Below are 107,764 nucleotides of genomic sequence, written 5' to 3'. Positions count from 1 at the left end.
GCGCTATGATGTAATTTCGGTAGTATGAGCGTGGTTAGTGTCCAAAATTAGGGGGTTAAACCGAATCTGGCCTTACAGTTGCTCGCTTCATCAACCTGAGCCGCTGTAACTCCGTTTTTGGGCGTTACAGCTAGTGATTGACGTCTCCAGGCATTGGTTCAGGTGCTGTAAGGGTAAAATCTGGCCTTACAGTTGCTCGCTTCATCAACCTGAGCCGCTGTAACTCCGTTTTTGGGCGTTACAGCTAGTGATTGACGTCTCCAGGCATTGGTTCAGGTGCTGTAAGGGTAAAATCTGGCCTTACAGTTGCTCGCTTCATCAACCTGAGCCGCTGTAACTCCGTTTTTGGGCGTTACAGCTAGTGATTGACGTCTCCAGGCATTGGTTCGAGTGCTGTAACGGTAATATTCGGCCTTTCAGTTGCTCGCTTCAACAGCCTGACCGGCTGTAACTCCGTTTTTGGGCATTACAGCTATAAATTGACGTCATCAGGCATTGGTTCGGGTGCTGTAAAGGTAAAATTCGGCCTTACAGTTGCTCGCTTCAACAACCTGACCGGCTGTAACTCCGTTTTTGGGCGTTACGGCATTGGCCCGCCGTTGCCGGGCAGTGTGGGTTATATGTTGTAAATCCCAACCATTTCGCCTACGTAATGCCCCCATTGCAAACTGATGCCGAGGCAGTACAGTCACACCTTGTTCATACAACTGAATATTAACAAGATTGATTACTTATGATGCCAACGGAACTTCTCGCTATTCCTATACAAGGCTTACACAAAAGAAGCTTCACCTTCAACCATCATACTCTCGAGCATATGTAACCAAGAAACTAAGTATCTCAGCTTACCCACATGCGAGCCACCCGCAGGCTTCTAACTTATCCATGCAGAGCTGCGTGGGCGGCGGCCCATCACATGACATTAACAAGCAGCCCACACCGCCTAATAGGACTCTGACATAATCCGCTCCCTGTCCTCCCCCCTTTTTTCTCCGCGTGATCCCCTAAATTGAAGAGGCGCATGCAGCTAATCATCCATATCAAAAAAGCCTTCTACATCCCTAATAAAGGATATAGAAGGCTATATCGATGATTCCAGAAACTTCACGAGCCCGGACATCCATCCGCCTCTTTACTTAACGCAAGGATAACGACAAGATTAGGCCGGACTGCTCTCATTCCCTCGGGCTATTCCAGAAACTCGCTAGTCCCGTTCAACAGACTAATGATATCCCCCGAGCATTGCCTATGGCACGAACCATGATGTCAAGAAGGGTTAGACGTTAAGCGCCTGCTTCAACGCATCCGGCGAATGGTCCCACCATTCCGCATTATGTTCAACGAGCAGCTTGCGCAGCGCTGTCTTTTCTTCAACGCTAAGCTCATCCAGAACATAGCGGCGTTTGATCGCATAATCGAGATTGTTCACGTGCTGGGCGAGAATCTTCCAGCCCTTCCTCTCCTCCGTATCAATCAGCATCGGACACGCCGTCGCTCCGGCATAGTAGGAGCCCCCTTCATTACGGTCAACAGCTACCCATACGACCCAACAAAGCCGGCCGTTCGGTACATCCTCCTTGTTGGTGCTAAACCGGATGCGGCGCTCCACCTTGCTCTTTGCATGCATGGCGCCTACGTCAATGTAAGCTTCGCCATTATCGATAATCACACAAGCCACCTGGCTGAGATCAATCGTTCCCGCTCCGAAGCCCTTGTGTTCTTTATGACTTACAACGTTCAACGAGAGCTGCTTCTTCTCCTTCTTCGGCTCTCCCGCCGCATTCTCCGGCGTCTGCCCTTGTCCTTGTTCGTGCTCGCTCATATTCCTGTTCCCACCTTCCGCTATATTAAACCGCCTGCCTCGTACAGGTGCGGCCTCGTCGCTTCAAAGCTGCGGCTCAGCCTCTCGAGGAAGCCAAAATCCGCGTCCTGTGCAGCTTTTTTGCCTGTCCGCACTTTAATTCCATTTTAGCTAATAATCCGCGAAAAGCAAACATATACATGCTGTAGATGCTTGTCAACGGGAGGGAATCGTTCAATGACGCCACGTCACATCAAACGTTTGTTGCTCTTTGTGCTCGTAGCCGTCCTGCTCGGCGTGACGGCCCGGGAAGGATTCGGGGATGCCTGGGTTTCGCAATACACCTATGCTTTCGCACCGACGAAAGCCAATACTGCCCAGCGAGCGAAGCCCGCCCCCCAGTCCACAGCCGAGCCGGACTCCGTCATGCAGCCCAAGCCCGTGGAGCTCAGTAAGCGAGTCGTCGAATACCATATCGACGTTCAACTTAATGAGGAAACCAAGACGCTGCACGGCGAGCAGACCGTAACTTGGACAAACCCGGGTCAAAATCCGGTGTCCGAGCTCTATTTTCACCTCTATCCGAATGCCTTTCAATCGAAGGACTCGACGTTCATGCGCGAATCCGGCGGCCAGCTGAGAAACGATAAAGCAACGCTGGCGAGCACCGGCTCCATGCGCATTCATACGTTCGAGACAACGGAAGGTGAGAGTCTCCTGCCCCGGCTTCATTACGTCCAGCCCGACGACGGCAATATGAACGACCAGACGCTGGCCAAGCTCCGCTTACCCGAACCCGTTCCAACGGGGGCGAGCGTGACGCTGCGAATGAAGTTTGAAGTGAAGCTGCCCGAAGTCTTTGCCCGTATGGGCTATGCCGGCGACTTCGTGATGGCGGGACAATGGTTCCCGAAGCTTGCCGTTTATGAGACGGCCGGCACGCGAGGACGGTCAACAGAAGGCTGGAATGTACACCAGTATCATGGCAATTCAGAGTTTTATAGCGATTTTGGCATCTACAGCGTCAAAATAAACGTTCCCGCCTCCTACAAGGTTGCGGCAACCGGCTTCCAGACCAAACCGACTACCGTCACCAACGACCGCAAAACGTATCAGTTCTACGCGGACGACGTGCATGACTTCGGCTGGTCGGCTTCTCCTAATTTCCTCTATGCCGAGGAGCCCTTCTCCACGGATGGGGTACCCGGAGTACGTATCAAGCTCTATCTCGATCCGCTTCATGCCGACCTGAAGGACCGCTATCTGCATGCCGCCAAGTCAGCGCTTGCCAAATATGCGGAATGGTACGGGTCATACCCGTATTCGACGCTCTCCATTGTCGTACCGCCCAAAGGCGGCAATGGTGCAGGCGGAATGGAATATCCCACGCTCGTCACGGCATTCTCAGCGGAGAACGAAAACCCAGGCTACGAACTGGAGCGCACGGTCGTGCATGAGATCGGCCATCAATATTGGTACGGCATGGTCGCGACCAATGAATTCGAGGAGGCATGGCTCGACGAGGGGTTCACTTCCTATGCAGAGGACAAAGTGATGGCCAGCGAGTATGGTGTGGAGCCCAACCTGCCGGCAGAGGCCAGCTATATGACCGCCCCCGCGCCGCTCAAGCAATTATCGTGGTCTTACGACAACCATAATCATTATGCGGAAAATGTGTACATGCGTGCCAAGCTGGTGCTCGTCGGAATCGAGAAGCAGGTCGGCGCACCGACCATGCGGAAGATTCTGCGAACCTATTTTCAAAAGTATAAGTTCAAGCATCCCTCTACGGCGGACTTCCAGCGAGTCGTCGAGCAAGTAACGCGAACCAAGTGGAATGAATACTTCAGTCAATTCGTGTACGGCAAAGAAATGGCCGATTACGCGGTAGAATCCATCCACGTTCAGCCGGTGGAAGCAAGTGGAACGAAGCAGTACGAATCCATCGTGCTGATTAAGAAACGCGGCGGAACCAACGGACCGGTGCCGATCGTCTTCCAATTTGCGGATGGGACGACATTGCCGAAGATGTGGGACGGCCATGAAACCCATATTCAGTTCAAAATGGTGCATGCCTCTCCACTCGTCTGGGCGGCTATCGATCCGCAAAATACCAATGTGTTGGACAACAAGCACATTAACAACTTTATGAAGGCAGACCTCCCGGAGAAAACCCGCACACGTTGGAGCATTGCGGTCTCTAAGTTAATTGAAGGCTTGTTTACGTCACTGGCATGGTAAATCGCCTAATTCGCCTAGAAGAACTTAGGGTTAACGCGGGATCGCCTGGTCCCGCCCCGCTCCTTGGTCTTTACGAGACATACAGCAGGCAATTGGCCGCCATTGGCCTCGAAATGAGCAGGAATGAAAGGAGGCGCTCGCATGAGAAGCCATATGAAGCAAGGCTGGCATCGAACGATGAAGCATTTTTATATCATTATTATGCTGTTTGTCTATGAGCTGCTGTGGGGCTTTTTCTTATATCGAACAATCGAATCCATCCTCATCCCGCTGCTCAGACGCTACCCCGATACGCTTGGCGTGGACAACGCCGTGCAGATGTTCTTGACGGAGGCACAGTTCCAGCTGATTAAAACCGACATCGTGCGTCCTTATTTATGGCTGTTCGGCGGCTTGTTGGCAGGACGAATCCTCTTGACCCCCTTCATTAACGCCGGTCTGCTGTATTCGCTCCACCATACAACCGATGAAGGCGGCACTAAATTTCTGCACGGGATCCGCTCGGCTTGGAAACCAATTGCGCTGCTCTACTTTATTGAAACACTCTTCACGTTAGCACCCGCCATCTGGCTGCTTCCCAGGGCGCTGGATATCCTTCTCTCCAGCAATTCCATGACCGAGCTTCTGCAGCATACCGCGCCTTGGGCGGGAGGCTGGATCGCATGGGCGCTGCTGCTCCACCTGCTCTTTCTTGCCATGCAATTCGGTGCCGTATCCGGCAGCGGCTCAATGCGCGCATTGTGGAGCGCGTTTCGGCATCTCTTCCCCTTCGTGGGAATATCTATTGTGATGTGGGCTATCGCTATGCTGGCCGGCCTAACGATCGCCTCCGCCTCCATGCTATGGGCAGGCTTGCTGGCCCTTATCTTAAATCAAAGCTATCATCTCATACGCACGATCATCAAAGTATGGACAGTCGCATCGCAGTATGATGTGTGGCAGTCTAAGCAGGTCTAATTCTTCTAAACAAAATAAACAAACGGCTGAGCGGAAGGGTGATGCTCAGCCTTTTTGCGTCATCGTTTGTCGATATTCGTGGCACAGCTCCATCGCATTCTCGCGAATGACCTCCATTAACATCCAAACCCCGTAGAAAAAATGGCTAATTTTAAACGAAACGTCAATTAACCCGAAGCAGCTCCTATCGTGATGGAGGCACTTTCGGGTTTTTTGCATGAAATTTAGCCCTTGTACGAGCAAGTTGCGGAAAAGTTGCACTCTTAGAATTCTAATGTGTGAACAAATTGTGAACTTAGAAGGGAAAGGAAGAAAATCATCGAATAAATAGCGAGAATGAAATTTTTGCCGAATTCCCGCAAGGGAAACGGGGGAACCACTCTGGGTGAATTGATCCCGGCAGCCGTCTTCGCGGATGCCCGAGGTGATCATAGGGAGACCTTCAACCGAACCCCACAGCTAACCTCGTAGGCATTGGAAGGGGTTTCTATCTTTGAAAAAGGTTTCCGCTCTGCTGATTGGTCTCGCACTTCTGTTGACGTTCCAAGCTGGAAGCGTTTTCGCAGACTCCAAAATGGATGAAGTCATCAGCGACGTAATCGGCACGCCGTACAACTACGGCGGTACAACTACCAAGGGATTCGATTGCTCCGGATTCACGATGTACGTGTTCAAGAAACTCGGCGTCTCGATTCCGCACGCATCCTCCTCCCAATCCAAGCTCGGCAAAAAAGTCGCGAAGAGCGACCTGATCGCCGGCGATCTCGTATTCTTCAATACGAGCGGTAAAGGTATCTCGCATGTCGGCATCTATGTTGGAGACGGCAAGTTCGCACACGCATCCTCCAGCAAAGGCGTAACGATTAGCGGCCTCAGTGATACTTATTATGAGAAGCGGTATGTTACTGCCCGCCGCGTAATGAGCACTGCAACGTACGAGAAATTTGCCGATGAACCGTCTGACGAGGCTGTCGACGGTGTTGAAGTTGATTAATGAATCGAGAGATGTGAATCGGCATCCGTCACGATGTCGAGATACACAATAAAGCCGCAGTGATTTGTCGTTCATGACGAGCCCTGCGGCTTTGTTGTATTGGGAGTGCTAGGCCTGTACTTCTATATACACCGTAAAGACTTGCGTTCAAACAACCTTCGTGCCTTTGATGCCATTAAGAGGCGCCGCGATTCACCAGCCTCGCCCCAATGCGGTTGTTGCCTTGAAAATCGCCGCGTATAAAAGACTGCTCCATGGCGGCGAAGAAGCCGCTGTGTGCAGGGACGGCAGCTAATCGAAGATCATCGGCCGCGCACCCTGTATCTCACCCACCAGAACGTGCGACCCATCTTGACATCTAGCTGTGTAGCGACCGGAGCGAATATCTCATGCAGCTCGATAGCCGATTCGCAGCCCTCGCTGCGCCGGTCGGCGATTACGGCAGTCGCACCTTCGCCCAGCCGTTTGTGCCAAGCGGCCAGAAAGACAGGGCGCTCTTCGCTCGGCAGCTCTCCGATACAGAAGCAGGCGAGTCCTGCTTCATACGTACCGTCTACTTGACTCAGCTCGGTCACGCGCACAGCCTTCGTCGCAGGCGTCAAAAGCCGCGGAGTCCGCGCCCCTGCCACGCGGAGAACACTGCGTCCGGCAAGCGTCTGACTCACCGCGTCCTCCACCTGCACCCACTCTTTCCAACGTTCTTCCAGACTATTCCGCCATTTCCCCATCTCGTAACCTCCCGCTGCGCTGCAGCCATGATGTTATCCCTATACATATGAGCGCTGACTCGCAAACTGACCTAAAAGAAACAGCCCGCGCCGACCTTTGGACGAGAATCCCGTTTCTCCCCCTTACCCTTATGGAAGGTTGTATGCATGAAACTTATAAATTTGAACCCGATCAAAAAGAGGTATAATGAAACCATAATATCCCTGGCATATTTACCAATTATATGGACAGCCCTTGTTCTGCAGGAGGGATCGCTTCTTAACCTTTCACGAAAATCAAAGGCCGTCTATATGCGCTCATACACCCTGTTCACAAATCACAATTCTGCAAAGGAGCCGATGTCTCTTGTCCCAGCACTCACCTGCTCTCTCCGTGTTCCATCCCATTCTCGCCGGCTGGTTCGCCCAAACGTTCGGGGAGCCGACAGACGTCCAGCTGCAGGCATGGGCTTCCATCCTCTCTGATCAGCATACGCTCATTGCGGCACCGACCGGTTCCGGCAAGACGCTCGCGGCATTGCTGCCCTGTCTGGACAAGCTGGCCAAAGCCAAAGCCTCTTCCCGTTCCGGCTGGAAGCCGGGGGTGCGTATTCTCTATGTGACACCGCTAAAAGCACTGAACAACGATATCCAGCATCATCTGACAGGCTTTATGGAGGCGATTGAACGGTATGCTGCCACCGAGACGGCTTCGGACGGTCCCGTCTGGATGGGCATACGCACTGCTGTTCGAACGGGGGATACCCCTGCGAGCGAACGAGCAAAAATGCTGCGTCGACCGCCGGATGTACTGGTCACAACGCCTGAATCGCTCTATCTCATGCTGACCTCAGAGAAGGGCCGCGCGATGCTGCAAACCGTGTGGACGGTCATCGTCGATGAAATCCATGGAATCGCCGGCGACAAGCGCGGCGCTCATCTTTCCCTTACCTTGGAACGGCTATCTGCATGGTGTTCACAGCCGATTCAGCGCATAGGCGTCTCCGCGACGCAGAAGCCGCTCGAGCGGGTGGCCCGCTTCTTGGGCGGCTGGGATCCTTCTTCAACCCAGATGGGCAGCACATCGCATCCGCTTGGCTATCATCCACGACCAGTCACAATCGTTGAGAGCACCATGGTGAAGACGATGCAGGTGCGGGTCACCATGCCCGACTTCAGTCAGCCCGCCAAGTCCCGTGAAGGGGTGTGGGTCCCGATCGTCGAACGGCTGCTGCAGCTGATGACAGGAGCACGGTCGGTGCTGCTGTTCGTTAACAGCCGCAGGCTGTGCGAACGGCTGGTGCTCCGGCTGAATGAGCAAACCGGCTTCGAATTCGCGCGTGCCCATCATGGCAGCTTGGCGCGCGAGCGCAGATTAGAGGTAGAAGGCATGCTGAAAAACGGAGAGCTCCGCTGCCTCGTTGCCACCTCTTCGCTGGAGCTCGGCATCGATGTTGGCCATGTCGACCTCGTGCTGCAGGTCGATCCGCCTATGGATGCCGCGTCCGGGATCCAGCGCATCGGCCGGGCGGGGCATGCCGTAGGCGATGTCAGCCGCGGGTTTATTGTTCTGCGCAGCCGCGGACAGCTTCCCGAGGCAGCCGTCCTCTGCCGCAACATCGCAAGGCGGGATATCGAGGAAATCCGGCTGCCGGATCAGCCGATCGATGTGCTATCCCAGCAGATCACCGCCATTGTGGCTGCGGAGAATATAACCGTCCGCGCATTGCTGGAGCTGATCGCCGGGAGTGAATGCTATCGCAATTACACGCGCGCTCAGTTGGACGCAATCCTTAAGGTGCTTGCCGGCTTCTATCCGTTCGCGCGGCCGCTCATCGACTGGAATCGCGATCGGGACATGCTCAGCAAGCGGGCTAACACGTCCGTAGCGGCGATAACCGGCGTGGGTACAATCCCGCAATCCTCGGCGTATCCCGTCCATCATGCGGACAGCCGTGTTCATCTGGGCGAGCTCGATGAAGATTATATCCATGAAAGCCGTGCCGGCGACGTCTTCCAATTGGGAACGACTTCCTGGATGATCAGCCGCATCGAGCAGGACCGTGTCTATGTGAAGGAAGCGCCGAACCGCTTCAGTGAAATTCCTTTCTGGAATAATGAGCCCGGCGGCAGACGTGTCGAGCTGGGAATTCAGCTTGGACATTTTCTCGGGCAGCTGACGGAGCGGCTGGCGCTGGATCAACGGTTCCTGCCGGGCTCAGCCGAAGCATCCGCCGCTGAGACGGAGGCCGAGCGGGAGCGAAAGGATGCTGTGATCCGCTGGCTCGATACAGATTACGGACTCGACTCGGCCTCGGCTTCCGAGCTGATTGAGCTCATCTACGCGCAGCATAAAGCGCTGGGATTACCTACCGACAAGCGCATCTTGATCGAGCATTACCGCGATCTGACCAATCAACAACGGATCATTATCCATAATCCGTTCGGCCGGCGCCTGAACCGGACGTGGCTGCTCGCGATCGAGCGCCAGTTCGAGAAGCTGCTTCCCTATCGAATGTATGGCAATGCCAAGGACAACGGCATCGAGCTGGTGCTGCCTGAATGGGATGCCTCCTGGCTGCGGACATTGTGGCATATTACACCCGCAAGCGTTGAGCCGCTTCTGGCGGAAGCCATATCGGGCTCGCCTATGCTCGGTATTTCCTTTCGCCGAATTGCTGAGACATCGCTCCTGCTCTCGCGCAGCTTCACGCGCACGCCAATGTGGCAAAAGCGGCTTCGCAGTGAAGAGCTGCTGAAGCATGCGCTGCCGTATGCGGAGCATTTTCCATATTTACAAGAGGCCATGCGGGAAAGTCTGCACGTCTATATGGATACGAATGGATTGAAGCAGCTGTTGGAGAACATCGCGGAGGGCCATATTGAGATCGTTGTCAAAGAAACGAACAGCCCCTCCCCGTTTGCGATCCAGTTTCTCGCGGATTACGTCAATACGCAGATTTATGAGGGAGATGGCTTTAACGATGCAACCCGGCTGCAGCTGCTCAGCGTAAGCAAGTCGCTCGCTGGCGAGCTGTTCGGCGCGGAAGCCGTGCAGAACTCCGTCGATCCTGGCATTATCAGATCCGAGGAGGAGAGGCTGGATAGCCCTGCACTCATTCCGGCTACCGCCGAGGAGCTCTTCGCCCTTCTTAAGAAGCGCGGTGACCTAACGACGAAGGAGCTCAGCAAGCTGGCCGGGGGTACAGAAATCAGCTATTGGCTGGAACAGCTGGAGGGTCAGGCCCGCATTACCTCCTATTCATTCGACAATAGCGCGGACGGCGTTCGCTGGATTTGTACAGAAGAGCTGGAGATGTACGAAGACTTCCCCGATACGGAAAGCGCCATTGCCTTCGTAGCAGGACGCTATGCCGAGCACCGACTCTCCTTCACCGACGACGATCTGCGTCAACGATACGCCTTGTCAGCGGAACAAGCCCGGCTTGTCATCGACAGCCTGCTTGCCCTTGACCGAATCGAACAGGCTCCCTTTGCCGCTACCGAGCACGAGCGGATCTGGACCAGCCGCAGCGTGGCCAAGCGGCTTATTCGTCTCACCCTGGAAGAAGCCCGCAAGCAGGCCGATCCGGTCGATCCCGTCCGCTGGTGCTCCCAGATGGCCCTGCTCCAGCATGTTCTGCCCGGCACGCAGCTAAGCGGGATCGATGGCTTGCGAACCGTGATTGGCCGTTTGCAAGGATTCTTCCTCCCGGCTTCTCACTGGGAATCGATTATTTTCCCGGCACGCGTGACCGCCTATCGGAAGGATGAGCTGGATCTGCTGTGCGCCTCGGGTGAAATCGTCTGGATCGGCAAGAAAGAAGATGGCGAGAAAGAGGGCAAAATTGCCTTCTTCCTCGCCGAATCCAAGCCGCTGTATGCACCTTATGTGAATCAGCGCGCCGGTCTCGTCCCAGCGACCAAGCACCCAGAGCTGCTCGCCCTGCTGCGAGACGGCGGTGCAAGCTTCCTGACAAGGCTTAGCCGGGATACCGGAAAGATACCTTCCGAGCTGCTGGCGGATTTAATCGATTTAGTCTGGGAAGGACATGTCTCCAATGATCAATTCGCCCCGCTGCGGCTGCAGCTTCAAACAAAGGGCAAACGGCTCGCCAAGACCGGCTCCGGCCAGGGGCGCTGGTACTGGACGGGCTCGTTGACGGAAACAACGGATATGAGCCTTCCACCCTCCTCTGCAAGCGACGGCGAGGAGGCCGTGCAGCCGGTTATTTCTGCAGCAGGGACGGACTTCTCCGAATCAGCGCTTCATTGGACGCAGCATCTGCTGGACAGCTGCGGCATCGTATCCAAGGAGCTTGTCGCGCAGACCTCCCCGTTCAGCTGGGATGAGCTGCTGCCCGTGCTTCGGCAGTTGGAGCACTGGGGCGTTGTCACTCGCGGACTGCTCGTTCAAGGCGTGCCCGCGTTGCAATTCGCACGTCGCGAGCTCATCGCCTCGGTCCATCAGCCGCTCATGGGGCTGGACCACGAGGATGATCTCACGGTTCTATCTGCCGTCGATCCGGCCAACCCATTCGGACTTACCGCAGACTGGCCGGTTGTCCAAGGAGCAGGCTTCGCCCGCAAAGGCGGCAATTATCTGGTAATGTCTCACGGGCGCTGGCGATACTGGCTCGAGAATAACGGCCGCAAGGTCGTGGAAATCCCTGCCGGGGGCACCCCCTCTCAGGATGCGAGCCTGCAGTCTGGAACTGACACCCCCACCGGCACAGAAACCGATCCGGGCGCGCTTGCAGAGCCTGCCATCTTGAAGCAAATGTTCCGGATCATTATGCGCCGTCAGGCATTAAGCAAAATCAAAATCGATCGCTGGAATGGCGAGGATATTACGGAGTCTGCCGCTGCCGCCCCGCTTCGGGCGCTGGGCGCGGAACGCGATAACCGCTCGCTCGTGCTCTGGCCCAGCCAGCTGCAGTAACCGGCTGCGTTGACCTATCATGAATATCGATGACGATCCGAATCAGATCGATAACAAAAATGACGTGCCGGAGAACTGCTCTCCGCACGTCATTGTATGTTTATCGTCAATCACCAATTGCACCTTACCGTTACTTCTCTGCGTTACCAACCAGCAGTTAATGACATCAGATACCTCGCATCGGCCGCATTAATCCCCGGTGTACCGATAATATTCGACGGCCGGTCAGCACTCCACAGAAAACGGATGACATCGCTCAAGGAAACATCGCCTTCTTCACTCGGATGCAGAAGGTTGCGTAAATCTTCTTTCCCGCGCTCCGTCAAAATTCGATATTGATCGATTTGTTCGACTGGTACTTCACAGGAATAGGAATGAAAGGTACCTTCCGCAATCGCAACTTCTATACCAGTTACCTCATCCCATACGGAACCAGATGGTTCATCGACCGGAGGATCCAGTTCGGAACCCTCTGGCGGTAACTCCTCATCGAGCAGCACGGAGATCACCAGTGTACTCGATTCTAAATAGGCGCTTTCAACCCTTATGCTCGAATTCGACAAATCCGTAATTTGAATATTCTCTGGATTTATTTCTTGATATTCATATTCGCCTTCAACCATCATGTTGCTGAACTCGATATAGATTTGATTGCCGTCGATGGAGCCGGAAATCGGCTTAGGACTAGCTTGACTCGTCTCGCCTTCGCAAGGGTCACCAGTCGCCCCTGCTATACTCATAGGTATAAGGCCTGCTAGCACGGTCAATGTAAGCAACAACAACCTCTTTTTTCGCATATAACCCATCCTTTTTGTACTTATCTATCGAAAATTCTACCATAGTTTAATACGCCGCTGCTATCGTATTTTTATATTTTCTACCATTTTTTGTCGAAAAAGGCCGATAGAAAGGGAACATCCTTCTCAGGTGTTCCCTTTCCTATATAACCGCCTGACGTTTAACTTGTTTGTGACCGCTCTCTCTTCGTCGCCGCAATCCATCCTTCGATCGCTTGGGCATCCATGGGCTTGCCATAGTAAAACCCTTGCATCACTCGACAGCCGCGCGACTGCAGAAATCCGATTTGTTCCTCTGTCTCAACGCCCTCGGCTACGACCTCCAGGTTCAAGTGGTTAGCGATGGCGATGATGGTGCTGATTATCGCCCGCTTGGAAGGCAGGGTGCTTTGGCGGATGAACATTTGGTCGATCTTGAGCGCATCGATTGGCATCTCGTCCAGGCTGCCCAGTGACGAATAGCCCGTGCCGAAATCATCCATCGATACCCGAACGCCCAGCGCCTTGAGATGCTGCAATTGATTAATCGTATCCTGCATGTCATACATGGCAATCGATTCGGTAATCTCCAGCTCCAAATCCTGCGGCGCTAACTGGGAGAACTCTAGCGCGTCGGCAACCATCTCTCTTAGCATGCCGCTCTCGAATACCCGAATCGACATATTGACGGAGACGCATACATGGACCAAACCCCGCTGCTGCCAGGTGCGGTTCTGCAAGCAGACCTCACGCAGCATCCAACGGGTCATCGATACAATCAGCCCCGTCTCTTCCGCAATGGGAATGAACTCTACGGGGGAAATCAGACCAAGACGGGGATGCTGCCACCGAAGCAGCGCCTCCATGCCCCCGACGCAATCATGCTGGGAATCCCACTTCGGCTGATAATAGATAATGAGCTCATTGTTCGCCAGCGCCTTACGCAGATCCCGTTCGAGCTCCATCTTTCTGACATACGCCCGGTCGATCTCCTCATCGAACAGCTGGTACTGATTCTTGCCCAGACTCTTCGCGCGATACATCGCCATATCGGCCGCCTTCAGCAGTGCTGTCCGGGTCACCCCATGCTCGGGCGCCAAGCTGATGCCAATGCTGGCCGTCATATAGATTTCATTCCCCAATACGGAATACGGCTGCTTAATAACGGCAATGAGCCGCTCTGCCAGCTCCGCCGCTTCCTTCCTTTTGCCTCTTGCCGAAGCTACGAGAAACTCATCTCCGCCGAGCCGGAATACCGTATCATCACCTGACGTGGTTTGCTTGATTCGGGAAGCTACTTCTTTAATAAACAGATCGCCCGCATCATGCCCCAGCGTATCGTTAATCGTCTTAAACCGATCAAGATCGATAAATAAGAGAAACCCGCTATCCTTCGCCGGATACGATGTTTCAAAATAACGCACCAGCTGATGCCGGTTCAATAGGCCTGTCAGCGCATCATTATACGCCATTCTCTCAAGCACAGTTCGGTCAAAGAAGACGACCCCCCATGAAATGCCCAGCATGACGAAGGTAGCTATGGCCACCCCGATCAGCAGGATGGATTGGGAATTGTCCATAATTTCATTCCCTGATGGGGACGCGGAGGCTTCCAGACTAAATTCGGTCGCCAGCATTCCGGTGTAATGCATCCCGCATATAGCAGCTCCCATCAATACCGCACAAAGCAGCTTTAGCTTACTAAACCCGAACGTATTGCGGAGTTTCAGAAATAAGAAAAGTGCCGCGTAGGAAGCAGCCAGCGCCACAATAACGGATAATGCACAGTAGAGTATATTATAATGAAGAACAATTGGCTTGCGGATTGCGGCCATACCTATGTAATGCATCGCAACGATTCCGCTGCCCATATATAAACCTGCCGGCACGATCTGCCGGACGCCTGCATCCGGCGTGGACGTTACCCGGAATGCAACGAACGAGGCACTTATGCTAGCAACCATGGAAACTAATGTGATGGGGATATGATATTGAACGGCCATGCCCAAGTGAAAGGCAAGCATACCTACAAAATGCATCGACCATACGCCAATCCCCATGACAAAGGAGCCAACGAACAACCAAATGGTGCGGCTCCTCCCCTTAACGTGAGAAATCTTGCCTGCCAAGTTGAGCGCAGAGTAAGAAGCGGCCACCGCAATGAGAACGGAAAGCAGTACAATCATGCCGTCATAATGTCCCTGCAGGTGATTCATAAGCAAACCTTCTTTACGAAATATAGTAGTCGCTGGCAGTACAACTCATTATAAGTCAATTGCCAATTGAAAAGAAGTCCTATATCGATTATTTCCGACATAAAATAGGTAATTAGTCCCTTTAACGCAAATCATTCTCGACGGATTATGAATGGCTTTCATCCCGCGCAGTTATTACTAAATCTCCAGGCAGCAGAAGGCATCGATACACATGAGCAGGCAATAATACCCACGTCATGCCATCCATCCCCATCGTAGGCTCCCCTGCTCCAAAAGCCTAAGATTTTCGGCAAACTTCCCGCCACCTGCAAATAAAAAAGAGACCCGTATCGCAACTATGCGAATGGGTCGGTTGCACCACTTACTCCTCATGTCCCTGGTGCCCAAGTAACGGAACATGCATCATCGTATCCCAGTCTATCTCTTCCTCAAGCATTATAGCTTGGAAAAAACAATAATGTTGTCGAATTATGTCATAACAAAAATAATTTCATCAAGAATTTATTATTACCCCTGAGACTCGTTAGATCTGCCCCAACCAGCTGGCTGCTAAGATAATGACCATGAATACCATGTCCTCTTAGCCATCTGACGTATTTTCACATATCAAATCGGAGATAAGCATGGTATTGTAGTACAGAACATTGGACTCGAAGGGAGATTCTCGCATCATGACCCGGCTTGTTTTTTTGGGATGCTTCGCTTATTTAGTCGTTGGGCTGGGGCAGCTTGTAATCGGCGCCGTAATGGAACCGATGATTCACGCTTACGGCGTGCAATATAGCGATGGCGGACAGCTCGTCATGCATCAATTTCTGGGCGGCATGACCGGCATGCTGTTAACCCCGTGGCTCATTCGCAAATTCGGCAAAAAAGCAGTACTCTTAACGGTTATTGGGATCACAATCGCAGCCGAGGCCGTCTATGTGATGCTGCCTCCATGGACGATCATGCTGGCCATTGCTCCGCTTGCCGGATTTGGCCTTGGCACCACGGAATCGGTCGTCGGCTCCTTCATTATTGGATCCACCGGCAAGAATGCCAACGTTGCAATGAGTCGCGTTGAAGTATTCTTCGGGATAGGCGCGCTGCTTATGCCGTTCGCCGGCGCATTGTTGATCGCAGCCGGGTACTGGAGAATGACATTCGGCATTGTCGGACTTCTTGCCGTCGGCGCGCTTCTTCTATGGGTATTTTACTGGCCGACACTGCTTGATCAACCATCTGAGGATTCCGGCAGCCATGACGATGCCGCCCCTGCTGTGACCGCGGGAGGCAGCCGCCGTTATCTGCCGGTGTTGATGGCGGGTATCGCCTTCTTCGCCCTATACGTCGGCCTGGAAATGAGCTTCATCCATTACTTACCCTCGATCCTCGTTGGAAGCAATGGACTCTCGGAATCATCGGCTACGCTGGCACTCAGCTTATTCTGGGGCGCTATGGTGCTCGGCAGACTCGTGGCCGGCCAAATGGCCGACCGTTTCGGCGGGGCCGCGTATCTGCTGCTCGTCTGCGCAGTAACCGCAGTTCTGTTCAGCGTGATGGGGCTCCTTACCGGCGCAGCTGCAACCTTCATTCTAACCTTCGGAACAGGTTTGTTCATGTCCGGTATGTTTGCCATCGCACTCGTCTTTACGAATCGCGCGATTCCTGGTCAGACCGAGCGGACAACTAGCCTGTTGATGGCCGCAGGCGGGATCGGGGGCGCGCTCGTACCTAAAGCGACCGGCTGGTTTATGGACGATTTCGGTCCGGAAGCCACGCGATGGTTATTCACGGGCTGCGCGCTGCTTCTCTTCCTGGTCATGATCGCAGCTGCAGCTGCTGCGCGGAGCAAGAAACCGGCAGCAAGGCCCGCTGCCGCATAATCCATGATGAGACTTCCTCAAGCACACGAAGAAGAGCCGTCCTTGGTATACCGGACGGCTCTTCTTCATTGTTCACGCGGCTTCTTTTCCATGTATGCTATGAATTAGGGAGAGACTGTCAAGCTGCCATCGTCCTCGACGATTACGAGGTTGCGGCCACCGTTACCGCCGTGGTTGTCCCACGGCCAGATGTCGCGGAAATACCAGCGGCCTTCTGCGCTCAAGCCGTCGATGACTTCTTGCGAGACGTTGCTGTGCCTGTGCCAGCGCATGCCGATGTTGCAGAACGCGAACAAGATCGAGATGCGCGGATGGTCCGGATTTTGCCACACCGGTCCGACATGGCATGTATTCTCACTGAAGAATACGATTGAGCCGGCTGGCGCTTCATAGCCTTCGAACGGAGCACCATATTGATCCTTCTTCGCACTGAGCGATTTCGGCACCTTCATGTTGGACTTATGGCTCCCCGAAAGAAACATCGTGCCACCATCATTCAAGCCGACATCATTAAGCTCGACAACCATTCGGGTTAACCCCGCATAAGCTTGGCCTTCCGTGTAGTGATAATGGAAATGCGGACTGCGCATCGGCCCGCCTTGGTGAGGACCCAGATGGTCTCCCTGCCCCTTCTCGCGTTTCACGGTGAAGACATGATCCAGCCTGAAATCCGAACCGATCAACTCCTTGAGCGTTCCCTTCACGACAGGACTTTTCAAGATGGCTTCAGCCGCTCCGCCCGGTACGGACGAACCCTGCACGATTCCCGCCTTCTGCTCGACAGCGGTGCGATTCTCCTTCCGCTCCATGTCACCTAATACTTGCTCACGAATCGCTTCAATCTGCTCGGCGGATAATACGTTCGGAATGACGATGTAACCTTTCAGGTCAAACAAAAACTTTTGTTCCTCGCTAAGTTGATATTGTGAGAAATCGACTTCATATGGGACCGGCATCGAATCTCCTCCTCTATTGAGAAAAAATGTAAACGTTCTCAGTTTAGCGCGTTATCGCCCAAATAGCAATGGTTGTCTTCCGATCCAATTAGCAGGGAGCAAACATACATTTTACCGCTGGCGGGCCCAGTCCTACTTGAAGCTCATTGCCACCCTCCAGAAAAGAGAAATACATTTTGTTCGATCGGGTTGTATCTTTCCCTTCTTGGGCAGCGCTGAATAATTTCTTCGTGTAACCGTTCATAGATACTTTTGTGCATTATAATAGAAGGAGCGCTCACTTTCATAGGAGAGGGGATGTTCCATGAGAGCCTCCACTTCAGACTCACACGCTTTGGAACCGACTAGCATTCCGACTGTTCCACGGCCTCTTGTCCGGACCAATATCATCTTTACCCTGGTCTTTCTGACGATGAGCTGGATGACAGGGATCATTTGGTTTGCCGCCGTTCCACTGGTGGCTTCCGGGCTTGGAGCCGCAATCGGCTGGAATCCCGTTATCGCTGCTGCGAAGACCTTCTTGCGCAAGCCTGCTTCTGCTTACGTGCCGGAAGATAAAGCCCAATTGAGGTTTAACCAACTGCTGAAGGCCGCGATGCTGGCAGCAGCCCTTGTAAGCGCCTTTGCCGGATGGGAGCTGGGCTTCTACCTGTTCACCATTCTTCCGGCTGCTGCCAGCTTGGGGGCACTGCTCGGATTTTGCGTAGGCTGCATCATCCGCTACCGTTGGCTTCAATACCGGCATACACGGAACCGCGCCTAACGACATAAGGCTCCATCCGTCCCTTTCAGGACAGATAGAGCCTTATGGAATATTCAAGAAGCTCCTTCACTCAGAGCATCATGATTTATTTCGTAATCAATACCGGTATAGTGGAATGCTGGATGACATTATGGCTGACGCTGCCCATCATGAACTCACGAATCCCGCCGAGACCGCGGCTTCCGATCACGATGAGGCTGCAATCATTCTGTTCCGCATAATTCAGGATCGACTGTGCAGGGCTGCCTTCTAGAAGCTCAACATGCGCAAAAGGAAGATGAGCCACCTTACGTCCGGCTTCAGCAAGTAAGGCCTCCGACTTGTCGTAGAGCTCCTTCTGTACCGGAGCTGATGCCGTTACCATCGCATCGGCAACCGCCACATAAGGCAGACTGTACACATGGATAACCGACAGCTTCCCTGCCTGCTCCGTCTCGACCAGCTTGACTGCATACTCCAGCGCCTTCCATGCTTGAACAGATCCGTCGAAAGCAACGACTACATGAGCAAATAACATGACGAACACTCCCCGTCTATAACATTATGATTCTATATCTAGTACACCTCTATATTACCCGATTAATCATTAGACGAAACGAGCGATTTTCGTATTTTATGTGAAGGAGTGATAAGTAATGTCACAGGAATGGATTCTGCACTCGGTCATTTTCAACTTAAAGCATGGCAAGGGCTCTGAGGAGGAGCGCCGGTTTCTCGAGGATGGACAAGCTATTCTAGCCTCCATCCCGGTGGTGAATAACTTTCGCGTCTACCGGCAGGTCAGCCCCAAGAATGACTATGATCACGGCTTCGCCATGGAATTCGCGAGCCAATCGGACTATGAGGCCTATAACGACCACCCGCTGCATATAAAGTTTGTGCAAGAGCGTTGGACAGCCGAGGTCGACCGATTCTTGGAAATCGATTACAAGAACTAATCCGTCAGACAATAGCGCTAGCAGAACTGACTAGTATAAACAAAAAAGCGAATGCCTCCGGAGCAATCCGGTCGTCATTCGCTTTCCTATCACATTTTCCTATAGGAATGCCTCACTCGCTTATTCGATACTCTATCCCTCAAGTCGTTGAGGAACGACAAACGAGGTCGAGGACTCAATCTCTTGAATCGCTTTTCTTATTTGCCCGATTCTCTGCCACTCATCGCTTTGCTTCGCCTGCACCCGCTCCAGACTGCCCTTCAGCTTCTGCTGCTCGTAATTAGAGAAGTAGTGCTTCAGCAGCTTGGCGGTATCCAGCAGCATAGCCAGCGCGGCAGTCCGTTCATTGACCGCGCCCTGCTCCAGCAAGCCCTCCCGCAGCAGCCGAACGATGCGGTCCTTCTCTTCCCTCGATGCGACATACTTCGTCACAGGCAGCATACGCAGCAATTTGTACGTCTCCGTGTGAATCGCGCCTTCTTCCAATGCCGTTTCCACCAGCATCTCGAATACAATTCTCCGTTTGGAAGCACGATTGTAATAATGACCAATCCAGCCTTTCAGCATCTTGGGTCTGCGGGCGGCCCCAATTTCCTCCACCAGCAGATCTTTCCCCTTACTGCCCGTCGAAGATCCATCCACAGCCGCCTCCAAGTACCCCTTCTCACCCCAATGGATATACCCTTCCAGAACCAATTCGATAATTGCTGCGCCAACCGTGTATAGCTCCAGGTAGTTGCGAGATAAAGCATGCCTATAGCGTGGAGGCGAATCCGATGCAACGATGGCAAATTCCTGTGCAAGCCCGTAATCGTTCTGCATGGTACTCACTCCTGCAATCTGTCTTATGTACTACTTAAACGCCTTCCGCGCCGGCAACACCCTATTTACATAAAAATTCCTCTCACCAAATGAAAAAGGCCGGGTCCCATGCACATTACTGCGCCAGGACCCAGCCACACGTTCTTAGAAATAAACGATATAGACCACAACGGCCAGTAAAATACGATAGATGGCAAACGGCACAAGCTTAATCCGATTGATCAGCTTCAGGAAGAAACGGATCGATACCAGTGCAAATACGAAGGCGCTAAGGAAACCCACAATAAAGAACGGCAGTGAATCCAACGTGAAGTATTCCCAGTTCTTCAGCAGGGAAATGCCGCTCGCGCCAGCCATGATTGGAACCGCCATAATGAAAGTGAAATCCGCCGCCGCGCGATGGCTCATGCCGAGCAGGACACCGCCGGAGATGGTCGACCCTGACCGGGAGAATCCGGGCCATAAGGAGAAGCATTGAATGAGACCCACCGAGAACGCTTGCTTGTACGTGATCTGGTCCACAGTCTCGACCTTCAGCTTCTTCGGACGGAACAGGTCGGCCAGAATCATAAAGACAGCGCCGATCACAAGCCCGATCAATACGGTCGAGGTAGAGAAGAGATGTTCGTCGATGTAATCCTCGAACAGCAGTCCGAATACGCCGGCCGGAATCAATCCGACGATCACTTGACTCAGCTTCAGGCGACCCTTCGCCGGCGCTCCTGGCGCTTCATGGGCGCCGTCACCCTTCTGCCCGCGCCGCAGACGTCCAAGCCCGAGCAGGTCGATGAACCGATTGCGGAATAGAATGACAACGGCCAGAATGGAGCCAAGCTGAATGACGACTTTGAACGTATTCGCTACATATTTCGTCAGAAACTGCTCGGATTGCAGCCACATGTCATCGACAATGACCATGTGTCCCGTAGATGACACGGGTGCGAATTCGGTAAGCCCTTCTACAAGACCTAGAATAAATGCTTTGACTAAATCCATAAAATCCATAATGTTCGGTTTCTCCTTCTCCTCTATCTGATTCCATGTCCATGCTTAAAGATCTTCTTCAGGTTCCGTAAATAACGGTTGCGAATGAAGTAGAAATAGAACACCTGCGCAACCAAAAAGCTGATCAACACCATTCCCATATCCGCCGCGATCGATATGTAGAGGAATCGCTGCAGAGCCGTAAATGCGAATACGCTGTGCACCATCGCAACGCCGATGGGGACAAAGAACAGCAGCAGCAGCTGCCTGGTCACAATCCGTTTCAATTCCTTGTCGGTTAGCCCCACCTTCGCCAGCGTCATGTACTGGCGCCTGTCATAATCCAGATCGGCATAAAGCCGAAAGTAGAGAAAGCTCCCCGCCGCGATGAAGAATACGGTGCCGACGAGCAGCCCGACGAACAGCATCGAGTTGTACAGCCCCTTCTGCCGGGATATCAGCGTACCGCTTACCGTGATGGCATAGGATTGATCCGCTTCATATTTGGTCCGGCCGCCCTCGCCGGCAAGATTCTTCGCCATTCCGATCGTTTGGTTGAAGTCGTTGACGTAGTAACCGGTATATTGATCGGTTCTAACCGGAGAATCCAACTGATCGAACAGCTGATCGCTGACGACGACCCCGCTAAAGCCCTCGTCAATCTCGCGCAGTAAGTGATTCGGAATCGGGACATACTTGGTAATGCCGATCTCCCGGACCTGAAGCTGAGCTTCCTCCGACCTATAAGTCACATGCTCCCGAACACCCAGCATCGGCTTGTCCTTTAACGAGCCCAGCATAATAAGTGCTTCATCATCAGTCAATGGGCGTTCAGTGAAGGTGTGACCCGCTCGGACAACCGCCTCCTTATAGGAAGAGAACGGGATGAGCGCCAGCTGCTCCATCTTAACGGTCTTCGCGACAGGCTTGCTGTCGCTTCCGATGACGGAGGCCACATGAAGATATTTGACGGGAAAGCTCAGCTTCTGAAAAACCAAACCATGGTCCTTCAGCTCTTCTTCAATTCCTTCGAGATGACGCTTCGCATCCCCGCTCCCACCCTTGGCCATATAGCCGACTGCAGCTGGGTAATCGTCGCTATACTGCTTTAGCAGCGTGTTGATGGACGTCAATACACCGACGGAGCAGAAGGATACCGTTGAGATGATCGTGACCATGAAAAACATCCGCGCATGATCCTTCAGCCGGTACGCCAAGCTCGAGATGGTGACGAGATTCGTATTCCTCCAGAAGAACAACCGGCTCCTCTGCATCCCCTTTACTATATAGACGCTTAATTGCCTATAAAAGAAATAGGTGCCGATAACCGTCATCGCGATGACGGGAAACATGCGCGGTGTGACCGTGGCCGCTGAGGCGGTTGCCGCAAGCGCATAGCTCCCGAGCAGAAGAACGGCGGCCAGCAGTGACACGAACAGGCTGACACGGGGCTCAGTCTTCGGCTTCTGCCCTGCTTGAAACAGCTCAATCAGCCGATTGGTCCGGATGAGCGCAGACGTACAGATCGAGATGATGAAGAACAACAGCGCGAACGATCCGATTGTCAGCAAAGGGGCTTCCCACGATATGTGAAAGGATAGCGGCGGAATGCCAAGAAAGCTGGAGCCGATCATCAGGAACAGCTTGCCTGTCAGCATCCCCGCGACCATTCCGGTTACGATTGCCCCGACCCCGATCAGCATATTTTCAAGGAACACCATCACATTGAGCTGACGTTTCGTCATTCCGTGCAGGAGCAGAATACCAAACTCCCGCTGTCGCGACCTAAGAAACGAGCTGACGGAGTACAGCACGAAAAAGAACGAAAACACGTACATAATGAATTCCGCCGCCCCCATCGCCTGTAAGACGATGTCATAGAACAGCCCGCTTTGCACATCCGGATTAAAAATAAATAACGCGCACACGAAAAAAATCATAACCGAGAAGGCGCTGCTCAAAAAATAAGCGACATATATGCGTTTATTGCGAGTGACATTCCTATAAACGAACTGACGAAAAGTCAAGGTCGCTTCCCCCTAACAGGGACAGCATATCAATGATTTTCTGGAAGAACACCTGCCGGCTGTTGCCCCTGTAAATTTCGTTATAGAATTTGCCGTCCTTGATGAAGATCACGCGATGGCAGAAGCTTGCCGCCACTGCATCATGGGTGACCATGAGCGCCGTCGTCCCCATCTGCTCATTAATAGCCGCGAGCGTTTCCATCACGTCGTTCGACGCCTTGGAATCCAGGTTTCCAGTCGGTTCGTCCGCTAGAATAAGAGCGGGCTCATGAATGATCGCCCGGGCAATTGCCGTCCGCTGCATTTGGCCGCCGGAAATTTCATACGTTCGCTTCTGCCGGATCTCCCCGATGCCGAGCTTGACCGTCACCTGCTCCAGCCTGCGTTCCATCTCTTGGACGGATACGCCATCCAGCGTTAACGGCAGGACAATATTCTCCTCTACGGTCAGCGTATCCAGCAGGTTGAAATGCTGAAACACGAATCCCAGCTCATGCCGGCGGAACAACGCCATCTCTTGCTTGCTCAGCGTGTGCGGATTGCTCCCGTTCACATGAATTTCACCGGATGTGGGTTCATCGATCGTTGCAATCACATTCAGCAGCGTCGTCTTCCCGCTTCCGGAAGGACCCATGATGCCTACAAATTCTCCCCGTTCGATAGAGAATCGGATATTATCCAACGCCTTGTAAGACAGCTTGCCTTCGTATATTTTGGATAAATCGATGACATCTAAGATAGACAGGAATAACAACTCCTTAGACTTCATGCAAGTTTCATTATAGATAGGCCGCCTTCACCTTGCCATGGGTCAACCTTACTGCATCTTACACATTTGTAATGTTAGAAGCCTTCACTGTCGCAGGGCTCCTTGTCAGAACAGGATCCGCACGACCGTGCCTTCCCCTACCGCGGATTCCAGCTCCACACGATGTCCGAGCTTCTGGCATATCTGTTTCACGAGATAGAGTCCGACGCCTGTCGATTCTTGAAAGCTTCGTCCATTCTCGCCGGTAAAATAAGCGTCGAACACACGCGGCAAATCGCTCGCCGGAATACCGACACCCTCGTCGCGGATTTCCAAGACCGTATCCGGCCCGCGGGTGTAGCCGTGAAAATGAATATTGCGGTTCTCCTGAACCGTGTAACGAACAGCATTCGTGATGAGCTGCGTCAGGACGAAGGACAGCCACTTCTCATCGGAATGTACAGGCGCAAGGTCATCCATGCGAATGATCGGGAAAACCCGCTTCCGGATGAAAAGCCGCTTCTGATGAGATGTAACCGTGCGGACGACGGTCTCCAAATCAAGGGCCTCCACATAGAAGTCATGCTCGAACGTATCCAGACGGGCTGTGTACAGCACCGTCTCCAGCCCTTTCTTCAGTCGATCCACTTCATCGCCAATCGCGTTGAAACGGGGCTCGTCCTCGTCTTGGACCATGAGATGGATGACAGACAGCGGCGTCTTCATCTGGTGAACCCATTGGTTGATAAATTGGATCTGCGATTCAATCTTATGCTTGTATTGATTCAGCTCCGTCTTATAGTACCGGAACTGGTTCTTGAGCAGCTGCTGCAGGCTCTCCGCAAGCGGCGTGTGCTGAGGATCTCCCGTGAACTCCTCCATCGAAGCGAGCGGCTCCTCCAGCCGATGGTAGAAAGCCCGGTTCGTCAAATAGCGATACGCCAAGTATCCGACAAGCAGACAGCCGCTCAGCAGCCCGGCATATAAGCTGATGGCCGTATTGCGGAAGCCGTCCAGCCTGTAAATGTACGTAATGACCAGCAGCTGTAGGAGATAAACGACGATTAGAGGAGTCTGATCACGCAGAAATAGCTTCATAATGCCCTCCCCCAGCTCGGGTTAAGCCGATAGCCCTGCCCTCGGATCGTCTGGAGCGCATCGTCGATGCCCAGCTGTGTCAGTTTTTTGCGGACGCGATTCACATAGACGTTGAGCGTATTATCGTCGACAAATGCTTGATCATCCCAAATTTTCTCCAACAGCCGATCCCGACTGACAAGCTTTCCCGCTTTCTTCAGCAGCTCGTCGACGATTTTCGCTTCGGTGTGGCTCAGCTCGACGGTATCGTCATTCAACGATAGAGCAAGCCGTTCGACATCAAGCGTCAGACCCTCAACACTGATCGTGCGCTCGTTCAGAGAACCGGCGTATGTGCCATACGCTCGGCGAAGCTGGCTTTTTATTTTGGCCATCGCAATTTCATAATCGAACGGCTTCGTAATGTAGTCATCCGCCCCGTTCTCTAGCGCCATCACCTGATCCATCTTACCGTCCCGTGCGGATATGAACAGAATCGGACATGTCGATAGATTGCGGATTTGGCGGCACCAGTAATAACCGTCGAATTTCGGCAAGTTCACGTCCAGCAGGACGAGATGCGGCGAGAATTGCTCGAATTGCTCACGCACCCTGTCGAAATCTACGACGGCCTCCGTCTCATAACCGAATTTATGCAGATGCTCGACCAGCAAGCTGACGAGCGCCTTGTCGTCTTCGATCAACAATATTTTAAACATGCTCATTCTCCTTCAGGAGATTCCCGTTCCCGTTCACGATGTCATGACACTGCAATAGATAGGAACGGCTACTTGAAAGTATAAACGATAGAAGGAAGCCTCTCAACGTATCCGAGGTTCGGAGGAAGCGTAATCCATTCCTAGCCATTCACGATTTCATTTATGTACACCCTTATTTTCATAACAATAGTATTTTTTTATGAAATCTTAAGTTGTATTTTCCATAATATCCAAGTAATATGACCTTTATCTGTTTATTCGACAAATTGTGGAGGTTATTATTCGATGAAACTCAAAAAATCAGTACTCGCATCCGGACTCGTCCTCACGATTTCTCTTGCTTTTACCTGCGGTGTATTCGCGGACAGTTACCTGAAGAAGATTACCGCGTATCAGAATGCCAAAATCAGCATCAAGGTCGATGGACAAAAGGTCGTGTTGAAGGATGGCAGCGACACGCTGACACCGATCGTCTACGAGGGCCACACCTATGTGCCTGCGAAGCCTGTAGCTGAAGCAATGGGCGGAGCGATCCAATGGGACGGAGCGACGTCGACGGTGTCGATTGCTACCGGCAGCGGCAGCACCGATCCGAACGCCGGAATTCCGAACAAGGATAACAGCTCTAACGACACTACCGCACCTAGCGTACCTGCTGCAGGCGTGAAGAATACCTTCCCATCCGGTACTTCCGCTGGTGATGTGTTCAAGACCATGAAGCCTGTTGCCAAGACGGCGTTGACCTACTATCTGAATGCGATCAAAACAGGTGAAACCGCTAAGCTCAAAACGTTCACCGATCAATATTATGCCGGTATGCCGCTCATAACCGATGCGAACAAGAAGTTCGAATACGTCAGCGCAAGCATCGACGGCTACCGTGAAGCCAACAAGCAGGATCTTATTAACGGCGTCATCGCGGCAGCGCAAAAAAAGGTGGACAGCGGCAGCTTCAATCCGGATTACTCCTCCGGTTCCGCCGAAGGCAAGGGCGTCTACGTCAGCTACACCCTTACCTCCGATTCCGGTTCCAAATACTACTTCTACTTCAACGTTAAATTCTCGTTCTATGACGATGGCGATGGCTACAAATTAACGGATATTTACTTCTATTAATCTGCGGCAGATATACGAAGAGGCTGCCCCGGTCCTATTGACCGGGACAGCCTCTTCTCGTTTCGTTGCGGTATCGCAGCGGATCCCGTCAACTCTCTCTGCTCTGCTTGTATGAGAACGATTATGACTTTAGTAATTCTACTACACCGCTTGCCGCCGTTCCGCCTGCTTCGGCATGACGGGTAAGCGGAATTCCATGCGGGCCTGACGCATGCTTAAGCTCGGGGTTCATCGTCAGGAATGCGCGTACGATGTCTATTTCCCCCAGCATAGCTGCCGCAAATAGATCCATCCGGGCGCCTTGTTGAAGCAAGAACTCCGCAATATCTCTTCTTCCTACGTGCGCTGCGGCACCCAGGGCTGTTTCCCAATCTCCTCCGCCCCAATCCCAAGCCGCGTTGATTAGACCCGGCTCTTGCTGGAGAAGCTCCTTGACACGTTCCAAATCTCCGTGGGCATTGCCGACAAAATCCTTCACCTGATCGGATGGAATGCATGGTCTGGCTTCCATATACGTGGCTCCTTTATCGGTTAGATTCTATTCAAGCAAGGCAGCTGCTTCCGGATGATCCTGCTGCATCGCTACAGCATAAGGAGTATCGCCATTATCGCTCACGTCCGATTTATTCGCGCCATGCTGCAGCAGTACAGGTATGATTGCTTCTCGGCCAAAATGTCCCGCGACATGCAGCGGCGTATATCCAGGGCGCCACTTCCCTTCACATCGGACGTTTGCATCTGCTCCGCTTTCAAGCAGCGTCTTGACGACATGCTCATAATTCCCGGCAATCGCCGCATGAATAGCCATATGATTTAAATTTCCATCCTTACTTCGGGCATCTACATTGGCCCCATATTCCAGCAAGAGCCGCACCGTGTCTTCATTGCCAAAGTGGGCGGCCAGCCCTAATGGAGTGAACCCATCCACGCTGTAGTTCATATGGAGCTCCGGGGCTTTCTCAAGAAGCTCCTTCACCCGGTTCGTATTCCCGACAGCCGCGGCTTCAAAGATACTCAGTTGCGCGCCATTGTCGATGAGCAGCTTCCGAATTTCATTCGCGCGGTAGTAAGCCGACATCAGAACGGCTGTCTCTCCATTCCCGGTGCTTGCGTTCACGAGCGCCATATCGGAGTAGGTGCTTAGCGATGTGACCTTGTCCAAATCATTGGCCTTCACCGCCTCTACCATGTCCCGCTTCAACTGATGCACATTGTCTGCAAGCTCCTGCGCCTTTCGCAGCAGCTCTTCCGAGGACTGGACCCCAACATTAATAAAGTGGGTGACGGCTTTAGAGCGGTTCGTCTCTAAGCCTGACTCGACAAGCAGATCAACCGCTTTCAAGGACGCCTTGTCTAGTCGGATGGAAATGACTACACTTTGTTTTTTAACTACCATAGGTCTCTCCAACTGGTGAGGGATTTTGATTTACGAAGTCACAATAACATATTGTCATTCAAAACACCACATATAACCATAATAAAAAAAGAGAATTGAAATTGTCTTCCATGACTTCTATGAGGTCAACTGGTCGAGGGGCGTGTGGCCGGGTCAGCCAATGTTATTCTTGAGGCTGTAACGCCCAAAACTGGCCTTTCGGGCATGGTGTCCGCTGCATTGGCAAGCTGTAAGACCAGTTTGCGGTCTTACAGCTCCCGTCCCTCGTGACTCCGCCAACATTCTGACTCTGTAACGCCCATATATGGTCTTTCGGCATGCTTTCAGCTGCATTGGCAAGCTGTAAGACCAGTTTGCGGTCTTACAGCTCCCGTCCCTCGTGACTCCGCCAACATTCTGACTCTGTAACGCCCATATATGGTCTTTCGGCATGCTTTCAGCTGCATTGGCAAGCTGTAAGACCAGTTTGCGGTCTTACAGCTCCCGTCCCTCGTGACTCCGCCAACATTCTGACTCTGTAACGCCCATATATGGTCTTTCGCACATGGTTTCCGCTGCATTGGCAAGCTGTAAGACCAGTTTGCGGTCTTACAGCTCCAGTCCCTCGTGACTCCGCCAACATTCTGACTCTGTAACGCCCAAATATGGTCTTACGGGCATGGTTTCAGCTGCCGCGGCAAGCTGTAAGACCAGTTTGCGGTCTTACAGCTCCCGTCCCTCGTGACTCCGCCGACATTCTGACTCTGTAACGCCACAATTCGGTCTTTCGGGCATGGTTTCAGGTGCCGCGGCAAGCTGTAAGACCAGTTTGCGGTCTTACAGCTTCAGTCCCTCGTGACTTCGCCAACATTCTGACTCTGTAACGCCGAAAAATGGCCTTTCGGGCATGCTTTCGGCTGCATTGGCCAGCTGTAAGACCAGTTTACGGTCTTACAGCTCCCTTCCCTCGTGACTTCGCCAACACTCTCTGACTCTGTAACGCCGAAAAATGGCCTTTCGGGCATGCTTTCAGCTGCCGTGGCCAGCTGTAAGACCAGTTTGCGGTCTTACAGCTCCCGTCCCTCGTGACTTCGCCGACATTCTGTCTCTGTAACGCCACAATTTGGTCTTACGGGCATGCTTTCAGCTGCCGCGGCCAGCCGTAAGATCAGTTTGCGGTCTTACAGCTCCCGTCCCTCGTGACTCCGCCAACATTCGGTCTCTGTAACGCCCAAATATGGTTTTTCGGGCGAAGAAATCACGGAGATGGCCAGCTGCGGATCAAAGGGACGCTTCGCGAATAGTCCGCATGAATTTATTTGAACCTCCTCCAACTTTTTCCTAAAATTTGCGTCTATTAGAAATAAAAGTACAATTTAGGAGGCGCCCGCTTTTCATGAAAAATGTAACGACACGAGGTCTTTGTTTGTTCTTCTCCATGTCGGTGTCCTTGTCTGTGCTCATGACCGCCTGCGACGAATCCCGGGAACGACCGCTGCCCGCAGCTGATGAGGCTGCGAATCTGCAGCCCGCTAAACAAGAGCAGCAGTCTACGCATGCCACGGACGGCACGCTGATATCGTTCTTAGACCGGAACTTTAAATTCCATTTGAACATAAACTCTTTCACCCTCCCTATATGGATAGACGACCAAACCTTGGTTTATTTGGTTAGCGAGGATGGGACGCAGCGGATCCACACCATTTATCGACATAACATTGAGACCGGCAAGAAAGACGTACTCTGGGAGAAGGAGAGTCTCTATTCCCCGAGTCTGTTAGATTACCGGCCCTCAGATCACGCTTTGCTGTTCTCTATTCCACAGCATAATGGCAGGCAGCTCCTTCAACTGGATGTTCTTTCAGGTGAATTAGCGAAATACCCTCAGGAAAAGCATGGGGATTGGACAATTGAATTCCGTCCGGACGGCGTCTGGGGAGAGAATGCTGCAACAGGTAAGAGCATGCGGTGGATCAAGGGAAAATACGAACCTGAGCTATACGTTCTAAATCACGCTGAGGCATTCGTCTATTTGGAGGAGACGGGCAAGTTATTTGCAGATGGAACCGGAATCGAAAGGCAGCTGCGAAAAGTGGATATGGAGACGGGCAAGATGACAACCCTGTTTCCCGAGCAGCCTCAATGGGATATTCTGGGCTGGGTTAAGGAGGGGGAGATTCTTCTGGTCGATACCGCCTTTAACGAGGGGGCGGATCAAAATTACGTCTATCCCATGCTCATGGATCTGGTTCAGGAGACTAGCAAGCCGCTGATATCCGACCAGGAGTATGGCACTTACTACGACCCCGCATTCAGTGCCAAAGCCGGCTTGTTCGCAGCCCATTCAGATGGGCTGCGGTATATGTTCGACATGCAAGGAGAACTCGTCGCTAAGCATGCGTGGATGGGAGAGTTCCATAGGAAGGAAGCCTTCTCTCCGGATGGACTCCGGATCGCTTATAGCTCTGGAACCTTTCAAGAAGGCAGAGTCTTCGTCAGTGATCCCGAAGGGAAGCATCTCAGCGTCGTCACTCCGGACAGCATGCCCATCTCTGAACTCATGTGGTCGCCATCCGGCAAACGGCTGCTGGTGCAGATCGACAATTATATTGTAGGGATTGTGGACATCAGCAAATAGGCCAAGTACATAATAAGCCGCCGTCAGTCATGGCAGCGGCTTGTATCGATCGGGACTGTGTATGGCCGACCCTTTCGGCTGCTCATTCACATCCTCTGTTTCCACCAATCTGCCGTAGGATAATCGCAGGATCCAACCACCACGGTTTCCCCGATTACAGGAGTAGCGATACGCACTTGCCGAGCCTTCGCCGCCTTCGTCGCCCGCTCGACCGGGTCTGTCCATTCATGAAACGCCAATGTGAATGCTCCCCAATGAACAGGAATCAGTAAGCTTCCCTTCACATCCAGATGTGCCTGGACGGTTTGTTCCGGCATCATATGAACGCCAGACCATCGTTCGTCATATTGACCGCATTCCATTAACGTCAAGTCGAACGGACCATATTGATCCCCGATCTCCTGAAAATGAGGCCCGTAACCGCTATCCCCGCTATAATAAACCTTCGCCTGCTTGCCTGCGATCACCCAGGAACACCATAGCGTCGTGTTGCGGCCAAAAATACCCCGCCCTGAAAAATGCCTTGCCGGTGTACAAGCCAGCGTTAATCCATTGAACTCGATTTCGCTCCACCAATTATGCTCGGTAACCTTCGCGGGATCGACTCCCCACTTCACCAGCCGATTTCGTACGCCAAGTGGAACGAAGAAGCGTCCCACCCTGTCTTTCAATGCCCGAATCGAGTGATAGTCCAGATGGTCATAATGGTCATGGGACATCACCACAGCATCGATGAACGGAAATTTATCCCGTTCAATGGGCAGGGATCGGCTGTACCGCTTACCTCCGAATAAGGGAAACGGTGATGGCGTATCGGCAAGCATGGGATCGAAGAGCAGACGTTTTCCCTCGATTTCCAGCAGGAAGGCGGAATGGCCGAACCAGGTCACTTGAGTTCGCTCGGGATCAGGAATATCGTCGCAATAGAAAGGCTTCGTGGGTATAGGGCTTGCGGGCTGACGATTGGGGTTTCCTCGCATGAAGTCGCGCAGCATGGTCATCGTTGCTTTTATCCCCATATCCATAGCAGTAGGAATTTGGTTGACGAACTTCTGCTTGCCGTTAGTCATGATCAGATCTCTCCTATCACACATTGAATTCCATTATACAGGTATTGAATAATCACTTCCGGATATAACCCAATCGAAACACCTAAGATTATGTTACACTGAAACAAGAAATAACAGAAGATCAGCAAGGAGATTGCCGATATGAAGCTGGTATCTTGGAATGTGAACGGCCTTCGGGCATGCGTAAACAAAGGATTCAACGATTACTTCAACGAAACGGGAGCAGATATCTTCTGCGTCCAGGAGACGAAGCTGCAGGAAGGGCAAATCACCCTTGAATGCGGCGAGGAATATGATCAGTATTGGAATTATGCGCAGAAGAAGGGCTATTCCGGAACAGCCGTCTTCACCAGAATCAAGCCGGTCTCCGTCAGATACGGCCTTGAGGAAGACGAAGAGTCCGAGGGACGAATCATCACGCTCGAGTTCGACGCCTTCTACCTCGTGAACGTATATACGCCCAATGCCCGGCGCGATCTATCTAGGCTGCCATACAGACTGGAATGGGAAGAACGGTTCCGAAGCTACCTTCAGCAGCTGGATACCCATAAACCCGTTATTGCATGCGGCGATTTGAATGTGGCTCATCAGGAGATTGACCTGAAGAATCCGAAGTCCAACCGGAACAACTCCGGGTTTACGCTAGAGGAACGGGATAAGATGACCCAATTGCTCGACGCCGGATTTATCGATACGTACAGACATTTTTATCCGGAGCAGACGGATGCCTATACGTGGTGGTCTTATATGCCCAAGGTCAGAGAACGGAATGTCGGATGGCGCATCGACTATTTCCTCGCTTCCGCAAGGCTGGCCCCTTCATTGCGCGATGCCCGGATCGATTGCGATATAACCGGCAGCGACCATTGCCCTGTTGTTCTGGAAATCGCAAACCCCGAGTCCCCATCCGAATAGCACGAATCATCGCGCTGCGAGGCGGGACAAGAGTGCGGTGAACGAGCAGCTTCTATCCAAGCACTTATTTGATCCATTTCCGCATACGAAAAGCCCTTCCGGTGGATTTTTTCCACGGGGAGGGCTTTTTCACTTCGGTTAGGCAGCGCTGTTTTAGAGCTGTTAGTGCTCTTTGCCGAAACAAACGATCAGCCGATGCGCTAAAGTGATCTATTTTTGCTCAAGCCGCAACAATGCCATTGCATATTGCGCTCAGATGACCAGCTTAACGCCGCTCGTTTGCTGCTCCAGCATGTTTCTCAGCAGGGTACCGATATGAGCGCCGGCCTCCACAGGAGGCGTGCCCCCTTGATGTATGTTGGACAGCACCGTGCGGTTCGACTCCATCATCCCCTTCCGGGGACGGTAGCACATATAAGCGCTCATGGACGCCGACGAAACCAATCCGGGCCTCTCACCAATTAAGAGCACCAGCACCTCCGGCTGCAGCAGCTCGCCGATGTGATCCATCACAGCCACCCTTCCGCCCTTGACGAAGAACGGAGTTCCGCTATTCAGTCCGTTCGCTTGCAGGGAATCCAGCAGGGCGGGATACACATCGGGCAGATTCCGCTCAATCGCATTCGCGCTCAATCCGTCGGAAACGACAATTTGCACCTGAGGGTTCCTGCGGCATTCCGCAAGCAGCTTCTCCGTGCCTTGGTCCGTCAACACCCGGCCCATATCCGGTCGCTTCAAATAATTCTCGATGTTGCCGTACTGCGTATCCACCGAGAACAGCCCGAAGTGCTCCAGCGTCTCGCGCTTGACCTCTCCGTATACGGAATCGACAGCCGCCGCATGGTCGCAGCGAAACTTCAGCATAGCGCGAGTGAGCGGCCGCGTCCCTGCCCTCCATACCCCAATCCGGGCAGGCGTCGAAGCACACCACTCCTCCAGCTGCTCGGGAGATTGCGGCTTCGGCACCATTGGTGAGGGAGCCTCTTCCAAGAAAGGCGCCTCCGCCGGAACAGCGGACTCCCTTGAATGAGGGGACTCCTGTCGTACCGATTCCCGCTGCGGGAGCCGCTCCTGGAGCTCCTTCATAATCCGGTCGGTCAACTCCTGTAAATCGATCGGTTGTTTCATCATCTTCGCCCCCTACGCAAACAAGGTCGCATCGCCCGCCGCAGCGGTTAGCCTGCCGCCCGACATAATGCCCATCTTCTCCAGCCACTTCTCGAATGCCGGCGCCGGACGCAGACCCAGCGTCTCTCTGAGCGTGGCGATATCGTGATAACTCGTGGATTGATAGTTCAGCATGCAATCATCCGCCATTGGCACGCCGATGATGAAATTCACGCCGGCAGTACCAAGTAATACCGCTAAATTGTCCATATCATTCTGATCGACCTTCATATGGTTGGTATAACACACGTCTACGCCCATTGGCAGCTGATGCAGCTTGCCCATGAAGTGATCCTCAAGCCCCGCGCGCGTCACCTGCTTGCCGTCGTACAGATACTCCGGCCCAATAAAGCCTACCACGGTATTAACGATGAACGGTTTAAATCTCCGGGCCAAGCCGTAGCATCTCGCTTCAAGCGTCACCTGATCCATTCCGTAATGTGCGTCGCCGGACAGCTCAGAGCCTTGTCCGGTCTCGAAATACCAGATATTCGGCCCAGCCCCTGTACCTTCGCTGTGAGCCAGAGCATCCGCCTCTTCCAGCAGCGCCAGATCGATGCCGAACGCCCGGTTGCCCGCTTCGGTTCCGGCTATGCTTTGGAACACGAGATCCGCGTGCCCGCCTTGCCTAATGGCCCGCATCTGGGTCGTAATATGCGCCAGCACGCAGTTCTGCGTCGGAATTTGGAAGCGATTTATCACGTCCTTGGTCATGTTCATAATGGCCTTCACACTGTCGGCGGTGTCGATCACCGGATTAATCCCGATCACCGCATCCCCGATTCCATAGCTCAGCGCTTCGAACAGCGAAGCCCGGATTCCGTTCACGTCATCAGCAGGATGATTCGGCTGGGCTCGTCCAGCGAGAACGCCCTTCTGCCCAATGGAGATATTGCAGTGCGTAATCACCTCGATCTTGGCCGCCGCTTGAATGAGATCGAGATTGCTCATCACCTTGGATACCGCTGCAATCATTTCGCTCGTTAGTCCTCTGCTGACGCGCCGGATCTCATCCGCTCCGGTCGTTGAAGACAGCAGATACTCCCGCAGCTCAGCTACGGACCAATGCCGTATTTCCGCATAGATCTTCTTGTTCAAATCCTCTTCAATGACACGGGATATTTCATCCTGCTCCGGCGGTAGCAGTGGATTCTCCCGGATCTGCTCAAGGGTCAGCTCGGAGAGGACCCATTTTGCAGCCATCCTCTCCTTAGCATTCTCCGCCGCGATACCGGCAAGCTGATCGCCTGCCTTCTCTTCATTGGCCTTGGCCATGATTTCTTTCAAATCTCTGAATTGGTAGGTATGACCCAACAAGGTCGTCTTTAAATTCATGAGCCCTCATCTCCTAACTGCCGGAAAACACCAGGGTTTTGACAATAACGGGAATCATCGTTCCTCGAATCGGCTCGCCCAGATCCAAGTAATCGCCGTGATCCACCTTGACCTGGTCGATGCACACAATGTGGAGCTCACCCGCTGAGCGAAGCATAAGCGATTGCCCGAGCGCTTTGGCCATGTCGTTCTCGCATACGACGATCAGCTTGTCACAGCCGGGCACAAGGCGCCGGTACCCCTGCACGATAGATTCCGACAAGCGCCGTATCATGTCATATCTGACAGGCTTCATCGCCGGGATAAACAAGGCAAAGGGAGGACAGTTGACCGGGTCGTATATTTGCAGGCCTAGCCGTATCGCCGCCTCTGCGTCCCCATCCTCCAGTTTGACGACCGGAATGTTCTTCATCGGCAGCATGCCAGGGGTCAAGTGCAGGGTCGAACCGCTAATTTCCGTACTCTGCATACCTGCACCGATGACGGTCGCATGGACGGCGTGTTCGGAACGAACAAGCCGGAAGGAGGACCGCGCGCATTCCTCCGCTAACGCTGCAGCCAGCAGCGGTCCAAAATCACCGTAAACGGCTATTTCCTTCATATCCTGGGGCGGTTCAGAGCCAAGCATGCCACCGATGCCGCCCGATATCATCATTTCGCTGATTGGAGGCATGGCTTCCGGTACCCGGCCTACGGCAAGAAGCTTGCCTTGCATGGATAGGCCCTGCAGAAAGTCCAGCAGGGTTCGGCTCATCTGCCGGGCAATAAGGCGAATATAGTCATACGCAGCGGATTCACCCTCCATAAGATGGAATCCTTTCTCCCGAAGCCAAGGCCGAATGGCCTCCGAGACATAGACGATCTGCCCTTCGGGCGATAATTGAATAAGCCGGCCTCCGACATGCAGCGTTACGGTCTCGATCATGCGGCCTTTGCGGAAGAAGGAGGCGTTGGCTGTCCCTCCGCCGATATCGACATTGCAGATCACCTCGCGGGACTGCTCCGATCTCCGCTCCGCCCCCGAGCCTTTGCCCGATAACAGCGACTCCAGGTCTGCACCCGCCGTCGCCACGACGAAGTCCCCTGCCCGGTCGGCCAAGTAATGCACCAGCTGCTTAGCATTATGCTTGTTGGCCGTCTCTCCCGTTATGATAACCGCACCGCTCTTAATATCCGTGAACCGAATGCCTGCCTTCACGTATTCCTGTTCCAGCCACTGCATGACGCGAGCGACATCGATCTCATTGCGATTCAGCAGCGGTGTTGAGAAGACCGCGCTCTCGTACGTCAGAAGCCGCTCGGCGATCTCGAATCGAGGCAGCGCGAATGCCCCTGATTTACGCGCCAGCCGAAGCCGGCTGACGATGCACTTGGTCGTACTGGTGCCCAGATCGATTCCCACGCTGGTGATCCATTCCTCGTCCATATGAATCACCTGGTTCCGCCGATTTGCAGCAGGCTGTCAATCCGGTCCCGCAGCTCGTCGATTCCTGTTCCATTCAAGGAGGAGACGGCGAAGCAATCTCCCTTTGGCATCGCCTGCCGCAGCAGCCGCTCGGCTTTCTCCGGATTGGCTGCGGCAAGATCAATTTTCGTGATGACGCCAATGGCCGGTACGGGGAAACCGCCGGCAAAGCCGGGAGGGAAATATCCCCGCTCTCTGGTCGCATCCTGCACCAAGACCAATAATTTCGTATCGAATGAGGTCGCGATCAAATAACGGTATTGCAAGGGATTCTCGCAGTATTCCCCCGGCGTATCGATCAACCAATCTCGAAACAGCAAGCTCTGCGTCTTGGCCACTTCCCGATCATCCTTCAGAAGCGCCCGGATTAACGAGGACTTGCCTGCCCCTACGGAGCCGATTACCATCGCGCGCTTCTTCTTCATGAGCGGGTAATCGGAGCCGGTGTGAAGAACAGCTTGCTGCTTAGAAAATCGTTGACCGATACAACGGCCATCTCGACAGCCGACACTTCTCCGCTTAATACTAACGATCCGGTGAACCGATCCAAGTATCCGATCTCGACATCGGCTGCTTTGGTCGCAATATCCGCCGCGATGATCGCCGTTTCGGTAGGGGTCAGCGTTAGAATTCCGATGGCCCCCGCCTTATCGATGCCTAACTTGTCATACAGCACGGGATCGGGATTCGCGATGACATGCGACAAAGTGACCTGCTTTCCGGGAACGTATTCCTGGATCACTCGCTGCTTCTCCATCCTTATTCCCCTCCCTGATTTGCGATTTCCATCGAATCAACGATTCCGACAATAATGGCGTCGATCGGAACAACCTTCTGCGGGAACAGCATACGCGCCGGATTCCCCCGTGAGACGATAACCTTCTCCCCGATGCCGGCACCGATCCGGTCGGCAGCGACAACCGGCTGGCCAACCTCCTGATCACCGGCGTCGAGCGGCTGAACGATCATCAGCTTCAGGTTTTCCATTCCTGCTTCCTTCTGGGTCGCCCATACGCTTCCGATGACTTTGCCTAGCAGCATGCCCATCACCCTTTGCCCGTGTATTGAAGGATAATCCCCTGCTGCTTCAAGATATCTCTCGCGAGTGGAGACACGATGGTCTTCGGATCCAGCTCAAGCGATCCTCCCAATGAAGCAGCATGAGCGGCTACCCAGTCCGCCGTAATTAACGATCGCTGCGCCGAAGGCTTCGCTGGCATCGCCGGTGTACTTTCTGCAGCGGCGTCTCCATCGTTGGAGCCGAACATTCGGACGACTTCAGCACCTAGCTCAGCCCGATCAATCAATCGGATGCCCAGACCTTCCAAGGTATCCATATGTGCACGGAACAGCTTCGCATAACCGGGAGTCAGCTCCAGCGTCTTCAACGTCTGCCGGTCCGCCCGCTTAATTCCTCCGGAATCCTTCCCGATCCATACCGGCTTATCCAGCAGAAGCGCGGCGAATACGATCTCCGACTTCACGGATCCCTTCATACCGGTAGCGATTCGAGCCGCATTATCCAGATCGATCTCGGGGATCACGATCCCCTCGTAACTGTGCGGCAGCTCCAGCGGAGCCGGCGCATATTCATCCATAGCGATGGACTTATTGACGCCAGTGCTCTCACATTTATGCATGCCGATCCACGCTGACGTTTCTCCGTCCAGAAAGGCGAGATCGCAATCGATTCCTTTGTTTCTCAGCAAAATGAATGTATCTAAATACGCGTCATGCGCACGGCTGTCGCAGAATAGAAAAAGCACCTTCGGCCGTGGCGCAGATTGAACGGTTGCCACTAACAATTCTCTGGCAATTTCCTGTACAAGCTCGCGTACATCCATGTTCTCACCCCTTTGCCCGGGCAGCGTTCGAGCCGCCGGCACTGATGGACACGTAATCGCCCTGTTTCAGGAATGCTGCATTAGCTTCGTCGGTATCGAGGTGGAAATCCAGTGAAAAATCCGCATGAACGCGAATGGCGATATCACCGAATGTAAGCGGCCGTTCACCATGCGTCTGCACCGATACCCGGTCACCGTGAGCCACGCCGAACCTAGCGGCATCGCCCGGTGACATGTGAATATGCGCCTTGGCCACAATGACGCCCCGCTCGATCACGATCAGGCCCTTCGGGCCGTAAAGCGCAATCCCCGGCGTATCTGTGTGATCCCCCGATAGACGCAGCGGCGGATGAACGCCGAGCTGAAAGCCATCCGTGCGCGAGATCTCCACTTGGGTTTCTCCGCGCGAGGGCCCGAGGATCCTGACGTCCTTAATCAACCCTTTGGGCCCGACCAGAGATACCGTTTCCTTAGCGGCATATTGGCCCCGCTGCGACAATTCCTTAAGCGGCGTAAGCACGTAACCTTGACCAAACAACAAACGGACGTGCTCCTCGGACAGATGAATATGCCGATTGGACACGCCCACCGGAATTTCTGCTTTGGGCTTAAGCTTGTCCCCGCCACCGGTTGAAGACACGACCGGGGCTCCCGCAATGGGAATTCCCCGGTCGTGCAGAAAATCCCGCGCAGCCGGCGTCAAGCGATCGCCATCGCTAAGCCGAAACGGATTTGGCAGTCCCTGAGACAGCAAAGCCCGCAGATGGGATTCGGTTATAAAGGCCATGCCGGATTACGCCTGAACGCGCGGCAGAATGCCTTCGATATCGGAATGAGGTCTTGGAATAACATGGACAGACAACAGCTCGCCCACCTTCTCGGCCGCCGCGGCTCCGGCATCCGTTGCCGCCTTGACGGCACCTACATCACCACGTACCATGACGGTTACGATTCCACCGCCTACATGCTCCTTGCCGATCAGCTTCACGTTGGCCGCCTTCACCATTGCGTCGGCCGCCTCGATTGCACCAACCAGACCTTTCGTTTCTACCATACCTAGCGCTGTGTGTTCTGCCATTTGAAATTCCTCCTATATAATAGTTTTGCAGCCTTTCGCTTCACTTAGAAAAGCTTCGCCGACTGGCATGTGCTGCGTATAGCAAGAAATGGGCTGTGCGAAGCACAGCTCAGCTCAGGATACCTGCATCTCCTTCAGTACCTTCTGAATGATGTGCATGACTTCTTCCCGGGTAATGCCGGCAGGCAGGGCCTGCTCAACTTGATCCAGAAGCGCCTGGGAAGGCTGCTCCAGCGGCATTTCCCGGAGTCCAAACGCGACCCGCTTTATATTAATGAGATGCTGGGGTCCTACATTATCTGATGTAATGTTATGTCCATAGGATCCGCAGCCCAGCGTAAGCGAAGGTTGAATGCCTGTGACGGCCCCTATGGCGCCAAAGGTCGTTCCCGCATTGACGACGATTCGGGACGCAGGCTTCTCCAATCCGAATGCCTCGATGACATCCATATCCTCGCAATGAATCCCCAGCGTATGTCCCAATCCGCCGTTCTCCAGAATCCGCTTGCTGATCTGACACCCATCCCGCCAGTTCTCGCAGGTGTACAGGGTTAGAACGGGACACAGCTTCTCGACGGAAAAAGGGACATCCTTGCCGATCTCCGTCTCTTCCGCGATGAGCAGCCTCGTATTCTCAGGGATGCTAATGCCGGCCATCTGGGCAATCGTTCGCGGCGATCGGCCGACGATATTCGCATTCAACCGGCCGCCCGTCAGAATGACACTGCCCACCTTGGCCTTCTGTTCCGGGTTGAGCACGTAGGCGCCCGCCTGCCGCAGCTGATCGAGCAGCTGCGATTTGATCGAGGCATCCGCCACGATCGCTTGCTCCGAGGCGCATATGGTCCCGTAATCAAACGTCTTGCTGTCGATAATTCGGCGTACGGCCTTAGGAAGGTCTGCACTCGGGTGTATGTAGACCGGGACATTGCCAGGTCCGACGCCATAAGCTGGTTTGCCCGAGCTGTAGGCTGCCCTCACCATAGCCGTGCCGCCGGTTGCAAGAATCAAGTCAGACAGCTTGGATTTCATCAGCTCCTGCGTAGCCTCCAAGCTGGGCTCCGTCAGGCAGAGTACGGCATCCTTAGGACCACCCGCCTGCTCGACGGCCTTGCGAATTGTCTCCACGGCCGCCCTCGTGCAGCCCAATGCGGACGGATGCGGGCTGAATACGATCGCATTCCGTGATTTGATGGCAATAAGCGATTTGAATATGGCGGTTGAGGTCGGATTGGTCGAGGGTACGATTCCGCAGATGACGCCGAAAGGCTGCGCAATTTCCCAAACCCGGTTCGTCTCGTCTTTCCTTACAATGCCCACTGTCTTCATGTCTTTAATCGATTCATATACCTGCCGGCTTGCAAAACGATTCTTCGTCGTCTTGTCCGCAGGATTCCCGAAGCCTGTCTCTTCCACGGCCATGCGGCCCAGCCGCTCCGCATCCCGCTCAGCTGCTTCAGCCATGGCCCGGACGATATCGTCGATACGGCTCTGAGAGAAGGTCTCCAGCACCTGCTGGGCTTCTCTGGCCCTTCGCAGCAGGTTTCGCGCTTCTTGAACGGATGACAAATCTTTATCCAGTGCTTGCAGCGTGATCACTCCTTTCCTTGCGGAGAAGCGGCGGATGTACGACGCGGCTTCTTGAGCGGCTCAGCAGCTGGCCGCTGCCTGAACTTGACGAGCGGAAGCACGTCGGTATCCGGCCGTGGTATAACGCTGCGATGAAGCAGCCTCCCCATGGACCTGGCGATGGATGCCCCTGCCTCCACAGCTTCGTTGACCGAGGAGACATCACCGATGATATAGACCGTCAGGATTCCCGCATCCGCCTTCTCATACGTGTAAATCTGTACATCGGCCGTCTTGGCAGCGCCGTCAGCCGCGGCGATCAGTGCGGCAAGGCCGTATGTTTCAATCATCCCAAGGGCTTCACCCTTCATGGTTTATCACCCTCCGTTACAGTTCCCGAGGCCGGGCCGCCACGCCTCGGACGCCTTGTGAGAACGCTTCCGCGGCTGCGAGACAATCGGCCTGGCTGCCAGTCAGCAGCCCGCCGGCGAAATTGGTTTCTGTCGGCGGCCCGTAGAAGCGGCATAGCCTGACATTCGCGGCCTTCATGGCCAGATCCAAGCCGACGATCGCCTCTGCCGGCGGCGCAATGAGATAAGCCAGCGGCTCCCCCGCTTCAATCCCGGCCATCTCCGAGAGGTATGTGCCGGTACGGGAGATCACATGGGCATAGTAGGCATGACTGCCCTCTTCGTTCAAGGCATAGAAACAGGCCGTGTTCTCCATTACGTTAATGGCCGCTTGAAGCCCGCTTCGCACGGCATCCGGATCCGGTCCGCCGAGGATGCCGATGAACTCGCCGGAGAGCGGGCCTGATGCATGTGCAGACCCGGCATAGAACGACTTGGCATATACGACACGAACATCGGCCATCTTGGTGGCTTCATCCAAAGCCGTGTATCCGACATCATCGATGGTTGATGTCAGAATTCCTAAGCTGCGGACAGATTCGGAAACGTTCAGCTCAGCCGCAAGCTGCTCATCTATCCGAGGAATGATTTGAACGGCCAATGGCCGGGCGCGCACTTCACGATCCATCATAACCAACCGCCTCTACTATCTTGCCTACTATAAGATATGTTAATCTACGACACTTCTAGTCCTCTTCATTCGCAATCCATACGGTGATGTCCCGGTCCGCCAAGTATTGCTGCCATTCCTCCGTGCATTGACGATCTGTAATAACCGTATACACATCGTCAAGCGAGCATACATTGGCAAAGGTTGTCCGGCCGAATTTAGAGGAATCCGCTATAATGACGATCTCGTCTGCGCGTTCCATCATTTTGCGGGAGATGTTGGCTTCCGACAGCTCGTAGTCGGTCAGTCCGTCTAAGAGCGATATGCCCCCCGGTGACAGGAATGTCTTATTCACCCTTAATTGATTCAACATCAGCTCGGCGAGAGGACCTTCGGTCGATTTCTGACGGGGATTGACTTCCCCGCCCACGAAGATGATTTTTCCGCTAAAGATCTCAATGGCGAGCAGCATCGTCGGCGTCGAATGCGTGACGATCGTAACATCCTTGTGATCCCTCAGATTCCGGATGATCTCCATCGTCGTCGTCCCGTTCCCGAGCATGATGGTATCCCCGTTCTTCACCATAGAAGCGGCATATTTCCCTATGGCCGCCTTCTCCTTGGCATGGAGCCGCGTCTTCTCATCAAAGGGGAGCTCCAGGGAGTCGGCCCGCACCTTCACCGCGCCTCCATAAACCTTCTTCAATTTCCCTTCACTATCCAGCCGCTCCAGGTCTCTGCGAATCGTCTCGGTGGAGACGCTGAATTCATCCGCCAGAACGAGTACCTCTACTCTCCCTTCTTTGTTTAAATACTCCATAATTTTTTTCTTTCGCTTCTCAAAAGATAGTGACACTCGAATCTCTCTCCTTAGGATGACTTTGTTGCAGATCGTACGATGTAAGAATCGCATAGACATCTATAGGTAAATGCGCATGAATGAACTCGAATTGCAGGGTGATTGTTCATATTGTCAGAATAATGTGGTGTTTCTTTGTATTATACGCCTATATGCCATTGAGTCAACATAAAACCAAGTTTAATCACTTTAATCCCACATGTTTTGTGGACTGTTCGCTAAATAAGCGTAAAACAACATGACGGAGACGTAAACCCTGTTGGACAAGCCCCCCTCGCAGCCTTTATATGAAGCATTACCTTTACCCGGTCTTAGCCGCAATTCTCTGTCGCCGTTGGGCAGAGCCCATCTGCAAACTGACAAGTCACCTTACTAATATCTTATGAATAAGACTATTTTTCCCCTAAATTCAATCTGATTAAGAACCGGAATATGAGGGTAATTTATATAAGGTTTGGATTTGACTCTTATCGCACAGGGGAGTATCATTGTTCTTCGGACAGGTTGTTATCTTATCTCTAAGTATCTTAATGAGTTAATTAAATCAGCTGGGGAGGAATTTATATCATGAAATCTAAAAAATTCAGTTTGTTCGCCGCTCTCATGCTCGTTGTCTTGGCTTTAGCGGTCAGTGCGTGCGGCAATAACAATGCAGATACAAATTCGAATGGCGGTAATTCGTCGACACCATCCAACTCTGCTGACTCGAATTCGAATGGTGCAGCGGGCGGCGAAACGAAAGAAATTACACTTAACGCAAGCAACTGGAAATTTGATCAAACCGAAATTAAAGTAAACAAAGGGGATACCATCAAGCTCACGCTGAAAAGCGATGAAGGCAATCATGGTGTAGCGATCGAGGATTTGGGTATCGAGCTGAAGAACGATGAAACGAAAGAATTCACCGTGAATGACGCCGGAACATTCGAATTTCATTGCTCCATTCAGTGTGGACAAGGCCATAACGACATGAAGGGCAACCTGATCGTCGAATAATAAAGCAGCCCGGCCATCGCCAGCTCCAATGCGACCTAGAGATAACAACCTGCTGGCATCCCGTAAGAACAAGAAAAGGACTAGTCATCTACAGGATGATAGTCCTTTTTTCATGCATAAGTTTAGGTTACGACCTGGATTCAATAAGCTTGGCATAGATCTGGTCCAGCATGGCGATCTCCGCATTCGTGAGCACGGAAAATACATTCTCCATGACCTTATCCCACACGTCCTGGGAGGTCTTCACCATCTCTCGTCCTTGCTCCGTTATCTCCAGCTGGATCGCTCTGCGGTCCTGCTGATCGTTCCGGATTCGATGAATGAGCCCTCTTGCGATCAATTTATCGCAAATAGCCGTAATGCCGCCCGATGTCACCGAGAATTGATTGACCAGATCCTTCGCTTGCAGAGGGCCCTTCTGATCGATCCATGAAAGCACTTCGGATTGCGCATAGGATAGATCCATCTCATTCTGCCGGTTCCATTCGGCCAGCCATATTCTTCGATGCTGCAGCGACTTGGCCGCGTAGGACAGTAATAGCTCTTTCCGATTCAATACAGCGACTTCCCTTCCTCATTCACCATTCTCTTTCCTTATACGATAGCAGAAAATGAAAAAGGGGTAAAGTTGCAGCAACAAGCCGATTACCGCTTGAAATACACAGCCGCTGGAAGCTCAAAATTCCACGGCCCCCTTATGATTACGTCCGGGTTGGTTAGCGTTAATCGCCTCTTCTTGCTGCCCGGCTTGACTTCAATTTGGATCGCCTTGCTGGGCTCTGCGCACCAAATTGTTGATGACCTTCACCTGCCTGTTCCTGTGGCTTTTACGAATTAGACGTAACGCATGCAGGGTTTGGCTTTCGTCTGTAATAATCTAGGCAAACCTCGCCTATGCAGAGCATGACCCAGCCCCCTTATTGATCCCACAACAAAAAGCCGAAGCCCCCTATAGAGGATTTCGGCATGTATGGTTTAGCTTGCTTATATACCTAGGCACAGGCTGTACCGGTTATGCTCTTTACTCTCCTACGGAAACATTATTTTCTCGCAGAAGGGCAAGCGCGGTGTGCATTTTATCAATATAGGCAGGATCTCCACTAGAACACATAAACTTCACGCTTCCGGTCCCCGAACCCGCTGCAATTCCGTAACGGCTAAGCAGGGCAGACAATCGCTTCACCGTACCGACATTGCCATGAACGATCTGGATATGCGGCGGCAGGATTTCACGAAGGATATCGGTGTAGAACGGGTAATGCGTACAGCCCAGCACAATAATCCCATAATTATCAAGATTATAGCCAGCAAGCTTGGAACGGAAGTACTCACCCAAGATACGCCGGTCAAACTGCAATTTCTCACAATACTCCACGAGCTCCGGCAGAGGCAGCGAATCCACGATTCCCCCATCATCGACGCGGGATACCAGTGCATAATACTTGGGCTGCTGCAGGGTTAAGGCTGTTGCGAATACCAGGACTCTCTTCCCTGTTGCCCGGTTCATCTCAACGGCCGGTTTCACCGCCGGCTCCATGCCGACAATGGGAAGGGAGTACATCTCCCTTAATTCGGCTACCGCAATACTGGTGGCCGTATTACAGGCCACGACCAGCGCGTCGATTCCTTCGCGCATCATCGTTCGTACAATCTCGTGGATGAATGATTTCACATCTTCCTTCGATTTGGTCCCATAGGGGACGTGGAGCGTATCCGCCATATAGAGGTAATCTTCGGCAGGGAGCCGGCGAAGTGCTTCCGCCAGAACCGTAAGCCCGCCAATCCCCGAATCAAAAAAACCGATTGTCATCTGTCATCGATTCCTAACGTGTATAGTATTAAGCTATACCCAGCATAGCGCGACATTCCCTTTAGGGCAAGGCCTACTTCTTCCAGCTGCTGGGCCTTATCTTATACGTATGCTTGTCTGTCTCAAACCATGCAAAAAACACAGACATTCTGCCTGTGTTTTCCGTAATTAAAGGTGTAGTTTAACAGGAAACCCACATTCTTCATCGAAACAGGATGCCGCCGAAAATTTTGACGGTTTCCCCTGCGATGATGACAGCCGCATCCGACTGAAGAAACGCATTCTTGCCGGCGACTTCCTCTGGGCTGGAGGTTCTCCCTTATCGGAATGCCAGCCTTGATCTGCTGCCAGCGGCCCCCGGAAGCCTGTCTAACGTCTGCGCAGTCGTTTGGCGAGAACGGTCCCCAGCGATTGAACCGCCTGAACAATGAGCACGAGGAACACGATGCAGGTCACCATAACCGCCGGCTCCCAGCGTTGATAGCCGTAACGGATCGCCACGTCTCCTAGACCGCCCGCGCCAACAACGCCAGCCATAGCCGATGCGCCAATCAACCCGATCGTCGCAATCGTGATGCCCAGCACCACGCCCGGCCGCGACTCTCTGAGCAGCACGCGGGTGATGATCTGATTTCGCGTAGCCCCCATCGCCTGGTAGGCTTCAATCACGCCCTTGTCCACTTCCAGTAGGGCGGATTCCATCAACCGCGCAATATACGGCGCTGTATATACAACCAGCGGAACGATCGCACCCTTAACCCCGATGGTTCCTCCGACGATCAATTTCGTAAGCGGAATAATCGCTACCATGAGCACGATGAACGGCAGGGAACGCAGAATATTGATCGTCACGTTAAGAATCTGGTAGACGATCGGGTTCTCATACAGATTATTGCGCCGGGTCACGACCAGAACAACCCCTAGAAGCAAGCCGATAATCGTCGAGATCACCAGTGATATCCCAACCATAGCGCCTGTTTCCCGTATGGATTGCACATACAAATCGCCATACTCCGAAAAGCTATCGATAAAGTTATTCAGCATGTTCAATGACCTCGATTCGCAGCTGCTGCTGAGTCAAATAGTCGATTCCCGCTTCAATGGCTGACGCTTCGCCCGTTACGCCGATGATGAGGCAGCCGAAGATCGTCTCCTTGATTTGCGTAATGTTGCCGTACAGAATCGTAGGCCGCAGCGTGAATTGCGTCGCCAGATCGGCCAATATCGGATCTGCCGCATTCTCGCCAACAAAGGAGATTCGCAATATTTTCCCGGGTCTCTTGTCATTCTCCAGCTTATTCAGCAGGACGCTTGGCAGCGTAACGTCAAAGATACTTTTAATAAAGTTCTTCGTAATGGGCTGCTGGGGAGCGGAGATGATATCCATGACCGTGCCTTGCTCCACGACTTCGCCGTTCTCCATGACCGCAACGCGATCGCATATTTTCTTGATGACATGCATCTCGTGTGTAATCAGCATGATCGTAATCTTGTATTTACGGTTAATTTCCAAAAGCAAGTCCAAGATGGATTCCGTTGTTTGCGGGTCCAATGCGGAAGTGGCTTCATCGCATAATAGAATCTCCGGATCGCTTGCCAGTGCTCTGGCGATGGCGACGCGCTGCTTCTGACCGCCGGATAGCTGATGAGGGAATGATTCTTCCTTATCCGTCAGTCCAACCAGGTCGAGAAGCTCCCGCACCTTCTTCGTGATCGCTTCCTTCGGCGTCTTGACCAGCTGCAGAGGAGCCGCCACATTATCGAAGACATTGATGGAAGACAGCAGATTGAAGTTTTGAAAAATCATCCCGATCCGTCTGCGCACAGCCCGGAGCTCCGCCCGCTTCAAGCCCTCCAGCTCGATCCCGTTGATTCGGACCGAACCGGAGGTAGGCTGCTCCAGAAAATTGACGCAGCGGATCAGGGTGCTTTTGCCCGCGCCGCTATAACCGATGATTCCGAAAATCTCGCCCTTCTGTACATCCAGCGTAACATTCTTAACGGCATCAATTTCCCGTTTCCCTTGATAATAACGTTTGGATATTTGTTCTAACTGTATCACTTTGCTCACCTTCCGCTTCGTATCCGTTCCGGTGAAAATGGTTCAATCGAGAATGGCGTGCTTCCATCCACAACAAGGTCAGCCGCTATCTTACCCATGACAGGCGCCAGCTTGAATCCATGTCCGGAGAAGCCATACAGAACGACCGCCCTCGGCATATCGGGCAGCCTTCCAATAATAGCATGCTCATCAGGGGAATACGCATCCATATACGCGTTCAACCGGATCGGATCCGGGATGAGATCAGGCAGCAATTCGCGTACGGCATCACTAATCTCGTTTAAATCTTTGAGTGCAATCGTCCGGTTCAGGTTATCCGGATCATCTACGACGTCATAGCCCTGATTAAGCATCACTTTGACCATCGTTCCTTCAAGCGTGGGCTTGCCGGATATATCGAAGCCCTTGCTGCGGCGAATAAAGATCGGGAATTTGTCCGGCGTGTACATATCCGGCTTCGTCGTGGCGAAGAAGCTCATCACCAGACGCCTGGTGACAAGCGGGCTCCCTTGCTCCGGAAGCAGCTTTTTCGTCCATGGCCCTGTTGTAATGACGACCTGCCCGACCTTATACTCCTTGCCATTGGCACGAATGCGAACCCCATCGCCGTCCTGCTCCATCGATTCGACCTGTGTATAACGATGAATAACAGCACCCAGCGCTTCGCTCCGCTGAACGGCCGATACGACTGCAAACTCAGGACGGATGAAGCCTGCTTGCTTATCAAGCACCATGACCTCGCCCGGAAGCAGCTTGTGCTGCGGATAACGTTTCTGGGCTTCCTCATAATCGAGATACTCGTGCTCCAGATTGTGCAGTTCTATGCTCTTCATCACATTGCGGATGGTTTCACTCTCTGGATCGCCGATCATCAATCCGCCATTCAAATTCAGCAGCGAATATCCGGTTTCCGCCTCCAGCTCCTGCCACTGTCTGCGCGACTCATGCAGCATCGGTACATATTCACTGCCTTCCAAATACGCGGTACGGAATATTCTGGACTCTCCTCCCGCAGCGCTGCGGTCGTGACCGGTTCCAAACTGCTCGAAGCCAATGACTTTAACGCCTCTGCGTGCTAATTGCCACATGGTCATGCTGCCAATCGTACCAATTCCAATTACGGCCACTTCTGCGTCCATAGTGATCTCCTCCATCTGCGCAATGGCCTCAATAGAGAAAAAAGGCGCGGCGGATGCCGAGCCTTCGTCCTTCGAAAAAGACAGTCCGCAGTTCTGTTGTTGTTATTTCCCTAGATGTTTGACTGACATAAAGCGTCTATTCGATTCGTGCAGCGTTGATCTTACCAAGCCGGTACTTGAAACTCACCGTACTTCTCTTCAACGAATTTCTTCACTTCATCCGAGTGGTAATAGCTGATCAGCTTCTGGAAGATCGGCTTGTCCTTGTCCGCTTCGCGAACCGCGATAATGTTCACCCACGGTGAATCCTTGGATTCGGTGTAGATGGCTTCCTTCAGGTCCAGGCCATTCTCAACAGCGAAGTTCGTATTGATCATCGCAGCGGTCAGGTCACCTAGCGCTTTGGGCAGGAACGCCGCATCAAGCTCCTTGAATTTCAGCTTCTTCGGATTCTCGACGATATCCCGGATCGTAGCTTTAGCACCCACGCCTTCCTTCAGCTTAATCAGGCCTGCTTTCTCGAACAGAATGAGTGCTCTTGCTCCGTTCGACGGATCGTTCGGTAGACCAAGCTCGTCGCCTTCCTTCAACTCGGAAAGGTCTTTAATTTTATCGGAATAGATACCGACCGGATAATTAATCGTATCCGCTAGTCTCACGATATGCGTATTGTGTGAGGCATTAAATTCCTCTAAGTAAGGCAAATGTTGAAAGGCGTTCGCGTCAAGCTGCCCCTCTTCCAGTGTTTGATTCGGTTGTACATAATCGTTAAAAATGACGAGCTCAATATCAACGCCGTCTTTGGCTGCATTTTCCTTCACAATCTTCCATACGTCTTCGGATTCCGGGCCGGATGAGATGCCGACCTTCAGTTTCTCCTTCTGACCTTCAGCTGGCTTATTGGCATTCCCGTTCGTTTCTCCGCCTGCATTGCTGCCGCAACCGGCGATTAACAATACAAGAACCAATCCTAGAATAATTGATGCGTACGATTTCTTCATGATGTCCCCCTAATTATTCCTCATTTTCCATATTCCTATATTCCAACCTGTTTACCCCGAATTAAAAATAACATGTTGGACACGTTTCGTCAACCCCGCTGTGGACGGTCGCTCGACACTGTAAAACTTACCGATCACTAGGATGACTTTGAAATTCATGTACATTATGCAAAACGGCCATCCGTTTGGATGGTCATTCTATCCTATTTAGGGGAACATCCTTGCCCTGTCCCACGTTCTTATAAATTCGGCTATACTCGAGTATCGCAGCTCACGTTCATGGCTTACGGCTCGTAATGCTACCTCGTAAAGCGGCATCCCTGCTTCCCATTTGTCATAGGAGCGGTCCCTTTCCCCTCCCAGCAATCCGAAGATGACCGCCCCGATGGTAAATACATTCGTCCGTGCGTCAATCGGCGCGCCTAACGTGAACTCTTCCGGCGACTTCGAACGTGCAGGCCCCCAGAAATGCTCCCCGATCTCATTAAATGAAGGCGCCTTCCGATAGAAGTCGATATCGCATATTTTGGTGATGCCGCTCATGAAGTCGTATAATAGGCTCCCATCGTAGAAATCAACGGCCACATACCCTTTCGATTCTACATGCTCCAGGAATGAAAGGATGGTGTCCAGCGATTCCAACCGCCGCTCCACCGGCAGATGCTTATAGCGATAAAAGGGCGAATCCGGATGTTCATATTTGGCCGGGGGTGGAAACGACCAGTGGGAATGCAGACATTCCCCATCAAACCATTCAAATACGGCTGCATAGCCTTGTCCAACCGGGAAATGATTCACGAGGTTAATCAAATGGGGATGCTTCAATGCGGCATACAGAGGTATGGCCTCCGATAAACGTCTAACCGCATCCTCCGGATTCCCGGAGAAATCCAGCGGCTTTGCGCCAGCATACTTGACGAAGGATCTCTTTCCTTCCTTCTCAACCCCAAAACAAATATTGCCGGAGTCCTGTTGATCGAATACACAGAATACATACCCCAGTTCAGACAGCCATTCAAAATCATGAGGTTCTTGAAGATGAAAGGTCACCTCATCCAGGGTAAAGGCAGCTTCACGTTCATAATCCATATGATCCTCCCTAATGTAGGTGGGGAATCATGCCGTTTATAGGGCTACTGAAGCGCTGTCCCCTTATTACTATGCACCCGAATTACTGTGAATTTCGTCTTCATAAGACAACGCCTCCCTTTCTATAGTCGCAAATAAGATAACATTGATATTTAATCGAGTAAATACTTTTCAGCTGCCCCTCAAGAGTGCAGGATTCATTCGGTCGCTCGAGATATATTAATCCATATATTGCTAAGCCATATTTGCTATGTTACAGTAAGGATAACAAATTAATTGAATAAGGTTACTTAATTCAATGTGGAGGCAGGCGATTTCTATTGAAACACGAGAACGTTAAGCTGGGTATACCCGATCAAGAGGGCCAGCTGCGGATTATGTTTTCCAAGGGGGGCCCCCGGGCCGGTGCAGGCAGGAAAGGCTTTGGCGTCACGAAGAAAATATCGCTGACCTTGTCCCAAGAATTGTGGGAGACGCTGGAGCAGCGCTCCACCTCTCTGAATTGTTCCCGGTCCGAAACGGTCCGCGATATTATTGAAGCCTTCTTCCTACATGATTCCGGAGATAAGGATGTGCAGCCGAATGCGGATTAGCGCTTCACAGGATACGTTGCATCATGCCCTACAGAATGTGATGAAGGCGGTATCCCCACACTGTCTCGTCCCCATTCTATCCGGAATAAAGCTCACGGCTCACGCGGGCGGACTATCTTTATCCTCAAGCAATACGCACATGATGATCCAGTATGAGCTTTCATTGGAAGATGGGAAGCTGGAGATTCTATCTACGGGAAGTATCGTAGTTCCTGCCGCATACTTGTCGGAGATCGTACGTAAATCACCTTCGGAACAGGTCACACTGGAAGTCACCGAACACCTCATCCTCACGATTCGAGCTGGTTCTTCTGTGTACCGCTTATGCGGGATGGACCCGTTGGATTTCCCCGGCATGCCCGAGGCCAATCCTTCCCTGAGGTTTGCGATCCCAAGCCCGCTGCTGCATAAAGTCATTAAACAGGTTGTGTTTGCCGTCTCGGCTTCCGAGCACAGGCCTGTCCTAACCGGCGTCTCCTGCCAGCTAGATAAGATGGGCCGCTTTCGGTTTCTGGCTACAGATGGCATTCGATTTGCTTCACGAACCACGGAACTGAGCGTGAACGCCAGAGCCGGTTTCACCCCCATTACTATCCCAGGGAAAAATCTGAATGAACTAGCCAAGCTGCTTCTGGGCGAGCAAGGAACGACAGAGGTCGCGCTCGGAGAAAGCTGGGCTATTTTCAAAACGGGAAATGTGATGGTTTATTCAGCTTTAATCGAGGGGACCTATCCTTCCGTTGAGAACTTTATTCCCGCATCCCCTACGACCGAAGTCCTCGTACATGCCGAGGACCTGATCCAAGCGATCGAACGGGTGACGCTCCTAGCGGATAAAAGCCATCTGCTGCGCTTCCATACAACCGGCAAACGCATTACATTGACTGCAAGGACGGCCGAAATCGGCGATGTTTCTGAAGAATTGATCATGGAGCATCGAACCGGCGCCGATATTGATATTTCATTCAACGGCAAGTATATGCGGGATATTTTGCGCTCCGCCGATAGTCCGAGGACAACGTTAAAGTTTACCGGCAGGCTGAGCCCCATTCACATTGAGCCCTATAACGACGCTCAAACGGCTTATATCTTAACTCCAATCCGGACGCAGTAAAGGCTCCTTCACACCTTTATCTTTAACGAACTTAACAAATAAATACCGAACAGTCGGCCCCACAATGATAAGCTGTAGAGGAAAGGCAAAAATAAAATTTTTAAAGACTAAAGTAAAGTAACTCTTAAACAATGATTCGCCTTCCAGACTGTTAGAAAAGTAAGCCGTCCCCAATCCATATAGAGACATTACCAGAACCATTCCACTCACCATACATACGGCAAGGGCTAGAATGACAAGTACCTTCTTAGATTTGTCATAGGGTAATGAAAAAGCAATTTTCTTCGCTACCGGACCGACAATAAATATTTCCACTACGGCAGCTACAATGAAGACCGTAATAAGCTGAACAAGTATTTCTTTCAAGGATACCGTCCCGATTAAGCCGTGTGTAAATAAATTATAGAATGTCATGAATACGACCATCCCCGTGCACATCATCAATCCAAAATAAAAGTTTTCTTTCTTCGTTGTTGGCAATTCCATCATCCCTTCTGTTTATCTTTGTAATTATAGAGATAAGGGATGCCTCTTCATAAGTGCACATTCTGTGAACTTTGTGACAGTGTTCCAAGAAATACAAAAAATCCGCAGCTGATTACGAAGCCGTAAACAGCTGCGGATTCCCGCTAAGATCAAATCATTTCCTAAGTAGATCTCATCAATCAGGCCTTACCTCACGAGACAGCCCTAGCCCACGATTCTTCTATGGTTCGCATCCCATCGCCATGGAATGGAATGGCCCTGCAGATGAACACCGCCATACCATTCATCGATCCCATTCACTGTAATCCAATCGGCCTCCCCGGCCATAACGCTTCTGCCCAGCTCCGTTAGAACAAGCTTACAATGGCGGAATGACGGCGCCGGGTCCTTATAATTGGGAAAGGCCTCTAGTCCCTCCGCTCTCAGCAGCGGATACGGACCTTGTGAAATCTTCGCTAAGTGATGCCAATATTGGAGGTCACCCATGCCGAGCACGTGCAGCTTATTGCCAACCTGTTCAAACAGTTCCATTGGAGAATGCAGCCCGTTCTGGACCATCTCCAAAGTGGTCTGTTCTACGATTCCCAGCCCATTATGAACAGAAGGCAGCCGTGCCAAGTGAAGTTGAAAGGCATGGTGCACGAAAGGCAGCGCACCGGTACGCCCATCTTGAAGCAGCCGAGCTAAACTCATGGGATCTGGAGAACAATATGCTTCCCATACTTCTGCCCCCAGCTCCAGCTCCTCTTGACCGACGGCTTGCCAGGTCCCCGATAAGGTTTTCATCTGTTCCACGGACAGCTGACCTAACCCTCGAAAAAGTTCAATTCCCGGATACGCTCCGATACAGAGCAGGCTTAATTTCGTGCTGCCCAGCGGCTGCTGCGCAAACCAATGCAGCAAATAACAGAGCATGGTCTGATCAAAGAGATCATGCTCAAACCATAACACGATCTCCTCGTATTGACGGAAATCAGCCAATACTTTCTCTTGAGCTTGGCTGCCCTGAATATATTCTGCGCTGGGAATGCCCATGGTTGCCTCCAAATACTGCGCCCGGATGGATCGGTGGGTAAATTCCGCCGGATCGGCAAATACAGGGCCTTCGGGGTAGACTTCCCGCCAGACGAGAATGTCTCCCTGGACGACGCCTTGCCGCAGCTTATCCGCCACGGAATCACCATTCACGATATGAAGCATTCTGTTTCCTCCTTCGCTAAGCAGCTGGAACACCGCGGCAAAATCAGCCACGGGAAGTGTGCCTTTCAATTTACTCCGCGCATCGAAAAGCCGTTTCTTCAACGCCGAGACCGGTGTACCCGAATAAGCGGAGACCTCTTGAAGCGAGTAGCCGTGCAAATAAAACAATTGAACCGCTACCCGCATATTAGGAGACAGTTCAGCTATGGAGTCATGCAGCAATCGATGCAGCTCTCTTCTTGCGACAATGTCCGGTACATCGAATTGAATCTCGGCTGTTTCGGCCATGCCGTCGATCGGAACGGTTTGCGGCTGCTTCTTGCGCATCATGCGATAGCATTGACGCAGCACGATCGTTTTGAACCAGCCGGGGAATGCCTCCGGCTGCTGCAGCTTATCCAAATGAATGAATGCTTCCGCAAACGCCTCTTGAACCGCGTCCTCCGCCAGATGGGGATCCTGTAATTGATCATACGCAACCGCATACGCCATAGCGGAGTAATGCCGAACAATCGGATCAAAGGCATCCCGGCTCCCTTTTCTTGCCGCGTCTATCCACTCCCGCACACTCCCCTGGCTCCTCTCGTCTATGTTCACTATATAAGTGCCGAAGAAGCTCACAAAGGTTACGGCAGCCGGCCCGGCCTATCTGCAGGAGACGAGCGCATTAACATGCCTCTCAGGGCGGCCAGGCTATAGGCTATACATAGTTATACCAGTGCTCGATCCAGGGATGCTCTCCATAATGTTCCCGGATAAAGGCGCCTGCCTTCCCAATAAGCGCCTCCGCTTCCGCATAACAGGCATATTCCGCCAGCTCTGCGTGAGCAGTGACGTTATGGCGATTCGGCATGACATCTAAGTAAGCTAGAATCTCTGCACCGTGCTTTTCTCCAAACCTTGTCGTTGGAAGAAACGTGGACACCCACTTATCATGCGGGTAGCTCTTGCCATCCAACAGGTAAGCTATGCGGCACAGCTCTTGAACGATCCTTGCAGCGTGCAGATGGGCTGAGATGCTGTCTCCCCTTCTTAAAGGGTGGCGCATCCAGTCCAGGGTCAGATGCAGATCTAAATAACGGTTCTTGATAAATGGGAGCGCCTCCTTCATAAATTCATGTGACCCCCGCTCAATCAAGCCGCTAAACCGCTGCCTGGGATCATGGATCGGAATTGATTGTTGAAACTCCCATACTTGAGGAAAATCATGCTTATCGAAATAGCCTTGTAAGGTGGCGTACGATTCAAAATGATAATGCCCGGCCCATTCGCCAATCGGGATGAAGACCCCGTCTGTGCGGTCGGTCAACCCTAGCCGATGGTAGGCCGCATGAATGTGCCCCAGATCATCCTCCTCACAAAAGAACACAAAATCAATATCCGAGTAACGATCGCTGTTCCCCCGCGACACGCTGCCTTTGAGAACGAGTGATAGTTCTCCCCAGTATTGACGGATCACCTCATGCTGAGACAATTCATGAGAATACGCATGAGCTAATTTCAATAACTGTTTGCTAGTTTCATTCATGCTCCAGCTTCCCTCCTCCCGCAACTTCAGACGGCTTCATTCCTAAACCCTCACCTAACCCCGCTTGGGGTCTTCATGCTTATCTATATACTCCACCCAGGCATGACCCTCAGGAAATTGCCTCTTCAATGAGACTTTAAGCCACTCCCTTGCCGGCGGCCTCAAAGTAGGGAGAACGGTTAGAAAGTCAGTCTGGTCCTTGTCTCTGATACCCGAGCTGCCCCCCTTATAGAGAAGCTGTATTTCCGGCTTTAAGTACGGGATGCCTTCTGTTGTCGTTGCAATGCAATCCTGCAGCGGTCTGCGAATAGCCTTTTCCCTCCGGTAAATCCAATAATCCTGCTCCGTATCGATGAACATGATTTGAAAGGCCCACGGGGAGTTGCTATCCTTACTGACCCATATATCTTGGGTCGTGGCTAGGAACTCTCCTTCTTCCCAATCAGACAGCTTCCCATCTTCAGCTTTGTACAGCTTCCATTCCGGGGTCAGATGCTGATAAGCGGTTAATTGTTCCCCGCGCAATAGTATGACGTCTACATCCGCGTGCGGCCTCGATTGTTGGCCTACATGCAAGTCTAGAGCCCAGCCCCCTGCGATACACCACTTAACAGGCATTTCTGAAAATATCGCACATACTTCAGAAACGGATATCGGCATCCAATTGTAAATATCTGTTCTCAACGTGATCCTCCTCCGAGCGCCTCCTTCGAATCATTTATCTCGGGTAGCAAGCATGCCTCATGTTTCTCTTCGTCATCAATCGCATGAAGCCCTACTGAAGGTCTTCTTTATTTGTTCAATTAACCGTATTAAGAAGAAGCTTGCCTCTGTTTAAGAGGCCTTCCTCTTGCGGCGAATGATATAAATGAAGATACCCAGACAGCCAAGGGCAATAAGAGCATAGGCAATATTAGAGTAAATATCCATGTAGGCCACAATGCTTTCCCATGAAGAGCCGACCGCAGCACCGATACTAATCAGCGTCGTATTCCAAATCAACGATCCTACAGTAGTTAAGAGTATAAACAACCCAATGTTCATACGGGTACTCCCTGCCGGGATGGAGATCAGACTGCGGAGCAATGGAACGAGCCGGCAGAGGAGCACAGTCCAAACCCCATATTTTGAAAACCAGTTGTAGGCTTTATGCACATCAGCAGGGGTCAGTCGCAAGATACGGCCCCACCTGACGATAATGCGTTCCATCCTTGTCCGATCGATTAAATAGCCGATATAGTACAGTACGATCGCCCCGAAGACAGACCCAATTGTCGAGGCTATCACCATGCCCAGAAGGGTGAGATTGGACGTGGTGGTCATAAACCCGCCGAAGGTTAGAATAACTTCGGATGGGATCGGCGGGAACACATTCTCAATGGTTATCAGCAGGAAGACACCGATATAGCCGAATTCATTCATCATTTCCGTAATCCATTTCTCCATGTTTGCACCTCTGCTTTTGCAGTATTAAGTTAAATTACCGTGTACTTTCTGGTAGATCCATACATCCAACACTTTATAGACGAGAAACAAGACGATAAAGGCAGCACCATAAACGATAAATATCGTTTCAAGAATCAACACCCATCCCCCGTTTGGCAGCAATGCCCCCTCCATAGTGACAAGCAGGATAAAGGCTGCACTGGCGACCGCTGCCCATCCGAATAAATAATAATGAGCATGCAATTGGAAAAGTGATGTGTTTTTCGATAAGGACAACAGCTCTTTGACCTTGAATTGGGATATGGCTTCCGCCGCTGCCTGTTCCCTCGGCTTGCCCTGATTCATTAAATCCTCCGTATAATCCTCCAAATAATTACGCAGCTCCAGCTTGTCTTCGTCGCTCATAGCCAGCTGTTCGACATAGGCCCTAATATCGCTGTGATTCCGATACAAGACGTTGATACGGATATGGCTGATGTAATTCACAATGCTCCATAATAGAGCTATTCCGAATGAAACGCCGTACCCTATAGACAGCCAAAGCCGATCATCAGGTATATCCATACGATCCATGTAAAAAAACACGCCGCATATTGCAACGGACAAGATCAACAACCAAGAATGCCTGATATCGCCTAAGCTGAATGCCTTCCTCAATAATGTCATCTTCTTTCGTCTCCTTAAATAAATCGGTTTACAATCCGGGAGGTGTCCTGCCAATCTTGAGTGTATCTATCCAATAATAATCTCCCCTCGTCTGTAATCGAATAATATTTCCGCCGCCCTCCATGTGTCTGATCTCCCCAGTAAGAGCGAACCGCGTGCTGCTTCTCCAATCGCTTCAAGGATAAATACAAGGTCGCTTCTTGCAGTTCAAAGGCTCCGTCTGTCCTATCTTTAATCGCCTTTGAAATTTCGTACCCGTAATTATCTCTTTCTTTAATAATCGAAAGAATCAACAGATCGACGGTTCCTTTTAACATTTCCGCATTCAATCACTGTTCCCCCGCTCTAATTACCTAACAATATTAAGTACATAACAATCATAAGCTAAAGTACTTATGAACGCAAGGTACTTTATTCGAATATCCAAAAAAAGGGGCTGCAGCAGATCGCTTGAAAGCAACCTCCCGCAGCCCCTTAACGACTTAAGAGAACCGTAATTCTTCCGCTCACGTTGAAGATTTAATGAGATCTTTCCTCCAGAAATCGATCACGGTATAGCCCTCTAATTCCATGGAAGCCCACGAATTCTTATACTTCAACCCGTAGCTATCCATCACCTCGATTGTGCTTTTCACTTCTGATTGCCGGACTCTGAGTTCCATGGATACTACATCTCTTAAAATATTTTTCAACGTTTCGATTTCAGTCGCTGCCATATTCAAACCTCCGCTATAGGGTATCTTGCCTGAGAGAAGATACATGCCTTATTTAAGCTTTCCCACTATTTATTTAATGAAACCTGCATGACTGCGCTGCAAGCGTAAGAAGAAGAGCCGCGGCTACCTCTACCAAGGTGATCTGCGGCTCTTTCATTATTACTAGTCTGCTAGAACTAGATATTCTGGAATGACAAAAGAGACTTCGCCGAAAATTTTGCAGGAAGTATCAAATTTTAGTCTTTATACTGCTTATCACAACACATCAAAAAGGGCTGCAGCAGGTTCTGAAGTGCAACCTGTTACAGCCCTCTATCCTTTATTTAAACTTCTCTGGAAATTGCTTCACAGTCCCATTCGTAAGGGTGTCGGCGAGCTTGATAATATGGTCCTCATATTTATCGAATGCAAGGATATCCGCCTTCCAATCCTTCATAATTCTTGCGGTGACCTGATCTGTAAGAAGCTGTAGATGCGTATAGAGCAGGTCCTGCAATTCCTTCTGCGGCCAGTTCGGGTTAGCGGCACTTAGAAACTTAGCGATATCATCCGCATTCCGGTACCACGCAGCATTATATTTCTTCAACTCCTCTTGATTTCCGCTTTTGGCAGCATCCACTACTTTCCCTGCGAGGAGGATGTGCTCCTTCAACAGCTCAGCCAGCTTATTGCCCGCCGCTTCTCCGTAATACGGCTTGATCGCATCTCCGATATCCTGCTGATTGCGAAGCAATCTCGCCAATACGTCATTCTGATCCTCCAAGCCGGCAAGGGCGCTTACAATGTAGCTCCTCGTCCAGATCGTATGGTCAATCCAAAGCTTCCTCAGATCTCCTTGGAGCTGCACCATCTTCGGACTTATGCATAGCTTGTGTTCGTGCTTGTGGTGATCATTTCCAGCTGCTTGTACGCCTACCGGTGTCACAATCAAGGCAAAGGCCATAATCATCAACTGGCATGCCAATAGAACCTTTCTTTTCATGAATATCATCTCCTCTGCTGGATCTGCTTGAATTGCCCCTTTTATTGTGAACAATTCCGTCCTTTTTATTCCAGCCCCCTCTTTGAGCTGGCTGGCTGTCACTGTGACTGTGAATTGCTCTGGGCGGCGCCTGCCACAGAACCACAGAAGAACCAGAAGAACAACCCAAAAAGGACCGTGACAGCCTGCCTGCCGGGCAGCCTGTCACAGCCCTTCAAAACCCCGAACTAAATTCTGCGACAATGCATATCCCCTTAACTTCTGGACTTCGCCAGCAGATAGAGGAAATAAGGCGCACCGATGACCGCCACGACAATCCCCGTGGGGACTTCTGAAGGCTGAATAATCCAGCGGCCTATCGTATCCGCTGTAATGACGAGGAGCGCACCCGTCAGGGCCACCGTCGGAAGCAGCATCTGATGCTTCGGTCCAACAAGGCGCCGCGCAAGATGCGGTCCGATAAGCCCGACGAACCCGATGCCGCCGCTGACGGCAACGGAGGAGGCGGCCAGCCCCACCGCCGCGGATAACAGCACCAGCTGCTCCCTCGACACCCGAGTACCCAGCCCGATCGCCGTATTCTCACCCAGATTGAGGACGTTCATGACTTGCGCTTTGTAGCATACAAAGGGCAGAAGAACGACAATCCACGGCAGCAGCGAGAGCACAAACTTCCAGTTCGTTCCCCAGATGCTTCCCGCCAGCCATGTCGCCACAAATTGATATTTCTCCGGATTCAGCCTCAGCGTCAGCACGATCATCGCCGCGCTGATCCCTGCCGCCACCGCAATTCCCGTGAGCAATAAGCGCGTCGGCGACAAGCCCTGATGACGCTTGTACGCCAATAGAAAAATCAAGGCGGCCGTCAGCCCGGCACCCACTAACGCCAGTACCGGCAGCAGGTAAATCGGCGCCGCAGCCGTAGTGGGATAGAACGAAATAAACAACATCACCATAAGGCCTGCCCCGGCGTTGATACCGAGAATCCCGGGGTCTGCCAAGGCGTTGCGCGATATCCCCTGCATGACGCAGCCGGATACGGCCAACCCCGCACCAATCAGGACGGAGATCACGATGCGCGGCAGGCGGAACTCGAATAAGATGAGCGATTGCTTCTCCGTCCCTTGACCAAACAACGTACGGAGCACTTCCATCGGAGTCAGCCGGATATAGCCGGTGTTCATGCTGATAAGAAAGACGATGGCGATGAGGATGCCCAGTACCGACAGCACAAGAATATTACGCCTTCTTTTCCCGTGCTCAATCTGCACGACCGAATTATGATCCACCTATAGCTCCCTCCTTTCCTTGCGTGCCAAGTACAAGAAGAAGGGAACTCCGATAAGGGCGATGAGCGCCCCAACCGGAGTCTCATAAGGCGGGTTGACCATCCTTGCCCCCAAATCGGCGAACACGACAAGCAGGCTACCGAGCACGGCCGAGCAGGGAATAATCCAGCGATAATCCACACCGACCAGCTTGCGCGTGAGATGGGGGATCATCAGTCCAACGAAACCTACAGAGCCGACAACCGACACCGCCGAGCCTGCCAGAACGAGGACAATAATCGCGCCCGCCAGCTTAATTAACTGCGTACGCTGCCCGAGCCCGCGGGCGACTTCTTCACCCAAGCTCAGCATTGTGATCGAACGGGACAAGACGATCGCCCCCGCGATCGCCGCGGCGATCCAAGGAAGCATGATTTTCAATTGGAACAGAGTGGTCCCCGCCAAACCTCCGGCATACCAGTACGCCAGATCCTGTCCGATATGGAAATATAACGCGATTCCTTCACTGAGCGCACTGAGCAGCGCACTAAGTGCCGCACCCGCCAGAACCAATCGGACGGGTGTCAGGCCGCCTTTGGCCAGCGAACCGATTCCATAGACCAAAGCTACGCTGACACCCGCCCCCAGGAAGGAATACATAATCAGGTACATAAAGGGCAAGCCGGGAAAAAAGGCGAAGCAAAGCGTCAGCATCAACCCCGCTCCCGCATTCAAACCAAGCAGGCCGGAGTCCGCCAGCGGATTGCGTGTCATCCCCTGCATAATGGCTCCCGCCACAGCTAAGGAGGCTCCTACCATTGCACCTCCCAGCACCCGCGGCAGGCGCAGCTCCTGGATAACCTGATGTTGGTTCAGGTCGGGATTAAATTGGAATATGGCTTCCCACACAACGAGGAATGGAATGTCCGCCGCACCGAACGAGATGGATAAACCCATGCCGCAAGCCAGCAGGACCAGACCGCCCGTCAGGATGAAGGTTGCCGCCCACGGCCGGCTTTTCGGTCGTCTTTGCTGCTTATGGCTCATTGTTTCTAACGCTTGACTCATATGCCCCACCTTTATCATGACCACAATGCGCATTCGAGAGATTAACTGCAAATGATAGGCCATTTCTATACATCAAGTATGTCTACGTTCCAAATTGCGCTTGATGCAAACGGCTGTATGCACCGCCTGCGGCGACCAATTCCTGATGATGCCCCTGTTCCTCAATGCCTCGCTCGGTCACCACCACGATGCGGTCCGCGTCCTTAATCGTTGCGAGGCGATGGGCGATGACCAGTGTCGTCCGTCCCTCCGACAGCTCCGACAGCGATTGCTGGATGGCCAGCTCCGTCTCCGTATCCAGTGCCGATGTGGCTTCATCGAGAATGAGGATCGGCGGATTTTTCAGGAACATGCGCGCAATCGCCAATCGCTGCTTCTGACCGCCTGACAGCTTCACTCCACGCTCACCGATAACGGTGTCCATCCCCAGCTCCTGCGATCGGATAAATTCATCTAGGCGGGCACGCCGCGCGGATTCCCATATTTCCTCTTCACTTGCATCCAGCTTGCCGTACAGAATGTTCTCGCGGATCGTGCCGGCAAACAAGAACACATCCTGCTGCACAATGCCAAGCTGCTTACGAAGTGATTCTTGCGTCACCTTGCGGATATCCACCCCGTCGATGCGGATCGCGCCGCTCTCCACCTCGTAGAAGCGCGGCACCAGGCTGCATAGCGTCGTCTTGCCTGCGCCGGATGGGCCGACGAAGGCAACCGTCTCGCCTTTGCGGATGACTAGATTCACCTGCTGCAGCACTTTCCGATCCGTTTCATAGCTAAAGGACACGCTGTCGAATTCAATCTCCCTCTGGAAGGCGCCGAGCTCTACCGCATCGGGTGCATCGGCCACATCCGGATCGGTCTTCATCAATTCCACATAACGCTTGAAGCCGGCAAACCCTTGCGGATAACTTTCCACGATGGCGTTAATTTTCTCAATGGGGCGGAAGAACACATTCGTAAGCAGCAGAAACCCGACAAACTCTCCATAAGAAAGCTGACCTTGAAGGACAAACCACGTACCGCACACCATCACAAACAAGGTGACGAACCGCATCATCATATAGCTGATAGCACCGTTACTGGCAATCAGCTTGTACGAGCGCAGCTTGGTCAGACGGAAACGCCCGTTATTGACTGCAAATTGCGCTTCCTCATGCGCCTCGTTAGAGAACGCCTTAACGACGCGAATGCCGCCTACATTGTCCTCAATGCGTGCATTGAAATCACCGATGTCGCTGAACAACTGATGTATAGCCTTCGTCATCTTCTTGTTGAAATACACAACAACCCATATAATCGCCGGAACCACGATGAAGGTCAGCACCGCAAGCTTCCAGTTGATAAACAGCATGAGCGAGAAGGAACCCGCCAGCGTCATGACGGCAATGATTAAATCCTCCGGCCCATGATGCGCCATCTCGCCAATCATATTCATGTCATTGGTCAGGCGGCCGATCAGATGGCCGGTCTTCGTATTGTCGAAGAAACGGAACGACAGCTTCTGAATATGCGCGAATAGCTTGCGCCTCATATCCGTCTCAATATTAATGCCGAGCATATGGCCCCAGTAATTGACGATATACATCAGTCCGGTATTCAGCGCATACAGCGCAACCAAGCCGAGTGAGGCCCAGAATATTAAATCCCACTTACTTCCCGGTAACAGGTCGTCGATAAACACATTGACAGCCATCGGAAATGCCAGTTCCAGCAACCCGGCAATGATGGCACAGCCGAAATCAAGGACAAACAATCCTTTATACGGCCGATAGTAGCTAAAAAATTGACGAATCACGGCGTCCTCCCCTTCCTAACTCTCTCTAGTCTTCCGATATACCAAGCGCCTTGTTCTTCTCCTTAAACCGATCATTATGGGAGGAGACATACGCCATTCTTGGAGCCTCTGGATCCATATACAGCTTGGCGCTGTTAAGAGCCAGAGCCGCGTCCGTGAACGCTCCGGCAATCAGGTTCACCTTGCTGTCATAATAAGCGAAATCGCCTGCGCCATAGATACCGGGCAGGTTCGTCTCCAGCTTGGAATTGACGTATACATTCCAGTCATCCATATTCAGACCCCAATCCTTGATCCCGCTGAAATCCGATTTGAGGCCATGGTTAACAATGACCTCATCGACCTCGAGCTGATGGGCGTCACCTGTCTCGATATGGCGGAGTGTCACCCGCTCAATGGTCTCTCCGTTGCTGCTATATAGCTGGCTGAGTTCGTATGGAGTAAGCACATCGACGGATGAGTTCTTCATCCGGACTATATTTTTCTCGTGTCCGCCGAATTGGTGTCGACGGTGTGCAACGGTGACCTGGCTCGCAATGGGCTCCAGCTCATTCGCCCAGTCCACCGCGGAATTGCCGCCTCCTGAAATCAGCACCCGTTTCCCTCGGAACGGCTCCAGCTCTTGTACGGTATAGTGCAGGTTGGAGACTTCATAGCGCTCAGCCCCCTCCAGCTCCAGCTTCGCCATCTTCAGAATGCCGCGCCCGATCGCTAATACGACGGTGCGTGTCCAGTGCTTCTCCCCGCTAGCCGCCTCGAGAATATAGGTTCCATCCGGCTGCTTCGCCAGCCCCATGATTTGCTGCCCGAATACAAGGGTCGGGTCAAAGGTTTTCGCTTGCTGCTCCAATTGAGCAATCAGCTTCTCGCACAATATTGGAGGGACACCGCCGACATCCCATATCATTTTCTCGGGATAGATCAGCATGCGTCCACCAAGCTCCTCCTTCGCTTCTATGAGCTTCGTTTTCAGATCGCGCATGCCGCTATAGAAAGCCGTATACATCCCCGCAGGGCCACCGCCGATAATCGTCACATCGTATAATTCAAGCTGCTCTGTCAATTCATGTCCTCCTCTTGCTGATTCCCTAACCGCTTTTTTGGTTGAGAATAATTATCATTACCATTGTATGCCTATCCTCTTTGAAAGAGCAATGGACAAAAGAGACGGAATTTTTGTACAAAAAAACGGCAGCCCCGGCTGCCGTCTCTCCACTTCTGCTTCGCGAATACCACGAAGCGGCTCCTTATTCAAAACGATTCATCAATAATAAACGAGACAGAGATCGCCTAATATTCAAAGCTGCTTGGCTTAAGAAGTATGCCTTAACAGTCCCGGCAGCATGCTCAGCAGCTTGCTGATCGTGCTGGCGTCACAACAGTTCCAAGTGTCCTCATCCACCAGATAGACGAGCCCGTTCCGTACAGCGGGAAGGCTTTGCCACAATGGGCTGCTGATGGTTTCTTCCATGGCTCTTCTCGATTCAGGGCTGTTCGGAAGCAGCATGAATATGCGATCCCCCGCGTATTCATGGAGGGTGTCCGCTGTAATCTCCTTATAAGCCCTTTCCGCATGAAGCATATCCATCACTTTCTGTACCGGACGAAAGCCGCATGGATGATAGAGGACGGAGGTTAGTCCAATCGTGCCCATGGTGAACAACCGTTTGCCGCGATTATGCAGGAATACGGAGGCCGTCTCGCCCGGTCGAATATGAGGTCCAAGCTGCTTCCACATCCGTTCGGCGCTGCTGGCATGATGATTAAGCCAATGCCGGGCTTCCTGCTCCTTGCCGAACCACTCCCCAAGCGTCAGCATTCTCTCTTCCAGCGATCTGAAGGAGTTGTAGGTCAGCGTCGGAGCGATCCGTGAGATTTGCTCATATTCCCGCTCATCTTCCTTGTCATAGATAATCAAATCCGGTTTTAGAGACGCCGCCTTCTCCGTATTGAAGGGACGTCCCTGTCCCCACAGCTCCCCTCCGATGGGTTGAATGCCCAGCGTCAGCAGATCCTCTATCGTATTTCCGTAAAAGATAACGCGCGTAGGTTTGGCCGGTATCGTAACCTCATGCCCCGCCCAGTCTCTTACGTTGATTCTGCGTCTCATGGCGATGGCATACTGTCTGGGAGACATGCCCGTTGTTTGGCGGAATCGCCGGTTGAAGTAATATTCATCCGTAAAGCCCACCCGCTCTGCTATATTACGCAATGATTCATCGGATTGCAGCAGCCAGTCCTTGGACTGCTTAATTCGGAGCTCCGTTAAGTAATCGAGCGGCTTCTTCCCCGTTAATCCCTTAAAAATAGCGGAGAACTGCACGGTAGGAAGACCCGCGATTTGCGATAGCAGTCCGACTGTTATTTTATCCGTAGAGTGATCCTGCAAATACTGAATTGAACGCTCCACAGCTTGAATCGAGCCGGGCTTTCTGTCGGTTGCCATATTATGCTCCAGCACGAAGCCCATCAGCTTCAAAAAACGCAGATTATGCTGGAACGACTCAATCCCCTCCTGCTCCTGTCTGCTTCCCTCATAAAGCTGCTCAGTCATATCTATTAATTGGGACAGCGGATAGACGCGCAGCTCGCTCCGGCCCGGAAATAGGGGCTCCCTGTACGCTTCTGGGGCGGCTGACCGGCTGATCCGAGTAATGATAAAGGTTATTCTAAAATATTGAACCGTCTGGTCATCGTCGCTCTTGAATTGATAGGACACACCGGGAATAAAGAGAAAAGCGCTATGTCTGGTGAATAATGACGTCTCGTTGTCCGTATACATGGTCCCTGAACCGCTCTTGCATATGAGGAGCGTATACGCTTCGTTTACTTCTTCCGTCAGGGCAGTTCCTGCAGGACAATTCAACAGCTCTATATGAAGCAAATGAAAGGACAGATACCGCAGATGCACGGATGATGATGATGGAACGTGCATGCCGAACCCCCTATTACATTGAGAATAATTATCATTTAGATGATTATAGCTGAAAAAAAGAAGCTTTTCAACCGTAGTTGAAGAGCTTCTTTGGCCATACACCATCTATGGAGTTACTTGTTATTGCGCTAGAGCCTTGGGAAGCTCTTGAAGCAGCCATTCCCTTGAAAGGGCGTCGCTTCCTGCCTTCATAATATCAAACTTATACACGTAGCCGTTCTTAACGGCTGGAAGGTTGCTCCACACATTACTCGCCATCAGCTCACTTGTGGATTCCTGCGCCTCAGGATTTACCGGATTTAAGATGAAAATACGGTCTCCTGCATATTCCTTCAGGAGTTCGGCGGAAATCTCGACGAATCCCACCTGCTGGTCAATGAGCTCCTGTACTTTGGCAACAGGCTTGAAGCCATTCTCTTCATATAGAAACTGCGGAAGGCCGGCACCTGCCATAACGAACAAACGATTGCCTGGATACATCGTGAACACGGAAGCCGTTTCGTTATCCTTTATCCCTTTCTGGCGCAGCGCGGCCCACATTTCTTGTACTCCCGCCTTATGCTTGGTCAGCCAAGCTTCGGCCTCATCCTTCTTGCCGAGCAAATCTCCTAGGATGCGCATTCTCTCTTCGAGAGGTGCAAAGGAGTTAAACGTTACCGTCGGTGCGACTTTGGAGATTTGTTCGTACTGAGCAGCATCATTGTTCGAGAAAATGATGAGGTCTGGTTGAAGCGCCAATGATTTCTCCAGGCTGATCGGAAAGCCGACATCCTCTGAAGCTGCCAGTTGATCCTCGTATACAGTTCCGCCATCTTGCTTGATGACGCCAACCGGTGTAACGCCGAGAGCAAGTACGTCTCCCGTGACCTCACCATGATAAATAACCCGCTGTGGTTGAACGGGGATCTCGACCTTATGGTCGGTCCAGTCGGTAAATACGCGCATCGTTTGTTCGGCTTGCTCCGGTTCAGATGGAGATTCTGCCGGCTTCTCCGACGATTGGTTGCCAGCAGCCGGTGTTGTATTGTCCGGACGATTCGCATTGTTGCCGCATGCTATCAATAATGCCCCCATTATGACGATAAGTACCATAAGCATGCTTGCCTTCCTTGCTTGTACCATTCTACTTCTCCTCCAGTTCATTCCCCTTTATTATGATAATGCTTATCATTATCATTTAGAATAGTACGCAATTCATCTCCGCAGATCAATGGACAAAATTAATGACCCCGCCTCTTTTTGTACAAAACCACCAGGAGTCCCCTTCTTAACAGCGAGCTCTGTATGTATGTGTTCATGAATGATACCATGTGAGAGATTGAACCCTGCACTATTGTTTCTATTAATGTAGGGTACCTGCTGTGTGCCTTTGATATGATACAAGCGAATGGAGGGTATGTATGGACTTTCTAAGCCGAATGACCGAGGTTATCAATTATATCGAGGAACATATTACCGACGACATTGATCTCAATGAAATCGCCAAAATTGTCGGCTGCGGCGCTGGTTTGAAGCCGTTCTAACGCTTTCTGATCGTAATAACGATACCCGTTCTCCTTAATAACCGTAGGCTTCAGTATTCCAAGCTCGTCATAATAATGTAAGGTTCTACGGCTAATATGAATTCGCTTAATGATGTAACCTATTGAATATATGGTGTATCAACTCCTTAGTGTGACCAGCTTAACATTTACGCTAACGTATAAGTCAATAAGATTCTCCAATCATTTCATGGGATCAGAATGTTTGCAGAACACTCAAAAAGGGCTGCAACGAGCTTGCCCCTCGGCAGCCTGTTACAGCCCTCCAATCCCGCGTTCGGCGCGGTTGCCCGGTCATATCTATTTCAAGAAATAATTGTTCAGAATCGGGGCAAGAGCTGCCGGTTTTACGATGTGCGTCTGGCCTTCCAGAGTTTCGAGCTTTGCACTCGGGAGTACGTCCGCAAGTGACTGCATCGCGTTGCGCATCCAAGCCGGACTCTTGCCGCCGACGGCTACAAGAGTGGGCACGGTTATGGAGGACCACCGGTTCAGCGTAAGCGCACTGCCTCTCTGGTGATCTAATGTCAGGAGCGTATCGTACGGCAGCGTGTGGGCAACCGCTTTTAGTTTCGACCACGCCGGCATGAGAGGCATTATGGCGACGATTGGAGCCGGCAGCCCCACCCCTTTTCTCATAAAGTGCTTAACCGCAGCGCTTCGGCGGCCCGACGTTAATAGACCTTCCATTTGCTCCATATAATCTTCCGGCACCGGTGTACGGCTGTTATCGACGACGAACGGCGCTTCATACAACGCCAGCTTCTTAATGGATGAAAGTCGATTCGCCGCTTCCAGAGCTAGCGCTGCACCGGAAGAAATGCCATATACGAAAGCCGATCCGCCAGCCTCTTCGATCAGAGCTGCAATGTCCTCGACTTCGCGCTCAATATCATAGGGTTTCATGTCCCCACTGTCGCCGCGCCCCCTGCGATCATATGTGAATACGGTAAAATGCTGCTGCAGCAAAGCAGCCAGAGGCCCATTCGGCCCGTTCGTTCGACTGCAGAGTGCGCCGTCCACCAAGATGAGCGGCAATCCGCTGCCTGCCTTATCGTAGGCAATAGCCGTGCTATCGTTTGAATATACGATTCCCATACATCCTCCTTATTAATAGGCAAGTTTAGTTTGGCCGCGCACTCTGAGGCTCCCTTGAGGAACAAAGTGTGCTCACATCGGTTCACATCGAATCTGGTTCGTTCCCTACCCGATAACTTTGCCCGCTTCTATTATATCGACGAACGGAGCGCATCATAATCGACACCTCGTGCTATATTTTTTTATAAAAAATGTACATGTCGGGCGACGGGTAGATTAACTTAAAGCGGCTTTGGGGCAAAACAAGTCTTCACAGCCATCCTACTCACAGGGACTCAATTGTTACTTCACAAGGGACTCCATATCCTTTATCACCGCTTCAACACGTTCATCGGTGCCTTCGTAACCATGAAATATCAATACATTCGCAACTTGATATTCACCGTGCGCTGCCACATCTGCCCCCGCCGTCTGTCTCTCAAAATCCTGCATCCCCTTCAGAACACCATTACTGGAGGAATATATATAAATACTAATCAACTCGCCGTCAAGCATAAAAGGCTCAGGCTTGACACCATTCAAGGTATATAGAAATACACTCTTCGGATGTAATTCTTTCGGATCTTCTAAAGGAATTTCATGCTTTTCAAATAAATCCTTGATCTGTTCCAATGAGATTGTTTTCTCCTTCACCGTGCACCCTGCAATAATGAAACACAGTGCCATCCCTATCATCAGAATTTTATTCATTAGTAATTCCCCCTTATAACGATTATGACGTTAAGAGATGAAGGAACGTTGCAGTATGTCTAGGGCTGTTTTCAGTCATTAACTCAAGAAGCTCCTAAGGGGCATCTTGAGTTAGACCGAGTCCGATCACGTCGGCACAGCATGTGCAATTATCGCATTACCTGCCCGGCTGACCGCGCACAAACAAACCGGCGCACCTCCCGAAGGAGAGCGCCGGTTCAGGGCGATTCAAAATCTATGCCTATAACCCTTTCCCTCCGATCGGACGCACCGGAACGGCGCTCACCCCTGCAATCAACGGCTTGCATTGCTCAATGACTGCCCGAACCTTCTCGTCCTTCAAGGAAGCGGCATGCGCCTCGGCGCTCTCCCACAATTCCATGATCCACAGCACATCAGGCTCATTGACCGACTCGTTCAAGATGTAGAAAATACAGCCTTCCATGCCCTGCAGGGTTTCGGAGGATTCCAGCATCATCTTTGCCAGCTCATCGCGTTTACCCGGCTGCGCCTTCAACTGACCAAACATGGTGTATTTACTCATGCTCATCTCCCTTTCTTCGTTCGAGATTGGATAACATCGCTTCGTAATGCCCGGATATTCTCGCGCCGGCTTCCGCCAATTTCCGCACAAGCAGCTCCGATTCAATGGTGAGTGCCGTACCGTACGGCATCAGAAAGTAAGGTGCGTAAGTTAATAACATCGTACGTTCCAAGCGAAACACAGCCTCCTCCGGCCGCCGTTCCGTCAGCGCGTGCCCGAACAGCCAGTGCCGGCACAATTCATTCAGCACCTGTTCCTGTCCGCCAATCCGCACGGTTTCGAGCTCCGCGTCCCCTTCGGGACCGGGAAGCAGCTGACCGAGGAGAAAATCCTTGGCGGAGAAACCAGCCGGACGCTCGAACCTTGACTCGGTCTCCTGCAACCGGAGAATACGGTCCACGCGGAAGCTTCGCAGCTCCCCCCGGTAACCGCAATGGCCGACCGCATACCAATTTCCTTTCCAGTAGACGATGCCATATGGATTGAACAGCCGCGGCGGGGTGACCTCCCCCTTGCCGCGATGGTACTCCATCTCCAGCGTTCGTCCCTGCCCGGTCGCTTCCTCTAGAAGCTGAAGGAAGGACTGGTATTTGCCGTCGATGGGCGGATATATGACCGATAGGCCGCCGCCATGCCGCTCCAATTGTGCGAGCTGTTTCTCGTTTGCATAGCGTTTCAGCTTGTCCATCGCCCGGGCCAGCGCTTCCGAATGCGGATACCCGGCTTCCCTGGCGAACACGGAGGCGTGAATTAGCCCCTTCTGCTCTTCGTGATCGAAGATGAGTGGGGAATCGGCAAACCGGCTCAGGATGTGGTACCCTCCATTCGGCCCCGTATCGGCGACGATCGGCACCCCGCTCGCACATAACGAGTCGATGCAGCGATAGACGGTCCTCACGTGAATCTCCAGCTCCTCCGCCAATTGCTTAGCAGTCATCCGCTTGCCCGAGCGGAGCATCCACAGTATAGATAACATATTATCTGCTTTGGTCATTCTCCAAACCCTCTTTCATGGTATCGGGCCTGCGAGATGTCTCCCGTGGGGGCCGATCAAGCCAAGGGTGTCATTCCCTTGTCGACCCAAGCTTCGTAGGTCGGGCCGTAAATTTCAGGCGGCCGCAATCCCGCTTGCCTCATAAGCACCGTCATCTGCCCCCGGTGATGAGCTTGATGCATGATGGAAAACCGTAAGGAATCGCCATTTCGCCATTCCTCACCCATAATCGAGATTGTCTCGTTGAGACTGCCGTCACCCCATTGCGTCTTCACGGCCTGAAGCAGTGCCGCGTTAATACGGCGATACTCCTTAGCGATTTCGTCAGCCGTTTCCAGCGCTTTTGCGCCTTGGGGCACTCCTTCGAACTCCAGGCCTAACGAAGTCATAAAACTTGCCGAAGTGACCAAATGCCATGCCAATTTGCCCAACGTGCGACGCTCGGAGTCGATCGGCTGCTGCAAAGACTCATCAGTCAATGCGCTCAGCACCCGTTCGGTCAGCTCCGCCTCTCTTTCCCATTCAACCGCAAAATCTGCTATCGTTGTAAACATACCCGTTCCTCCCAGATCCTTTTTTATACGCTCGAATAAAGTATAATCCTCGATCCCTGACAGAAACGGTCAGTTATTCCACGACATTCATTATTCTTTTTCTCTAAGCACTGGAAGCTGCTGCGTAATACTGTGCTTGCGCGTAGCATTATGTGGAATATTATAACAAATACATCAATAAAGACGATATATCCATTCGAGCTTGTCTGCAAGCGGCTTGCAAGCAAGCATAAAAAGAGCTGTAACAGGTCACTTGCTCATAACCGTCGCAGCCTCAATCCGCGTTCGACGCGGCCTTCCGGTTAAAACAGCTATCCTGTCTTGGAGGGTCCACATAATCATAGCAATTTGATCCTTGAAAACCAGGATTCCTCATCATAAACACGTAAAAAGGCCAACGGGCTCAATCCGTTTGGCCTTCAATCTTTAAATTCAAATCTAGCGATATCTTTGTCTTCTCATCCACTGGGTCGCGACCCATTTTTCACCGACAGCAACAGGATTTCCACCATGCAAGGTTAGTTCATTCATGTGGTTATCGTTATAAAAATATTCAAAATAGACGGCACTGCCTTTTTTAGGCGTTACCGTAAAACGAAGCGAAGGGAAATAGGTTTCACCGCCTTCTTCCACATCATTTAAATAGATGACCATTGTACTTATGCGATTGTTGATTACATTGTCGGATGTGAAATAGTCAAAATGAGGCTGATACTGTTCACTGGCTTTATAATGTAAAATTTGCAGCGGTTCAGCATGTGAAACCGGTATATTCATCAGTTCAGAAACTCTGGTCTCAATTTTTCGAATCAATTCATTTTCGCTTTCCTCAAAGAACATGCTGCTGCTTGTTCTAATATTGCTTACCTCGTGAGATTTGCCAATTTTCGCTCGCTGCATTTTGTTTTGAGCTAAATCTATCAACGTATCACATTCTGCGCAGCTTAATACGTTTTCCAATATTAATATTAGAGGGTCATCTATTTTTCCAATAATATGAATCTCTTTGTCCGTCGTAACTATTTTGTTTCCAATAGCGTTTATTATCGTCTGCTCTTTAATTGTCATTGATAGACCCTCCGCTATTGAATACTGAGGACGTATTCGAGTCTATATTATATCCGTTGTTTTATAAAGTTCTTCATTTGTAAGAAAATACCTCCCCTCCTTTTTATTATCTATAACGTTGACTCCATCTAGACTCCATACATAATCAAAAAAACGGGTTCCCCCTCCCCGTTCGTTACCAAAATAAAATCGCCGTCCGATTCCCGGCAGGGAGCGTGGCGGCGACAATTGTGAGCGATTACTTTATACAGACTATGAATTAAGAAGCCAGTTCCGCCAGCAGCTTGCCAAGTCGGTCCAAGTTCTGTTCATTGCCTTCAACGCAATACGGCTTGGCCTGCTCGAACTCCTCTGTTTTCTTGAAAAGCTGACGGAAGGTAACCATGGTTCGGCCTTCCAAGACTTCGAAAGTAGCCGTTACTCGAAATTCGTGTCCGGACAGATGATCAATCACGATCCGCTCCTGCGGCATGATCTCAACAAAGACGCTATAGTTGGGGTAATCCGCACCGTCTGGCCCGTGCATGGTGAATCGCCAAGTGCCGCCCGGACTTATATCGCACTCGTGAAATGTATTCGTGAAGCCATGAGGTCCCCACCATCGGGCGAGCAAATCAGGGGTTGTCCAGGCTCGAAACACAAGCTCCCGCGGAAAATCCAACTCGCGTGAGGAAACAATTTCATTCTTACCAATCGTCATGCTCATGCCTCCCCTTCAAGTGCCTTTCCCAGTGCGTCCAGCATGATGTTTGTCCCGTGTTCCCGTACTTCCGGCGTATCGTGTCCGTCAAAGAACGCCCCTTGTTCCGTGAAAATCAGTTTCGTGCCGCCTTCCAGCTTGATAAGCTCGACCGTTGTGATGGAGACGGAGATGCGTGCGTCTCCTGCATCCAAGGTGTACGTGTAGACAATGCGCTGCTCCGGAATAATCTCCTGGTAACTGGCGTCGAAGGTAAAGACAGGCCCTTCCGGCGGTCCGCCGCTGCTATACTCGCGTCCGCCGATCCGAAAGTCGAAGATGTCCGGCTTCGAGAACCATTTGGCTTTGGCAACCGGGTCGGCCCAAGCGTGATAGACACGTTCCGGCGAAGCTGCATAAGTACGTTCGACGACGAAGGTCGCATGTTTGACGAATCGTTCATTCATTTATTTTCCTCCTTCGATTTCGGCACTCTGTCCTCCTCGGCAAGAAAGTCTCCCAATAGATCCAGATGCCGTTCCCAACTCGTTTGCCGCTCAATGACGGGCTTCTCAATATGCATCTTCATCGCTTGCAGGAGGCTTGTAAAATCTTCAAAAGTTAGCTGCGCCTTTCCCTGCATAAGCTTAGATACATGTCCAAGCTGCTCCAACAGTTTCTGCTGCAATCTGATCTGCTCTTTGATCCGGCCGATCTGCAGGTCGACGATCTCAAGAGGGCTGATTTGCCCCCCAGTTAAGACTGACTTAATCTCCTCGAGAGACAGGCCCAGCTCTTTAAGCGATAAAATCTGCTGCAAACGTGACAAGTCCGATTCACTGTACAGCCTGTGACCGGATTCCGTCTGCCCGGATGGAGAGAACAAACCGATTTGATCATAAAAGCGCAAGGTTCGTACAGTAAGTCCTGTCAGCTTGGCGATTTCCCCGACCTTCCAATGTCTGTTCATTAACCATCTCCACTCTTTGACACTAGCTATATACCGGTAGCTCTATTATAAAACGTGACGTTACGTAAGGTGCAAGCATTATTGCTGCATTAATTCCTTTTGGAGTTCAAGTTCCCCTGTTGCATCATGCAAGTGTACGAGTTGAATAAGCTGAATGAGCTGCTTCCTCTAACAGAAGCTTATTATTACATTCTGGTTGCCTTGTACCAGAAACCCACGCATGGTTATGGAATTATTCAGGATACGGAGAGAATGAGCAGCGGCAGAATCATAATCGGAGCAGGCACGCTCTACACCGCTCTAAACACGCTGCAAAAAGGGCCCATCGAGCCCTTCCCGGTTCCAGAAGGAACGGATACCCGCCGCAAGATGTATGCAATCACAACGGACGGCAAAACAGTCGTGACGGCGGAAATCGAAAGGCTGGAAGAGCTCTTGATAGCCGGGCGCAACGCCCAAAGCATGAAGAAGGAGTGAGAATCTGATGGAAGCACAGATGGAAAAAAGAACCCGCATCACGCTTAGCTGGAATTATGAGAAGGAAGAACAATGGCTGAACGAAATGTCTGAACAAGGGCTGCATCTGACTAAGGCCGGAGCAATCAGAAGCACGTTTACCCGTGATCCATCGGTCCGCTATACATACGGCCTGGATTATCAGCACGGACTGAAAAAAGCGATCAGCTTCAGGAATATATTCAGTTGTACCAGGATGCGGGCTGGGAGTATGTTACTTCCTTTGGCACCATGTGGCATTATTTTCGCAGAGTATGGATGCCGGGAGAGCTGCCGCGGCTTTATACGGATGTGGGATCTTTAAGGGAACAGTATAAGAAAATTCAGCGTGTTCTGATCCTGATGATGTTCCTAAACCTGATTATTTTGTCAGCAAACATGACGAATTTGCTCTCCTATATACAAGATCGATTTTGGGGAATTATATTTCCGGTCCTCCTAATCTATCTGCTGCTCTTTGGTTTGATGGGCTATGGCTATATGAAGATGGGAAAGAAAATCAAAAAAATGGAAAATTAGCAGTGGAATCCGCACGAAAGAATATAAGAGCACCAAAGCAGATGCCCTTCGAGACGGCAATCACAATCAAACGTCTACTCATAGGAACGCACTCACCTTTTTGGAGAGGACTGTTCTTTTCTTTAATGAAGTCTTAATAAATCGCCCTTGCCCAGTCGTTATCCGTATCTTATTTTCATCTGAGCTTGTATAATGAATTCGCAATAATCGATATATGGAGAGTGATCGATACATGGATCGGATTCTGATCGTCGATGACGAGCCCGACATTCGTGAGCTGATTCGCTTGCATCTGGAACGCGCGGGATGGGACATCGCCGAAGCGGATTCCGGCCGGCAGGCGATCTTGCAGGTGCGAGAGCAGCCTGTCTCGCTGATCGTTCTGGACATCATGATGGACGACGGCAACGGCTTCGAAGTGCTGCGCTACTTGCGGGAACATCGCCCGGAGACGCTGGTCATTGCGCTTAGCGCGAGAAGAGAGGTTGAGGACAAAATCGACGCGCTTGGACTGGGGGCAGACGATTACATGACCAAGCCTTTCAGTCCGATGGAGCTGCTGGCGCGGATACAGGCCCACCTTCGCAGGCGCCACCCCGAGGCGTCCCTCCGGCCCGAGGTCATTCAATTGAATAAACTCATTTTGGATATCGACAATTATGTACTACATAACGATGGGCAGCGGCATGAGCTGACTCCGGTTGAATGCGAGCTGCTGCAGGTGTTCATGCGCAATCCCGATCGCGTACTGACGAAGAGAGAAATCTACAAGCAGATCTGGCAGCATGAAAACTACGACGACAATAACCTCAGCGTCTTCATCAGCCGCATCCGCAAGATGCTTGAAAGCGCGCCTGGCTCCCAGTCCCATCTCCATACCATTCGCGGCATCGGCTATCGCTTCTCGGGAGACGGACGATGAAGAGGCGAACCAAGCTATGGCTGATGATACTGTTCAGCGCCGTAGGGAGCGTTGTCTTGTTTCTTACGCTCTCCACATTGACCGGGGGGATTTGGAACCAGGGGTATAATTTGAAAAAATTAAACGCAATCTCGCAAGAGTCGCTTACGGCCATCGAGCAGCAAGACGCCTTCTCGGGGCCGGAAGTTCAGCTGATTATGGAAGATGTGCTTCGCCCGTATCCCGAGATCCGCCTGGAGTGGCTGGCTGAGGACGGATCGACGATCTATGATACCGCCGGCGAGACGAATTCCTACGACTTCCGCCAGTTGGCCGACCGTGTTGTCCATATGCCGGATAATCTGTGGAGCACAGACGATACGATTACGCTCGCTTATTCAATTGCCCATGACAGTCGGTCCTATTACTTGCTGCTGAGTTTATCCGGTGAAGACATGCAGTCGGGACAAATGTATTTTTTTCTGAGAACGTATAAAGCTTTGCTGGCATTCGTCCTGCCTCTGCTGCTGGCTCTGCTGCTGCCCTATCTTCTCTCCCTATGGTTCTTCTCTTCGACCGATCGGCGTATTCGGAAACTAAACGCCGCACTGAACCAAGTTGGAATCCGAAGCGACGTCATCGTCCTGGAGGACAAGTCGAGGGACGAAATCGGCCAGCTGACCCGTCACTACAATTCGATGGCAAAGCGCATCCGAAGCCAATCCTCCCAAATTGAACAGTTTCAAAACCGGCGAAGGCAGCTGTTGTCGAACCTGTCCCACGATTTGCGAACGCCGTTGACCATGATTTTGGGTTATGCCGAGACGATCCGAACCGGCGCGTACAAGGACGAGAACGAGCTTCAGTCCGGGGCCAAAATCATCCTGCAGCGCTCTCGCTACATGGACAAACTGCTTGATCAGCTGCTGGATATTGCCCGCCATGAGGAGTATGTGCTTCGGCCTCAGCTCGCCATGCATAACCTGTCGGAACTAATGCGTAAGGTCGCAGCTGATTATCTGTTGTTCCTAGACGGCAAAAATGTTGTCGTGGAGGCGGACATCCAAGATGCGGACGTCGAGGTCATGATCGACGCGCCGCTGATCGAACGCGCTTTGCGCAACTTGCTGGACAATGCCGTCCGTTACGGTGAAGGGGGTCATTATTTGGGGATTGGACTGACGGAGGACGAAGAGGACGTGATTCTATCGGTCAAAGACCGGGGCAAAGGCATCGCCCCGGAGGATCGCGAGCGCATCTTCGAGCGATTCTATCGCGCCGACGAAGGAAGAAAAGGCGAAGGACTAGGCATCGGGCTCTCGATCGTCAAGGAAATCGCGGAATCGCATCATGGCAGCATACGATTGCTCGACGCAGCGATGACGGAAACCGTTTTTCAGATTAGGCTTCCTAAGAAGCCTCCTAGTGAGGCAGCGAGTGGGTAACAGTTCGGGGAATACCTGAGATTTGGAACAAATAATGTTGGCACGTCTTAAAGCCCTACTATTTATGATTAGGTTCACCGCTACCTATGGCTGGTTCTGGGGTTCTTGGAACTGCTTTCCTCCAGTTCTTGTTTGCAAGATGTCTGCAAGAAGGCACAGAAAAAGGCCGTGACAGGCCACATACTCACCACCTGTCACAGTCCCCGAATGAACAAACTAACTGTTGTATCGTCAGCTTGTAGTTTTTGACCCGATGGCCTTATGTCGTAGGAAGGTTCCCCGCTTTGCTTTACTCGTTTTTATCGATAAGAATTTTTGTCAGTATTTCAACTTGCTTCGTCACCGCAATCGGATCACTCTGCAAAAACAGATCGTAATCGATCGTGTATACCTTGTTGTTTTTCACAGCCTTCATATTACTCCATATACCTGTACTCTTGAAGCTTTCAAACGCTGCTTTGTTCTCCTCATTCACAGCCATGAAGAGGTTGTCGCCTACGAAATCGGATACGACCTCGCTGGACACTTCCGCATATGGGGGCTTCTGTCCGCTGTTGATCAAGTCGCTCAACACTTTTTGTTGGGGCTTCAGTCCCAAGTACTTGTACAAAATATTACCGCCCATATTTTCATCCCGATATACTCTTGGCGATTTCTCATAAAAACTCACGATCGTAAACGTTTCATTTACATCGATCGCATCATGAACTTGCTGCTTGGCTGCAGCAATCTTTTTCTCAAACTCTTCGATCCAACGCTTCGCTTCGTCTTCTTTCCCGAGAATATCGCCCATTTGTGCAATATCCTTCACCGGGTCATAGTAAGGCTCAATAACGATGGTAGGTGCAATTTTGGAAAAAACGTCATAACCCCCGCTCATCTCTACGTAAGCATCGACCAAAATAATCAAATCCGGCTCAAGGCTGGATATTTTCTCCAAATTCAGCGGCACGCCCAAATCCTCCATGCCCTCTGTATCGAGCACCGGATTTTGCAAAATGTAGGTGGAGGAACCGAGCGGTCTGACACCAAGAGCCATAAGTTGACCCAAATGAAAGGCCGTAACGATCCGTTTTGGCTGTTTTGGAATAGCCGTTTCTCCATATAGATGCTTGAACACTCTTGTCGCAGCGGTCTCGTTACCGTTTCCCACGGGACTTGTTTCATTTTGTACCGCAGACGGAGCTGAGTATGACGACCTGTCATTGGCATTGTTCGTCGTGTTCCCTCCAGCCTGGCACGCACTGATCAACAGGGCAACGCATACCAGCATGACTGCTGTCAATGATGGTTTCGAACTTCTGTACATGGGCAAATCTCCCTCACCAATATATTGATAATCATTATCATTACTAATATATCGGCGAGTTGTTCGTTGAACAATGGATATTCTTCGCATCCACGATGACTCTTTTTCATTTGTACTGCTTTTTCGGTCCTTGACACGAAACAGAATCGGAGACAACCCGGTATGCTTTTTGAAATTTCGACTGAAGTGATATTTATCCACGTATCCTACACCAATTGCGATTTCCTGCAATGTCGCATCGGTAAGAAGAAGCAACTCCTTGGCGCGCTCCATCCGCACCTCTGTCAAAAAATGAATCGGGCTGTTAACAAGTTCCTGCTTAAACAATTTTGATAAATGGCCTGCGCTGCAGTTGAACACCTCCGCCAGTTTATCCAAGGTAAGCGGCTCCGCATAATGCTCCTGTATAAAGCGTACTGCCGAGGTGACCAAATCCGTTCGAATTGCAGGCAGCCCCTGTTCATTTAATTGTCGCAGCAGATCATGTACGTCTTCACATGCAGCTTATCCAGCATCCGCGATTGTCGCCATTGCCTGTCCATCTGCTGTACTTTATGATACAGGCAAATGGGATCTTGCGGCTTAAAACCATATTGGACTTGGAATGGGTTGTTCTGCTCCATGAACGGCTGGACATCACGACTGTATGGCAGCGTGAGCACGGCTTTATAAAAGATCAAATAATATTCGAACGCTTCCTCCGTAAGAAAGATATTCAGACACATACCTTTACCGCCGTGAAGGACATGGAATCTCTTGGCTTCGTATTCCATTCCATCCATCATCACCCGTGCGCCGCCGCGCGTAGCATACAGGAAACAGCTGGCAGGCAAGCTGTATGCGTGCAGTTCATCGCCGAACTTCAATAACGTATGCCGGATATCCAATACTTTTATATTTGACTGGTTCCATAGCAATACATGATCGTTCCAATTCATTGCACCCCCCCCATTCCATAACGTCTATATTGACATTTTTTATGCTGCGCAGCGGAATTCAAGTAAAAACTTTCATTTCTGCGGCAGTTTGTAGGTTCATTTTATGTGATAATCATTCTCAGTGCAATATAGTTGAATGAGAAGCCCAAAGAGGGCTGTCCTATCCAAAAATAGAGCCAGACATTCTCCCAAAGAGAATGGCCCGACTCTATATCTGTTAAGATGTGTTTCTATTACCAAAGGTTCAACTGCACCTCATGCAACCTTGTATTAGGATAGCCGATGAATCGACCATACTGTATCCGTACTGAAACCAAGGGTTAGACCGTCGGCTTCGTAATATAATCCAACTTGGTCACCTGCTTGCAGCTCTACATCACCGGATAGCGTCACCGTCGCGCTACTTAGTACGGTCCTTATAGTTAAAACTAACGCAATATTGACGTCCAAGATAGGCATATAACCTTTTATTAAATCAGTGTTGCCATTCTTCTTTACGGTAAAAACTGGATCAATGCCGCTTCCTAAGCTTACACTAACTGCAGCGTTAGTCTTATAGTTAACAGTTGCATGTATGGCATACTTACCAGTAGCCGGTACCGTAAATATCCCTGTTATAGGATTGAATGCAGGGCTTGCGTAATAAGGGGACGCCTCACTCCAATTCGTAAATAGCGTGCTACTAGCGATTGAGGATGTCGTACCCGAAGCAGAAAATCCTTCCGAGGTAAAAGAAGTCCCTGCCGGGCCTTGTGCTCCTGCTGGCCCTGGATCTCCTTGCGGTCCCGCCGGGCCTGCTGGGCCTTGTGATCCTGCTGGCCCTGGATCTCCTTGCGGTCCCGCCGGGCCTGCTGGGCCTTGTGATCCTGCTGGCCCTGGATCTCCTTGCGGTCCCGCCGGGCCTGCTGGGCCTTGTGATCCTGCTGGCCCTGGATCTCCTTGCGGTCCCGCCGGGCCTGCTGGGCCTTGTGATCCTGCTGGCCCTGGATCTCCTTGCGGACCTGCTGCTCCCGGATCTCCCTTGGGACCTTCTGGGCCTGCTGCTCCAGAGTCTCCCTTGTTTCCTTTATCCCCCTTTGGACCTTCTGGGCCTGAATATCCCGGATCACCTTTATCACCTTTATCTCCTTTGTCCCCCTCTGGACCTTGCGGACCTGTCTCTCCCTTTTCTCCTTTTAGCTTGTCAGTTGCCTGAGTATTAATATTGACTTGCCCATTCATACTGTCCCATTCAATTTCTAGTCCAAGAGAAGTAGCTAATGCTCGTATTGGTAAGTATAAGTTATTATTGAATGATACCGGATAAATTCGATTTTGATTCGTGTCCAATAATTGAACGGGCTTTCCGTCAACATAGATTGAGGTGTTGGATTTCAATACTGATACTGTTACGCCTACTTTTATCCCATTCTCGTTGTTTGTAGAAGCCACCGATGTCGTAGAACCAGTGGTAATGTAAACCGCTCGATCCTCTTGATTCCAGCTTATCTTGAATCCAAGTAACTGAGAAGTTGCCCGAAGCGGTAAATATAATGAATTATTGAATGAAATCGATAGAATATCCGCTTCTGTTTTCTTGCCATCAACGTCGATTGGTGTAATTGTCACCTTCCCTTGCTTACTTACTGTTTCCGCAGCTGCAGGTAAAGCAGATACGCAGAATACAATTAATACAAAAACAAGTAGTGCAGATAAGTTTTTTTTCATCACTTTAAATCTCCCTTTACTAAATTTTATCTTCACTTTATACATCACTCCCGCTTTGGTTGTCCTACCATACAAAAACAGCCTCCCGGAAATTACGTCTCCAATATAGTATAACTGCAGTTTTATTACTTTTCTGTAACGCTGGTTACAAAAAAAATAAACTAAAGAGTTAGCCTCATGCTAGACAGTTATGATGGACTCAACTACCGGAGGGGATTTTTTCATGGCGAAGAAAGGACAAGCCTTTTAACGATATGATGATGCAAAACGAAGCTGAAGGCTGATAAACTTAGGGTGTTGACTTCAATGCGAACGAGTTGAATGGGTCGGTGGAGGAATGCCAGCTTTAAGCGTCCAAGAAACGCTCAATATCACTACCAATTAAACATAACAAAGTCCAGAATCCTCAAACGAAGAGTTTCTGGACTTCTTTGTACCTGTACACGAGCGCGTGCTCGGTTCCGAGACTTCCTGTAAGTATTTTCACGAACCAAGCGTTGACTCCTTGTTGATTCCGACTATAAAAATACAGAGCAACGGCGGTATTCCCCGTCATGCTCTGTATTCATAAATTACATACTGCTATACGTCCTTCGATTCTTATTCGTCTCCGATGGCTACCGGATTCCCCTCATATGAAATCCAATCGCTCCAGCTGTAGAATTGTTATTTCATTGGCCTGATATATAAGGTCCCGTTTCTTCACCATGAACCACAGGAATCATCCATTGATAATGCAACTTGTCGTGAAGCTGATACCGCTCCATATTCGGACCTGCCGGCTCGAATCCGAATGATTGCAAAACGAGCATTAAACTAAAACAAGCGTAAAGATCGGTAGACAAGCAATCAAGTGTAACGAACAGTGTGGGCTGTAAGACTTCAAGTTCAACTTCAAGCTCCGTTTCATGCTTCCAATCGTCCGGTAAAGCTGACTTCACAGGCAAGCGAAAACCGACTTTGCCGAGCATCTCATCTCCGATTATTCGTTCCTGCCGTACATAGGCCTCTTTCGCATGAAAGAGCCCTAGCTTTTCTAAGTAAGCCGCACTCTCTTCCATGGCCTGTGCAAACGGATGAAGCTGGCGCTTGACACGATGCCGAAACCAAAGCATCCTCGTGGACTGAGACCATCTAACCAACCGGATATGCTCATCAACGGAATCGACACCATCCAGGTACTGTTTGACTACGTTCAGCGCCAACAGCTTCGCGTCGACGTCCTGACGCCATTTGTGTAACCATCCTGCCTGCCCTTCAGCATCTGCAGCAAGATAATGCCGGATCTCGATTAGGCCAATTCCCGCTTGGCGCAGCGTATGAATCTTTAAGGCGCTCGGAATCTGATCCTCCCGATAGTATCGATACCCGTTATCCGCACGATGACTCGGCTGCAGCAGCCCTTCTTTTTCGTAATAACGAAGCGTGCTGGCAGGAAGACCCGTCCGCTCGGAAAATCCTTGGATGGTCATGTTTGTTTTCAACGGTTGCTCCTCCTACCGCCCACATTAATAATAACTCCACACGTTTAATCGATTCCCGTCCGGATCATAGAAATGGAATCCTTTCCAACGCTCCCCTATTATTTCGGATACTTCAATTCTCTGCCCTTTGAGCCATTCATTCGCCTTATGCAGATCCTCTTGCTTTTTAATCCTAAAGTATAACCTGGCGCCGGGATTGGCCTTTTTTAATGATCGCTCGGCATTCACCTTTTCCAGCCAGGCGAAGTCCCATGTTTCGCGCATCAACGCAAATCCTCGGTCTTGAAAATTTTTCTTCGAACTTTCCCAACCGCATATCCGCGAATACCAATGAATTGAAGCTTCCAAATCGGTGACACCTAACCACAATGGCTTGGCAGCGTATTGAATGACGCGAGATTCAGGGAATTTACCTTCCAACTTCCTGTCTTCGCTTAACGTCAGGCGAACATTCCCGAATGCGATAATATCGGCAGACCGCGTTCCGTCTGGCATCTTTAGCGGCGCGGCGCATTTGACGCCTTGATTATTGAAGTATTCCAATGTCTGATCCAGATTGGCCGTGCGAAAACAAAACCTGCAATTCCCTTCTAAATAATCTTCGGACGTAAAGTGGCTAAGCTCGCTTTCGAACGATTTCAAATTGGCTTGTCCAGACCCAGGCATTTTGAAGAAAGCCTTCCTGCCGACCGGCCCATCGCCCGTACCAATTAATTTCCAACCCATTTTATCGCCATACCATTCTACTGCCTCATCGAACTGATCCCACGGCACCATAATAAAACCGCCGTCAAACTTAAAATTAGGTGTCTCCATTTATGCAACCCCCACTTTTTGGATTATCCCCGGGTGAGATCATCATACACCTTAAAGTTGCTTTAAGGTCAAGAGCTATTTTTCCATATTTTTGTTGAATGTGTTGACTCCATGTTGACCTGCCTCTCGAAACGCTTTAGGTGTTGACTTAATTGGTACTGAGGTGAGCGGTAAGTTCGAAAAGTATTCATAAAAGTACACGATTCGAATCACTCTGAAAACACTTTCATGGATCTTGTGTTGACTCCGTGTTGACTTCGGGGCATTAAAAATACACCGCCAGAGCCTTTGGGCATCTTGGCAGTGTATTCGTCATTTAAGTACTGCTATCCATCTTTTTGTTACTCTTCTTCCCCGGTCGCAATCAGATTTCCCTCATAACTAATCCAATCGCTCCAGCTGCCCGCATACAGCTTCACGTTGCGGAAGCCTGCTTCTTCAAGTGCAAGCACATTCGGGGTCGCCGAGATGCCTGACCCGCAATAGACGAAGATGTCCTCCGAGGGATCGACGCCTCTGAAATGCTCGCGCAGCTCAGCCGCTGATTTCCATGTGCCATCGACGGTCAATCCGTCCTTCCAGAAAAAGTTCACGGCGCCCGGAATATGTCCGGCTACCGGATCGAACGGCGCTTCTAGCCCCCGATATTGATTGGCATCGCGGGAATCGATGAGTACCGCCGCACTTTCGCCACTCGAGGCCGCCCGCACTCGATCCACGTCAACGAGCAGCTCCGTCCGAAGCGACGGCTCGAACGTGCGGTGAACCGGAGCCGGAAGCTCATCCGTAACCGGCAGCCCCGCTTCCGTCCAAGCCGAATAACCTCCGTCCAGTACATAGACCGCATCATGGCCAAGATACTTTAATATCCACCACAGACGCGAAGCGGCCGGCCCATTGCCATCCTCATACACCACAACCGGAGTCAAACGGTCGATGCCGAGTCTTCCGAAGAGCTCAGCTAGCCGCTCCGGTGTTGGCAGCGGACTTCGGCCGCCGTGTTCTTGTGGGGGATCGGTCAGATCCGCCTTGAAGTCGACGAATACGGCACCGGGCAGATGATGACGCTCATATACCTCCCGGCCATATCCGCTGTCCTTCGGTGAGAACCGGACATCGGCAATTACGATACCGTCGCCCGCCTCCAACCGCTGCCGAACCCATTCCGTATTTACGATATTCGATGCTGACATGGCATAACGCCCCTTTCATTAGATCGTGAATTCCAAATGTTCCTGCGTTTTCACATCATGTATCGCGGCGTAGATATCATTCTGGATCTTGAGAAGCGCGATATCGTCGCGCTTACGCAGCCGCTTATCGGGGACTTGGAAGATCGTATGGATTCGGCCTGGTCTCGGCGTGAGAAGGACGACCCGATCCCCCAGGAACACCGCTTCCGACACGTCATGCGTCACGAACACAACGGTCTTCTTCTCCACTTCCCATATGTTCAGCAGATCATCCTGCAGCTGCAGCCTTGTCAGATGGTCAACGGCGCCGAAGGGCTCATCCATCAGCAGCACATCCGGGCTGTTGGCCAGCGCCCGTGCCAATCCTGCCCGCTGCTTCATGCCCCCGGACAGATGGTGGGGATACTTATGCTCGAAGCCGCGTAGCCCCACCATGTCCAAATACTTCTGAACAGCGGCTTGCCGATCCGTCTTCGCTTCCCGACCAATTTCCAAGCCGAGCTCTACATTCTGAAACACGGTCCGCCACGGATACAGGGAAGGGTCTTGAAAGACGACCCCCCGCTTCTTATCCGGTCCTTCAAGCTTCTTCCCGTCGAAATAGATGTCTCCCGACGTTGGCAGCTGAAGCCCCGCCAATATTTCAAGCAATGTGCTCTTGCCGCAGCCGCTTGGCCCCAGAATGCTCAGAAACTCTCCGTCTTTAATCGTCAAATCGATGTTTGACAGCGTTTCGGTTGGGCTTGCGCCTCCATATACCTTCGAAACGCCATTAATCGAGAAACCTGCCATGCTCCCACCTCGTATCCGCCATTACTGCTTCGGAATAAATTGCAGATCCAGTATTTGATCGACATCATAGATTTTGTCCTGGAACCCAAGGTCCACCTGTATTTGCTGTGTCTCCTGCAAGGCTTTCTTATCTACATCGGGGTTGTTCTCCCACAGCACGCGCTCGCGCTCGAATGCTTTGTCCACCGCAGCCGGATCAACCTTCACCTTGGACAAGAAATATGTTCTGTACTCGTCTTCATGACTCTTCGCATATTCTTGAGATTTGAAATACGCACGAAGCAGCTTCTCGACCAGTTCTGGATGTTCTTTGATAAAATCGTTATGCGATGCCAGTACGCCCGTATGGAAGTCCGGCAAGTAATCCCAGCCCTTGGCCAGCAGTTTTCCTTTGCCGGTCACTTCCGCCAAGGAGGCGAACGGTTCATGGATGATCGTCGCGGCTACCTGTCCGGAGGTGAGACTGGCAAATGCGGCATCATTCACGCCATTCGCAACAAACGTGACATCATCTTTACCAAGGCCATGCTTCTTCAGAACTACCTGGGTGTATACGTCCAGCCCGCTGCCGAAGGCGGCTGCACCAATGGTCTTGCCTTTTAGGTCCTCAATCTTCTCGATTCCCGGAGCTGCAATCAGATAGAAGGGTCCCTTCGTCCGGAACAGTGAGGACACGATCTTGATCGGCGCACCCTTGCCTGCGGCTACAATGGCAGAGGTCGTCGCCACATCGGCGATATCCACGTCCTTGCTCGTGAGACCTTCGACGGCATTCTGCGTTGTAATGAATTCAACGTCGAGACCTTCCTCCTTGAAGAAGCCCTTCTCTGCGCCGAATTGGACCGCCAATCCGCTGACGCCGTTGAACGCAGCATACCGGATCTTCTGCAGCTTTTGATCATCCCCGCTTGATGCATTCTGCGCCGATACGGTGCCTTGCTTATCGTCCGCCTTGCCTCCTGCCTCGTTCGAGCACCCTGCCACCACAAATACAGCTAATAAACTAAGAATCCATATATGCGCCCAGCTTTTTCTCTTCATCGGTCTCTCTCCCCTGTATGATCCATCGTAAACGTTAGGATGACTTCCACTTTAGAAACACTTTCTTCTCTAATAGATCGATCAATGCAATGATAAGCACCGAGACGACCGTAACGATCGTAATAATGGCAAAAGCTTTGGCTGTGTCGTACAAGGACGTGGCTTTGACCAGCAAATTACCTAAGCCATCCTTCGAGGCAATCATTTCGCCGAATAAGGCACCGACAAGTCCGGTAGCTGCCGAAACCCGCAGACCTGCGAAGATCGTCGGTGCTGCCGACGGCAGAATGACCTTCACGATGGTCTGGAACCGCGAGGCTTCGAACACACGCGCTACCTTCAGATGGTTTTCCGCCGTCTGCTTGACTCCGGTAATCGTGTTGAATGCTATCGTAAAGAAGCAGAACAGGAACACGATCGCAATTTTATGCGACAGCCCGATCCCAAGCCACAGCATCAGCAGAGGGATGATCGTCACCTTAGGCACCGCGAGCAGCGCGGACAGGAAGGGACCGAAGAAGGCTTCCGCCCTCGGAACGAGGACCAGAAACAACCCGGTTCCGATCCCCGCCGCAGCGGCCAGCAGGTACCCCGCCAGAAATTCCTGCAGGGTGACCAGCAGGTTGGGGAAGATTTCCCCTTGTGCGAATAAAGTGATGATTTCCTTGATGACACGGGTTGGTTCGGATAAATATAAGCTGCCGATGATGCCCTTCCGCACCGCATATTCAATAAAGCCTAGAAACAGCAGGAGAAGAGCGATTTGACCGATAATAAGGCCGCCGCTGAGCCGATTTGATTTTCCGTTGCCCATCATAGTTCCCTCATTTCACGTGCTGCTTGGCAAGACGGAAGCTGGGCTCAACTCCCTTGCAAAGCGCCTTTCTTGGCGAATTGATTATCCGGACGAGCTAACCCGAAGTGCTCCCTGAACGTGCTCCCTTCATATTCGGTGCGGAATAACCCGCGCTGCTGCAGGACCGGCACGATCAGATCCACGAACAGATCCAGTCCTCCCGGCATATAAGGCGGGCATATGTTAAACCCATCCGCAGCCTCTTCCACGAACCATTCCTCCATCTGATCCGCGATTTGCTCGGGATTGCCCACGATGAGCAGATGCCCCCTCGCCGTAGCAGCAAAATAATGGAACAGCTCGCGGATCGTAATATCGTCATGTCCGGAAGCCTTCTGTGCAAGTCCTACCAGCTGCCGTGCCTCATCGCCCGGATGGGTGGACAACGAAAGATCAGGTAGCAGCCCGTCCAGCGGCAGCCCCGTCAAATCAATGCCAATCCGGCCGGATAGCGGCGCCAGGTTAAAGTCCGTGACCAGGAGCTCACTCAGCTCCCGATATTTCGCACGGGCCTCTTCCTCCGTCTTGCCAACCAAGGGAACCAAGCCCGGTAAGATGGATAGTTCGCTTGGATTCCTGCCATACTTGGCCAGCTTGCTCTTGATTCCGGCATAAAATTCCTTGGCGGGCTCGATGAGAATTTGACCTGTGAAGACAGCATTGGAGAACTGCGCCCCAAGCTCTTGGCTCCTCTCGGAGGTTCCTGCTGACAGCAATGGAAGCTGTCCTTGCGGCGGCCTCGCTACGTTGAGAGGACCCTTCACGGAGAAGTGGTCGCCCACATGGCGGATGGCATGGACTTTACTCTCATCGACGAGTACGCCCGTGGCCTTATCCCGTACGAAGGCGTCGTCCTCCCAGGAATCCCACAGCTCCTTGACGATCTTCACGAATTCGTCGGCGTAATCATACCGCTTCGCATTATCCCAATGCTTCTCACGGCTGAAGTTGAGCGCCGCACGTGTATCCGCACCGGTAACGACGTTCCACGCCGTTCTTCCTCCGCTTAGATAATCAAGTGACGCCGTGAGCCGGGCAATATGATAGGGCTCCGCATAGGTCGTATTCGCCGTGACGATTAAGCCGATTTTCTCAGTAACGGCCGCAATGTTCGCGATCATCGTGAACGGTTCGAGCCTCACCATCTGCGATGGGAATTGGTGCTGCATATCGGCGCTCGAAGCCAGGGCATCGCCCAAGAAGAAGAAGTCGAACTTCGCCTCCTCCAGCTTCTGCGCCACGCGATGCAGAAATTTGGGGTCGAATGCTCCGTCCACGCGAGCTTCCGGCAATCTCCATCCCGCTGGATGATAACCGGTAGAAAACAAGAACAAGCCAAGGTGGAGCTGACGCTCAGGTTTACTCATAGTTGACGCCTCCTAATCATATTTTTCCGATCAATTAACTTTGAATTAACTACAAAAAAAGTCCGATTCTGCGTGAAACGTTGTCGATCTCCTCAAGCTCCTCCGAAGTCAGCCGCTGATCCGCATATTGGAGTGAGTCCTGAATTTGTTCGGGCCGGGATACGCCTAGAATAGCGGAAGAAATATAGGCATGACTCAGCACCCATGCTAGTGAGAATTGAGCCAGCGTCCAGCCGCGTCTCTCCGCCAGCGGACGAATCGCATCGACTAGAGCATAAGCCGGGTTATCCTGTAGCAGAAGCTCCAGCCGCTTCTCGCCAGCTGCCAGCCGGGATTCATTCGGAGGGGCCTCGCCCTGCCGGTATTTGCCGGTCAATATGCCTCTGCCAAGCGGACTGTATGCGATGATGCCGATCTGATCGGATTGCGCCAGCGGAACCAGCTCGCGCTCAATACCTCTTGTAATCAAGCTGTACTCCGGCTGTACGCCTTCGAATCGGTTCCATCCATGAACGGCGCTGATGCCATGAGCTTTCGCCAGCTGCCAAGCCGCGTAATTCGAACAGCCGATGTACCGGATTTTCCCCTGCTTCACCAGGTCATCGAGCGCGCCAAGCGTTTCTTCGAGCGGTGTCCCGGCGTCGAATCCATGTACCTGATAGATATCGATATAGTCCGTCTGCAGCCGTCTTAAACTATTGTCCAGCGCACGGTAGATGTGATAGCGGCTTAACCCCGCATCGTTGATGCCGGTCCCGACGCGGGCTTGAACCTTGGTCGCCAGCACGACCTTATCCCGCTTTCCTTTCAACGCCCGGCCAATAATGGCCTCCGACTCGCCCGTCTGGTTCGGATCGCCTACATCCATTCCTTTGCCGTAAATATCTGCGGTGTCAATGACGTTAATGCCCGCATCTAGTGCGGTATCGATGACCCTGAGTGAGGTCTCTTCGTCGATCCAACGCCCGAAGGCCATTGTTCCCAAGCTAACCTCGGATACTTTTAAGCCCGTTCTGCCCCATCGTCTGTACTGCATCGTGTCAAGCTCCCCCCTCGAAGCAACAACAAAAAACGACCGAAAGACGCCTCTCATGCAAGGCAGCCTCTCCGGTCGTCCGGTCGATAGCTCTTGTTGTAGTTGTTGTTTGTTTGTTTGTTTGTTTGTTTGTTTGTTTGTGTTTTGAACTTCATTCATCTTATTTCTTACTTATCCTATCGGGTATTAGGATTATAGCATGCCTTTATGCATAAATCAATGATGAGGTTATCGGGATTTCTTATTCATTCCCTGGTACAGCAGTCCGATGAAATAGGAAGAAAGGTGTGATCGGAATGCCCGGCGCTTTACTCACGATAGCTCTCTTTGTATTCGGTTCGTTTCTTGTCAGTTTGCAGCAGGCCAATACGGAGATGTCTATCTTCCTGTTAATCCTCTCCAGCGTCTTTGCCCTGTATGCACTGGTTATCTATAACGATGGCAAGCGCAGCCTTGAGCTCCGCGAATGGATGCTGGCTAATATCGACTCCATTCGTCGGGATGGACTCTCCTACAATGGCGTATTCATTGATGCACCAACGGAGTTTATGCAATATGAGCTCTGCTTCTCGTGGGTGGTAGTCACTTCTCGGACCAAGACAGCCTATTATGTGAAGGAATACCACCCTACACCATTATTAAACCTGTTGTTCACCGGGTTTACATGCCTATTCGGATGGTGGGCCTTGCCTCGGGGGCCGTTCGAAGCGCTCCATGCCATTGGCACGAACCTGTCCGCGAAACCGAAGCTTTAAACACTGTTGTCCAAGAAATGCGAGGATATTACGTATAGCTCCACTTCTGTTAGACCCTTTTGTGGCGTTACAGCGGACGCAGCTCAACGAGATGCAAGCTGTAAGGCCCTTTTCTGGCGTTACAGCCGCACAATCCAGGTGACACAGCCCCTTCCAGCATCTGTAACGGTACAAAGCGGCCTTACAGCAGCCGCAGATCACCACGATGTAAGCTGTAAGGCCCTTTTCTGGCGTTACAGCTGCATAATCCAGGTGACACTACCCTTTCCAGCAAATGTAACGGTACAAAGTGGCGTTACAACAGACGCAGCTCAACGGGATGTAAGCTGTAAGGCCCCTTTTCGGCGTTACAGCTGCTTCGGCTTTACGTTAAGCTGCTGGCTTAGTGGCAGAGACTTAAGGTGAACAGACTGAACACGTATAAAAAAGACCGGGAATCCCGCATTACGGTGAGATTCCCGGCCCTCGCTTACCTGCTAAATAAAGCTGCCTGAAGATGGTCGAATATTCGCTCCTAATGTACCCATGTTCGCCCCTACTGCACTTATTGCAGTACGATCACGTCACCCTTCTTCAAGCCCTCCAGCACTTCCGTCTTCTCGGGCGTTTCCATGCCGATCTTAACATCCCGGCGCTCGAACTGTCCGCCGCCCTTGTCCACCATGACGTAATACGCATCCTTCTCACGCATGACGGCAATCGTCGGCACGACGGTTACATCCTTCTTGCGCTCCGTCTCGATCTGGCCATTCAAGCTAAGGCCTGCAATCAAATACTCATTGGCCTCCAGCGCGATTACAACCTCGAACTGTGCCGCCTGATCGATGTTGTTCTGATCGGTTCCGGTCTTGGCGAATTTCGATACACGAAGCACCTTGCCCGACAGCTTCAGTTCCTTCATCGCATTCATCTTCACCTGCACCTGCATCCCGGGCTTGATGCGGAAGACGTCCTGTTCGCCGACAAGCGCAATGAATTGCAGCTTGCTTAAGTCGACGATTTTGCCTATGTATTGGTTATCGCCAACCGCTTGTGGTCGCTTGCTCGCCGTATCGTAGAGGAAGATGCCCGCTGCCGGTGAACGAAACTGCGACTTGCCCAGCAGCTCCTTCTTCTCCGCCAGTGTCTTACGTTGGATCGATGAAGTGACTTCATTCAGTTCCTTCGTCAAACGCCCGATCTCTTTCGTCGCGAGCGCCCGCTTCCGTTCCGTTAACGTCTGATCGATCGTCGCGTCTTCTTCCTCAAGCTTTACCATGTACGCTTGAAGATCGGCTTCAAGCTCCGCTTTGCGGATGGAGGCTTCCTCCTGCGAGATCTCATTCTGCAAGGCCGTCTGATCCAGCTTGAACAGAACGTCCCCCTTCTTCACCTGCTGTCCGTCCTCGACATTCCAACTCGTTACCTTCGAGCTAAAAGGTGCATAGACCGGGGTTTCCTGCTCATACAGCGACTTGCCCTTCACCTCAATCGTGTTCACGAGCGTTTCGGTCGTCACCTCGAACGTAATAGCTTGCGAGCTCGCCATGGGATCCATGGGCTTCGCAGGTCTCGATACCGAGTATAAGGCATAGCTGATCCCAATCAGTACAAGTCCGATGACGATCCATTTTATTTTTTTCTTCATCCCTTCTACCCCTTCTTTCGATTAACATCAAATCTCAAGCTTCCTTATCGCTAATCCCGGCGAATAGCGGTCAACGCATCCGTACGCGAAGCACTCACGGCCGGATAGATCCCGGATATGATCCCGGTCAGAATCGCAAACGCCATGCCTACCGGAATGGTCATCAACGGGATAAAGATAATAACGGCTCCCTCGCTGGTACCAGACATGGATTGAATCAAGAAATTGATTCCCCACACGATCCAGTAGGAGAACAAGATGCCGAGCAAGCCCCCAAGCAGGCCGAGCAATGCGGCTTCGATAATAAACATGTTGCGGATCTGTCCTAGATTCGCTCCAAGCACCTTCATGATCCCGATTTGACGGCGCCGCTGGTAAGTCGACATGGTCATCGCAACCACGATGGAAATCGAAGCGATGATGAGAATGAATATTCCGCCGCCAAGCGCAACCGCTTTTATGATGCTGAATTGCTCGGCGATCCGTTCCTTTTGCTGCAAATTCGTTTGCGTGTTCAAGGTGAGCTTCTTAATCTGCTGTTCCACTTCTTCGACATTCTCCTGGCTGTCCACCTTGACGATAACGGAGTTATAGGATGCTTCATCAATACTCCCGCCGCCCATATTCAGCTCCTGCTTCATCATCTGCGCAGTCTCCAGCGATACGTAAGCTTTCTTGTCGTATGCAACCGCGTTCTCGCTGACGCCCTTGGGCTTCTTCAGAACACCGGTGACGCGCAGAGGAGAGCTCTGACTGGCCTTGCCTACACTGGAGAATCCGAGAAACTGGACTTGCCGCTGGAATAAAGCGGCCGGCATACGGTTCATATTCTCATATTGCTCCATTAAAGAGCTGTCATACGGATTGCGGTTCAGCTGCTCGATCAGCTTATCGCGCGTCTCCGCATCGACCAACCCAAGTGTCGCCCCATAGTTGAGCACGATGGTGCCGGTCAGGTCGGACGGCCCCCCTTGCATGAACGGCTTATCGAAGGCCTCCAGCATATTGAGATCCGTCCCGATCACTTCCACATAGGTCTTCCGATTGTCCGTCGTAGACATCTCCAAGTAGTTAATTTGCTGAAAAGGGGCCACCGCCGTCACATGCTTCATGTTCTTCATAATAGTCAGCTTCTGATCCGTCAGCTTGCCGCGTTCAAGGGAGTCCTCCTCAGCCGCCGGATTACCGCTGCCGGCCCCCCCGCTTCCTCCGCTGCCATTGGCTGACACGCCTTCATTGGCCATCACTGTAATCTCGTCCATTTTGAAGAAGCTGTTCATCTCGTTCTCTATGTATTGCTGAGCCGACTCGCCAATACTCAAGGCAAGTATAATCGCCGCACAGCCAATCGATAAGCCGGCGGCGCATAGCGCGGTTACGACTTTCCGTCGCCTAACCTGGTCCCACGACAACCGCGTAAGGTCGGCAACTCTCATCCTGTAGTCCCCCCTGCTAATGACATTACGCCGGATGGATCTCGATCAGTGATCAGATAGCCGTCCCGAAGTGAAATAATATGCTGGGTCTGAGCCGCTACTTCCTTCTCGTGCGTGACAATGACGAACGTTGTCTTCATCGTGTTGTTCAACCGCTTCAATATCGCAAGGATCTCCTCTTCCGTCTTCGTATCCAGATTACCCGTGGGCTCGTCCGCAAAAATGACCGAAGGCTCTGTAATCAAGGAACGTGCGATACTCACACGCTGCTGCTGGCCGCCGGACAATTGGGATGGAAACAGATCGGCCTTCTCGGGAATGCCAACCTGCTCAAGCAGCGAGAGAGCCTTCTGCTTCCGAATCGAGGGAGATACCGATTGAAAGACGAGGGGAAGCTCGACGTTCTCACGAACCGTCAAATTAGCGATCAGCTCATACGCTTGGAAAATAAACCCGATATGCTTGCGCCGAAATTCGGCAAGCTGATTCTCGTTCATTTTCACAATATTATGATCCGCTATGTAAATGTCGCCTTCCGTTGGTTTCATCAAACCGGCCATCAGATTGAGAAGCGTCGATTTGCCGGAACCTGAGCTTCCTAGAAGTGCGACAATCTCACCTTCATTCACCCGAAAATTAATTTTCTGCAGGACGGGCGTCGTTTCGTTGCCGTTCTGAAAAGCATGCGATAAACCTTCTACACGCAGCAATGCCGTCACTCCTTTCATGACGTATTTTTAGGTAACCAGACCTACACTATAATTACGGCAGGATACCAAGAAAAGTTTGGCATTTTTTTTGATTTATTTAATATTTTCTTTCGCTATCAAATAGGGCGAACTGCATAAGTCAGGAGTCCATGCTATCTATAGACTTTTGACATAACATATAATGATTTTTTTCAAGGAGGGGGAGTGTCATTTTGGGTTGTTGTCCTGCTGTTTCTAAACACCAAAGATATAAAACAAAAGTAATTAGAAATAATGTCAAAACGAAAATTACCGGCAAAACCAAAAAACATCGCAAGGGTTGTTCTATCGCCAAACACACAATTAATTGTAAAAAAAGAATGAATGCTGCCTGTCATCCTAAGAAGAAAACAAGAAAAAGTCAGCACAGAAAAAAAGCCTTATGTATATTTAAACCCACTATCGTTGCTCAGCAAGGACCACAAGGACTACCGGGTGAACACGGATCACCAGGGCTCCCAGGCGAACAAGGATTACAGGGACCACAAGGACCACAAGGGCTTCCAGGCGAACAAGAGGGCATACCAGGGCCTCAAGGTCCTCCAGGTCCTCAAGGTCCTCAAGGTCCACGGGGTCCGCGGGGCGCCCAAGGTGCTCAAGGTCTTCGCGGCGAACAAGGATTACAAGGCCCTGCAGGAGCAGGGATTGCTGCCGTCAACATTATACCTCGTGTTCAAAGATACTTTTTAAAGGCTGAATCAGATATTCCTATGACGACGGCCAGGACTTTTCCAGCTAGTAAATTTGTAAACGATGCAGGAGAGTTAACGAATCAATTTTCAGCTCATGGCCAAAATGGTTACTTCAATTTATACATTAATGCTGTCATGCAGGAGGGGCAGTTATTTACCGTAAATTCCGACAGCCTAACGATTCAGCCTACGGGACAAACGATTCATATCGATACTCCAATCATCATAGAGTCAGTAAGTTTTAGAGCAGAAATTATACCGGCAAATTGATCGTTGTGGCCCTTGTGTGAATGCGCTTCAGCTAATGGTTGTGTACATGAACGCGGTATCGCACTCATCACAATGAAAAGACTGTCGAGACTTTTCTTCGACAGCCTGCCCCCCCATTTACGGACGGGTATCTACTTCTTTCTCCTTAGGTTGGTGAAACTGTAATAGCCTCAAGAATCAAAATGGTATTTACAGGAAAAGTTACAGCCACGTTAAAGGTAATCGTACTCGTAGCAGCATCAACCGAGTAAGCACCGCCTTCTTGCATAACCCCGTTCGCGTAAAAATTGTAATAACCAGTCGGTGATACTAGTGGAACTGTAACAGGGCTTGTACCCGCGTCATTGCTAAAAGGTCTTGCAGCATCATTTAAATCTAGTGTGCCTGCGGCAGCAATAACTAGTGCAGTTCCGGTTACTTGATGAAAAAATCTTTCCGGATCAAGCGCCGTACCAGGAAAGACGATTTGAAATATTTGAAGTGCCATTTGAATCCCCCCTTTCTACCTCTCTCTATTAGATGCTGGATCTGAGAGAAATGAAAAGGCAAATGACGAGTGGAAATGACACATTTACCAGCTTCGTGTAGTAGTCGTCTCACTAGTAATGCTTCAAATCTACATATATAGCCCCGATGTTGCTCTTTAAATGGATTGCTGAGATCTATCACGCTGCGTCTCTGACACCTCTTCTTAGAACCCTGCCTCGTATTTTTGGATAATACCATTGACACCCTAGGTGTGGTGTCTTACTATTTATTATAAAACCAATTCAAAACAATAAAAAGCTATATAATCAACTATTTTATTGAGTTATTAATTGTGATGTGAGTTTTTGGACAACCAATGCATATGTATCGAACGACCATAAACAAGGAGAGTGAAGAAGTGATGACGACGGCATACCGCGGGAAGATTCAAGGCGTCATATTCGATTGGGCAGGAACGATGGTGGATTATGGCTGCTTCGCTCCATTGCTTGTTTTCGTTAACGTATTTAAATTCCGGGGCATCGAAATTACAGCAGAAGAAGCCCGGGGACCGATGGGCATGCTGAAACGGGATCATATTAAAGCACTGCTCGAGATGGAACACATCGCCGGTATGTGGAAAGAGCGTTACGGGAAAGCTCCTGCCGAAGCGGATGTTGATGAGCTCTATGCTGATTTTGAACCCATGCTGTTCGCAGACTTGGCTCGCTACACCGATCCGGTGCCAGGTGCGCTCGAGGTCGCCGCCAAGCTTAGAGAGCAAGGATTGAAGATTGGCTCAACGACCGGTTATACCGCTCAAATGATGAAGATCGTCGCTTCGGAAGCCAAGAGCAAGGGCTATGCGCCGGATACCCTCGTGACACCGGATGACGTGTCCGCAGGCCGTCCACATCCATGGATGTGCTATCGCAACGCGGAGCTGCTCGGTATATACCCTATGGCGGCAATGGTCAAGGTTGGGGATACGATCAGTGACATTCAAGAAGGTGTCAACGCCGGTATGTGGAGCGTAGGCATTATTAAGGGTGGAAGTGAGCTGGGACTTAGTGAATCGGAGGTCTCCACTATACCGGCTGATGAACTGGCCAGCAGAATAGCTGTCGTCACCGATCGGTTCCGAGCGGCAGGTGCCCATTATATCATCGAGGAAATCAGCGGTCTGCCGGCGGTCATCGAGCAGATCAACGCTCGTCTGGCAGAAGGCGGAATGGGAACTGCAGGTTAATTCATGGCATGAACCATCGAACCTTCAAGCACATTACAAAGGAGATATCTTGTATGAACATCGATTTATTGGATGACAATCCTTATCTGCTGCTTACGCCCGGACCGCTATCGACGAGTAAACGTGTGAAGGCCGCCATGCTGAAGGACTGGTGTACCTGGGATCGCGAGTACAACGACCTGGTCCAGAACATCCGGAGCAGACTTGTTGCGCTTGCAACCAAGCGTACCGGCGAGTATTCCTGCGTACTCATGCAGGGCAGCGGGACGTTCTGTGTCGAATCCGTTATCGGAAGCGCACTCGGCCGAATCGACAAGCTGCTCGTTCTGACGAACGGCGCCTACGGCAAGCGCATTGCCCAGATGGCGCAGGTATTGGGGATCTCTACCGTCGTGCAGGACAGCGGTGAGGTATCGCTTCCGGATCTGGATAAGCTGGAGGAGACGCTGCGCAGCGACGAGACGATTACGCATGTCGCGATGGTCCATTGCGAGACCACGACAGGTGTGCTTAATCCGATCCAGGAAGCAGGACGGATTGTGAAGTCGCATGGCAAAGTGTTCATCGTGGATGCCATGAGCAGCTTTGGCGGCGTGCCTCTGGATGCCGCTGAGATCGGCATCGATTTTCTCATCAGCAGTGCGAACAAATGCATACAAGGCGTTCCGGGCTTCGGCTTCGTCATCGCCCGCATCGACCGGCTGCAATCCTGCCAAGGGCAGGCTAGGTCGTTATCCCTCGATCTATTCGACCAATGGGACCATATGGAGAAGAACGGCGGCAAGTGGCGCTATACCTCCCCGACGCATATCGTTCACGCCTTCTATGAGGCGTTGACTGAACTGGAAGAGGAAGGAGGCGTATCCGCGAGATATGAACGGTACCGTCAAAACCAGCTTACGCTCGTGAGCGGCATGCGGGAGATTCACTTCGAGACCCTGCTTCCTGATGAGGCACAATCACCAATCATCACTTCCTTCTACTACCCGAAGGACGAGTCCTTTACGTTCGAAACGTTCTATAAACAGCTCAAAGAGCACGGCTTCGTGATCTATCCGGGCAAAATCTCCAACGCGGACACGTTCCGCATCGGGAATATTGGCGAGATCGATGAGGCCGACATGAAGCGGCTTGTGGCTGCAGTCGAACAGGTCAGAGGCGACGGGCAATCAGCCTAGCATCTCTGTTAGGCTTTCAGCGGGATAACAAGCATCTCCGGCGCAAGCTCAGCCAAAAATGGTGGCGTTTAGATAGCGCGGGAGTGATCCTACCGTTATAATGTGGACATAAGCTTTATGACGGAAGGGGTCTATTCAATTGTCATTAGTTGGCGAGGAACGTAAAGGAATCATTCTGGAGCAGCTGAATTCGGAAGGCCAAGTCAAGACGGTTGACCTCGTGAAGAGACTCAATGTTTCTTCCGAAACGATTCGCCGTTATCTGGAGGAGCTGGAGGCCGAAAGCCGTTTAAAGCGGGTATACGGCGGAGCGGTCAAAATAAATATCGGCGGCGAGGAGCCCTCTTATCTTAAGCGGGAAGTGCTCTATGCGGAGGAGAAGCGGAATATCGGGAAGGCCGCGGCCGCACTCGTTGAAGACAATGATGTGATCTTCATCGATGATGGCACAACGCCCCTGCAGCTGATTTATTTTCTCATGAATAAGAGCAATCTGACCGTACTCACCATGTCGATGCCGGCCTTGCATCTGCTGATGGAATATAAGAATAAGGATTTGTTCTCGGGCGACATCTACCTCATCGGCGGGAAAGTGAATACTACCCACTCCCGGGTAACCGGGTCGATCGCGGAGAAGATGGCTGCGTTGTTTCATGCAGACAAGGCTTTTATCTCGATCGACGGAATTACACACAAGGGTATTACCGTGTTCGACCCGGAGCGCGGGCAGCTCGTGAGCAGGATGATGGATAATTCCAATCAGAGGATTCTCATGACCGATAGCTCCAAGATCGGCCTAACCCAGCTCTACAGCATGACCGAATGGCGGGATATCGATATTGTCATTTGCGACGTGGACATGCCTAAGGACTGGAAGAAAACGCTGAGTGAGCAAGAGGTCAGCTGGATCGTAGCCAAATAAATCGAAGAAGCTGGCACCGTACATACGGTTCCAGCTTTTTTTGCGTTGTTGGGGTGGAGTACGAAGTCCCGTTATACGGAGCCGTAAAGCTCCAAATACTCGGGGTAAGCACGCAAATGAATCTCCTTCGCACGCTTCTGGGTCTTCTCCTTCACATCCGTCATAGTTTCGGCCTCAACAAAGTCAGCCAGGACATCGACCACATCATCGAACAGCTTGAATCGAAAGTACAGCTCCATCCGTTCATATACCTCTTTACCTGCCAAACCAATCACTTGCTCTTGCCAGAATGGCCATTCCGGCTTCCGATAAAGCGGCCAGAGGAGGACGGAGTAATCCATTGCAGCATCCCCCGTTACCGTTAAGTCGTCCCAATCAATCAGCCACAGATCATGGTTATCATTGGCTAAGATATTTTGCCAGTTTATATCGTTATGTACGACATCCGTCGCCTGTTTCTGAAAACAGGGCATCTCTTGAGCAAGCTGTCTTAATACAGCTAGTTCGGCATCGAACCATCCGAGCGTCTGATCGGTCACAAAGGTGAGCAGGTGTCTCTCCGCCCGGATTCCTTCCAGATCCTCCTCGAATCGGGTGATGTATTCCTCAGCCAATGCCTCTGCGTATGAAAGAACGCACTCACTTGCGATGACATCCTGAATCTGACTGTCGTTATGTAATTGATGCAGCATTCGAAGCACCTTCGGGATCATCGGTGTCGGATCGGTAATAGCGCTCAACGGCATCCCATCAATAAACTCAAACACTAATCCATACGGATAACCGGGCAGGACCTCCTGCGTCACCTCTTGCACGAGTCGCGGCGCATGGTATCGGTCGGTAAGATGGTCACTTAAGAGCGCCCACTGCTGCAAATGCGGGGTTTTACGTTCTTGTACAAATTTCACGTGGCGAATGGTTTCACCATCTGATAAGCGATAGGACTGATTGACGAATCCCCCTGGATTCCAGATATAGGACGCCTCAATGTTGGAGCCTTGTAACCCTAGTTCATGCCTATATTCCTTGGCCCACGTCACTACCAATTGTTCAGCTGCTTTAATATCCATGCATGCCTCCTCTACTCTTCATCAGGACAGTCATCTGGTTAGCAATCATTATTCCAATTATGATTCCGGGTGTTATTAGCACCATTAAATACTAGGTAACACTTAGTATTGCTAATAACTTATAAAATGATTATCCTGCAAGATAGGAACGACTGGGTGGGTATCAACGACTTGAGAACAGTATTGAACATCCTGTTCGTACCCTCGTTCGCGGAGCTCGCGTCCACTCCCTGAGTCTTCTATTCGCTGCCCCACTCTACGCGACATTGAAAGGAGATTGATTGAACAATTGCGCACCGCCGTTCGTTCGTAATCATTTCTCCTATATCTTACCATACCCCTCTCCCGTGCAGGCAATATGCGTCAGCTGCTCCAAGCGATAATACTCCACCTCGCCGGATTGTTCGCAGAAGGCAATGACATATACCTGGTTCGCCTGCGAGTACGTTCGATAGGGATGAACGACCACGGTATACGCTTCTTCCCCATCTCGATATGTGATGCGCAGCTTCTGGCTTTGCTTGATCGCCTGATCGATGCTATGCATCCGATTCGCCATATCCGTGTCCACATAGAACATCGGAATGTCACTCTCTTCAGGCTGATAAGGCACGAAACGCTTCAGCGTCTGTACGACCCGGTCGAGTCCTTCCACATAGCCCATCGACTCCGCCGCTTCCTCGTATTTGTAAATCAAGAAATTCAAGATGCGAATATCCGTCTCCGTCAAAAATATAGACGGCAGGATATAAGTCCCATCCGCGTATTCGTAGCCGCGCCTTCTGGCGTTATAAGTCATCGGCGCGCGGAGCGAATTCTGCATATATTCCATATCCCGTCCCGCTTGCCGGACGGATATTTCGAAGCGTTCGGCAAGATCCTTGGTATTCGGATAACGCTTGGCCCGTATTTGCTCGTCAAGCCAGAGGATGCGGTGCATGTTGCTCATGGTTCATCATCAACTCCATTTGCTATTGCTGTCGCGACTGCCCGCCTTACCAGCCTGCCAGATTATCAGGCTCAATCGGAACTAGCGTGGGAGTGCGCGTTACAGCAGCCTGTAACTCCCGCTCCGCATCCGATGCATGAATGAGCGTATCGAACGTTCCATTAAAGTGGAAGGCCGGTATCATATTCAGCCATTGATAGGCACTTAAACGCCCGTATTTCAGTTCCTCCAGGAAAGGCTTATATAACGGATCCGCCGCCTGTCCGCTCTGCGCCGCGCCCGTCTTGGAAACCGCCAGATTCAGCACCGACCAAAGTTTGTCGACTCCATTCCCAGGGAGGGCTAGCTTGCGCAGAAACGACCATGCCAGATCGCGGTCGCTGCACGTAGTTGAGATTCCATAGCCATATACTTGAAAGAGGTTAGCCTTCGGTTGGAGCTTATTTGAAGGGAAGCCGACGACCCCGAACTTCTCCTTCTGCTCCGGCGACATCGGCTTGATCGCCCAGTTGGCATCCATATACATGGACATCTTACCGTGTATGAAGCAGTCGATCCATGAATCTTGACCAACGCCTTGGCGCGGTGAAATTCCTTTATCAATAAGCGTCAAATACCGCTGGAAGGCTTCGATTGTCGCCGGGTGATTCAAATGTCCTTCGAGTGTCCTGCCGTCCTCGGATAAGAAGGAGCCGCCGTTGTTCCAGACGACCGGTTCGATGTACAGCATGTAGCCGAAGCTCGTAAATACCCCATGACGGATAATGTTTCCCTGATCGTCGGTCCGGGTCAATTTCTCGGCCGTGGTCACAAACTCATCCCATGTCCACCCTTCTTGCGGATAAGGGAGACCCGCTTCATCGAAGTGCTGCTTGTTGTAAAATACACCGATCGTTTCCGCCATTACCGGCAATGCTCCGACCCGTCCATGATCGACAACCGCATTCCGAATGCACGGATAAAAGTCCTCCAGGTCGACATGATCGCGCTCGATGAACTCGGACAAGTCGGACAGCAGTCCCGCATCCAGGCACTGTCCCATGTTTGCGCCTTCCCACTCCACAATATCAGGACCACTGCCACCGGTCACCTGCTCGATAAGCTCGGCTTTATCCGGTACCATCTCCAGCACCACAGTGACATCCGAATGTTCTTTGCGGAACTGCTTCACAGCCTCTTGAATCACGGCCATCCGCTGATCATCATGAGTGGCAATACGAATTTTCATTGTTTTCCCTCCTTGAAATATAAACAATAAGGTGCTAGACAGGTGTTCATCGTGTTGTAAAATCGACATCGATGTACGGAAAATATTTATGAAGTTAGAATCTCAACGCCTGCTCATCCCACTTACTCCAGTCGCTTGCATGGAAATCTTTGACCACCATAAAGTGCGGATATCACCACCGCTTGCCCGAAGTCAATAAATAGTGAATCATACGCTGCAGCAAATTAATCTTGTTAACAATCGGGTTAATATTACCATGTAATCTTGAGGGATATTCTTTTTTATTGCACTGGCTTTGGATGTGAGCAAGCCTACGAATAAACCTTTTTTAGGCCCAATCTCACAGGGAAGCTGTAAATTCAGATGAGATCTTCATCGTATTTGCTCCTCCAATCTTTTTACTCTTCATCATTATAAAAAGAATGGTCAGACATAAAGTGTCAGACCATTCTTTCTTCATTAGCTCTTGCGTATAAGATTCGTCAGATCCTGCGTTAAGTTTCGTCAGCTTTGCGTATAAAAATCGTCATGTCGGCAACAATGCTATCATAGACTAGTTGTAGTTTTGAGTTGTAGTTTGGTTGCAAATTATAGTTGCAGTTTATATAATAGGAGGTGATATTGTTATGATTGGAGAGGTGAGATTAATGTCCACCGTCATGGATCGGGAAAAGGTACGTCACTTTAGTATGATGTTCGAAGACTTTGCAGGTATGCCAGAAGAAGAAGAAATCACTGTGAGGATCAGTGATCTCAAAGCATTCATGAATGTCATGCGGGATTATGCCATAATGACGCATATTAGCGACTCGGATGCGGAAGCAGCTACAGCACTTGCACGTGTTGCAGATTACGTGGATCAAGCCTGTCCGAACGAGACGAACACGTCCACCGTCTACAAAACTACAACCCTTGCTGGAATCTTTGGTGTATCAGTAACAGCAATTAATAAATGGATAGATGAAGGCCGGTTCATTGGGTATCAGCGGCCAGAGCCGGGTAAGCATGCCAAAATTCCACATTTCACACCATTTCGTATGCGGGACGGGTCAGTAGTACCTCTTAGTCGTCTGATCGATGAATATAACGGTAAACCAACTTCTTTTGCCGATGATGATGAGCGCCAATTACTGTTGGTGGAACTTGCGCGACTGAAGAATAAATATGGAAAATCGTCGTACGCTGAAGCTTTTGGCGAACGTGAATTGTCCCCCAGCGAAGAGAGCGACGCTTCTTGGTGGTGCTTCTACGAAAGAAAGTTGAGCGAGCTGAAATAATGGCTAATTTCGAACATTGGGCAAAAAACAGCGACCAGCGAATGCCCGAAACAGATTTTACTTACTTAGCTAAACAATTCGGGGATATTATTGACGGGGAGATCAAAGCCGGTAACAGTGATGGTACTGACGGGTGGCCTCAAGTCCGAAAAACGATCAGCTTGCAGCACAGTCTTGGTAAACTCGAAATATGCGAATACGTAGATAGGAAATCCGGAACGATCAGTAAGTTTGAATATAATTGGAGCTACCTACCTGACCGCCAATGGAAATTCCACTATGATACGTATCATCCAAAACGATATTGGACGGAGACGATCCATTATCATCAGCATGATGAACCCACACCCAATAAATACGAGCATGAGCGAATCGCTAATTTCCGTATGAGGGATTTATTACATATTATGGAGACCATACGTTTGATTGAACGCTTCCAGAAAGAATGGCAAATCCAACAAGGACAACAGTTCCAATCGGGGAACAAGCACAAACAAAAAAAGACAAGATAACCTTGAGATAAAGTAGTGCATGGAAACAGTAGGATCAGCCGCGGAGCCTACTGTTTTCCTAAGAGCCCTAGCAGTTTATAGAATCTCGGATGCCTTCGAACAACGCTTGCAAACATTTAATTGAGTTCCATCGGATGTGGTTCTTGTGTAGAGCAGCTTGATTCTTGTTGCCTGACATACTGGGCATGTCCCTCTACCTCGACTCGTCAGTTTCCAGAGAACTTTACCTCTTTTTGTTTTGGCCATATTCTAATCTCCTTCCTATCCTATTCCCCCAGCTCTTGCATTGGGATAAGTTCGCCCTAGTTGCCTCTCCAATCCATTCTTCAACTCATTTATGATTATAAAAAAAATGGTCGGACATAAAATGTCGGACCATTATAAATTTTATTTATCATAGCCGTCATTAAAGCTCTCAGCGCCCAATCTGCAGCGGAATCTCTGAAGGTATATGTTGCTTGGATAACATGGTCACGACGACTTCATGCTGCCCTTCCGGTACGCGGCAGAATGCCCAATCCCGCCCGTTCTGGCGATGAATGACGGCTTCGCATTGCCGTCCATCGATCGAATAGGACGCATGCCCGAAATTTTCGACGCCTGCCAGCGGAATTTTGACTAATACGCCGTCGGCCGATTGCGTTTCAGCCGTAAAGGAAAGGATGACGCCGTCCTCCAAAGATTCAAGGACATAGCGACTCAGCTCCGTTGTGGAACGGTCGATCCACCATAAACAGAGCCTGTTGGTGGAATGATGCAGCGCTTTAAACCCCTTGGCATCCAGATAGCGAAGTAGTTCGTTTAACGCAGGTAAGCAGTGCCTATTCTCCTTATCATCCGAAATATAAACGGGATGAATAAACATATTAAGCGTCCAGCCGAAAAACACTGCTCGGTCTACGGAATGGTGAATTCTGGCGATATCCCGCTCCATGGACTCTTCATATATGCGCGGCTCGAAAAATCCGATCGGAATGTTGACGAACGGTATGCGTGCATTGTCATGCTTGTAATCGTCGTAAACAAAATGCGGATACACCGTCCCGAATCCATAGCCCATCTGGTTAATTGGATTGTATGGCGGATTAAAGGCATGCGCTCTGGAGTTATCCCCCTTCATTCCGCCGGCGGAAGCCCAACGCGCATGCTCGGCCCAGCCCGTACCGGTGCACCAATGATTGACGGAAGCGATCGGTACTTCTCCGAAAGCATCCTTGTACAGCTCGATTTGTTCCAGGACGTCGGTTTTCGTATAGTGAAAATGCGGCTTGACGAAATCGAAGTGGATGGACAGATCGTGGCCATTGTTCTTGATTGCGCGAAATTCATCCCAGTCGATGGCGAACTTCCCGTCTACTGGCATAAGATTCATATGATAAGGAAGGCCCAGCGCATTCATATAGTCCGATGCTTTGACCTGAATACCTGGTGTGCATTCGTCGTCTCCGCCGTAATGAATAAGCAGATCCGGTACGCTCCCATCCGCGAACGGGGGGATCTGGTGAATGAACGGCTGAGGGGAAGACGATACGATCTCTTCCAGCAGCTGCACCCAACAGTCACCGTAAGGAATTTCCAGATCGTGCAGCCGGCTGAAGGGAATGGCGTCTCCTGTACGATAGTATCCATCTCCATCGTAATCCCGATCGATCGGCCTGCCCTGATGCATCACCCAGATCGTCTGCGTGAAATCGAAGGCGAAATACCATGTCTCCCCGCTTCCGATCTTACAGCTGATGACGGAGGGGCGACCCGTTGCGGCCCTTCCGGCATTCAGCAAAGCGGCCATCTCTACCGACTGGCTGTCCTCCGCCGTAACAAGTTCCAGCGGTGAGAAGATCGGAAGAAGCACGCTTTGGTAATCGTAATGCGGATTTAGCGTTGAAGCTTGCGAAGGGGAGGATGGCTTCGGAAAGCTTCCGTACCCCGAGATCGTGAACTCGTCGTCCGGCTGAGCCTTCGACGCGTGATGGCGAATTCCGAACAAGCCGTCCGCACCCCGCAGTGCAAAACCGATCAGGACGCCGCCGCCGGCTACCCATTCGCGAAGAGCATCCTGCTGGGATTCACTCAGTTCGATCGAACCGACGAATAAATACTTATAGGGGGCAAGAGCAGACGCTTCTTCCGCTTGCCTGATGGATAGTTCCGTCGCCCGCAGGCCCATCTCGTCAAAAATTTCAGGGAGATAGGCGTACCAGTAATTCCGTCCGTTACGGTTGACTTCCACTCTCAGCGAATCGTCATATATATAGCCGGTTAGGGATGCTGGATGTTTAGTCATGTTCGGACACCTTCTTTCTGAAATCCGGGACTTCCAACAATACGCCTCCCATATTGGACGATTCGGCTGCCAATATCGCCGGAGCCGCCGTCTCCACCGCCTTGTAGACATCCATATCGATCGGTTTATCCTCTCTAATCGCCTGAAGAAAGTTAA

105 protein-coding genes, 5 pseudogenes and 2 riboswitches (1 of these 112 running past the window's edge) are annotated in these 107,764 nt (G+C 51.4%); of the genes and pseudogenes, 28 read left to right on the top strand and 82 right to left on the bottom strand.

The annotated features are described in order from the left end of the window. Positions 1 to 1,276: 1,276 nt before the first annotated feature. Positions 1,277 to 1,822, bottom strand: coding sequence for a YwhD family protein (locus NNL21_RS24425; protein ID WP_204820935.1), 546 nt, complete (start codon positions 1,820 to 1,822; stop codon positions 1,277 to 1,279). 216 nt (positions 1,823 to 2,038) lie between these two features. Between NNL21_RS24425 and NNL21_RS24420 the strand changes: the two genes are divergently transcribed. From NNL21_RS24420 to NNL21_RS24410, 3 genes are all read left to right on the top strand, one after another. Next, positions 2,039 to 4,042 carry a M1 family metallopeptidase gene (locus NNL21_RS24420; protein WP_204820936.1) on the top strand — a complete coding sequence of 668 codons (2,004 nt, stop codon included), beginning with the start codon at positions 2,039 to 2,041 and terminating at the stop codon, positions 4,040 to 4,042. A gap of 141 nt (positions 4,043 to 4,183) precedes the next feature. Further along, positions 4,184 to 4,999, top strand: a complete 816-nt coding sequence (locus tag NNL21_RS24415) for a hypothetical protein (protein ID WP_204820937.1) — start codon at positions 4,184 to 4,186, stop codon at positions 4,997 to 4,999. Between the two features lie 336 nt (positions 5,000 to 5,335). Continuing rightward, positions 5,336 to 5,488: riboswitch (cyclic di-AMP (ydaO/yuaA leader) on the top strand. A 4-nt stretch (positions 5,489 to 5,492) separates the two neighbouring features. After that, positions 5,493 to 5,993: a C40 family peptidase gene (locus NNL21_RS24410; RefSeq protein WP_256555448.1), complete on the top strand. Its 501-nt coding sequence runs from the start codon at positions 5,493 to 5,495 to the stop codon at positions 5,991 to 5,993. Between the two features lie 302 nt (positions 5,994 to 6,295). On the opposite strand, the gene NNL21_RS24405 is transcribed toward NNL21_RS24410, so the two are convergent. Continuing rightward, positions 6,296 to 6,721, bottom strand: a complete 426-nt coding sequence (locus NNL21_RS24405; protein WP_204820938.1) for a hypothetical protein — start codon at positions 6,719 to 6,721, stop codon at positions 6,296 to 6,298. A 346-nt stretch (positions 6,722 to 7,067) separates the two neighbouring features. Here NNL21_RS24405 and NNL21_RS24400 point away from each other — a divergent pair, with 346 nt between their 5' ends. Next, positions 7,068 to 11,642, top strand: coding sequence for a DEAD/DEAH box helicase (locus NNL21_RS24400; RefSeq protein WP_204820939.1), 4,575 nt, complete (start codon positions 7,068 to 7,070; stop codon positions 11,640 to 11,642). Positions 11,643 to 11,785: 143 nt separating this feature from the next. Here the strand turns inward: NNL21_RS24400 and NNL21_RS24395 are convergent, their stop codons facing one another. Next, positions 11,786 to 12,382, bottom strand: coding sequence for a hypothetical protein (locus NNL21_RS24395; protein ID WP_204820940.1), 597 nt, complete (start codon positions 12,380 to 12,382; stop codon positions 11,786 to 11,788). A gap of 218 nt (positions 12,383 to 12,600) precedes the next feature. After that, a complete protein-coding gene (locus NNL21_RS24390) occupies positions 12,601 to 14,634 on the bottom strand; it encodes a bifunctional diguanylate cyclase/phosphodiesterase (protein ID WP_204820941.1) in 2,034 nt (677 codons plus the stop codon). A 337-nt stretch (positions 14,635 to 14,971) separates the two neighbouring features. Further along, a riboswitch (cyclic di-GMP riboswitch) is annotated at positions 14,972 to 15,056 on the bottom strand. Between the two features lie 249 nt (positions 15,057 to 15,305). Here NNL21_RS24390 and NNL21_RS24385 point away from each other — a divergent pair. Beyond that, positions 15,306 to 16,502, top strand: a complete 1,197-nt coding sequence (locus NNL21_RS24385; RefSeq protein WP_204820942.1) for an MFS transporter — start codon at positions 15,306 to 15,308, stop codon at positions 16,500 to 16,502. A gap of 104 nt (positions 16,503 to 16,606) precedes the next feature. Here the strand turns inward: NNL21_RS24385 and NNL21_RS24380 are convergent, their stop codons facing one another. After that, positions 16,607 to 17,458 carry a phytanoyl-CoA dioxygenase family protein gene (locus tag NNL21_RS24380; RefSeq protein ID WP_204820943.1) on the bottom strand — a complete coding sequence of 284 codons (852 nt, stop codon included), beginning with the start codon at positions 17,456 to 17,458 and terminating at the stop codon, positions 16,607 to 16,609. Between the two features lie 304 nt (positions 17,459 to 17,762). On the opposite strand from NNL21_RS24380, the gene NNL21_RS24375 reads away from it, so the two are divergent. Further along, positions 17,763 to 18,221, top strand: a complete 459-nt coding sequence (locus NNL21_RS24375) for a DUF4395 domain-containing protein (protein ID WP_204820944.1) — start codon at positions 17,763 to 17,765, stop codon at positions 18,219 to 18,221. Between the two features lie 85 nt (positions 18,222 to 18,306). Here NNL21_RS24375 and NNL21_RS24370 read toward each other — a convergent pair whose 3' ends face one another. After that, positions 18,307 to 18,738 carry a universal stress protein gene (locus NNL21_RS24370; protein ID WP_204820945.1) on the bottom strand — a complete coding sequence of 144 codons (432 nt, stop codon included), beginning with the start codon at positions 18,736 to 18,738 and terminating at the stop codon, positions 18,307 to 18,309. A 118-nt stretch (positions 18,739 to 18,856) separates the two neighbouring features. Here NNL21_RS24370 and NNL21_RS24365 point away from each other — a divergent pair, with 118 nt between their 5' ends. Then, positions 18,857 to 19,159 carry a Dabb family protein gene (locus tag NNL21_RS24365; protein ID WP_204820946.1) on the top strand — a complete coding sequence of 101 codons (303 nt, stop codon included), beginning with the start codon at positions 18,857 to 18,859 and terminating at the stop codon, positions 19,157 to 19,159. 132 nt (positions 19,160 to 19,291) lie between these two features. Here the strand turns inward: NNL21_RS24365 and NNL21_RS24360 are convergent, their stop codons facing one another. The 6 genes from NNL21_RS24360 to NNL21_RS24335 form a co-directional block, all read right to left on the bottom strand. Then, complete coding sequence (locus NNL21_RS24360; RefSeq protein ID WP_204820947.1) at positions 19,292 to 19,981, bottom strand: GOLPH3/VPS74 family protein; 690 nt, start codon at positions 19,979 to 19,981, stop codon at positions 19,292 to 19,294. Between the two features lie 144 nt (positions 19,982 to 20,125). Then, positions 20,126 to 20,986, bottom strand: coding sequence for an undecaprenyl-diphosphate phosphatase (locus tag NNL21_RS24355; protein WP_204820948.1), 861 nt, complete (start codon positions 20,984 to 20,986; stop codon positions 20,126 to 20,128). Positions 20,987 to 21,009: 23 nt separating this feature from the next. Then, the gene (locus NNL21_RS24350) at positions 21,010 to 22,992 is read right to left on the bottom strand and encodes an FtsX-like permease family protein (protein WP_204820949.1); all 1,983 of its coding nucleotides are present in this window, start codon (positions 22,990 to 22,992) and stop codon (positions 21,010 to 21,012) included. After that, positions 22,967 to 23,737, bottom strand: a complete 771-nt coding sequence (locus NNL21_RS24345; protein ID WP_256555452.1) for an ABC transporter ATP-binding protein — start codon at positions 23,735 to 23,737, stop codon at positions 22,967 to 22,969. Before NNL21_RS24345 ends, NNL21_RS24350 begins: the two co-directional genes overlap by 26 nt. Before the next feature lie 129 nt (positions 23,738 to 23,866). Continuing rightward, complete coding sequence (locus NNL21_RS24340) at positions 23,867 to 24,838, bottom strand: sensor histidine kinase (protein WP_204820951.1); 972 nt, start codon at positions 24,836 to 24,838, stop codon at positions 23,867 to 23,869. Continuing rightward, positions 24,835 to 25,536 carry a response regulator transcription factor gene (locus NNL21_RS24335; RefSeq protein WP_204820952.1) on the bottom strand — a complete coding sequence of 234 codons (702 nt, stop codon included), beginning with the start codon at positions 25,534 to 25,536 and terminating at the stop codon, positions 24,835 to 24,837. The genes NNL21_RS24340 and NNL21_RS24335 overlap by 4 nt, the downstream gene beginning before the upstream one ends. Before the next feature lie 285 nt (positions 25,537 to 25,821). Here NNL21_RS24335 and NNL21_RS24330 point away from each other — a divergent pair, with 285 nt between their 5' ends. Further along, entirely contained in the window at positions 25,822 to 26,652 is an 831-nt protein-coding gene (locus NNL21_RS24330) for a stalk domain-containing protein (protein WP_204820953.1), read from the top strand. A 121-nt stretch (positions 26,653 to 26,773) separates the two neighbouring features. On the opposite strand, the gene NNL21_RS24325 is transcribed toward NNL21_RS24330, so the two are convergent. Together NNL21_RS24325 and NNL21_RS24320 are read right to left on the bottom strand one after the other, a co-directional pair. Beyond that, a complete protein-coding gene (locus NNL21_RS24325) occupies positions 26,774 to 27,163 on the bottom strand; it encodes an ankyrin repeat domain-containing protein (RefSeq protein WP_204820954.1) in 390 nt (129 codons plus the stop codon). Between the two features lie 27 nt (positions 27,164 to 27,190). Further along, a complete protein-coding gene (locus NNL21_RS24320) occupies positions 27,191 to 28,048 on the bottom strand; it encodes an ankyrin repeat domain-containing protein (protein ID WP_204820955.1) in 858 nt (285 codons plus the stop codon). A 1,375-nt stretch (positions 28,049 to 29,423) separates the two neighbouring features. Here NNL21_RS24320 and NNL21_RS24315 point away from each other — a divergent pair. Next, positions 29,424 to 30,665 (top strand): TolB family protein, encoded by a 1,242-nt coding sequence (locus tag NNL21_RS24315; RefSeq protein WP_204820956.1) that lies wholly within the window; start codon positions 29,424 to 29,426, stop codon positions 30,663 to 30,665. Between the two features lie 86 nt (positions 30,666 to 30,751). On the opposite strand, the gene NNL21_RS24310 is transcribed toward NNL21_RS24315, so the two are convergent. After that, entirely contained in the window at positions 30,752 to 31,735 is a 984-nt protein-coding gene (locus tag NNL21_RS24310; protein ID WP_256555447.1) for an MBL fold metallo-hydrolase, read from the bottom strand. A 141-nt stretch (positions 31,736 to 31,876) separates the two neighbouring features. Between NNL21_RS24310 and NNL21_RS24305 the strand changes: the two genes are divergently transcribed. Beyond that, positions 31,877 to 32,650, top strand: a complete 774-nt coding sequence (locus tag NNL21_RS24305) for an exodeoxyribonuclease III (RefSeq protein WP_204820957.1) — start codon at positions 31,877 to 31,879, stop codon at positions 32,648 to 32,650. Between the two features lie 252 nt (positions 32,651 to 32,902). Here NNL21_RS24305 and eutC read toward each other — a convergent pair whose 3' ends face one another. From eutC to NNL21_RS24240, 13 genes are all read right to left on the bottom strand, one after another. Then, positions 32,903 to 33,778 carry an ethanolamine ammonia-lyase subunit EutC gene (gene eutC, locus NNL21_RS24300; protein WP_204821122.1) on the bottom strand — a complete coding sequence of 292 codons (876 nt, stop codon included), beginning with the start codon at positions 33,776 to 33,778 and terminating at the stop codon, positions 32,903 to 32,905. A 12-nt stretch (positions 33,779 to 33,790) separates the two neighbouring features. Then, complete coding sequence (locus tag NNL21_RS24295; RefSeq protein ID WP_204820958.1) at positions 33,791 to 35,152, bottom strand: ethanolamine ammonia-lyase subunit EutB; 1,362 nt, start codon at positions 35,150 to 35,152, stop codon at positions 33,791 to 33,793. Positions 35,153 to 35,165: 13 nt separating this feature from the next. Further along, positions 35,166 to 36,578 carry an ethanolamine ammonia-lyase reactivating factor EutA gene (locus NNL21_RS24290; protein ID WP_204820959.1) on the bottom strand — a complete coding sequence of 471 codons (1,413 nt, stop codon included), beginning with the start codon at positions 36,576 to 36,578 and terminating at the stop codon, positions 35,166 to 35,168. A gap of 5 nt (positions 36,579 to 36,583) precedes the next feature. Then, positions 36,584 to 37,024: a EutP/PduV family microcompartment system protein gene (locus NNL21_RS24285; protein ID WP_256555446.1), complete on the bottom strand. Its 441-nt coding sequence runs from the start codon at positions 37,022 to 37,024 to the stop codon at positions 36,584 to 36,586. A gap of 14 nt (positions 37,025 to 37,038) precedes the next feature. Continuing rightward, positions 37,039 to 37,380, bottom strand: a complete 342-nt coding sequence (eutS, locus tag NNL21_RS24280; protein WP_309145353.1) for an ethanolamine utilization microcompartment protein EutS — start codon at positions 37,378 to 37,380, stop codon at positions 37,039 to 37,041. After that, the gene (locus NNL21_RS24275) at positions 37,377 to 37,658 is read right to left on the bottom strand and encodes a EutN/CcmL family microcompartment protein (protein ID WP_204820962.1); all 282 of its coding nucleotides are present in this window, start codon (positions 37,656 to 37,658) and stop codon (positions 37,377 to 37,379) included. The genes eutS and NNL21_RS24275 overlap by 4 nt, the downstream gene beginning before the upstream one ends. Positions 37,659 to 37,663: 5 nt before the next feature. Next, positions 37,664 to 38,461: a hypothetical protein gene (locus NNL21_RS24270; RefSeq protein WP_204820963.1), complete on the bottom strand. Its 798-nt coding sequence runs from the start codon at positions 38,459 to 38,461 to the stop codon at positions 37,664 to 37,666. Between the two features lie 4 nt (positions 38,462 to 38,465). Beyond that, a complete protein-coding gene (locus NNL21_RS24265; protein ID WP_204820964.1) occupies positions 38,466 to 39,248 on the bottom strand; it encodes a phosphate propanoyltransferase in 783 nt (260 codons plus the stop codon). Between the two features lie 6 nt (positions 39,249 to 39,254). Continuing rightward, positions 39,255 to 39,539, bottom strand: a complete 285-nt coding sequence (locus NNL21_RS24260) for a BMC domain-containing protein (RefSeq protein WP_204820965.1) — start codon at positions 39,537 to 39,539, stop codon at positions 39,255 to 39,257. Between the two features lie 114 nt (positions 39,540 to 39,653). Further along, positions 39,654 to 41,129, bottom strand: coding sequence for an acetaldehyde dehydrogenase (acetylating) (locus tag NNL21_RS24255; RefSeq protein WP_305880942.1), 1,476 nt, complete (start codon positions 41,127 to 41,129; stop codon positions 39,654 to 39,656). 5 nt (positions 41,130 to 41,134) lie between these two features. Further along, positions 41,135 to 41,479 carry a BMC domain-containing protein gene (locus NNL21_RS24250; RefSeq protein ID WP_204820966.1) on the bottom strand — a complete coding sequence of 115 codons (345 nt, stop codon included), beginning with the start codon at positions 41,477 to 41,479 and terminating at the stop codon, positions 41,135 to 41,137. A gap of 16 nt (positions 41,480 to 41,495) precedes the next feature. Further along, positions 41,496 to 42,146: an ethanolamine utilization microcompartment protein EutL gene (gene eutL / locus NNL21_RS24245; protein ID WP_204821124.1), complete on the bottom strand. Its 651-nt coding sequence runs from the start codon at positions 42,144 to 42,146 to the stop codon at positions 41,496 to 41,498. Between the two features lie 58 nt (positions 42,147 to 42,204). Beyond that, positions 42,205 to 42,984 (bottom strand): DeoR/GlpR family DNA-binding transcription regulator, encoded by a 780-nt coding sequence (locus NNL21_RS24240; protein WP_204820967.1) that lies wholly within the window; start codon positions 42,982 to 42,984, stop codon positions 42,205 to 42,207. A gap of 570 nt (positions 42,985 to 43,554) precedes the next feature. Here NNL21_RS24240 and NNL21_RS24235 point away from each other — a divergent pair. Then, positions 43,555 to 43,983 (top strand): cupredoxin domain-containing protein, encoded by a 429-nt coding sequence (locus NNL21_RS24235; RefSeq protein WP_204820968.1) that lies wholly within the window; start codon positions 43,555 to 43,557, stop codon positions 43,981 to 43,983. 127 nt (positions 43,984 to 44,110) lie between these two features. Here NNL21_RS24235 and NNL21_RS24230 read toward each other — a convergent pair whose 3' ends face one another. The 7 genes from NNL21_RS24230 to NNL21_RS24200 form a co-directional block, all read right to left on the bottom strand. Continuing rightward, positions 44,111 to 44,539, bottom strand: coding sequence for a MarR family winged helix-turn-helix transcriptional regulator (locus tag NNL21_RS24230; protein ID WP_204820969.1), 429 nt, complete (start codon positions 44,537 to 44,539; stop codon positions 44,111 to 44,113). Positions 44,540 to 45,004: 465 nt separating this feature from the next. Continuing rightward, positions 45,005 to 45,793 (bottom strand): glutamate racemase, encoded by a 789-nt coding sequence (gene murI, locus NNL21_RS24225; protein WP_204820970.1) that lies wholly within the window; start codon positions 45,791 to 45,793, stop codon positions 45,005 to 45,007. A 369-nt stretch (positions 45,794 to 46,162) separates the two neighbouring features. After that, the gene (locus tag NNL21_RS24220) at positions 46,163 to 46,837 is read right to left on the bottom strand and encodes a methionine ABC transporter permease (protein ID WP_204820971.1); all 675 of its coding nucleotides are present in this window, start codon (positions 46,835 to 46,837) and stop codon (positions 46,163 to 46,165) included. After that, a complete protein-coding gene (locus tag NNL21_RS24215) occupies positions 46,827 to 47,855 on the bottom strand; it encodes a methionine ABC transporter ATP-binding protein (RefSeq protein WP_204820972.1) in 1,029 nt (342 codons plus the stop codon). The genes NNL21_RS24220 and NNL21_RS24215 overlap by 11 nt, the downstream gene beginning before the upstream one ends. 5 nt (positions 47,856 to 47,860) lie before the next feature. Beyond that, a complete protein-coding gene (gene solA, locus NNL21_RS24210; protein ID WP_204820973.1) occupies positions 47,861 to 48,994 on the bottom strand; it encodes an N-methyl-L-tryptophan oxidase in 1,134 nt (377 codons plus the stop codon). A gap of 161 nt (positions 48,995 to 49,155) precedes the next feature. After that, a complete protein-coding gene (locus tag NNL21_RS24205; RefSeq protein WP_204820974.1) occupies positions 49,156 to 49,995 on the bottom strand; it encodes a MetQ/NlpA family ABC transporter substrate-binding protein in 840 nt (279 codons plus the stop codon). Between the two features lie 207 nt (positions 49,996 to 50,202). Further along, complete coding sequence (locus NNL21_RS24200; RefSeq protein WP_204820975.1) at positions 50,203 to 51,084, bottom strand: serine/threonine-protein kinase; 882 nt, start codon at positions 51,082 to 51,084, stop codon at positions 50,203 to 50,205. Between the two features lie 320 nt (positions 51,085 to 51,404). Between NNL21_RS24200 and NNL21_RS24195 the strand changes: the two genes are divergently transcribed. Together NNL21_RS24195 and dnaN are read left to right on the top strand one after the other, a co-directional pair. Next, complete coding sequence (locus NNL21_RS24195) at positions 51,405 to 51,677, top strand: ribbon-helix-helix domain-containing protein (RefSeq protein WP_204820976.1); 273 nt, start codon at positions 51,405 to 51,407, stop codon at positions 51,675 to 51,677. After that, positions 51,667 to 52,791, top strand: a complete 1,125-nt coding sequence (gene dnaN, locus NNL21_RS24190; RefSeq protein WP_204820977.1) for a DNA polymerase III subunit beta — start codon at positions 51,667 to 51,669, stop codon at positions 52,789 to 52,791. The genes NNL21_RS24195 and dnaN overlap by 11 nt, the downstream gene beginning before the upstream one ends. Here the strand turns inward: dnaN and NNL21_RS24185 are convergent. The 15 genes from NNL21_RS24185 to NNL21_RS24115 form a co-directional block, all read right to left on the bottom strand. Further along, on the bottom strand, positions 52,768 to 53,271 hold the full coding sequence (locus NNL21_RS24185) for a DUF2798 domain-containing protein (RefSeq protein WP_204820978.1): 504 nt from the start codon (positions 53,269 to 53,271) through the stop codon (positions 52,768 to 52,770). The genes dnaN and NNL21_RS24185 overlap by 24 nt on opposite strands. 210 nt (positions 53,272 to 53,481) lie before the next feature. Then, complete coding sequence (locus tag NNL21_RS24180; RefSeq protein ID WP_204820979.1) at positions 53,482 to 55,044, bottom strand: sigma-70 family RNA polymerase sigma factor; 1,563 nt, start codon at positions 55,042 to 55,044, stop codon at positions 53,482 to 53,484. Between the two features lie 133 nt (positions 55,045 to 55,177). Then, positions 55,178 to 56,005, bottom strand: coding sequence for a nucleotidyltransferase domain-containing protein (locus NNL21_RS24175; RefSeq protein ID WP_204820980.1), 828 nt, complete (start codon positions 56,003 to 56,005; stop codon positions 55,178 to 55,180). A 54-nt stretch (positions 56,006 to 56,059) separates the two neighbouring features. Next, positions 56,060 to 56,689, bottom strand: a complete 630-nt coding sequence (locus NNL21_RS24170) for a nucleotidyltransferase domain-containing protein (RefSeq protein ID WP_204820981.1) — start codon at positions 56,687 to 56,689, stop codon at positions 56,060 to 56,062. A 150-nt stretch (positions 56,690 to 56,839) separates the two neighbouring features. Further along, positions 56,840 to 57,451, bottom strand: coding sequence for a DedA family protein (locus tag NNL21_RS24165; protein WP_204820982.1), 612 nt, complete (start codon positions 57,449 to 57,451; stop codon positions 56,840 to 56,842). A 24-nt stretch (positions 57,452 to 57,475) separates the two neighbouring features. Continuing rightward, a complete protein-coding gene (locus tag NNL21_RS24160) occupies positions 57,476 to 58,117 on the bottom strand; it encodes a permease prefix domain 1-containing protein (protein ID WP_204820983.1) in 642 nt (213 codons plus the stop codon). 14 nt (positions 58,118 to 58,131) lie between these two features. Then, entirely contained in the window at positions 58,132 to 58,446 is a 315-nt protein-coding gene (locus NNL21_RS24155; RefSeq protein WP_204820984.1) for a PadR family transcriptional regulator, read from the bottom strand. A 177-nt stretch (positions 58,447 to 58,623) separates the two neighbouring features. Continuing rightward, on the bottom strand, positions 58,624 to 58,833 hold the full coding sequence (locus NNL21_RS24150; RefSeq protein ID WP_204820985.1) for a hypothetical protein: 210 nt from the start codon (positions 58,831 to 58,833) through the stop codon (positions 58,624 to 58,626). A 319-nt stretch (positions 58,834 to 59,152) separates the two neighbouring features. After that, positions 59,153 to 59,815 carry a glycosyltransferase gene (locus NNL21_RS24145; RefSeq protein ID WP_204820986.1) on the bottom strand — a complete coding sequence of 221 codons (663 nt, stop codon included), beginning with the start codon at positions 59,813 to 59,815 and terminating at the stop codon, positions 59,153 to 59,155. Positions 59,816 to 60,069: 254 nt separating this feature from the next. After that, a complete protein-coding gene (locus tag NNL21_RS24140) occupies positions 60,070 to 61,086 on the bottom strand; it encodes a FecCD family ABC transporter permease (protein WP_373567596.1) in 1,017 nt (338 codons plus the stop codon). An 18-nt stretch (positions 61,087 to 61,104) separates the two neighbouring features. Next, a complete protein-coding gene (locus tag NNL21_RS24135; RefSeq protein WP_204820988.1) occupies positions 61,105 to 62,151 on the bottom strand; it encodes a FecCD family ABC transporter permease in 1,047 nt (348 codons plus the stop codon). Positions 62,152 to 62,233: 82 nt separating this feature from the next. Beyond that, positions 62,234 to 63,949 carry an ABC transporter ATP-binding protein gene (locus NNL21_RS24130; protein WP_204820989.1) on the bottom strand — a complete coding sequence of 572 codons (1,716 nt, stop codon included), beginning with the start codon at positions 63,947 to 63,949 and terminating at the stop codon, positions 62,234 to 62,236. A gap of 25 nt (positions 63,950 to 63,974) precedes the next feature. Then, positions 63,975 to 65,012 (bottom strand): NAD(P)/FAD-dependent oxidoreductase, encoded by a 1,038-nt coding sequence (locus NNL21_RS24125; protein ID WP_204820990.1) that lies wholly within the window; start codon positions 65,010 to 65,012, stop codon positions 63,975 to 63,977. Positions 65,013 to 65,261: 249 nt separating this feature from the next. Continuing rightward, on the bottom strand, positions 65,262 to 66,884 hold the full coding sequence (locus NNL21_RS24120) for an ABC transporter substrate-binding protein (RefSeq protein ID WP_204820991.1): 1,623 nt from the start codon (positions 66,882 to 66,884) through the stop codon (positions 65,262 to 65,264). A gap of 120 nt (positions 66,885 to 67,004) precedes the next feature. Next, positions 67,005 to 68,006 (bottom strand): ABC transporter substrate-binding protein, encoded by a 1,002-nt coding sequence (locus NNL21_RS24115; protein ID WP_204820992.1) that lies wholly within the window; start codon positions 68,004 to 68,006, stop codon positions 67,005 to 67,007. Positions 68,007 to 68,284: 278 nt separating this feature from the next. On the opposite strand from NNL21_RS24115, the gene NNL21_RS24110 reads away from it, so the two are divergent. Then, positions 68,285 to 68,407, top strand: a complete 123-nt coding sequence (locus NNL21_RS24110) for a hypothetical protein (protein WP_256555444.1) — start codon at positions 68,285 to 68,287, stop codon at positions 68,405 to 68,407. A 24-nt stretch (positions 68,408 to 68,431) separates the two neighbouring features. Here NNL21_RS24110 and NNL21_RS24105 read toward each other — a convergent pair. From NNL21_RS24105 to NNL21_RS24060, 10 genes and pseudogenes are all read right to left on the bottom strand, one after another. Beyond that, a pseudogene (locus tag NNL21_RS24105) lies at positions 68,432 to 68,518 on the bottom strand (MerR family DNA-binding transcriptional regulator); the annotation flags it as partial. Positions 68,519 to 68,725: 207 nt separating this feature from the next. Further along, the gene (locus tag NNL21_RS24100) at positions 68,726 to 69,523 is read right to left on the bottom strand and encodes an alpha/beta fold hydrolase (protein WP_204820993.1); all 798 of its coding nucleotides are present in this window, start codon (positions 69,521 to 69,523) and stop codon (positions 68,726 to 68,728) included. 282 nt (positions 69,524 to 69,805) lie between these two features. After that, on the bottom strand, positions 69,806 to 70,213 hold the full coding sequence (locus NNL21_RS24095; RefSeq protein ID WP_256555443.1) for a hypothetical protein: 408 nt from the start codon (positions 70,211 to 70,213) through the stop codon (positions 69,806 to 69,808). Between the two features lie 241 nt (positions 70,214 to 70,454). Further along, positions 70,455 to 70,757, bottom strand: a complete 303-nt coding sequence (locus tag NNL21_RS24090) for a putative quinol monooxygenase (RefSeq protein WP_204820994.1) — start codon at positions 70,755 to 70,757, stop codon at positions 70,455 to 70,457. Beyond that, positions 70,750 to 71,751, bottom strand: a complete 1,002-nt coding sequence (locus NNL21_RS24085) for a helix-turn-helix transcriptional regulator (protein ID WP_204820995.1) — start codon at positions 71,749 to 71,751, stop codon at positions 70,750 to 70,752. The genes NNL21_RS24090 and NNL21_RS24085 overlap by 8 nt, the downstream gene beginning before the upstream one ends. 56 nt (positions 71,752 to 71,807) lie before the next feature. Then, a complete protein-coding gene (locus NNL21_RS24080; protein ID WP_204820996.1) occupies positions 71,808 to 72,305 on the bottom strand; it encodes a DinB family protein in 498 nt (165 codons plus the stop codon). A gap of 438 nt (positions 72,306 to 72,743) precedes the next feature. Continuing rightward, positions 72,744 to 73,373: a 2OG-Fe(II) oxygenase gene (locus tag NNL21_RS24075; protein ID WP_204820997.1), complete on the bottom strand. Its 630-nt coding sequence runs from the start codon at positions 73,371 to 73,373 to the stop codon at positions 72,744 to 72,746. Positions 73,374 to 73,632: 259 nt separating this feature from the next. Further along, a complete protein-coding gene (locus tag NNL21_RS24070; protein WP_204820998.1) occupies positions 73,633 to 74,073 on the bottom strand; it encodes an SRPBCC family protein in 441 nt (146 codons plus the stop codon). A gap of 2 nt (positions 74,074 to 74,075) precedes the next feature. Continuing rightward, the gene (locus NNL21_RS24065) at positions 74,076 to 74,519 is read right to left on the bottom strand and encodes an SRPBCC family protein (protein WP_204820999.1); all 444 of its coding nucleotides are present in this window, start codon (positions 74,517 to 74,519) and stop codon (positions 74,076 to 74,078) included. Further along, a complete protein-coding gene (locus tag NNL21_RS24060; RefSeq protein WP_204821000.1) occupies positions 74,516 to 75,022 on the bottom strand; it encodes a MerR family transcriptional regulator in 507 nt (168 codons plus the stop codon). The genes NNL21_RS24065 and NNL21_RS24060 overlap by 4 nt, the downstream gene beginning before the upstream one ends. Positions 75,023 to 75,163: 141 nt before the next feature. On the opposite strand from NNL21_RS24060, the gene NNL21_RS24055 reads away from it, so the two are divergent. From NNL21_RS24055 to NNL21_RS24040, 7 genes and pseudogenes are all read left to right on the top strand, one after another. Beyond that, positions 75,164 to 75,499, top strand: a complete 336-nt coding sequence (locus NNL21_RS24055) for a PadR family transcriptional regulator (RefSeq protein ID WP_256555442.1) — start codon at positions 75,164 to 75,166, stop codon at positions 75,497 to 75,499. Between the two features lie 7 nt (positions 75,500 to 75,506). Then, positions 75,507 to 75,686, top strand: a pseudogene (locus NNL21_RS36855) (DUF2812 domain-containing protein); the annotation flags it as partial. Further along, positions 75,650 to 76,057 (top strand): DUF2812 domain-containing protein, encoded by a 408-nt coding sequence (locus tag NNL21_RS24050; RefSeq protein ID WP_309145352.1) that lies wholly within the window; start codon positions 75,650 to 75,652, stop codon positions 76,055 to 76,057. The pseudogene NNL21_RS36855 and the gene NNL21_RS24050, both read left to right, overlap by 37 nt. A gap of 214 nt (positions 76,058 to 76,271) precedes the next feature. After that, positions 76,272 to 76,571 (top strand): annotated as a pseudogene (locus NNL21_RS36850) (response regulator); the annotation flags it as partial. Then, positions 76,548 to 76,650: pseudogene (locus NNL21_RS36845) on the top strand (DNA-binding response regulator); the annotation flags it as partial. The pseudogenes NNL21_RS36850 and NNL21_RS36845, both read left to right, overlap by 24 nt. Positions 76,651 to 76,685: 35 nt before the next feature. After that, on the top strand, positions 76,686 to 76,979 hold the full coding sequence (locus tag NNL21_RS36840) for a winged helix-turn-helix domain-containing protein (RefSeq protein WP_373567595.1): 294 nt from the start codon (positions 76,686 to 76,688) through the stop codon (positions 76,977 to 76,979). Then, entirely contained in the window at positions 76,976 to 78,403 is a 1,428-nt protein-coding gene (locus tag NNL21_RS24040; RefSeq protein ID WP_204821005.1) for a sensor histidine kinase, read from the top strand. The genes NNL21_RS36840 and NNL21_RS24040 overlap by 4 nt, the downstream gene beginning before the upstream one ends. A gap of 289 nt (positions 78,404 to 78,692) precedes the next feature. On the opposite strand, the gene NNL21_RS24035 is transcribed toward NNL21_RS24040, so the two are convergent. The 12 genes and pseudogenes from NNL21_RS24035 to NNL21_RS23985 all read right to left on the bottom strand — a co-directional run bounded on the left by NNL21_RS24035 (position 78,693) and on the right by NNL21_RS23985 (position 90,942). Further along, positions 78,693 to 79,712 (bottom strand): ABC transporter substrate-binding protein, encoded by a 1,020-nt coding sequence (locus NNL21_RS24035; RefSeq protein WP_256555441.1) that lies wholly within the window; start codon positions 79,710 to 79,712, stop codon positions 78,693 to 78,695. A 147-nt stretch (positions 79,713 to 79,859) separates the two neighbouring features. Next, positions 79,860 to 80,072 (bottom strand): annotated as a pseudogene (locus NNL21_RS36835) (helix-turn-helix transcriptional regulator); the annotation flags it as partial. Positions 80,073 to 80,176: 104 nt separating this feature from the next. Continuing rightward, complete coding sequence (locus tag NNL21_RS24030) at positions 80,177 to 80,650, bottom strand: hypothetical protein (RefSeq protein ID WP_204821007.1); 474 nt, start codon at positions 80,648 to 80,650, stop codon at positions 80,177 to 80,179. A 270-nt stretch (positions 80,651 to 80,920) separates the two neighbouring features. Next, positions 80,921 to 82,432 (bottom strand): stalk domain-containing protein, encoded by a 1,512-nt coding sequence (locus NNL21_RS24025; protein WP_256555440.1) that lies wholly within the window; start codon positions 82,430 to 82,432, stop codon positions 80,921 to 80,923. A 596-nt stretch (positions 82,433 to 83,028) separates the two neighbouring features. After that, the gene (locus NNL21_RS24020; RefSeq protein ID WP_204821009.1) at positions 83,029 to 83,841 is read right to left on the bottom strand and encodes a helix-turn-helix domain-containing protein; all 813 of its coding nucleotides are present in this window, start codon (positions 83,839 to 83,841) and stop codon (positions 83,029 to 83,031) included. 24 nt (positions 83,842 to 83,865) lie between these two features. Further along, a complete protein-coding gene (locus NNL21_RS24015; RefSeq protein ID WP_204821010.1) occupies positions 83,866 to 84,657 on the bottom strand; it encodes a VOC family protein in 792 nt (263 codons plus the stop codon). Positions 84,658 to 84,998: 341 nt separating this feature from the next. Further along, entirely contained in the window at positions 84,999 to 85,850 is an 852-nt protein-coding gene (locus tag NNL21_RS24010) for a sulfurtransferase (RefSeq protein ID WP_204821011.1), read from the bottom strand. Between the two features lie 18 nt (positions 85,851 to 85,868). After that, positions 85,869 to 86,642: an ABC transporter ATP-binding protein gene (locus NNL21_RS24005; protein WP_204821012.1), complete on the bottom strand. Its 774-nt coding sequence runs from the start codon at positions 86,640 to 86,642 to the stop codon at positions 85,869 to 85,871. Positions 86,643 to 86,663: 21 nt separating this feature from the next. Beyond that, complete coding sequence (locus NNL21_RS24000) at positions 86,664 to 87,683, bottom strand: ABC transporter substrate-binding protein (RefSeq protein ID WP_204821013.1); 1,020 nt, start codon at positions 87,681 to 87,683, stop codon at positions 86,664 to 86,666. Between the two features lie 34 nt (positions 87,684 to 87,717). Further along, a complete protein-coding gene (locus tag NNL21_RS23995) occupies positions 87,718 to 88,500 on the bottom strand; it encodes an ABC transporter permease (protein ID WP_256555439.1) in 783 nt (260 codons plus the stop codon). 44 nt (positions 88,501 to 88,544) lie between these two features. Further along, complete coding sequence (locus tag NNL21_RS23990; RefSeq protein WP_204821014.1) at positions 88,545 to 89,906, bottom strand: LLM class flavin-dependent oxidoreductase; 1,362 nt, start codon at positions 89,904 to 89,906, stop codon at positions 88,545 to 88,547. A 49-nt stretch (positions 89,907 to 89,955) separates the two neighbouring features. After that, positions 89,956 to 90,942, bottom strand: coding sequence for an aldo/keto reductase (locus NNL21_RS23985; RefSeq protein WP_204821015.1), 987 nt, complete (start codon positions 90,940 to 90,942; stop codon positions 89,956 to 89,958). A gap of 296 nt (positions 90,943 to 91,238) precedes the next feature. On the opposite strand from NNL21_RS23985, the gene NNL21_RS23980 reads away from it, so the two are divergent. Next, complete coding sequence (locus NNL21_RS23980; RefSeq protein WP_204821016.1) at positions 91,239 to 91,697, top strand: hypothetical protein; 459 nt, start codon at positions 91,239 to 91,241, stop codon at positions 91,695 to 91,697. Positions 91,698 to 92,241: 544 nt separating this feature from the next. Here NNL21_RS23980 and NNL21_RS23975 read toward each other — a convergent pair. From NNL21_RS23975 to NNL21_RS23965, 3 genes are read right to left on the bottom strand one after another with little or no spacing between them, the layout of a single operon-like run. After that, a complete protein-coding gene (locus NNL21_RS23975) occupies positions 92,242 to 93,324 on the bottom strand; it encodes an efflux RND transporter periplasmic adaptor subunit (RefSeq protein ID WP_204821017.1) in 1,083 nt (360 codons plus the stop codon). 50 nt (positions 93,325 to 93,374) lie between these two features. Next, positions 93,375 to 94,760: an ABC transporter permease gene (locus NNL21_RS23970; RefSeq protein ID WP_204821018.1), complete on the bottom strand. Its 1,386-nt coding sequence runs from the start codon at positions 94,758 to 94,760 to the stop codon at positions 93,375 to 93,377. Beyond that, a complete protein-coding gene (locus NNL21_RS23965) occupies positions 94,757 to 95,470 on the bottom strand; it encodes an ABC transporter ATP-binding protein (RefSeq protein ID WP_204821019.1) in 714 nt (237 codons plus the stop codon). The genes NNL21_RS23970 and NNL21_RS23965 overlap by 4 nt, the downstream gene beginning before the upstream one ends. A gap of 212 nt (positions 95,471 to 95,682) precedes the next feature. On the opposite strand from NNL21_RS23965, the gene NNL21_RS23960 reads away from it, so the two are divergent. Further along, positions 95,683 to 96,471 (top strand): DUF4183 domain-containing protein, encoded by a 789-nt coding sequence (locus NNL21_RS23960; RefSeq protein ID WP_256555438.1) that lies wholly within the window; start codon positions 95,683 to 95,685, stop codon positions 96,469 to 96,471. Positions 96,472 to 96,616: 145 nt separating this feature from the next. On the opposite strand, the gene NNL21_RS23955 is transcribed toward NNL21_RS23960, so the two are convergent. Continuing rightward, positions 96,617 to 96,958: a DUF4183 domain-containing protein gene (locus NNL21_RS23955; protein ID WP_204821020.1), complete on the bottom strand. Its 342-nt coding sequence runs from the start codon at positions 96,956 to 96,958 to the stop codon at positions 96,617 to 96,619. A 402-nt stretch (positions 96,959 to 97,360) separates the two neighbouring features. On the opposite strand from NNL21_RS23955, the gene phnX reads away from it, so the two are divergent. The 3 genes from phnX to NNL21_RS23940 all read left to right on the top strand — a co-directional run bounded on the left by phnX (position 97,361) and on the right by NNL21_RS23940 (position 100,288). Further along, a complete protein-coding gene (gene phnX / locus NNL21_RS23950; RefSeq protein WP_204821129.1) occupies positions 97,361 to 98,188 on the top strand; it encodes a phosphonoacetaldehyde hydrolase in 828 nt (275 codons plus the stop codon). A 68-nt stretch (positions 98,189 to 98,256) separates the two neighbouring features. Continuing rightward, positions 98,257 to 99,366 carry a 2-aminoethylphosphonate--pyruvate transaminase gene (phnW, locus tag NNL21_RS23945; protein WP_204821130.1) on the top strand — a complete coding sequence of 370 codons (1,110 nt, stop codon included), beginning with the start codon at positions 98,257 to 98,259 and terminating at the stop codon, positions 99,364 to 99,366. Positions 99,367 to 99,505: 139 nt separating this feature from the next. After that, positions 99,506 to 100,288, top strand: coding sequence for a DeoR/GlpR family DNA-binding transcription regulator (locus tag NNL21_RS23940; protein ID WP_204821021.1), 783 nt, complete (start codon positions 99,506 to 99,508; stop codon positions 100,286 to 100,288). Positions 100,289 to 100,359: 71 nt separating this feature from the next. On the opposite strand, the gene NNL21_RS23935 is transcribed toward NNL21_RS23940, so the two are convergent. The 3 genes from NNL21_RS23935 to NNL21_RS23925 all read right to left on the bottom strand — a co-directional run bounded on the left by NNL21_RS23935 (position 100,360) and on the right by NNL21_RS23925 (position 103,535). Beyond that, a complete protein-coding gene (locus NNL21_RS23935) occupies positions 100,360 to 101,358 on the bottom strand; it encodes an aminoglycoside phosphotransferase family protein (protein ID WP_204821022.1) in 999 nt (332 codons plus the stop codon). Positions 101,359 to 101,680: 322 nt separating this feature from the next. Then, positions 101,681 to 102,307, bottom strand: coding sequence for a helix-turn-helix transcriptional regulator (locus NNL21_RS23930; protein WP_204821023.1), 627 nt, complete (start codon positions 102,305 to 102,307; stop codon positions 101,681 to 101,683). Positions 102,308 to 102,353: 46 nt separating this feature from the next. After that, positions 102,354 to 103,535 (bottom strand): ABC transporter substrate-binding protein, encoded by a 1,182-nt coding sequence (locus NNL21_RS23925; protein ID WP_204821024.1) that lies wholly within the window; start codon positions 103,533 to 103,535, stop codon positions 102,354 to 102,356. Between the two features lie 626 nt (positions 103,536 to 104,161). On the opposite strand from NNL21_RS23925, the gene NNL21_RS23920 reads away from it, so the two are divergent. Together NNL21_RS23920 and NNL21_RS23915 are read left to right on the top strand one after the other, a co-directional pair. After that, positions 104,162 to 104,812: a hypothetical protein gene (locus NNL21_RS23920; protein ID WP_204821025.1), complete on the top strand. Its 651-nt coding sequence runs from the start codon at positions 104,162 to 104,164 to the stop codon at positions 104,810 to 104,812. Continuing rightward, a complete protein-coding gene (locus NNL21_RS23915) occupies positions 104,812 to 105,324 on the top strand; it encodes a hypothetical protein (protein WP_204821026.1) in 513 nt (170 codons plus the stop codon). The genes NNL21_RS23920 and NNL21_RS23915 overlap by 1 nt, the downstream gene beginning before the upstream one ends. 75 nt (positions 105,325 to 105,399) lie before the next feature. On the opposite strand, the gene NNL21_RS37055 is transcribed toward NNL21_RS23915, so the two are convergent. From NNL21_RS37055 to NNL21_RS23905, 3 genes are all read right to left on the bottom strand, one after another. Continuing rightward, complete coding sequence (locus NNL21_RS37055) at positions 105,400 to 105,570, bottom strand: hypothetical protein (protein WP_507176567.1); 171 nt, start codon at positions 105,568 to 105,570, stop codon at positions 105,400 to 105,402. 169 nt (positions 105,571 to 105,739) lie between these two features. Further along, complete coding sequence (locus NNL21_RS23910) at positions 105,740 to 107,608, bottom strand: hypothetical protein (RefSeq protein ID WP_204821027.1); 1,869 nt, start codon at positions 107,606 to 107,608, stop codon at positions 105,740 to 105,742. After that, positions 107,601 to 107,764, bottom strand: the 3' portion of a protein-coding gene (locus NNL21_RS23905; protein WP_204821028.1) for a Gfo/Idh/MocA family protein. It continues 997 nt past the right edge of the window; 164 of the gene's 1,161 nt are visible here — the last part of the coding sequence; its start codon lies beyond the right edge, outside the window — the gene reads right to left on this strand; it ends in the stop codon at positions 107,601 to 107,603. Before NNL21_RS23905 ends, NNL21_RS23910 begins: the two co-directional genes overlap by 8 nt.

Origin of the sequence: Paenibacillus mendelii, from assembly GCF_024498075.1 — a bacterium.
In the GTDB taxonomy this organism is placed as follows: Bacteria; Bacillota; Bacilli; order Paenibacillales; family Paenibacillaceae; genus Paenibacillus_Z; species Paenibacillus_Z mendelii.
Note: the sequence above shows the minus strand (reverse complement) of the source record. Positions and strands in the feature narration are given on the sequence as shown.

Excerpts from the sequence above, each read along its gene's own strand:
- NNL21_RS24425 (WP_204820935.1), bottom strand. The coding sequence starts at position 1,822 with ATGAGCGAGCACGAACAAGGACAAGGGCAGACGCCGGAGAATGCGGCG.
- NNL21_RS24420 (WP_204820936.1), top strand. The coding sequence starts at position 2,039 with ATGACGCCACGTCACATCAAACGTTTGTTGCTCTTTGTGCTCGTAGCC.
- NNL21_RS24415 (WP_204820937.1), top strand. The coding sequence starts at position 4,184 with ATGAGAAGCCATATGAAGCAAGGCTGGCATCGAACGATGAAGCATTTT.
- NNL21_RS24405 (WP_204820938.1), bottom strand. The coding sequence starts at position 6,721 with ATGGGGAAATGGCGGAATAGTCTGGAAGAACGTTGGAAAGAGTGGGTG.
- NNL21_RS24395 (WP_204820940.1), bottom strand. The coding sequence starts at position 12,382 with ATGAGTATAGCAGGGGCGACTGGTGACCCTTGCGAAGGCGAGACGAGT.
- NNL21_RS24390 (WP_204820941.1), bottom strand. The coding sequence starts at position 14,634 with ATGAATCACCTGCAGGGACATTATGACGGCATGATTGTACTGCTTTCC.
- NNL21_RS24385 (WP_204820942.1), top strand. The coding sequence starts at position 15,306 with ATGACCCGGCTTGTTTTTTTGGGATGCTTCGCTTATTTAGTCGTTGGG.
- NNL21_RS24380 (WP_204820943.1), bottom strand. The coding sequence starts at position 17,458 with ATGCCGGTCCCATATGAAGTCGATTTCTCACAATATCAACTTAGCGAG.
- NNL21_RS24375 (WP_204820944.1), top strand. The coding sequence starts at position 17,763 with ATGAGAGCCTCCACTTCAGACTCACACGCTTTGGAACCGACTAGCATT.
- NNL21_RS24370 (WP_204820945.1), bottom strand. The coding sequence starts at position 18,738 with ATGTTATTTGCTCATGTAGTCGTTGCTTTCGACGGATCTGTTCAAGCA.
- NNL21_RS24365 (WP_204820946.1), top strand. The coding sequence starts at position 18,857 with ATGTCACAGGAATGGATTCTGCACTCGGTCATTTTCAACTTAAAGCAT.
- NNL21_RS24360 (WP_204820947.1), bottom strand. The coding sequence starts at position 19,981 with ATGCAGAACGATTACGGGCTTGCACAGGAATTTGCCATCGTTGCATCG.
- NNL21_RS24355 (WP_204820948.1), bottom strand. The coding sequence starts at position 20,986 with ATGGATTTTATGGATTTAGTCAAAGCATTTATTCTAGGTCTTGTAGAA.
- NNL21_RS24340 (WP_204820951.1), bottom strand. The coding sequence starts at position 24,838 with ATGAAGCTATTTCTGCGTGATCAGACTCCTCTAATCGTCGTTTATCTC.
- NNL21_RS24335 (WP_204820952.1), bottom strand. The coding sequence starts at position 25,536 with ATGTTTAAAATATTGTTGATCGAAGACGACAAGGCGCTCGTCAGCTTG.
- NNL21_RS24330 (WP_204820953.1), top strand. The coding sequence starts at position 25,822 with ATGAAACTCAAAAAATCAGTACTCGCATCCGGACTCGTCCTCACGATT.
- NNL21_RS24325 (WP_204820954.1), bottom strand. The coding sequence starts at position 27,163 with ATGGAAGCCAGACCATGCATTCCATCCGATCAGGTGAAGGATTTTGTC.
- NNL21_RS24320 (WP_204820955.1), bottom strand. The coding sequence starts at position 28,048 with ATGGTAGTTAAAAAACAAAGTGTAGTCATTTCCATCCGACTAGACAAG.
- NNL21_RS24315 (WP_204820956.1), top strand. The coding sequence starts at position 29,424 with ATGAAAAATGTAACGACACGAGGTCTTTGTTTGTTCTTCTCCATGTCG.
- NNL21_RS24310 (WP_256555447.1), bottom strand. The coding sequence starts at position 31,735 with ATGACTAACGGCAAGCAGAAGTTCGTCAACCAAATTCCTACTGCTATG.
- NNL21_RS24305 (WP_204820957.1), top strand. The coding sequence starts at position 31,877 with ATGAAGCTGGTATCTTGGAATGTGAACGGCCTTCGGGCATGCGTAAAC.
- eutC (WP_204821122.1), bottom strand. The coding sequence starts at position 33,778 with ATGAAACAACCGATCGATTTACAGGAGTTGACCGACCGGATTATGAAG.
- NNL21_RS24295 (WP_204820958.1), bottom strand. The coding sequence starts at position 35,152 with ATGAATTTAAAGACGACCTTGTTGGGTCATACCTACCAATTCAGAGAT.
- NNL21_RS24290 (WP_204820959.1), bottom strand. The coding sequence starts at position 36,578 with ATGGACGAGGAATGGATCACCAGCGTGGGAATCGATCTGGGCACCAGT.
- NNL21_RS24285 (WP_256555446.1), bottom strand. The coding sequence starts at position 37,024 with ATGGTAATCGGCTCCGTAGGGGCAGGCAAGTCCTCGTTAATCCGGGCG.
- NNL21_RS24275 (WP_204820962.1), bottom strand. The coding sequence starts at position 37,658 with ATGCTGCTAGGCAAAGTCATCGGAAGCGTATGGGCGACCCAGAAGGAA.
- NNL21_RS24270 (WP_204820963.1), bottom strand. The coding sequence starts at position 38,461 with ATGGATGTACGCGAGCTTGTACAGGAAATTGCCAGAGAATTGTTAGTG.
- NNL21_RS24265 (WP_204820964.1), bottom strand. The coding sequence starts at position 39,248 with ATGGCCTTTATAACCGAATCCCATCTGCGGGCTTTGCTGTCTCAGGGA.
- NNL21_RS24260 (WP_204820965.1), bottom strand. The coding sequence starts at position 39,539 with ATGGCAGAACACACAGCGCTAGGTATGGTAGAAACGAAAGGTCTGGTT.
- NNL21_RS24250 (WP_204820966.1), bottom strand. The coding sequence starts at position 41,479 with ATGAAGGGTGAAGCCCTTGGGATGATTGAAACATACGGCCTTGCCGCA.
- eutL (WP_204821124.1), bottom strand. The coding sequence starts at position 42,146 with ATGGATCGTGAAGTGCGCGCCCGGCCATTGGCCGTTCAAATCATTCCT.
- NNL21_RS24235 (WP_204820968.1), top strand. The coding sequence starts at position 43,555 with ATGAAATCTAAAAAATTCAGTTTGTTCGCCGCTCTCATGCTCGTTGTC.
- murI (WP_204820970.1), bottom strand. The coding sequence starts at position 45,793 with ATGACAATCGGTTTTTTTGATTCGGGGATTGGCGGGCTTACGGTTCTG.
- NNL21_RS24220 (WP_204820971.1), bottom strand. The coding sequence starts at position 46,837 with ATGCTGAATAACTTTATCGATAGCTTTTCGGAGTATGGCGATTTGTAT.
- solA (WP_204820973.1), bottom strand. The coding sequence starts at position 48,994 with ATGGACGCAGAAGTGGCCGTAATTGGAATTGGTACGATTGGCAGCATG.
- NNL21_RS24205 (WP_204820974.1), bottom strand. The coding sequence starts at position 49,995 with ATGAAGAAATCGTACGCATCAATTATTCTAGGATTGGTTCTTGTATTG.
- NNL21_RS24200 (WP_204820975.1), bottom strand. The coding sequence starts at position 51,084 with ATGGATTATGAACGTGAAGCTGCCTTTACCCTGGATGAGGTGACCTTT.
- dnaN (WP_204820977.1), top strand. The coding sequence starts at position 51,667 with ATGCGGATTAGCGCTTCACAGGATACGTTGCATCATGCCCTACAGAAT.
- NNL21_RS24175 (WP_204820980.1), bottom strand. The coding sequence starts at position 56,005 with ATGAATGAAACTAGCAAACAGTTATTGAAATTAGCTCATGCGTATTCT.
- NNL21_RS24165 (WP_204820982.1), bottom strand. The coding sequence starts at position 57,451 with ATGGAGAAATGGATTACGGAAATGATGAATGAATTCGGCTATATCGGT.
- NNL21_RS24160 (WP_204820983.1), bottom strand. The coding sequence starts at position 58,117 with ATGACATTATTGAGGAAGGCATTCAGCTTAGGCGATATCAGGCATTCT.
- NNL21_RS24150 (WP_204820985.1), bottom strand. The coding sequence starts at position 58,833 with ATGGCAGCGACTGAAATCGAAACGTTGAAAAATATTTTAAGAGATGTA.
- NNL21_RS24145 (WP_204820986.1), bottom strand. The coding sequence starts at position 59,815 with ATGAAAAGAAAGGTTCTATTGGCATGCCAGTTGATGATTATGGCCTTT.
- NNL21_RS24135 (WP_204820988.1), bottom strand. The coding sequence starts at position 62,151 with ATGAGTCAAGCGTTAGAAACAATGAGCCATAAGCAGCAAAGACGACCG.
- NNL21_RS24120 (WP_204820991.1), bottom strand. The coding sequence starts at position 66,884 with ATGCACGTTCCATCATCATCATCCGTGCATCTGCGGTATCTGTCCTTT.
- NNL21_RS24115 (WP_204820992.1), bottom strand. The coding sequence starts at position 68,006 with ATGGTACAAGCAAGGAAGGCAAGCATGCTTATGGTACTTATCGTCATA.
- NNL21_RS24110 (WP_256555444.1), top strand. The coding sequence starts at position 68,285 with ATGGACTTTCTAAGCCGAATGACCGAGGTTATCAATTATATCGAGGAA.
- NNL21_RS24100 (WP_204820993.1), bottom strand. The coding sequence starts at position 69,523 with ATGGGAATCGTATATTCAAACGATAGCACGGCTATTGCCTACGATAAG.
- NNL21_RS24095 (WP_256555443.1), bottom strand. The coding sequence starts at position 70,213 with ATGAATAAAATTCTGATGATAGGGATGGCACTGTGTTTCATTATTGCA.
- NNL21_RS24090 (WP_204820994.1), bottom strand. The coding sequence starts at position 70,757 with ATGAGTAAATACACCATGTTTGGTCAGTTGAAGGCGCAGCCGGGTAAA.
- NNL21_RS24085 (WP_204820995.1), bottom strand. The coding sequence starts at position 71,751 with ATGACCAAAGCAGATAATATGTTATCTATACTGTGGATGCTCCGCTCG.
- NNL21_RS24080 (WP_204820996.1), bottom strand. The coding sequence starts at position 72,305 with ATGTTTACAACGATAGCAGATTTTGCGGTTGAATGGGAAAGAGAGGCG.
- NNL21_RS24075 (WP_204820997.1), bottom strand. The coding sequence starts at position 73,373 with ATGACAATTAAAGAGCAGACGATAATAAACGCTATTGGAAACAAAATA.
- NNL21_RS24070 (WP_204820998.1), bottom strand. The coding sequence starts at position 74,073 with ATGACGATTGGTAAGAATGAAATTGTTTCCTCACGCGAGTTGGATTTT.
- NNL21_RS24065 (WP_204820999.1), bottom strand. The coding sequence starts at position 74,519 with ATGAATGAACGATTCGTCAAACATGCGACCTTCGTCGTCGAACGTACT.
- NNL21_RS24060 (WP_204821000.1), bottom strand. The coding sequence starts at position 75,022 with ATGAACAGACATTGGAAGGTCGGGGAAATCGCCAAGCTGACAGGACTT.
- NNL21_RS24040 (WP_204821005.1), top strand. The coding sequence starts at position 76,976 with ATGAAGAGGCGAACCAAGCTATGGCTGATGATACTGTTCAGCGCCGTA.
- NNL21_RS24035 (WP_256555441.1), bottom strand. The coding sequence starts at position 79,712 with ATGTACAGAAGTTCGAAACCATCATTGACAGCAGTCATGCTGGTATGC.
- NNL21_RS24030 (WP_204821007.1), bottom strand. The coding sequence starts at position 80,650 with ATGAATTGGAACGATCATGTATTGCTATGGAACCAGTCAAATATAAAA.
- NNL21_RS24015 (WP_204821010.1), bottom strand. The coding sequence starts at position 84,657 with ATGGAGACACCTAATTTTAAGTTTGACGGCGGTTTTATTATGGTGCCG.
- NNL21_RS24010 (WP_204821011.1), bottom strand. The coding sequence starts at position 85,850 with ATGTCAGCATCGAATATCGTAAATACGGAATGGGTTCGGCAGCGGTTG.
- NNL21_RS24005 (WP_204821012.1), bottom strand. The coding sequence starts at position 86,642 with ATGGCAGGTTTCTCGATTAATGGCGTTTCGAAGGTATATGGAGGCGCA.
- NNL21_RS24000 (WP_204821013.1), bottom strand. The coding sequence starts at position 87,683 with ATGAAGAGAAAAAGCTGGGCGCATATATGGATTCTTAGTTTATTAGCT.
- NNL21_RS23995 (WP_256555439.1), bottom strand. The coding sequence starts at position 88,500 with ATGATGGGCAACGGAAAATCAAATCGGCTCAGCGGCGGCCTTATTATC.
- NNL21_RS23990 (WP_204821014.1), bottom strand. The coding sequence starts at position 89,906 with ATGAGTAAACCTGAGCGTCAGCTCCACCTTGGCTTGTTCTTGTTTTCT.
- NNL21_RS23985 (WP_204821015.1), bottom strand. The coding sequence starts at position 90,942 with ATGCAGTACAGACGATGGGGCAGAACGGGCTTAAAAGTATCCGAGGTT.
- NNL21_RS23980 (WP_204821016.1), top strand. The coding sequence starts at position 91,239 with ATGCCCGGCGCTTTACTCACGATAGCTCTCTTTGTATTCGGTTCGTTT.
- NNL21_RS23975 (WP_204821017.1), bottom strand. The coding sequence starts at position 93,324 with ATGAAGAAAAAAATAAAATGGATCGTCATCGGACTTGTACTGATTGGG.
- NNL21_RS23970 (WP_204821018.1), bottom strand. The coding sequence starts at position 94,760 with ATGAGAGTTGCCGACCTTACGCGGTTGTCGTGGGACCAGGTTAGGCGA.
- NNL21_RS23955 (WP_204821020.1), bottom strand. The coding sequence starts at position 96,958 with ATGGCACTTCAAATATTTCAAATCGTCTTTCCTGGTACGGCGCTTGAT.
- phnX (WP_204821129.1), top strand. The coding sequence starts at position 97,361 with ATGACGACGGCATACCGCGGGAAGATTCAAGGCGTCATATTCGATTGG.
- NNL21_RS23935 (WP_204821022.1), bottom strand. The coding sequence starts at position 101,358 with ATGGATATTAAAGCAGCTGAACAATTGGTAGTGACGTGGGCCAAGGAA.
- NNL21_RS23930 (WP_204821023.1), bottom strand. The coding sequence starts at position 102,307 with ATGAGCAACATGCACCGCATCCTCTGGCTTGACGAGCAAATACGGGCC.
- NNL21_RS23925 (WP_204821024.1), bottom strand. The coding sequence starts at position 103,535 with ATGAAAATTCGTATTGCCACTCATGATGATCAGCGGATGGCCGTGATT.
- NNL21_RS23920 (WP_204821025.1), top strand. The coding sequence starts at position 104,162 with ATGATTGGAGAGGTGAGATTAATGTCCACCGTCATGGATCGGGAAAAG.
- NNL21_RS23915 (WP_204821026.1), top strand. The coding sequence starts at position 104,812 with ATGGCTAATTTCGAACATTGGGCAAAAAACAGCGACCAGCGAATGCCC.
- NNL21_RS37055 (WP_507176567.1), bottom strand. The coding sequence starts at position 105,570 with ATGGCCAAAACAAAAAGAGGTAAAGTTCTCTGGAAACTGACGAGTCGA.
- NNL21_RS23910 (WP_204821027.1), bottom strand. The coding sequence starts at position 107,608 with ATGACTAAACATCCAGCATCCCTAACCGGCTATATATATGACGATTCG.